Origin of the sequence: Kluyvera genomosp. 2 (genome assembly GCF_036759865.1) — a bacterium.
Classification (GTDB): domain Bacteria; phylum Pseudomonadota; class Gammaproteobacteria; order Enterobacterales; family Enterobacteriaceae; genus Kluyvera; species Kluyvera ascorbata_B.
The window spans coordinates 1-113,065 of record NZ_JAPKIA010000001.1; the positions used below are offsets into that span (position 1 = coordinate 1).

Genomic DNA, 113,065 nt, shown 5'->3' on the forward strand with positions numbered 1-113,065 from the left:
GATGCGCTCCGGATGAATATGATGATCTCATATCAGGAACTTGTTCGCACCTTCCTTAGCTGTGCGAGTTTCACTTTTTTCAGTGCATTATCTCAACCAAAGCAAAACTTATTACCACAGCCACCAGAAAATAGATTAACTCCATAGAAAGTAAGCACAATATAATGCCCGACGCTGTATTATTCACTGTCATTTCACCGTGTTTAAGCCCTGCTTAATTAATTTCTAAAGGTATCTAATCCGTGAAAAAAAACGGATTTTGATAGTTATTTTTCTGGATAAAATTCGGATTATGCTGATAGATTAAATAGAACCCACTTTATGAAAAGGTATGGATTGCATGATGCTGCACGCTTCGTGGGACCCGATACTGGTCGGTATTTCATTTTTGGTGGCATTCATCGCATCTTTCGTTGCGCTTGATAGTGCTGCAAAAATCGCTGCTTCAAATAAGAAAGCGGCTATCTTCTGGCGCATAACCGGTGGCGCCACGCTCGGCATTGGTATCTGGTCAATGCATTTTATCGGCATGCTGGCGATGAAAATGTCGATGCCCATGAGCTATCACCTGGGGCTCACGGTTATTTCGCTGCTGGCCGCGATTATTGCATCATCGCTGGCCATTAATATTGCCGTTGCCGGTAACACGCTATCGCTTAAGCGGTTGTGTATTGCCACCGCGCTGCTGAGCAGCGGCGTCGTGACCATGCACTATGTGGGCATGGCGGCACTGATGGCTCACGATGAAATAACCTGGAGCATTCCGCTGATTATCGTCTCGGTGGTGATAGCCATTGTCGCCTCCTGCGTCGCCCTGTGGCTGGCGTTCAGCCTGCGACTGAACAGCAAAGGCGTCCTGCTGACGCGCATTGGTGCAGCGCTGGCGATGGGGATCGCGATTGCCGCCATGCACTATACCGGCATGAGCGCCGCCACCTTTACCGGGCATGGCCACATCATGGTAAGCCATACGGCGATGGTCAGCGAAGAAGGCCTGTCTATTTGGGTCTCCGTCACCACGCTGCTGCTGCTGGGGCTGATGCTGATGATTTCCATGGTCGACTCTCAGGTCCGCACCACGCGGCTTACCGAAAACCTGCAGCGTTTGAACCAGCAGCTTGAACAGCAGGCCCGCTACGATGGTCTGACTGGCCTTGCCAACCGCAGCCAGATCGATATGCGTCTGCTGGCCTGCCTGCACCAGGCTCGGCTGGCGGGTAGCACTTTTGCTCTGGTGCTGATGGATCTTGATCGTTTTAAACTGGTCAACGACGCCTGGGGGCATCACGTTGGGGATAATCTACTGGTCTCCGTTGCCAACCGTATGAGCGCCTGCCTGACGCCTAAAATGACCCTTGCCCGTATCGGCGGCGATGAATTTATTCTGCTGGCCCCCGACAGCACCGAAGCCGAGATTGCCGATATCTGTACGCGCATGGTCGAAAGCATCCGGCGGCCGTTTTATCACTCCGGGCAGATTCTGCAAATATCGCTGAGCGTCGGCATCAGCCTGTACCCGGGTCACGGCGAAACGCCGCAGGATTTGAAGCTTTCTGCCGATACGGCGATGTATCACGTGAAGCACAATGGTCGCAACGGCTGGGTGTTTTATCATGAGTCGATGCTCGACAGCACATGGCAAGGCGCGCACTTCTTGCAGGACCTGACTCAAGCGCTGGAGCGCGGTCAGTTTGAGTTGTGGTATCAGCCCAAATATCATGTCAAAGAAAAGCGCATTTACGGTTTTGAAGCGCTGCTGCGCTGGCGCCACCCGAAAAAAGGCATCCTGCTGCCGGAAGTGTTCCTCTCGACGCTGCAAAACACCGGGCTCATTGTACCGGTGGGTAACTGGATCCTGGAACAAGCCAGCGCGCAGCTGCATAAATGGAGTCTTGCCGGGCACGATGACTGGACGCTGTCGATTAACATTTCCCCGGTGCAGTTTGAGCAGCAGAACTTCTATGAACTGGTTTGCGACACGCTGGTCCGCCATCGCGTCTCGCCAACGCGCTTAACGCTCGAACTCGCCGAAACCGCAGCGCTGCACGGATTTGATCGCAGCGTTCAGATCTTTCACGATTTCTGCCGTATCGGTATCACGATCTCAATTGATAACTTCGGCGTCGGTTATTCCAACATGCTGGCGCTGCAGGACCTCCCTGCCGGAGAGCTGAAAATTGATAGAAGCTTTATGAAAGACATGCGGGAAAACAGCAAACATATCAAAATCGTCTCCACGATTATCTCGATTGCGCATTCGATGAATATGGCCGTCGTGGCGGAGGGCGTAGAAACGCAGGAACAGCAGCGCATTCTCACCGGGCTGGGCTGCGATGCGCTACAGGGCTTCTGGTTCTCCGATCCGGTCCCGGCAGAAGATATTGAAGTGATGCTCAATAATCTCCCGCTCAGCGGCGAGCTGAATGCCCCCGCCGCGCTGCGCCGCGATATCTCCTCTTCCGCCGGGAAGAAAAAGCACGCCTGAACGTCGATGGCCGGCAGGTCTGGCCATCGGTTATGAATAAAATTCATTAAGCTTATCGAATTAGACCCTCTGATAAAATAAATCCACCCGCGCTATTCTCTGCTCACACAAGACAGCCCGCAGCACCCTCGCCCGGCGGGCCGCCGTTTCACGTATTGAGGAGCTTGATATGCAACAACGCACTCTTGGCCGTTCCGGCCTCACCATTTCCGCGCTTGGCCTAGGTTGCATGGGGCTGAGCCACGGCTATGGCCCGGCAACGAACACGCATGAAGCTATCGCATTAATTCGCGCTGCCGTCGAACGCGGCGTGACGTTCTTCGATACCGCCGAAGTTTATGGCCCTTATGTCAACGAAGACGTGGTCGGTGAGGCGCTGAAACCGTTTCGTGAACGTGTGGTCATTGCCACCAAGTTCGGATTCACATTCGGCAATGATAACAAACAACAGATCTTAAACAGTCGTCCGGAGCATATCCGCCAAGCGGTAGAAGGCTCGCTGCGCCGCCTGAAAACAGAGACCATCGACCTGCTTTATCAGCATCGCGTCGATCCGAATGTGCCGATTGAAGAGGTGGCGGGCGCAGTCAAAGACCTGATTGCCGAAGGTAAGGTGAAACACTTCGGCCTGTCTGAGGCCGGTGCACAAACCATTCGCCGCGCGCATGCCGTACAGCCGGTCGCGGCGTTACAGAGCGAATACTCTATGTGGTGGCGCGAGCCTGAAGAGGAAATCATTCCGTTACTGGAAGAGCTCGGAATCGGATTTGTGCCGTTCAGCCCGCTGGGAAAAGGTTTCCTGACCGGGGCGATTAACGCCAGCACCGCTTTTGGCAGCGACGATTTTCGCAGCCAGGTGCCCCGTTTTCAGGCCGATGCGCTGGCCGCTAACGCGCAGCTGATAACCGTACTGGGCGCGCTGGCCGCCGAACGTCAGGCGACGCCCGCGCAGATTGCGCTTGCCTGGCTGCTGGCGCAAAAACCGTGGATTGTGCCGATTCCCGGCACCACAAAACGGTACAGGCTGGAGGAAAACCTCGGCGCGGTGGATATCCAACTGACCGCCGATGAACGCCAGCAAATCACCCGGGCGCTGGACGCCGTGAAGATAGTCGGTGACCGTTACCCGGCGGCGCTTCAGGCACGCGTAGGGCGATAACCACGGCAGCCCGGAGACGATACTCTCGTCATGCCGGGCTATCTCAGCGCGCCCCGCGTTCGAGGTATGCCAGAGTAAATGTCTGATAATCGCGCGCATCCACCCGCTCTTCCACACCGTGACACCGTAACCGATTGGTCGATTCACCTAGCGAATGTCGCTCATATTTCTCCACCACTGAACACTCTTCCAGCCAACGTTTGCCCAGCGACACTTCATCCTCTCGGATCCCCGGCATCAATACCAACACCACCAGCAACGCAAACGCCGCGGCAGTAGAAAGCCAGGTGGTCAATAGCACGGAAATCGGGAAATTGAATTTTGCGAAAAGATAGCTTGCCAGCAACAGCAGCAAAAAAATGGCGAGCAACACTTTGCCAAAGATCATGATATCAGATGCATAGATCATCTCAGTTTGCCCGCAGCCAGAATGGGAAAATTGCTTGAGCAAGTATAGCAGCGGCGGCGGCAAATGGAGCGCTACGCAAGCAGCTATACTCCTTGCTGGCAGCGCGGTCTGCCGCACGTCATCATCATCGTCGCATCATCTGCATGAGGGTCGATTCTATGTCTGTCTTTCAGAATAAATCCGTACTGGTTTTAGGCGGCAGCCGCGGCATCGGCGCGGCCATCGTCAGGCGCTTTGCCGCCGAGGGCGCGGCGGTCACGTTCAGCTATGCTGGCTCACGAGAAGCCGCCGAACGGCTGGCGGCAGAAACGGGCAGCACTGCCGTAGTGGCGGATAGCGCTGACCGCGATGCGGTCATCAAACTGGTAGGCGATTGCGGTCCGCTGGATATTGTGGTGATTAACGCGGGTATCATTATTTTCGGTGATGCGTTAGAGCAAGACAGCGACGCCATCGACCGCCTGTTCCGGATTAACATCCATGCGCCCTATCATGCTGCGGTGGAAGCCGCCCGCCTCATGCCCGACGGTGGGCGGATTATTGTGATTGGTTCAGTCAATGGCGACCGAATGCCCCTTCCCGGCCTGGCCGCCTATGCGGTGAGTAAATCGGCGCTACAGGGGTTGGCTCGCGGGCTGGCGCGCGATTTTGGCCCGCGCGGTATCACGGTGAACGTGGTGCAGCCGGGGCCGATTGACACCGACGCCAATCCGGAATCCGGCCCGCTAAAAGAGCTGATGCACAGCTTTATGGCGCTGAAACGCCACGGACGCCCGGAAGAAGTCGCCGGGATGGTGGCCTGGCTCGCGGGGCCTGAAGCAGCATTTGTTACCGGTGCGATGCACACCATCGACGGCGCATTCGGTGCCTGACGCTGTCCTCGCCGTCTACCGCGCGGGCTCTCGTCATATCCGTGATGCAGCGCGCGGTTTGCGGTTCGCTATCCCTTCACCGCCAGGCTATATCTTAAACATCTTGATTTCTTGAGGGTAGATTATGGTTGGCAAGAAAATTCTCATGCTGGTTGGTGATTATGCGGAAGATTATGAAACCATGGTGCCATTTCAGGCGCTGCAGATGATTGGCCATCAGGTTGATGCGGTCTGTCCGGATAAGCCGAAAGGCGATTACATTATGACGGCGATCCACGATTTTGACGGTGCCCAAACCTACAGCGAAAAGCCCGGCCACCGCTTTGTGCTGAACGCCGATTTCGCCTCGGCAAACGCGCAGGATTATGACGCCCTGCTGATCCCCGGCGGACGTGCGCCCGAGTATCTGCGCCTCAATGAGCAGGTGATTAAGCTGGTGCAAGACTTCGATGCAGCTAACAAGCCGATTGCCGCCGTGTGCCACGGCCCACAGCTGCTGGCAGCCGCTGGCGTATTAAAGGGCCGTACCTGTAGCGCCTATCCCGCCTGCGCGCCGGAAGTCAGGCTTAGCGGCGGTCAGTATGCCGACATTGGTATCGATCAGGCGCACGTGGACGGTAATCTGGTGACGGCTCCTGCCTGGCCCGCGCACCCACAGTGGCTGGCCAGGTTCGCAGAGGTGTTGCAGCGGTAAGAGAAGAAAGACCGCTGGCGCGGTTCACTGCGCCAGCGAAGAGGTTAGTGCTTGATAATATACATCGTGCGCGTATAGGCCACGTCTTCCGGATTGGTGATCGGGTATCCTTTCACCCAAGGCTTAATTAAGCGCCCGTTGGTATACTGGTAAATCGGCGCAATCGGCGCTTTTTCCGCCAGAATTTTCTCGGCCATGTTGTAATCGGCGTTACGCGCCTCGGCGCTGCTCTCCAGGCTGGCCTGGCGAATCACCTTGTCATACGCCGCATCGTTAAAGCGTGCGATATTGCCGCTGTTGGTTGAGGTGAGCAACGACAAGAAAGTCGACGGCTCGTTGTAGTCTCCAACCCACGACGCGCGGATCACATCGAAGTTGCCGGTGTTGCGGCTGTCGATATAGGTTTTCCATTCCTGATTTTGCAGCTTCACGTCGACGCCCAGATTTTTCTTCCACATCGACGCCACGGCAATGGCAATCTTCTGGTGAACTTCCTGGGTGTTATACAGCAGCGTCAGCTTCAGCGGGCGATTCGGACCGTAGCCTGCGGCCTGTAGCAGCATTTTGGCCTGCGCGTTCAGCTCGGCCTGGCTACTCTCTTCCAGCGCCGACGGTTGCGGCTTAAAGCCTGCCGTGACATCCGGAGTAAAGCGCCACGCCGGTTTTTCACCGGTTCCCAGCACTTTATCGGCGATAATGCGCCGATCGATGCTCATGCTGAGCGCCAGACGCACGCGCGCATCGGCGGTCGGCCCCTTCTGGGTGTTAAAAGCGTAGTAGTAAGTTCCCAGCTGTGGGGGCGTAAAGACCTGGCCCGGCAGCTCTTTTTTCAGCTTCTGATACAGGTTTTTCGGGAAAGATTCAGTGATATCAATATCCCCGGCCTGATAGCGTTTAGTGGCGGCTGACTCCTGGTTAATCGGCATAAAGGTGACTTTCTGGATCACCGTTTTGCCGTTATCCCAGTAATGCTTATTCGGCACCAGCTCCAGCTTTTCGTTAACCACACGATCGGCCAGCACGTAGGCGCCGTTGCCCACCAGTTTGCCCGGACGCGTCCAGTTTTTATCGCTGTCAACGGCGGCTTTATTGACCGGATAGAGCGAGAAGTTAGCGGTCAGGTTGACGAACCACGGCAGCGGTTTGTCGAGCTGCACGCGCAGCGTATGGGTATCAACCGCCGTCACGCCCAGCGTTTCAGGCTTCGCTTTACCATCGATGATGTCCTGCGCGTTCATGATCCCCGCCAGTGCGGCAAACCAGGCAAACGGCGAGGTGGTTTTCGGATCGACCAGACGCTGCCAGCTGTAAACGAAGTCCTGCGCGGTGACCGGCGTGCCGTCCGACCATTTCGCATCACTGCGCAGGGTAAAGGTCCAGGTTTTCTGATCGTTCGTTTGCCAGCGGGCAGCCACGCCAGGAATGATATTGCCGTTAGCATCCTGGTTAACCAGGCCTTCAAACAGATCGCGAATAACCTGAATTTCCGGCAGCCCGACGGCTTTTGCCGGATCTAATGAAGCGGGTTCATCTTTAATATGGCGAACCAGCTCCTGCTGCTTCGCCAGCGTCGTCCCGGCAGGCACTTCCGCCGCCACGGCGACAGTACTCAGACCCACTAACAGCGCAGCACAGCAGGTCAAGGTGAAAGGATACTTCATGACATCCCCTTAAAAGTAGATAAACCCACACAACATAATGAAAATATTATTTGTTTCACTTGCCATAATTGCAAACGCCATGTCGCAGAAAGTTGATTTACACCGTCAATTCATATGCAGGAAACTATTTGATTCACGGCGAATTTTGCACAACACTGCACAATATCCACTTTATGTATCAGGACTCACGCTATGGCTGCTACCCGCCCCCGCGCCCAGCGCGGCGCTTTCCCACCCGGGACACAACACTATGGCCGCTCGCTGCTGGGCGCGCCGCTGATCTGGTTCCCTGCGCCGCTGGCCGGGCCGCAGAGTGGCTTAATCATCGCAGGCACCCACGGGGATGAAAATTCCTCGGTGGTCACGCTCTCCTGCGCTCTGCGCACCCTGTCGCCGGATCTGCGTCGGCATCACGTGGTGCTGGCAGTCAATCCGGACGGCTGCCAGCTCGGACTGCGCGCCAACGCCAACGGCGTGGATCTGAATCGCAATTTCCCGGCGGCAAACTGGAAACAAGGGGAAACGGTATATCGCTGGAATAGCGCTGCGGAACAGCGCGACGTGGTATTGCTCACCGGCAGCCGCCCGGCCTCCGAGCCGGAAAGCCGCGCGCTATGTCAGTTGATTCACCAGATTAGCCCCGCGTGGGTGGTATCGTTCCACGACCCGCTGGCCTGCATTGAAGACACCCGCGGCAGCGAGCTGGGGCATTGGCTGGCGGACGCCTTCACTCTGCCGCTGGTCAGCAGCGTCGGCTACGAGACGCCCGGTTCATTCGGCAGCTGGTGCAACGATATCGGGCTGCACTGTATTACCGCCGAGTTCCCGCCCATCTCCTCAGACGAGGCCAGCGAGCGTTATCTGGCGGCGATGACCAGGCTGCTGCACTGGCAGCCGAAACCTCACAAATGAAGCTCACCGCAGGTAAAGCGTAGCGCCGGCTGCGCGTCGGCGGCGAGCCACGTGGGGCCGTCGAGATCGGCAAAACGTACCTGTGGAGCCAGCGGTAGCGCGGCGGCAATGGCCCTCGACGTGCAAAGCATACAGCCAAGCATCAGCGCAAAATTCTGCGCTTTTGCCTCGGCCGCCAGCGCCAGCGCTTCGGTCAACCCGCCGGTTTTATCGAGTTTGATATTCACCATCTCATAGCGCCCGTGCAGCATCGACAGGTCTTCACGGGTATGGCAGCTTTCGTCAGCGCAGATCGGCAACGGGTGAATAAACGTCTCCAGCGCGTCATCTTCACCCACCGGCAGCGGCTGCTCCAGCATGGCGACGCGCAGGTCCGCCAGCAGCTGGCAGCGTGCGGCCAGCCCCTCTCCGCGCCAGGACTCATTGGCATCGACAATCAGCGTCGCCTCCGGTACGGCTTCGCGAATCGCCACCATTCGCTCACAGATAAAATGATTGTCCAGCTTCACCTTCAGCAGCCTGGCGCCGCTGGCATACAGTGCCTTTGCGCTGGCGGCCATTTGTTCGGGCGTGCCGATCACCACCGTTTGCGCCGTCGTCACCGTGCCGGGCAGCGTGACGCCCAGTTGCTTGACGACGGAGCTACCGGCCAGTGCGCTCTCCAGATCCCACAACGCGCAGTCGACCGCATTGCGGGCGGCCCCGGCTGGCAGCAGTTGAGCAAGCTGTTCGCGGGTTATCCCACGCTCCAGCTGCTCCCCGATGGTCATAATCTGCGCCATCACCGAGGCGATGCTCTCGCCATAGCGCGGGTACGGCGTGCACTCACCGACGCCCTTTACCCCATCCTGCTCCAGTTCAACCACCACCACTTTTGCTTCGCTGCGGCTGCCGCGGGCAATCACAAAAGGCGTATGCAGCGGCCAGGCCTCTTCAAACACGCGCAGGTTTCTCATTTTGGCTCCTTTTATTCAGGCGTAAATAGGGTTTGCCGTGTTAACGTCTGTTGTCATACACTAGGGTTGACGTTAACTATATGTAAACAGGAAGATAATCATGTCGCAAACCGTACATTTCCAGGGCAATCCCGTTGCTGTTCAAGGTTCTATCCCACAGGCGGGCGATAAAGCTCAACCGTTTACGCTGGTGGCAAAAGATCTGTCCGACGTCACCCTGGGCCAGTTCGCTGGCAAACGTAAAGTTCTGAACATTTTCCCGAGCATCGATACCGGCGTATGCGCGGCATCCGTGCGTAAATTCAACCAGCTGGCTGGCGAACTGGAGAACACCGTTGTTCTGTGCGTGTCCGCTGACCTGCCGTTCGCCCAGTCTCGCTTCTGCGGCGCAGAAGGCCTGAGCAACGTCGTGACGCTGTCTACTCTGCGTGCGCCGGAATTCCTGCAGACCTACGGCGTCGGCATTGCCGATGGCGCGCTGAAAGGCCTGGCCGCTCGCGCGGTTGTCGTGATTGATGAGAACGACAACGTGGTATACAGCGAACTGGTGAACGAAATCACCAACGAGCCGGACTACGACGCTGCGCTGGCAGCGCTGAAAGCGTAATATTCTTGTCCTGACCGCACTGCGGTCAGGACAATTTCTTATCCCTCAGCCTCTTAGACTATATGATTTGCGGTACTGGAGGGGGGTTTTTGCCATATATTTTCGAAAACTGGTGATAAACCAGGCATATTCCGTAAATCCCGAGCGCTTCCCCACTTCCCTGACCGACAGGGTTGTATGCACGAGCAGTTCACAGGCATGGCGGATCCGCCTCATGATCAAATATTCCTGCAACGTACCGCCCGTTTCGCGACGAAAGCGCCTCGATGCATGCCCCTCCGAACAGCCCGATGCGGCAGCCAGCGCCTCCAGCGAGCAGTGCTCCTGAAAGTGTTCTTCAATCCAGCGAATAATACTGGCGGAAAACGCATTCTGCTCTGAATGCAGCGCATTCTCCAGTTCCTGCCCGGGCAGAAAGCTAATCAGTTGCATCAGCAACAGCGCGCTATCATTGATTGTGACCAGGCCATCATGCCCCAGACCGTCGAAGCGCTCGAGCAGCATTTCAATCATTGGCTGAATAGCAGAAACATCGAAAATACGTATTTTCTCACCGTAACTGCTCAACTGGCGCAGCAGTATCTGCAGCCGGGGAAAGTCACGAAAGAAAGGTTCCAGCAGAGTGCTATTGAAATGTAGCGTCGTACGGTGATATTGATTGTTCGCCCCTTGTTCAACATAAATTTTATGCACTCGCCCAGGCGGAAAAATAAATAGCCGCCCGGGTTTCACCGTAAACTGCTGATGTTCGGCGACGGCAATGCCAATACCCCGGGTAATAAAAAGCATTTCAGGGCATTCATGAAAATGATAATAATCAGCTGATGTATTTTTCATTCGATTGAAATAGATGGCCGTTTCATCAATTTCAAGGGTTTCCAATAGGGTGGCATCTTTTCCATAGCCGCGCGATGTCGCCATAGAACCTCAGTTCAGAGAAAGTAAATTTATCCGGGCTTACGCCTGGCCGCCCGTTCGAGACGACAATAGAATTGTCTTCGTGCTGACCAGGTTAAACCCAGAGACCCATCACATTAAATCAATCAATTAATGTTCCAGCCTCCTGCGTCCGTCAATATGATGATCTTGCTCACCCGCATGGTCATATTCAAATAGCCGCAGAAGCCCTTAAGCGAGTGATATAAAATCATCGTAATATAAAAGGAGGTGATAAATAGATTGATGACGCGTCGTGTATTTTATCGCCCCGCCAGAGGCAATTTATTCATTGTATTGTACCTGCCAGCTAACGGTGAACTCCGTTCGTTCGGCGCACGCGAGGCTGCCAACGATTTCCTGCGCCAGCGGGCCGGTCGGGCTACGTAGCGTGGTCGCCCGACGCTGGATCTGCGTATACCCTTGCAACCGGACCGGCGTGCTTTCAGCATAAACCGCCGCGATCAGCTCAATGCGCAGCGATCTACCCGGCGGACAGGTAAAGGTATCCTCGCGCGTCACGCTCCCGGGCGCGATCAGAAAGCGCGTCCTGCAACCGAATTCGGCGTCGCGCAGCGGTTCTTGCACCACCTCACCAGCTTTGGCGACCACGTCCAGCCCGTCATATTCGATAATAATTTCCCATCCCCCGGCGGTCTTTTGCTGCCGAGTACCGCGAAACCAGACCAGCGGACGCAGCACGCGGCCGCGCTCATCATAAATACCGGGCACCCATAGCGGCGCATCGCCCTGCGCCACGCCGGTAAACAGCCCTTCACTGAACGGAATAGGGAAATAAGGCGACGTACCGTGGTAGGGGCGAGCACCGTTTATCAGCGGCAGCACAAAAGCACGCTGCCCGTCATACCACTGATACAGGCCGCGAGCATAGCGCGCTTCACGAAATGCGGTGAAGGTTAGCGCAAGCTGCGCCGGACGTGGCACTGACGCCGATGCGGCAGCTCGCGCGGACCAGACCTGCTGGACGTTCAGGTGCTGCACGCAAAGGCTAATATTCTCCCCGACCAGCCGATGCTCGGCACGATAGGCGTCGGTCTGACGGCCCTTAAACCACAAATTTACGCTCTGCTCATCCGGGTCATACCAGAAGCTCAGGAAGCGTTCGCTACAGGCCAGAGAAAACGCGCCTGCCGCCGCCAGTTCCTGCGCATTCAGCAACCCAAGACGCGCACTGACCGCCAGAATCTCATTAAAGGCACTGTCGCCATAGGCACCGATCGAACGTCCCCACTGGAAACCGCTACCATTATCGGTACACATCGACAGCACCAGCGTTGCCGCCTGGCGCAGCGACGCTTGTAACCAATCGGCGACCGGCAACCCGGTTTCGAGGTGGCGCTGGCAAATTTCCGCTACCAGCAGCACGCTGTAACGATCAAAGCGGCCATGCCCACGGGTTTCGTCACAACAGCCGTTCTCCGCGTGGGCGCGGTAATGCTCAAGGAGCCGCTGTAAGATTTCCTGCGATGCCCGTTCGCTTTCCCACCCCAGCAGGAACCTGAGCCGCGCCACGCTGAACGCAACGCCGTAGAAGTTAGTGGGAAAGCACGATTTCAGCTGCCACGTCGTCTCTTCGACCATCTCCTGCCAGTCTAGCTTACCACGCAGCACCGCGAGCTGCCCGGCGGTCAATACCTGTTCCAGCACCCTTTGTTGTTGCAGCCTCAGCAGCGCCTGGAGGAAATAATATTTACCCCAGTTATCGCAAGGCGCACTCACCAGTTCAGGCCAAAGGCTTTCCCATTCCGCGCAACGCTCTGGAGACTGTTCAAGCAGCAGGCTCAACGCCAGCGCAAACTTCCCGCTAATGTAGGGATCACCCGCTAATGTTAATGTCTGAGCAAAGCTTTGTTGTTTATTCAGCGTTCGGGTTACGGTGCTATTTATTATCTGGTAAAGTCGACTGATAATTCGCGCTCTTGTCATTTTCGGCTCATGAGTGTCGGGGGTTCAAGGTTAATTGCGCTGTTTTACGATTATTGTTCAACAGCACCGCCGATAAAACCGTAAACAGCAGTGCGGTACAGCCCATTAATAAATAGGTGTCAGCAAAGCCGATTTTTTCGTATAAATAACCGCTCAACGGTGACAGCAAAACGGTGCCCACATAGTTCACGCTTTGATAGCCTAATAAATACATGGTGCCGTTAATTTTTTTATCAAAATTTATCTCGAGGTATTTAAATACCGACACCAGCAGAAAGGACATTTCAATGCCCCAGGAAAGTTTGATAATACCAATCGCTAGCGCGCTGGTGACCAGCCCGGAACCGATAAAACGTGCGGCGACGACAAAACCGGTGATCAGCATCCCCGCTTTTGGCCCCAGCCGGTTAACGATTCCCGGCGCAACCATCATGCACAGAAACTCGCAGCCAAGGCTCGCTGCGCCAAGATAGCCGTACATCTGATGTCCCGTCTCTTTACTGTCATAAAAGGTAATAAAGAAGCGAGGATACTGCTGCTCCGCGACAAACAATACCCATACCACGCCGCAAACATAAAGGACAAACGTCCAGAAATTGCGCTGGCGGAACAGGGCCGTGATGTCTTTCAGCGTCGTTTTTTCTTTGGCGATAATCCGGCTTTTCACCTCATCGCTGACCTCAATCTTCATGGTCAGAACAATGATCAGAATGACCAGCGCACCGGCAGAGCTGATGCCAAAGTTAATCATGGGGTTAATATTAAAAATGTAGCCAGTGCTGGCCGCCGAGAAAACTGAGCCAATCGCTCCCCACATGCGAATTTGCCCGAACTCAAGGTCAAACAGACGACCAAAGCGGTCAAGATATGACTCGGCCGCCGCGCAGCCCGCGTAATACCCCATACTTAAAAAGACCGCACCCGCCACGATCCCCAGATAAAGAACATTCTGTAATAGCGGTTTGTAAATATAAAAGAAGAATGGAAACACGGTAATAGAAATAAGTGATATGAAAAAAAGCAAATCCTTACGCAGCCCAAGCCGATCGATTAAAAATCCGTAAACCGGTTTAATCAATACCGCACAAAAACCGTTTACTGCGAAAACAATACCGATCGCCACGCCGTCCAGACCTATTTTTTCTGATAACCAGAAGGAATAGGTATCCAGGGTCGCTTTCCATGAAAAAAAGTACACTAATATAAATAAGCTCAACGTAATATAAATTTTACACTATGCTTTTACTGCTTCGTCGCACGTATTCATAGGCTCTCCTATTTTGGAGTGCCAACAGTATTCGGGCAACCTGTTCTAAAACGGCATTGAGATCACAAAAAAAATCATTCTGCTAAAAACGTGGAAGTAATTGTCGTCGGGGCGGGGAAAAAGTTTGGAATTATGATGCAAACTTTTCTATTTTGATATGTCCAGAATAACCCGGTGGCACGGCACCACCGGGTTATTACGCGGCAGGGATTACTCTTCGCCCTTCTTATTACTCAAGCCATATTCCCGCAATTTATTGGCAATCGCCGTATGCGATACGCCAAGACGCTTAGCCAGCTTGCGCGTACTCGGATAGCTGCGATAAAGCTGAGTCAGCACCGAGCGCTCGAAACGGCGGGTAATGTCATCCAGCGAACCTTCCATCGCCTCTTCACCGACCGCCGCGCTTGAGACATCGTGATCCGGCAGCAGCACGTCCTGCGGACGCAGTTCGTAGCCTTCCAGCTGCGTCAGCGCACGATAGACTGCATTTTTCAGCTGCCGCACGTTGCCCGGCCAGCCATAGCGGGTCAGCACCGTATTCAAATCAGCAGACAGCTTCGGCCGCGCGATCCCCTGCTCATCGGCAAAGCGCGCCACGAACAGCTCGGTCAGCGGCATGATGTCCTGCGGACGATCGCGCAGCGGCGGCAGGTTGAGCGTCAGCACGTTGAGGCGATAGTAGAGATCCTCACGGAATAATCCCTTTTGCACCAGCTCGACCAGGTTTTTCTGCGTGGCACAGATAACGCGCACGTCAACGTGCACTTCATGATCTTCACCCACCCGGCGGAAAGTGCCGTCATTGAGGAAGCGCAGCAGTTTCGTCTGCATACGCGGCGACATTTCGCCAATTTCATCCAGCAGCACCGAGCCGCCGTTAGCCTGCTCAAAGAACCCTTTTTTGCCATCGGCAGCATCGCCAAACAGCTCGCTCTCGACGGCATCTTCCGGGATAGAACCACAGTTCAGAGCTAGGTACGGCTTCGCCGCGCGCGGGCTCGCCAGATGGCAAGCGTGAGCCAGCAGATCTTTACCGGTGCCGGTTTCCCCCACAATCAGCAGCGGCGCGGTCAGCAGCGCCAGCTTACGAGCCTGATCGACCACCTGCCGCATACGCGGGCTGACGGCGACAATCTGGCTGAACGCGCTAACATCCTGCGTGGTCATGGTTTGCAGCTGACGGCCCATACGCAATGTCGAGCGCAGCATGACGACTGCCCCCGCCAGGATTCGGCTATCGCCCTCGCCGTTGATGTAGACCGGCGTGGCTTCCAGCAGGAAGTTTTGCCCGTGGATCACCACATGCTCAGCATGTGATTCCACCGCATCGCTCTCCAGCCAGCGCTGGAAGTTGAAGCCGCTAATCAGCTGCGCCACGTTGTGGTTACGCATGCGATCCTGGCTCATGCCAAACAGCTGGCAGCTCGCCGGGTTGGCACGTTCAATTTTGCTACGCGTATCCAGCGACAGCACCGGTTCCGGCATGGCTTCCAGCAGCGCGCTCAGCGCCAGGTGTTCGCGCTCGGAGGGCATCCACGGTACGGTACGTACGTCAGTGACGCCGGCGATACGGCGGATTTCCGCCATCAGGCTGCTGAAGCTGGAGAAATCCAGCTCCGCGAAATTAAGGTAGATTCGGCCAACAGGGTCGATATCGATACCGCGCAGATCAATACCGCGCAGGACCAATAAATCGAGCAGTTCACGAGTCAGACCAAGGCGGTCTTCACAAAAGACTTCAAGACGCATGGGAGTGTTCACCCTTAAGAGCCAAAGACGTATGAATAATAAGACAGTTATCGGTCGGCGGGAAGATGACTGTCAACAATTATTGACAGTATGGCGGAAAAATGGCCTTTGTGCCGTAAAGTTATACGATCAATCGGACAAAATCACTAAACCGCACCCGCGCCCTCTCCCTTTTAAGGGTGAGGGCGCGGACTGCGTCGGGCATTGAGGGGTTACCCCATACGGTGTTCGCCGCGCGTTAACGCTTCGCGATCGAAAAAGCGCTGAATGACGCCGCCGGCCATAAACGCCGCGCGATCCGACATATGCGCAATCACGTCCGCATCGTGGCTGACTAACAGATAGGTCATGCCGTGCGCCTGTTTGAGACGGTTAAGCAAATTAAGGATCTCCGCCTGCACCGACATATCCAGCGCCGATGTGGGTTCATCCAGCAGCAGGATTTTTGGACGCAACAACAGCGCGCGGGCAATGGCAACGCGCTGACGCTGGCCGCCGGAGAGCTGATGCGGATAGCGCCGCGCGGCATCGGCGGGCAGGCCCACCTGCTCCAGCGCGGTGCGCACGCGCATGTCGACCTCCGTCTCGCCGTGAATGCGCAGCGGTTCGCCCAGCGTGCGCCACAGCGTATGATTCGGGTGCAGCGAGGCGTAAGGGTCCTGGAATACCATCTGCACATTGCGCCGCAGATCGCCGTGAAAGCGCGCCCCCGCGCCAATCTGGCGGCCGAACAGCGCCACCTTCCCGCGCCATTCCCGCTGAAGCCCGGCAATCACCCGCAGAATGGTCGACTTCCCGCAGCCGGACTCGCCGATCAGGCTGAACGTTTCGCCCTCCTCGACCTGAAAACTGGCAGCAGAGACTGCCGTTTTGTCACCAAAGGTCACCTGAAGCGACTCAAGATTAACGATCGCCATGCGCCGCCTCCTCAAAATTCTGCGTACGGTCCAGCGTCGGCAGCATCTGTCCATAGGTTTGCGCATTCGGGCGACAGGTCCACAGGGTGCGCGTATAGGGATGCGTAGCCTGCGGCAGGTCTGCAGCCGCCATCTCATCAACGCCGTTGCCCTGGTACATCACCAGCACGCGGTGGCAGTGCTGCGCCACCAGCGGCAGGTCGTGGCTGATCAGTAGCATGGCCATATGGCGTTGCTCGCACTGGGCGACCAATAGCTCAAGGATCTGGTTGCGCAGCCGGGCATCCAGCGCCGAGGTCGGTTCATCGGCGATCAGCACCTGCGGGTCGTTAATCAGCGCGATGGCGATCATCACCCGTTGCCCCATTCCACCGGACAGTTCGCCGGGATAGCGATCCAGCACGCGCACGTCCAGCCCCATGGCCAGCACGGCGGATTCTATTTTTTCCTGCCGCTCGCGTCGCCCCAGACGCTGATGCAGGGTCAGCGCTTCTTCCAGCTGTGCCCGTATGGTTTTCACCGGGTTCAGCGCATAGCGCGGGTCCTGTAATACCATGGCGATATCGTTACCGCGCAGCTCACGCCAGCCACGCGCGTTGAGCGTCAGCACATCGCGGCCTAGCACGCTCAGTCGTTCGGCGCTGACGATACCGGGCTTACGCACCAGCCCCATCAACGCCCGTGCGGTCATCGACTTACCGGAGCCCGATTCGCCCACCAGCGCCAGGCGTTCATTACCCAGGGTAAAATTCATATTATTGACCACCCGGGCAGCGGGATAGTCAATATTCAGCCCCTGTACGCAGAGACGTTGTTCAGTCATGTTGCGGCTCCAGTACGTCACGTAAACCATCGCCTAGCAGGTTAAATGCCAGGCTGGCCAGCAGAATGGCCGCGCCCGGCGCGGCGGCAATCCACCACTGGTCAAAGATAACCTGCATACCATCGGCAATCATCGCCCCCCACTCCGCCATCGGCGGGCGAGCGCCCAGCCCGAGGAAACCGAGTCCCGCTGCCGCAAGAATAATGCCCGCCAGATCCAATGCCAGACGCACAATGGCGGACGGTAGGCACAGCGGCAGAATGTGGCCCACCAGCAGCCGTAGACCACGAATGCCCATCATTTCGGCGGCGGCCAGATAGTCGCTGTGGCGCAGACGCTGAATCTCGCTGCGCGCCTGGCGCGCATAGGCAGGCCAGGTGGTTAAGGCCAGCGCCAGCGCACCGTTCACGAGGCCAGGGCCGAGCATCGCGACAAATGCGAAGGCCAGAATCAGCCTCGGCATCGACATCACGACATCGGTAAAGCGCATCAGAACGCGTTCCAGCCAGCCGCCGTAATAACCGGAGAGGATGCCAATCAGCAGCCCGACCGGCAGGGTAATCACCGTCACCAGCGCGACCAGCCCCAGCGCAGGCCGGGTACCGTAGATCAGCCGGGAAAGCAGATCGCGCCCGTAGCTGTCGGTCCCCAGCCAGTGCTGCGCGCTGGGCATTTGCAGACGCGCGGCGGCATCCTGCCAGTTCGGGTCCTGCGGCGCGAGCCACGGCGCAAACAGCGCCGTCAGGACCAGTAAAGCAATAACCGTCAGCCCACAGCACGTCGCAGGTGAACGCAGCAGACGACGTAAAAATAGCGAAGTGGGCATTAGCGAACCCTCGGATCGGTTAGCCGCACCAGCACGTCGGTGAGGTTATTTATCAGGACAAAACACACGCCAATCAGCAGCGTTCCGCCCATAATCGCCGACGTATCACCGGCAAACAGTGCCGTCGTCAGGTAACGCCCGATGCCCGGCCAGGAAAAAACCGTTTCGGTCAGCACCGCGCCTTCCAGCATGGCGGTATAGGCCAGCGCAATCACCGTCAGCAGCGTGCCGCGAATATTCGGCAGCACGTGGCGCAGCAGAATGCTCATTTCTCCGGCCCCTTTGGCGCGCGCCAGCAGGATGTATTCTTTATTCATTTCGCTCAGACAGGCCGAACGCGTGAGACGCGTAATGCTGGCCATCGAATAGTAGGCCAACAGCAGCACCGGCAGCACCAGGTGGCTGAAAGCGTTGCGGAAAGCCTCTTTATCGCCGGAAAGCCAGGTATCGATCAGCGCAAAGCCGGTTTTTGGCTCAATGGTGAACTGATAAATATCGTCAAGGCGACCGGGGCCGGGGCTCCACTGTAGCTTTGCGTAAAACAGCGCCAGCATCAGCAACCCGAGCCAGAAAATCGGCACCGAGTTACCCAGCAGCGTCAACGTGCGCACGGCAAAATCCCACGGCGAGCCGTCATAGCGGGCGCACAAGACCCCGGCGATAACGCCGAAAATCGCACCGATAATCAGCGCCAGCGTCGCCAGTTCCAGCGTGGCCGGAAATGCCGCCAGCAGATCGTGCAGTACCGGCTGTCCGGTGGCGCTCGCGGTACCCAGATCGCCGTGGGCCAGATTCACCAGATAGTGCCAGAACTGTACCGGCAGCGATCGATCCAGCCCCAGCTGGTGGCGCACCTGGTCATAGGTAGATTGGCTGGCATGGTCGCCAACAATTTGCAGCACCCGATCGACGGGCGAAAGCGCAGAAAGCGCAAAGGTCACCAGCAGCAGCCCCAGAAGCGTCAGCGCCAGCGTCAGTAGCCCCTGAAGCAGCGCCGACAGCAGACGCCGGGTTCGCAGAGCGGTTAGATTCGGTAAAACGGCGGGCATGGGAATTCCGTATTTCTATCAACGACAAAACAAACGGCCGCGGCCCGTAGGCGGATACCTGCGGGCCGCGGCGGCGATAGCGGTTACTTGGTCACGCGATCGTACCAGACCATATCGGCGTTAAGCCCCTGCTGGTAGCCTTTCACATTATCGCGGATAACAATCTGCGTTTTCCCCTGATCGATAAAGATATACGGCGAGCTGCGCTGTAGCTCTTCCTGCATTTTCTTATACAGGTCAAGACGTTTAGCCGCATCCGGCTCAGCCACTGCCGCCAGCGTCGCTTTGTTCAGCTCAGGAATTTTCCAGCCGTTTAGCCCGGCGACGGTGCTTGATTTACCGTCATTAAAGGCAAAAGCGCTGGCGTTAGAGTGCGCATCGAAGTAGTCCGGGATCCATAGACGGATGGCCGCCTGGTGCTGCTTCGCACGCACGCGAGCGTACACCTGGCTGCCCGCGGCCGGCAGCAGTTCAACCTTCACGCCACCCTGGGCAAAGCTGGCCTGCATCGATTGCGCGATGGTGATAAACGGCGGCTTGTTTTCCACATCGAGGGTAAAGTGCGCATCTTTAATGCCCGCTTTCGCCAGAATCGCTTTCGCTTTTTCAGGGTCAAATTTAAACGGCGTGTTGTCCAGCGCGCCCGGGAAGCCGACCGGCAGGAAGCTCTGATGCACAAAATACTGCCCTTTCAGCAGATCTTTGGTAATCCCGTTATAGTCGACCAGCCAGCGCGCGGCCTCCCAGAACGCCGGGTTAGCCAGCAGCGGGTTGGCGGTATTGGCAGTGTTGAAGGCAACGTAGTTTTGCTCCGCAGAAGGAATGCTCAGCACCTGTAGGCCTGGCTTGCCCTGCAAGGCATCAATTTGGTCGGCGCCGAGATCGCGCGCCACGTCAGCGTCACCCTGCTGAATCAGCAGGCGGCGCGAGGCCGGATCGGGCACGTTTTTAATGATCACGCTTTTCAGCTTCGGCGCACCGGTTGGCGAGGTAGCGTTTGCTTCCAGTACGATGGCCTGGTGCGGCTGGTAAACGCGCATTTTAAACGCACCGCTGCCGGCCGAGTGCATTTTTAGCCACTCGTTGCCAAAGTCATTCCCCTTCACGTTGGCCGCGACCAATTTTTCATCCACGATAGAGGCAATTGGCGTCGACAGAATATTCAGCGCCACCGCCGGGCTGACGTCAGCGGTCCAGTGAATTTGCAGCGTGTGATCGTCAACTTTCTTCAGTTGGCTAGCAATGTTATCCGGCTGCCAGCCTAAAACGTTGAGGATGAATGCCGGCGACTTGTTGAGCGTCACGGCGCGGGTGTAAGAGAAAATCACGTCTTCTGGACGAAGGGCGTTGCCGGAGGCAAATTTGGCGTCACTCTTAAGCTTGACGGTCAGCGTTTTCGCCGCCGCATCGGCCTGCCAGCTTTCGGCGAGAATCGGCGTGATTTTTGCCGGATCGTTGCGGTCCGGCTGGACCAGCCGCTGGTACAGGCTCGGCACCGTCTGGATGCTGGAAAGCTCGTTCGCTTCCGCCGGGTCAAGGCTGACGATATCATCCAGGCCCTGTGCGACCACCAGCGTCGTGGGCGGCGTAGCGGCATAGGCAGAAGCTGACAGCGCGGTCAGCACCAAAAACGGCAGCAGTTTTCTTGTCATCGGGACTTCCTGATAATGATCATGCGGTTGGCGATACCCGCTAAGGTAGCGCCGCTTGTCACTTTCAGTAAAGATAAGTATAGATATACCTTATGCTATTTTCGCATAAGGTTATTTTATCTCGTTCAATCGTCCCGCGACGGCGCGCTTTTGCCCTTCTGTACCGTCGCCTTCAACTGCCCGACCAGCTCGCGGCGGAAATCCCCCAGACGCGGTTTGTCGTTGTCGATCCACGGCAGCGGGCGGCACAGTTCCATGGCTTTAATGCCCAGTCGTGCCGTGAGCAGCCCGGCACCAATACCCTGCGCTGCGCGAGTCGAAAGACGCGCGGCCAGATCCTGCGACATCCAGTCCATGCCGATTTCACGCACCAGCTCGCTGGCGCCGGCAAAAGCGATATTGATCAGCACCAGTCGGAACAGGCGCAAACGGCTGTAGTAACCGAGCTCAATGCCGTACAGGTTAGCAATACGGTTAATCAGCCGCAGGTTACGCCAGGCGATAAACCCCATGTCCACCAGCGCCAGCGGACTGACGGCGATCATCAAGGTCGATTCTGCCGCTGAGCGGCTGATTTCGCGCCGCGCCTGCGCATCGAGCACCGGCTGCACCAGGTGTGCATACAGGCTCACCACTTCACGGTCGCTTTGGGTCTCGTGTATTGCGGCATACCAGCGCTGTAGCGCCGGATGAGATTGATCCAGCCCAGCCTGACGCGCCAGGCTCTCACAGAAGGCACGCGCTTTGCCGACGCTGTGGCTGTGCATCAGCGTGCGGGCCTCATCACGCTCCTGCGCGCGCTGGCGTAAACGCCACAGCCTGCGCCACTCGGTCGCGACCGAGCCCACGCCCGCGCCAACGATCAGCGCGCCCGCAACGCAGCCGCCCAGCGCGGCCCAGTCCTGGGTTTGCCAGGCATTCACCGTCCACTGCACACCCTGCGCAACCACGCTGGCGCCAAACAGCGTAAGCCCGGCGGTGACCATTTTACGCCACAGACTGCGTTTCGGGCGCAGCGCCGCTTCCACGGTAGCTTCGGCCTGTCCTTCCTGCTCGCCGATGTCATCCAGCGCCACGGGGGCGAATTTTTCCGCCGCTTCACCGTCAAACGCCTGCGCGCCTTTAAACTGTTCCGCCTTCGCTTCGTCAAGCGGCCCGTCAAAATCGATTCGCGGTTTAAAAGAATCGGTCATCGCAGCTTATCTCCAATCAAAAACTCCAGCGCCGCATCCAGGCGGATGTGCGGTAGCGGCTGGTCAACGTCCATCGTTAGCGGGCGAAAAGCCTCGAACTGGAAGCCCTGTTTGTCCCAGAAAGCCTGGCCCGGCAGCCGTGCCGGAACTTCGCCAGGATAAACCGTCAGCGGCTGGCCGTCGCTCAAACGATGGCCGCGCAGCGCGGGGATCTTCTCGCCGTTGACCTCAATCAACCCGCTTTGCGTCGCCTGCACCGAAGCCAGCCCCAGGCAGTCCATGGTGATACCTTCAAAGGCGGCATTCTGCCAGGCATCCTGAATCAGCTGTTGTAGCAGCGACACCATATTGCCGTGCTGATCGACGGTCACGTGATCCGCCTTGGTAGCGGCAAACAGCAGCTTATCAATCACCGGCGAAAACAGGCGGCGGAACAGCGTGCGCTGACCATAGTGGAAGCTGTGCATCAACTGAGTCAGGGCCAGACGCATATCGTTAAACGCCTGCGGCCCGCTGTTGAGCGGCTGTAAACAGTCAACCAGCACAATCTGGCGGTCGAAACGCAGGAAATGCTCTTTGTAGAACCCTTTCACCACTTTTTCGCAGTAATAATGGAAGCGTTCGCGCAGCATCCCCGCATTGCTGTGTTTGTCCGCCTGCGCCAGTTTTGCCTCACCCGCACCGTCGACGTCAGGCCACGGGAAGAACTGTAATGCCGGGGCGCCCGCCATATCACCGGGCAGCACAAAGCGCCCTGGCTGAATAAAGTGCAGCCCTTCCTGCTTACAGCGGTGCAGATAGTCGGTCCAGGCCTGGGCGATTTCCGCCAGACGGTTTTCATCGGCGGGAGCCAGCGGATCCAGCCCGGCGCACAGCTGGCGCCATTTTGCCGACCACTCGCCGCGCTGGCCGTTCAGCAGACCGGTCATCTGTCGCGACCAGGTCAGGTAGTCCTGATTCAGCATCGGCAGATCGAGCAGCCATTCGCCGGGATAGTCGACAATCTCCAGATACAGCGTGGAGGTCTCTTTGAAATGACGCAGCAGCGAATCGTTGGATTTGTAGCGTAGCGCAAGGCGAATTTCACTCACTCCGCGAGTGGGCGTCGGCCACGCCGGCGGCTGGCCGTAGAGCTGCGCCAGCCCTTCGTCATAGGTAAAGCGTGGAATGCCAAGATCGCGCTGGGGAATGCGCTTCACGCCCAGCAGGCGCTCCTCACGCACCGCGCTCAGCAGCGGCAGCCGCGCGCCGGTATGCACGTTCAGCAGTTGATTCACCAGGCCGGTGATAAATGCGGTCTTGCCGCTCCGGCTCAGGCCGGTAACGGCAAGACGAAGATGCCGGTCAACGCCACGGTTGACCAGCGCATTGAATTCATTTTTGAGTCGCTTCATTGCTTATCAGACACTCCCGTCCACGCCGATAGCGCTATTTTGCCATGGGGAAATAGCGTTTGGCGAGGCGCGACAGCAGCGGTTCCAGCGCCACCGCCAGGATCATTTTCAACGGACGGCGCGCCACGGACTTCACCGCCCATCCGGCGACGCCCGCCGGACCGTAACGCAGTGCGGTCAGCAGAGCGAGTTTGCCGACGATTTTCAAACCGGGCTTCACCTTCTGTCCCGCCCGCTGCCATTTATTGCTCATCGTTTACCTCTTTATCAGAGCTGACGGAAGCGGCTGCGCAACGTAAAGGTATCGGACGTCACGTAGCGTTCCATCTCGCGTAACCGCTGTTCGCCAGCGGCCAGTTCGGCATCGACCGCGTCCAGCAAGTCGCGGCTGGTGGGCTGATGCTCGCCGTTCATGGCCCCTTCCGGCATCGGATCGAGGGCAAAGGTCAGAATGACGTAGGCGACGAGGACGAAGAAAAACAGGCCGAACAGCATCGCCAGCACGGTAATAATTCGAATCAGCTTCACCGGCACGTCGAGGTACTCGGCAATGCCGGCACAGACCCCTTTCACCATGCCCCGCTGCGGGATTCGCCACAGCTTTTTGTTAAAATCCAGCGCCATTATTTGTCTCTCCAGTTTGGATGCTCGGCATCAAGAATCGCCTCCAGCGCCTGAATGCGTTCGCGCATTCGCTTCGCGTCATCGGTCAGCTGCAGCAGACGCTGCTGCTCGCCCTGCGAAAGCTCACCCGAACGGGAGCGGTTGCTGTAGTGAAGCCAGAGCCAAATTGGCAATACGAACAGCACAAACAGCGTCAGCGGTATGCCAAAAAAAAGCGCGCTCATAATAACTCCTTATCATGTATGAGCAGCGGCGCGGGGATGGCGCGCCGCTGGAATAATTATTCGTTATCTTGCTTCATTTTGGCTTTCAGCGCGGCCAACTGCTCGCTGATTTCATCGTCCGCCTTCAGCTCAGCAAACTGCTGGTCCAGCGACGGCTGTTTACCAAAGCGGTGGCTCTCAGCCTCGGCTTCCATATGATCGATACGACGTTCAAAGGACTCGAAGCGGGCCATCGCTTCATCCAGTTTACCGCTGTCCAACTGACGACGCACATCGCGGGACGAACTGGCCGCCTGATGACGCAGCGCCAGCGACTGCTGACGGGCGCGGGTTTCGCTCAGCTTGTTTTCCAGCTCGCCAATCTCTTTTTTCATTCGCGCCAGCGTTTCATCCACCAGCGTGACTTCATGCTCCAGCGTATCGATAACGTCGGTCAGCTTTTGTTTTTCAATCAGCGCCGCGCGCGCCAGATCTTCTTTATCTTTGCGCAGCGCCAGCTCGGCTTTCTCCTGCCACTCAACCTGTTGCGCCAGCGCACGTTCCACGCGGCGGGTCAGGTCTTTCTTTTCGGCCAGCGCGCGGGCGGAGGTGGAGCGCACTTCCACCAGCGTATCTTCCATTTCCTGGATCATCAGTCGCACCAGCTTCTGCGGATCTTCTGCTTTCTCGAGCAGCGAGTTGATGTTGGCGTTCACGATGTCGGCAAAACGAGAAAAAATACCCATTGTTCAATCCTCATAGTTCTGTGTTTCGGGCTTAGCCCTGCGTAATGCTTATTACAACTTCCGTGCCAACTTTTTATCTCATTGATTATAAAAGAGGTGATTGAATTTTGCGCCGCAAACGCCTACAGTGAAATGGCGAATTACACCAACAAGTGGCGAATTTCATCATGGCAGAATACAAAGATAACCTTCTCGGCGAGGACAACCGCTTTCTCGAAGTGCTGGAGCAGGTTTCCCGGCTGGCGCCGCTGAATAAACCGGTGCTGATTATCGGTGAGCGCGGGACGGGCAAGGAGCTTATCGCCAACCGTCTGCACTACCTCTCCTCCTGCTGGCAGGGGCCGTTTATTTCGCTCAACTGCGCGGCGCTGAATGAAAACCTGCTCGATTCCGAGCTGTTCGGCCATGAGGCCGGCGCCTTTACCGGCGCGCAAAAGCGTCATCCAGGCCGTTTCGAGCGCGCCGATGGCGGCACGTTGTTCCTTGATGAACTGGCCACCGCGCCAATGCTGGTACAGGAGAAACTGCTGCGCGTCATTGAATACGGCGAGCTCGAACGCGTCGGCGGCAGTCAGCCATTGCAGGTCAACGTCCGCCTGGTCTGCGCTACCAACGCCGATCTGCCCCAGCAGGTTGCGGAAGGCACCTTCCGCGCCGACCTGCTTGACCGTCTGGCGTTTGACGTGGTGCTGCTACCGCCCTTACGCGAGCGCCAGAGCGATATCATGCTGATGGCCGAACATTTTGCGATTCAGATGTGCCGCGAGCTGAAGCTGCCGCTGTTCCCGGGCTTTACCGAACGCGCGCGCGACACGCTGCGTCTCTACCGCTGGCCGGGTAATATTCGCGAACTGAAAAACGTGGTGGAGCGTTCAGTTTATCGCCATGGCTCCATTGATGAACCGCTGGACGACATTATTATCGACCCCTTCCACCGCCAGCCCGCCATCAGCAGCGCAACGGAAGAGGCTACCGCCCGCCCCGCGCTGCCGCTTAACCTGCGCCAGTTTCAGCTGGAGCAAGAAAAAAGCCTGCTACAGCAAAGCCTGCAACAGGCCCGGTTTAATCAGAAAAACGCCGCTGAACTGCTGGGGCTAACCTACCATCAACTGCGCGCGCTGTTGAAAAAGCATCAGATCTGACAACGGCACGACGCGCCGCACCAGCGGCGAATTTTGCGTGGCGATCAGAGAGCAACACGCGGGTGTGATACGCGTTAACCCCACTGATTTGATGACTTTTAAAGCAGTTACGCGCAGACATTTGTACCTGGCAGCCGTAAGTGCGATACACTTTGCAGATCAATCGAAAAAATACAGAAACTATGCGCCTGAATTTGTCACCTTTCCTGGCAGCGTTGGGGTTAATCTGCGGCCAGGCGATTGCCGCACCGCAGCCGCTTGCCCCACCCCATGCCGACATTCGCGACAGCGGCTTTGTCTACTGCGTTAGCGGGCAGGTTAACACCTTTAACCCGCAAAAAGCGGGCAGCGGGCTGATTGTCGATACCCTCGCCGCACAGCTTTACGACCGTCTGCTGGACGTCGACCCGTACACCTATCGTCTGGTACCGGAGCTGGCGGAAAGCTGGGAGGTGCTGGACAACGGCGCAACCTACCGTTTCCATCTGCGCCATAACGTGCAGTTTCAGACCACCCGCTGGTTTACGCCGTCGCGCGCGCTGAACGCCGACGACGTGGTGTTTACCTTCGAGCGCATTTTCGATCGCCAGCACCCGTGGCATAACGTCAACGGCAGCGCGTTCCCTTATTTCGATAGCCTGCAGTTTGCCGACAGCGTACAGAGCGTGCGCAAGCTCGATAGCCACACGGTTGAGTTTCGCCTCGCGCGGCCGGACGCGTCTTTCCTCTGGCATCTGGCCACCCACTACGCGTCGGTGATGTCAGCAGAATACGCCGCCAGGCTCACCCAAGAGGATCGTCAGGAGCAGTTGGATCGCCAGCCGGTAGGCACAGGGCCGTTCCAGCTTGATGAATATCGCGCCGGGCAATATATCCGCTTGCAGCGTCACCCACAGTTCTGGCGCGGTACGCCGCTGATGCCGCAGGTGGTGGTTGACCTCGGTTCCGGCGGCACCGGGCGGCTGTCGAAGCTGCTGACCGGCGAGTGCGATGTTCTGGCCTGGCCTGCCGCCAGCCAGTTAACCATTTTACGTGACGATCCGCGCCTGCGCCTGACGCTGCGCCCGGGGATGAACATCGCCTATCTGGCCTTCAATACCGACAAACCGCCGCTCAATAATCCTGAGGTACGTCATGCGCTGTCGCTGGCTATCAATAATCAGCGTCTGATGCAGTCGATTTATTACGGTACCGCCGAAACGGCGGCGTCGATTTTGCCTCGTGCCTCCTGGGCCTACGATAACGAAGCTAAAATTACCGAATACAACCCGAAAGAAGCGCGGCGCCGTTTGCAGGCGCTGGGCCTCGATAAGCTGACGCTGCGCCTGTGGGTGCCCACCAGCTCTCAGGCGTGGAACCCCAGCCCGCTGAAAACCGCGGAGCTGATTCAGGCCGATATGGCGCAGATTGGCGTCAAAGTGATTATCGTCCCGGTGGAAGGCCGCTTCCAGGAGGCCAGGCTGATGGACATGAACCACGACCTGACCCTCTCCGGCTGGGCCACCGACAGTAACGACCCGGACAGCTTTTTCCGCCCGCTGTTGAGCTGTGCGGCGATTAACTCGCAAACCAACTTTGCCCATTGGTGCAACCGCGAATTCGACAACGTGCTGCGCAAAGCGCTGGACTCGCAGCAGCTGGCATCACGTATTGACGCCTACGACGAAGCCCAGCAGATTCTGGCTCGCGAGCTGCCGATACTGCCGCTGGCCTCCTCGCTGCGGCTGCAGGCCTACCGGTACGATATTAAAGGGCTGGTGCTGAGCCCGTTTGGTAACGCCTCGTTCGCCGGCGTCTCGCGGGAAAAAGAAGAGAAGGTGCAAAAACCATGATTATTTTCACCCTTCGTCGCCTGTTGCTGCTGCTGGTTACGCTCTTTTTCCTGACCTTCGTTGGCTTCAGCCTGAGCTACTTTACCCCGCACGCACCGCTTCAGGGCGCATCGCTGTGGAACGCATGGACGTTCTGGTTTGAAAGCGTCCTGCACTGGGATTTCGGCGTGTCGAGCATCAACGGCCAGCCGATCTCCGAGCAGCTGCGCGAGGTCTTCCCCGCCACGATGGAGCTGTGCATTCTGGCGTTCGGCTTTGCGCTGCTGATGGGTATTCCGGTCGGTATGCTGGCCGGGATCACCCGCAACAAATGGCAGGACAAAGTCATCAGCTTCTTCGCGCTGCTCGGCTTCTCCATTCCTGTTTTCTGGCTGGCGCTGCTGCTGACGATGTTCTTCTCGCTGACGCTGGGCTGGCTGCCGGTTTCCGGCCGCTTTGATCTGCTGTACGAAGTGAAAAACGTCACCGGTTTTGCGCTGATTGACGCGTGGCTTTCCGACTCGCCGTGGCGCCATGAGATGATCGTCAGCGCCCTGCGTCATATGGTGCTGCCGGTACTGACGCTGGCCGTCGCCCCAACCACCGAAGTGGTGCGCCTGATGCGTATCAGCACCATCGCTGTCTACGACACCAACTACGTGAAGGCCGCCGCCACCCGCGGCGTATCGCGCCTGACCATTCTGCGCCGTCACGTGCTGCACAACGCGCTGCCGCCGGTTATTCCCCGCCTGGGGCTGCAGTTTTCCACCATGCTGACGCTGGCAATGATCACCGAAATGGTCTTTAGCTGGCCGGGGCTCGGACGCTGGCTGATTAACGCCATTCGCCAGCAGGACTACGCGGCCATTTCGGCCGGTGTGATGGTGATTGGCGCGCTGGTGATCATCGTTAACGTGATTTCCGATATTTTGGGTGCTATGGCTAACCCGCTGAAACATAAGGAATGGTATGCCTTACGATAGCGTCTACCTTGAGAAGCGCCCGCCAGGCGCCCTGCGCACCGTGTGGCGTAAGTTCTACGGTGACACCACCGCGATGATCGGCTTTTACGGCTGCATCGCCCTGGCGGTAATCTGCATTCTCGGCGGCTGGTTTGCGCCATACGGTATCGATCAACAGTTCCTCGGCTATCAGCTGCTGCCGCCGTCGTGGTCGCGCTACGGCGAGGTCTCCTTCTTCCTCGGCACCGACGACCTGGGCCGTGATGTCTTAAGCCGTCTGCTGAGCGGCGCGGCACCCACCGTTGGCGGCGCGTTTGTGGTGACCCTCGCGGCTACCGCTTTTGGGCTGGTGCTGGGCGCGTTTGCCGGGTCAACCCACGGCCTGCGCTCGGCGGTACTGAACCACATCCTTGATACGCTTTTATCCATCCCCTCTTTGCTGCTGGCGATTATCGTGGTGGCCTTTGCCGGGCCACACCTGACGCACGCTATGTTTGCCGTCTGGCTGGCGCTGCTGCCGCGCATGGTGCGCTCTATCTACAGCATGGTGCACGACGAGCTGGAGCGCGATTACGTCATCGCCGCGCGTCTGGACGGCGCGACGACGCTGAATATTTTATGGTTTGCCATTCTGCCGAACATCGCCGCCGGGCTGGTCACCGAAATTACCCGCGCCCTGTCGATGGCGATTCTGGACATTGCCGCGCTGGGCTTTCTTGATCTTGGCGCGCAGCTGCCTTCCCCCGAATGGGGCGCGATGCTGGGTGATGCGCTGGAACTTATCTATGTTGCGCCGTGGACGGTGATGCTGCCCGGCGCGGCCATTATGGTCAGCGTACTGCTGGTCAACCTGCTGGGCGACGGCATTCGCCGCGCGATTAATGCGGGGGTGGAATAATGCCGTTACTGGATATTCGCAACTTAACCATTGAGTTTAAAACCAACGAAGGCTGGGTGAAGGCCGTCGATCGCGTCAGCATGACGCTGGCAGAAGGTGAAATTCGCGGCCTGGTAGGGGAGTCTGGCTCGGGCAAAAGCCTGATTGCCAAAGCAATTTGCGGCGTCACCAAAGACAACTGGCGGGTCACCGCCGACCGTATGCGCTTTGATGATATTGACCTGCTGCGCCTGTCCAACCGCGAGCGCCGCAGGCTGGTCGGCCACAACGTATCGATGATTTTCCAGGAGCCGCAGTCCTGTCTCGATCCGTCTGAACGTGTGGGCATGCAACTGATGCAAAATATCCCTGGCTGGACCTTTAAAGGCCGCTGGTGGCAGCGTCTGGGCTGGCGTAAGCGCCGCGCCATCGAGCTTTTACACCGCGTGGGGATTAAAGATCACAAAGACGCGATGCGTAGCTTCCCCTACGAGCTGACCGAAGGCGAATGTCAGAAAGTGATGATCGCGATTGCGCTCGCCAACCAGCCGCGTCTGCTGATTGCCGACGAGCCAACCAACGCCATGGAGCCCACCACTCAGGCGCAAATCTTCCGCCTGCTGACCGGCCTTAACCAGAATAACAACACCACCATTTTGTTGATTTCACACGACTTGCAAATGCTGACCCACTGGGCGGATAAGATTAACGTCATGTACTGCGGGCAGACGGTGGAGAGCGCGCCCAGCGAAGAGCTGGTGACGATTCCACATCACCCGTATACCCAGGCGCTGATTCGCGCTATTCCGGACTTCGGCCGTTCGATGCCGCATAAGAGCCGCCTGAACACCCTTTCCGGGGCCATTCCGCTGCTCGAACAGCTGCCGATGGGCTGCCGCCTGGGGCCGCGCTGCCCTTATGCACAGCGCAAATGCATTGAAACCCCGCGCCTGACGGGAGCGAAGAACCACCTGTTCGCCTGTCATTTCCCGCTGAACATGGAGAAAGAGTGACATGGTTGAAACGCTGCTTGAAGTTCGCAACCTGAGTAAAACCTTCCGCTACCGCACCGGCTGGTTCCACCGCCAGACGCTACAGGCGGTGAAGCCGTTGAGCTTTACGCTGCGCGAAAAACAGACGCTGGCGATCATCGGTGAGAACGGTTCCGGCAAATCGACGCTGGCCAAAATGCTGGCGGGGATGGTCGAGCCGACCACCGGCGAGCTGCTGATTGACGATCACCCGCTGGAATTCGGCGATTATTCGTTCCGTAGCCAGCGTATTCGCATGATTTTCCAGGACCCGAGCACCTCGCTGAACCCGCGTCAGCGTATTTCGCAGATCCTTGATTTCCCGCTGCGCCTGAACACCGATCTCGAGCCGGAGGCGCGGCAGAAGCAGATTATCGACACGCTGCGTCTGGTCGGCTTGCTGCCGGATCACGTCAGCTACTATCCGCATATGCTGGCGCCGGGCCAGAAACAGCGTCTGGGGCTGGCGCGCGCGCTAATCCTACGTCCTAAAGTGATCATCTGTGATGAAGCGCTGGCCTCGCTGGATATGTCGATGCGCTCGCAGCTGGTTAACCTGATGCTCGAACTGCAGGAAAAACAGGGGATCTCATATATTTACGTGACCCAGCATTTAGGCATGATGAAACACATCAGCGATCAGGTGCTGGTGATGCACCAGGGTGAGGTTGTGGAACGCGGCAGCACTGCTGATGTGCTGGCCTCTCCGCTGCACGATTTAACCAAGCGACTGATTGCTGGCCACTTTGGCGAGGCGCTGACCGCCGACGCCTGGCGTAAAGATCGCTAACACTGAAGAGAAGGATGAAATACGATGGGTTTTCTTTCCGGTAAACGTATTCTGATTACGGGCGTCGCCAGTAAACTCTCCATCGCCTACGGTATTGCCCAGGCGATGCAGCGCGAAGGCGCCGAGCTGGCATTCACCTATCAGAACGACAAACTGAAAGGCCGCGTAGTCGAGTTCGCCGCCTCTCTGGGCTCCAGCATCGTTCTGCCGTGTGACGTGGCGGAAGATGCAAGCATCGATTCCCTGTTCACCGAGCTGGCTAAAGTCTGGCCGACGTTTGACGGTTTTGTTCACTCTATTGGCTTTGCTCCGGCAGATCAGCTGGACGGTGATTACGTCAATGCCGTGACCCGTGAAGGTTTTAAAATCGCCCACGACATCAGCGCTTACAGCTTTGTCGCGATGGCGAAAGCCTGCCGCAGCATGCTGAATCCCGGCGCTGCGCTGTTGACCCTTTCCTATCTGGGTGCCGAGCGCGCTATCCCGAACTACAACGTGATGGGGCTGGCTAAAGCGTCGCTGGAGGCCAACGTGCGATATATGGCGAACGCTATGGGGCCAGAGGGGGTGCGCGTAAACGCGATTTCGGCCGGCCCAATTCGCACGCTCGCCGCCTCCGGCATCAAGGATTTCCGCAAAATGCTGGCGCACTGCGAAGCCGTCACGCCGATTCGCCGCACCGTCACTATCGAAGACGTGGGGAACTCCGCCGCCTTCTTGTGCTCTGACCTTTCCGCTGGGATCACCGGAGAAGTGGTGCACGTGGACGGCGGTTTCAGCATTGCCGCGATGAACGAACTGGAACTGTAGGCCGGGTAAGGCAACGCCGCCATCCGGCAATGTGCTCCGCATTGCCGGATGGCGCTACGCTTATCAGGCCTGCATTCTCCGGCGTCACTGCGTTCTGCCGGGCGACAACGTTTCCCTTCTTCCCCCTCTGTTATTCCAGTCAGTTATTAATTATCGCCGAACAATATTTTCTCCCTCGTCACGCATGCGCCAGGATATTTACCCATAACGATCCGGCAACATCACCTTCGACGCTGCTGGTTCGCCACCTTCAGATCAAGGAACACCCATGGAGCCACGCCGCGTTTCCGGCAAAAACCACTGGTATCACGAAACCCAGTCGAGAACCCAACACAGCGACGTGATGCCGCTGGTTCCCGAAGCCGCGCACGTAGACGACCGTTTTTTACTGGATCTCGCCCTGCCCGATGCGTTGCTAAACGCCAATCTGCGCTGGTTGAGTGCCGCCACGCGGTTAGCCAATACCCTGTTCCCTGATACCGTCGCCGTCAGCCGTTTACAGACCTTCAGCGCGTACGACAGGCTGAGCACCGCGCTGACCGTCGCCCAGGTTTCCGGCGTTCAGCGGCTGTGTAACCACTATGCCGCACGCCTGGCGCCGTTGCCCGGCCCGGACTCCTCGCGTGAAAGCAACCGCCGTCTGGCGCAAATTACCGAATATGCTCGCCAGCTCGCCAGCTCGCCGTCAATCATCACGCCACGCGCGCGCCAGCAGTTGGACGACGTTGGCCTGACGCTCCACGATATGATTCTCATCAACCAGATCGTGGGGTTTGTCGGCTTCCAGGCGCGAGTGGTGGCGATATTCCAGGCTCAGCTCGGCTTTCCGGTGCGCTGGATCCCCGGCATGCCGGTGCAGGAAGATGCTGACGCCGAACGTTTTCGCCACGAGAACGCGCGCTGGCACAGCGATCTGCCGACCATTGAGGCCCAGCAGGCCAATACCCCGCAGAGTGATGTTCTCGCCCGCTGGCAACATCTGCCTGAGCTGAACGCACTGGCGCCGGTACTGGCGCACGAGGCGGCGCTGCTTGATGGCTTTGGCGAGCTGATTAATGCGTTAACTTTCGCCCACCCGATGCTGCCGCTGGCGGCGCTGATCCCGGCGCGCGTCAATGGCAGCGTCAGCTGCTTTAACCATTACAGCACCCTCTGGCAAGGCGCCAGCGGCCTGCCCGACGCTGTGCGTAACGGCGAGCGCGCGATTCAGGCCTGGAGCCACCACTATCCCTGCGAGCGCGCGCTTGCGCTGGCAACACAGCTGTTGACCCGCGCGCCGGACCGATTTAGCGCCGCTCAGCTGAGCCCGCTCGCCGAGCACGGCATATCAACACCTGACGCAATTGCGCTGCTGGTCTGGAGCGCGCTGAGCGGCTGGCTAAACCGGCTGCGCATCGCGTTTAGTAGCGCACAACAAGTTACGTAAAAGGGTGAAAGAGCGCTTGCTGCAACCCATCGATTCGCGTAAAAATGTCAGCCGCTCTTTTGGCCACGAAAATAGATCAATATGCTTCAGGACAACCCGCTGCTTGCGCAGCTAAAACAGCAACTCCATTCCCAAACGCCCCGTGCGGAAGGGGTCGTCAAAGCCACGGAAAAAGGTTTCGGTTTCCTCGAAGTCGACGCACAGAAAAGCTACTTTATTCCGCCGCCGCAGATGAAAAAAGTGATGCACGGCGACCGCATTATCGCGGTAATTCACTCTGAAAAAGAGAAAGAGAGCGCCGAGCCCGAAGAACTGGTTGAGCCGTTCCTGACTCGCTTTGTGGGCAAGGTTCACCGCAAAGACGATCGTCTGTCTATCGTGCCTGACCATCCGCTGTTGAAAGATGCGATTCCATGCCGCGCTGAACGCGGCGTAACTCATGATTTTAAAGAGGGTGACTGGGCCGTTGCTGAAATGCGCCGTCATCCGCTGAAAGGCGATCGTAGCTTCTACGCCGAACTCACCCAGTTTATCACCTACGGTGACGACCACTTTGTGCCGTGGTGGGTCACCCTCGCCCGTCACAATCTGGAAAAAGAAGCGCCGAACGGCGTCGCCACCGAAATGCAGGACGAAGGTCTTGAGCGCCGCGATCTGACCGCGCTGGACTTCGTCACTATCGACAGCGCCAGCACTGAAGATATGGATGATGCGCTGTACGTAGAAGAAGCGGCCGACGGCAAGCTGCTGCTCACCGTGGCCATCGCCGACCCAACGGCCTGGATAGTCGAAGGCAGCAAGCTGGATGAGGCGGCAAAAATCCGCGCATTCACCAACTATCTGCCGGGCTTCAATATTCCGATGCTGCCGCGTGAGCTGTCTGACGATTTGTGCTCCCTGCGCCCTAACGTCGTGCGTCCGGTGCTGGCCTGCCAAATGACGCTGGCCGCCGATGGCACCATCGAAGACAACATCGCGTTCTTCGCCGCCAACATCGAGTCGAAAGCCAAACTGGCCTATGACGACGTGTCCAACTGGCTGGAGAACACCGGTAGCTGGCAGCCGCAGAACGATGCCATTGCGCGCCAAATCACCCTGCTACAGCGCGTGTGCCAGCTGCGCAGCGAGTGGCGTAAAATCCACGCGCTGGTCTTTAAAGACCGCCCGGACTATCGCTTCGTCCTCGGTGAAAAAGGTGAAGTGCTGGATATCGTGGCCGAGCCGCGCCGCATTGCCAACCGCATCGTTGAAGAGTCGATGATCGCGGCGAACATCTGCGCTGCCCGCGTGCTGCGCGATAAGCTCGGGTTTGGTATTTACAACGTTCACACCGGCTTCACTCCGGACAACACGGAAGCGCTGGCCGCCCTGCTGAAAACCCATGACGTGCATGTTGATCCGGTTGAGGTTCTGACGCTACCGGGCTTCTGCAAGCTGCGCCGTGAGCTGGATGCACAGCCGTCAGGCTTCCTCGATAGCCGCATTCGCCGCTTCCAGTCGTTCGCTGAAATCAGCACGGAGCCAGGCCCGCACTTTGGGTTAGGGCTCGAAGCCTACGCCACTTGGACCTCACCGATTCGTAAGTACGGCGACATGATCAACCATCGTCTGCTGAAAGCAATCGTGAAAGGTGAAAGCGCAACGCGCCCTCAGGACGACGTTACCGTGCAGATGGCCGAACGCCGCCGTCTGAACCGCATGGCGGAACGCGACGTGGCCGACTGGCTCTACGCACGCTACCTCAATCCGCAGGCAGGTAAAGATACCCGCTTTGCCGCTGAGATTATCGACGTCAGCCGCGGCGGTATGCGCGTGCGTCTGGTTGATAACGGCGCGGTTGCCTTTATCCCGGCACCGTTCCTGCACGCCGTGCGCGACGAGCTGGTCTGCAGCCAGGAAAACGGCACCGTGCAAATCAAAGGCGAAGTGGTTTATAAAGTGACCGACGTTATTGATGTCACCATTGCGGAAGTCCGCATGGAGACACGCAGCGTGATTGCCCGACCAGCAGCATAATGCTGTAAAACGGCCCCTGACGGGGCCGTTTTTTTATCCGCGATACCCTTCTCTTTTTTTTCCAGCGAAATTACCCAAATGCGTTCACACTGAATACCAATGACGTGGAAATTGGTCTCATCAAACGCAGGTGTACGAGGGGAAGAAATGGAGAAATCTCTGGCACAAAGTCTGCTCGACCCAAACTCCAGTGAAAGCAGCCTGTACTGGCGTATGTCGCACGGTGAGTCCGCGCTGCATATGGGGACGGACCCCGACAGAAACACCGACCTCGCCATTCCGCTAAGCGAAGAAAGCGTCAGCCGTATTCGCGCCATGACCGTTACGACCTCAAGCGTGGCTATCTCTATTCAGCTCAACGGCTATGACGTGCCTGTTCATCTGATTGGCCGCAAAATCAGCTGTACCGAATGGGCCGGTACCGCCTCCTCCTGGTTCGACACCTCTTCCGTCGCCCGCGATCTTTTACAGGGTCTGCTGTTTGCCGAACAGGTCGTTTCCGAGGCCAATACCGTCATCGTTATTCTCGACCGTGAAGGCAAAATTCAGCGCTTTAACCGCCTGTGCGAGGAATACAGCGGTGTCAAAGAGCAGGACGTGATTGGTAAAACAGCGTTTGAGCTGTTTATGTCCGCCCCGGAGGCCGCCGCCGCCCGGGAAAACGTTGCCCATTTTTTTACTAACGGCGGGCCCTATGAAGTTGAACGCTGGATTAAAACCCGCAAGGGGCTACGCCTGTTTCTGTTCCGCAACCGCTTCGTCCACAGCGGCAGCGGCAAAAATGAAATCTACTTAATCTGCTCCGGCATCGATATTACCGAAGAGCGTAAGGCTCAGGAGCGGCTGCGGGTGCTGGCGAATACCGATACCATCACCGGCTTACCCAACCGTCACGCCATCACTGAGATGATCGGCCACGCCATTGACGCCCGCCAGGGGGACGAGCAGATTGGCATCGTCTATTTTGACCTCGATAACTTTAAGAAAGTGAACGATGCCTATGGCCACGTTTTTGGCGATCAGCTGTTGCAATCGGTCGCGCTGTCGATTTTAAGCTGCCTGGAAGAGGGTCAGACGCTGGCCCGGCTCGGCAGCGACGAATTTATCGTACTGGCGGTCAATACGTCGCAGGGGGCGTTAGAGGCGATGGCATCCAGGGTTCTGAGCCGCCTGCGCGATCCGTTCCGCATTGGGTTGATTGAAGTTTACAGCGGCTGCTCGCTCGGCATTTCGCTCGCCCCGCAGCACGGTGAAGACCCGGAAAGCCTGATTCGCAATGCCGATACCGCCATGTACACCGCCAAGGAGCGCGGACGCGGTCGTTTTAGCATATTTTCCCCTGAGATGAATCTGCGGGTATTTGAATACCTGTGGCTGGACACCAACCTGCGCAAAGCACTGCAAAGCGATCAGCTCATCATTCACTATCAGCCCAAGGTGACGATGAACGGTGAAGTACAAAGCGTAGAGGCGCTGGTACGCTGGAATTCGCCGGAGCGCGGGCTGATCCCGCCGATGGACTTTATTGCCTACGCCGAGGAGTCCGGGCTGATTGTCCCGCTGGGGCGCTGGGTGATGCTGGAGGCTATCCGCCAGCTGGCGCAGTGGCGCGATCGCGGCATTCATCTGCGCGTCGCAGTGAACGTCTCAGCGCGCCAGCTGGTCGATCAATCCATCGTCAGCGACCTCAAACAGGCGCTAAAGGCGCAGCATTTTGCGGAATGCCCGATTGATATCGAGCTGACCGAAAGCTGTCTGATTGATAACGCGGAACTGGCGCTGGAGGTCATCAAGCAGTTTCGTTCGCTGGGCGCGCAAATCCATCTTGATGACTTTGGTACCGGCTATTCTTCTCTTTCGCAGCTGGCGCGTTTCCCTATTGATACCATCAAACTGGACCATCTTTTTGTGCATCACGTACACACGCATTCCGTATCGCAATCGCTCGTGCTGGCGATTATCGCGGTGGCCCGCGCGCTGAATTTACGCGTTATTGCCGAAGGCGTGGAGGATGCAAACGACGATGCATTTTTGACCCACAACGGCGTCGAGGAACGTCAGGGCTATTTTTTTGCCCGCCCCATGCCCGCATCCGAGCTGGAAAGCTGGCTGGCGGCGCGCCAGGGGGTTATAAGCTAAGCTTTTTTTTCACTTCTCTTTTGTCTGTAAATTTTGCATCATTGATTTCAATCGAATTTATTAACAGGATCCCACCATGTCCGAGCTCGATGCGCGCCAGGTTGCCCAACGTATTGATACCGTATTGGATATTCTGGTCGGCGGCGATACCCACTCCGCCATCAATAATCTGGAAATATTAAAAGCCGAGCTGCTGGCGTATGCCGCAGATGAACGCGATGCCAAAACAGGTCAGCCTAAATCCCCGTGGGAAATCTGACGCCATTTGCCCTGCCATCGCGTAACGGACGCCTTAGCATAGAGAAATTAATCGATTTATTATGAACGCCCGACAGCAAACTATTCTCCAACTGGTCATTGATAAAGGCCGTATGAGCGTCGCCGATCTGGCGAAAATGACCGGCGTATCGGAAGTGACGATTCGTCAGGACCTGAACCTGCTGGAAAAACAGAGCTACCTGCGCCGTACCCACGGCTATGCGGTGCCGCTGGACAGCGAAGACGTCGAAACGCGCATGATGAACAACTTCGCCCTCAAGCGTGAGCTGGCAGAGTTTGCCGCTTCGCTGGTTCGTCCGGGTGAAACCGTATTTATCGAAAACGGCAGCAGCAACGCCCTGCTCGCGCGCGCGCTGGCAACTCAGGCGGATATCACCATTATTACGGTCAGCAGCTATATTGCCCATCTGCTCAAAGAGACGCCGGGGGAAGTGATTCTGCTGGGCGGCATTTACCAGAAAAAAAGCGAGAGCATGGTCGGCCCACTGACGCGTCAGTATATTCAGCAGGTGCATTTCAGTAAGGCGTTTATCGGCATTGACGGCTGGCAGCCAGAGACTGGCTTTACCGGCCGCGATATGATGCGTGCCGATATCGTCAACGCCGTGCTGGAAAAAGGCAGCGAGGCGATTGTACTTAGCGACAGCTCGAAATTCGGTGCGATTCACCCTTACGCGCTCGGCCCGATGAGCGCATTCAACCGGGTGATCACCGACGATAATCTGACCACCGAAAAGCAGCTTCAGCTTGAGCAAACGGGTCTGACCGTGAACATCGTTAAACGCCCGTAACGCCTTGACCCGATGCGCACCGCGTCGGGTTGTTTCCCTTTCCCGCCCCGCCTCGCTATGAGATTTTTCCGACCACGGAATTAAGAGTTTTTACCTGTCTACAACATCACAAAACCGTAAAATTAATGTTAGCGATATAACAGGAAGTAACTATCACTTGCGTGACTTTTAGCAGCAAAATTTACAACCTGCGCAACAAGCTTTACGGGAGAGGACCGCCTGCGATGTCTATAATGACGGTAGCGCTTCCGTGAATAGAAACATTCAGGAGAAACAAAATGACTTCAATGAGCAAAAAAATGGCTGCCGCGATGGTAGCAGTAACACTGGTCATGTCGCTGAGCGCATGTTCTAACTGGTCTAAACGTGACCGTAACACCGCGCTGGGTGCAGGTGCAGGTGCCATCGGTGGCGCAGTATTAACGGACGGCAGCGCCCTGGGTACGCTGGGTGGCGCGGCGGTTGGCGGGATTATCGGCCATCAGGTTGGCAAGTAAGTCGCACGCAGAATTGCAGGGCTCCGATGAAAATCGGGGCCCTTTTCATGGAGGCTACTCAGCCTCCCGCCAGCTTCACCTTCATGCCTTTCGCTTCCAGCAGTGATTTCAGCAGGTCACGTTTATCGCCCTGAATTTCAATCACGCCGTCCTTCACCGCACCGCCACAGCCGCATTTTTTCTTCAGTTCGGCGGCCAGCTTTGCCAGCGCATCGTCATCCAGAACGATGCCGGTAATCAGGCACACGCCCTTCCCTTTACGCCCGCTGGTTTGGCGCTGTATACGCACAATACCATCGCCTTTCGGACGCGATGCGACAACTTTCGGTTCGTCAATACGCCCGGTTTCCGTTGAGTAAACCAGACGGCTGTTCGTCTCGCTCATTACGCCCCCAGATTTAACGATGCGTTAATATCACGCAGAGTTTGTGCCGGATTGTCGGACTGCGTCACCGGACGACCAATCACCATATAGTCCACGCCCGCCGCCAGCGCCTGTTCCGGCGTCATAATACGACGCTGATCGCCCGCCGCGCTGCCAGCCGGACGAATACCCGGCGTCACCAGCTTAAACGCTTGTCCCAGCTCCTGCTTAAAGCGTACCGCTTCCTGCGCCGAGCATACCACGCCGTCCAGCCCGCAGTTCTTGGTCAGCGTCGCCAGCTTAGCCGCGTAGTCGGCCGGGGTCAGCGCGATGCCCAGATCCTGTAAGTCGCTGGACTCCATGCTGGTGAGCACGGTGACCGCAATCAGCAGCGGCGCATCGTGGCCAAACGGCACCAGCGCTTCACGCGCGGCGGTCATCATGCGCGCGCCGCCTGAAGCGTGGACGTTCACCATCCACACGCCGAGATCGGCTGCTGCCGCCACCGCGTGGGCGGTGGTGTTTGGGATATCGTGAAACTTCAGGTCGAGGAAAATATCAAAACCGCGCTGCTGTAAATCACGCACCAGCTGTGGGCCAAACAGCGTGAACATCTCCTTGCCGACCTTCAGGCGGCAGTCGCGCGGATCGATACGGTCAACGAAGGCGAGCGCCTTATCGCGATTATCATAGTCGAGAGCAACAACAACGGGAGAGGATGTGACGATACGAGAAGAAGATGAAGCAACGGACATGACTGGACCTTCTTGTTGATGGGCACGCGCGGTGCAGAAAAGGTAAACGGGCAGCATTCTACCTGCGTGACCCAGCAGGCACAATGGCAGAGGCGGCAACGGTGGGGAAATTAAAGTATGTTGTAACTAAGGGGGGCGTTTTTTTACAATTACTGCCCATCAAGGCCGCGAATTGGTTTTATGGTTGACCATGCCCGGCACGACGGGCAGTGCCAGTAAAGCGTATAAGCGGTGAAGCCGCACTTCTGGCAGCGGTAGCGCGGCTTGCTGCGCACCTGTTCGCCAACCATGTCGCGCAGTACCATCAGGCTCTCTTTCGCGCGCCCTTCTTCCGCCTCGTTGAGGTGGTAGTCCATCAGCTTATGGAACACGCGCATCGTCGGGTGACGCTGGAGCTGGCGCGTAACGTAGGTTTGCGCCGCGTCGCTGCCTTTGCTCTGCTCCACGACCTGCGCGAGCATCAGTTCGGCCGCTGCGCCGGTGTTTTCTTCCACGCAACGCTGCAGGAACGGTTCCCACTCTTTGTCTTTGCCCAACTGGTGATAGCAGGTTTGCAGCATCTCGAGGGTTTCGCTAACCAGTTCTTTATCCTGGTTAATCACCCGCAGCAGGCTGTCCATGGCTTTGGCGTAGTCGCCTTTCGCCATCCACGCGCGGCCCATCATAATGGAGACACGGGCGCTGGACGGATCGGCCGCCGCGCCGCGCTTGAGTAACGACAGGGCTTTATCCAGCTCGTCGTTGCCCATCTGCTGAAGCGCCAGTTCACACCAGAAGTGGGCAATTTCGCCGCGGTGTTTGTCTTTACCCAGTTTGACCAGCCGCTCGGCGGTATCAATCGCCTTCTGCCAGTCGCTGGTAGCCTGATAAATTTGCAACAGCTGCTGCAACGCGCTAATGCGAAAATCGGTTTCGTCGACCAGCTGGCTGAACATATCTTCGGCGCGGTCGTACAGCCCGGCGGCCATATAGTCGCGGCCAAGCTGCTGCACCGCCAGCAGACGCTGGTCGTAAGTTAAGGAGGCGCTTTCCATCAGCGTCTGGTGAATGCGGATAGCCCGATCAACCTCGCCGCGTGAACGGAACAGGTTGCCCAGCGTCAGGTGCGCTTCCACGGTGCCGGTGTCCTCTTTCAGCATGTCGAGGAACAGGTCAACCGCTTTATCCTGCTGGTTGCTTAAAAGAAAGTTGACCCCTGCCACGTAGTCACGCGACAGGCGGTTCGCTTCGTCCTGTTTGGACTGTTGCGCACTTCTGCGGCCCATATACCAGCCATAGGCAGCGGCGACAGGCAAAAGCAGAAACAACAACTCCAGCATAGATAATTATTCCTTCGCCGCCGCTGCCGCCGGCGTTACCGCTGGGGCCGTCTCTGGGGCAAGTTGATGTTCCAGTCGTTTGATTTTACGTTCCGCACGCATCAGCGACACGCGCACACGCAGCCAGAACAGGCCACAAACCAGCCAACCAATGGCGAAGCCAACGGCAAACAGCACCGCAAGCAGCGTCGAAATTCTGAATTCACCCTGTGCCAGCAGATAGTTGAAGGTCACAAGCTGATCGTTTTGCGCACCCAGCGTTACTGAAATGACGAAAATCGCTAACACTAATAAGAATATGAGTAAGTATTTCACATGACTTCCCGTTATGCGGCTTCTGCAGTGTTAACACAGCATCCAGCCTTATAAAATAACATCTTCACCGCGGCGACGAAATGGAAAAGCGTTCTGTAAGACCAGGATCTATGGGTGACAACGAAGGAAATCAACCCTTTTCCCCTTTTCATCGCTTCGCGCCCTGTTTTTATGTCTCTTTTTCCAGCAGCCCACAGTACCTCACGGCGAGCCAGCCGGCGAGCGTCGCCAGCACCCACGACATGACGGTGGCCACCATCAAATCCAGCGGCCAGTGCATCCCTAACAGCAGACGGCTGCCCATCACGGCAATCGCCCAGGCCATCATCAGCGCTACCGCAATCGCGCGACGCCGCGCCCACAGCAGCCCGGCGGCCAGCAGAGCCCAAGTTGCGGCAAACATGGTGTGTCCTGACGGGAACGCAAAACCGGTCTCTTTTTGCCAGTGATGGCGTAAAAAACCGGGAATATCACTCTGTTGCGCCAGCTGCTCTTTGACCAACGCCGAGCGTTCGCTCCGTTTTAAAGTGTAGAACTGCTCAACCGGGATTTGCTGCGTTTTTTCCAACCAGACCACAAACGGCCGGGGTTCCTGCACCATGCCCTTCACCAGCGATTTTGCCCCCTGCCCCAGCACAACCGCTGCACTCAGAATCAACACCAGCACAATCGCGCCACGCGGACGCGGGCGCAGCGCCCAGACAAACAGGCCGCATAGCAGCAGATGGGTGATAATCCCCCAGGGCTGAGTGACCGTTTCCGTTACCGCGTACAGCGCCTTGAGCCCCCAGCCGCTCGGCCCCGGAAGCCACTGCCAGCCGGTTATCCACACCGCGAGCGGCATCAGTAAAAGTATGGCGGCTCCAATAAGGGTTCGCGTGGCAATGGTCGGCATTTTTCTTCCTTTTTTCAGCGATGTCACAGTGTGGAAACCCAATAAAGTGTCAATTTTGTGCGCTTTAACGGCGGTCGCCCGCGCACGATTAGGTGAAGTAAAGCACGTTGTGGCAAAATAAGGAAAACAGAAGGCGTCGTTGGCGCTGACATAATCTGGAGAATCACATGCAGCTTAAACGTGTGGCAGAAGCCAAACTGCCAACCCCCTGGGGCGATTTCCTGATGGTGGGCTTTGAAGAACTGGCAACCGGGCACGACCACGTCGCGCTGGTTTTTGGTGATATTACCGGGCAAACGCCGGTGCTGTCGCGGGTACACTCTGAATGTTTGACCGGCGATGCGCTATTCAGCCTGCGCTGTGACTGTGGTTTCCAGCTTGAAGCCGCGCTGTCGCACATCGCGGAAGAAGGCCGTGGGATCCTGCTGTATCATCGCCAGGAGGGTCGCAACATTGGTCTACTGAATAAAATTCGTGCCTATGCGCTGCAGGATCAGGGCTACGATACCGTAGAAGCCAACCACCAGCTCGGCTTTGCCGCCGATGAGCGCGACTTCACCCTGTGCGCCGATATGTTCAAGCTGCTGGGCGTTGACGCGGTGCGTCTGCTGACCAACAACCCGAAGAAGGTCGAAATTCTGACCGAAGCGGGAATCAATATCGTGGAACGCGTGCCGCTGATCGTTGGCCGTAACCCGAAAAATGCCCACTATCTTGACACCAAAGCGGCCAAGATGGGGCATTTGCTGACTAAGTAATATTTGCGGTCGCCGTTACGTTCCTGAACGGCGACCGTCCCCCACCCTACAGCGAAATATTCAGCTCGCTCTGCGCATCAAAGATGTGACATTTCTCCATATCAAAGCAAAACCAAACCGGGCGGTGAAGACCGGCATCAAGGATCTCTTTCGCATCGTCTGACGGTATTCGCGCCGTCATTTCAAACTCCCCTACCTGCAGATAGAGGAAGAACTCATGGCCCATATTTTCCGCACGGATCAGCGTGCCCCTACCGCCGCCTTCCGCGAACGGACGGACTGATACCGCAACATATTCAGGGCGAATGCCGAAGAACACGTCTTTGTCGATGTGGCCGACGACTTTACGCTGCTGCTGGGCGCTCAGCGGCAGCGTATCGTGGCCAACGGTCACGTGCAGCCCGTCCGCTTTTTTCAGTATTTTCGCCGGTTTGATGTTCATCTCCGGCGCGCCGATAAACCCGGCAACAAACATATTATGTGGATAGTGATAGAGGTTGTCCGGGGTATCGACCTGCATAATATGACCCAGCTTCATCACGCAGATGCGGTCGCCCATGGTCATTGCTTCGGTTTGATCGTGGGTGACGTAAACGGTGGTCGCCGGCTTACCCGATTGTTTGAGCTGTTTATGCAGGTCAGAAATCCGGATGCGCATCGACGCACGCAGCTTAGCGTCAAGGTTAGACAGCGGTTCATCAAACAGGAACACGTCCGGCTTTTTCACAATCGCGCGGCCCACGGCCACACGCTGCGCCTGCCCACCGGAGAGCTGTCGCGGCAGACGGTCCAGCAGCTCTTCCAGCTCGAGGATTTTGGCGGCTTCGTTCACCTGGGCCGCAATCTGCTCTTTCGGCATTTTGCTCAGCTTCAGGCCGAACGCCAGGTTTTCACGCACGGTCATGTGCGGGTACAACGCATAGTTCTGGAACACCATCGCGATGCCGCGCGCTTTCGGCGCGAGGTTATTCACCACCTTGTCACCAATGCGAATTTCGCCGCCGCTGATGGTTTCAAGCCCTGCCAGCATGCGCAGGGTCGTCGATTTAGCGCAGCCGGATGGCCCGACGATCACCATGAATTCGCCTTCGGCGATTTTCAGGTCGATACCATGCACCGCTTTGAAGCCGTTGGAGTACACCTTTTCCAGTTTGTTAAAAATCACTTCAGCCATGATATTTTCCTTTTAACCTTTAATTCCGCTACTGGAGACACCCTGGACGAAGTAACGCTGCGCCAGGAAGAAGACAATGATCGAAGGCAGAATGGAGATACTTGCCATAGCCAGAATTTCGTTCCACGGCGCGCCTTCGGTGACGTCGATAGACATTTTCAACGCCAGGGCGATCGGGTACTTATCCACGCTGTAGACGTAGATCAGCGGACCGATAAAGTCGTTCATCGACCACATAAACTGGAACAGGGCCACGGAGATGATCGCCGGCTTCAGAATCGGCACCAGCACATACCACAGCACCTGAATGGAGTTACAGCCATCAATCTGCGCGGCTTCTTCCATGTCACGCGGCACGCCGCGCAGGAACTGAATCAGCATAAAGACGAAGAACCCCTGAGTGGCGAATGCGGTGGGCAGATACAACGGCAGATAGCTGTTGAGCATGCCCATTTCGCGGAACATCAGGTACTGAGGAATCAACAGCACGGTGCTCGGCAGCAGCATGGTGGCAATCAGGGTTGCAAACCAGAATTTCTTCCCTGGGATGTCAAAACGGGCAAAACCGTAGGCCACGATGGTCGAGGAGATAATGGTCAGAATAACTTTCGGGATCACGTACTTGAAGGTGTTGAGCATGTAATGACCGAAGTGATATTCCGTACCGGTCTTCCAGCCGTTAATAAAGCCGTCCCAGGTGGCGTGTGAAGGCCACAGACTCAGCGTGGTGAAGATTTCATGGTTCGGTTTAAACGCGGCTGAGAACATCCACGCCAGCGGGTAAAGCATCAGCAGCCCCACCAGCAGCAGGATGGTATAACGGATGTTGCGGCTGATCTTTTCACGCCGCAGCGTACGTGCAACCTCGCGCGCGGCTGCCATTTCCGAAGGGGTCTGGTGGGTCAGTTCACTCATTTTTGCCTCCCTTATCGGCAGAATAAAACACCCAGTATTTCGACGATTTAAAGGCAAGTAAGGCGAAGGTAGCCACGACCAGGAACAGCACCCACGCTAGCGCAGCGCCATAGCCCATATCGAAGTATTTAAAGGCGGTATCATAGATGTACAGCGAGAACAGGTAGGTGTAATACGTTGGGCCGCCGCCGGTGATAACGTACGGCGCGGTAAATTCCTGAAAGGCACCGCTGGTTTGCATAATGAAGTTAAAGAAGATAACCGGGGTAATCAGCGGCACAGTGATTTTCAAAAACATCTGCCATTTTGTCGCACCGTCGATCATCGCCGCTTCATATTGCGACTGCGGGACGTTTTGTAATGCAGCGAGAAAGATCACCATCGACGAACCAAACTGCCATACGCTCAGCAGCGTGACCGAGAGCAGCGCTAAAGGCGGCTCCCCAAGCCAGTTAATCGGGTCAACGCCAAATACGCCAATAAAGCTGTTCAGCAGCCCATCAATGGCGAACAGCGCTCGCCACAGCACCGCAATCGCGACCGAACTGCCGAGGATCGAGGGAATGTAATAAGCCGTGCGAAAAAAACCGATGCCACGCAGCTTAAAGTTAAGCACGAAGGCAATGCACAGCGAAAACGCGAGCTTGAGGGGAATCGTGACAAAAACGTATGCAAAGGTCACGCCAAGGGACTTCCAGAACAGACCATCCTCCGTCAGCATATACCGGTAGTTTTCAATACCGGTAAACTGCGGCGGGCTCATCAGATCGTATTGAGTAAAACTCAATAGGAACGATGATACAAAGGGGAATGCGGTAAACACCAGTAACCCTATTATGTAGGGCGAGATCCATGCCAGACCTAATAGTTTATTTTCGTTCATAGATTCCTCTAATATATAAAAACATGCTGCGGTTGTCTCCTTACGGTCGAAAAAGCCGTCTTGCCACGGCATTAAATAGCAGCTAATAAAAATTAGCTGTGAAGCCACACAGATTAATGAAAGAACATTTCATTTTTCTTTATCAGGTTGTATTATTGAAAAACAATATATTTCTGGAGGTGCCGGCTATGACACTACGTCGCCACGCGACCTATTTCCCAGATAACGCCTCATTGATGATTAAACATATTGCCGATCAGGATATCTGCCCGCTGCACGCTCACGATTTCTATGAAATGGTCTGCGTTTCCTCCGGCAGCGGCATGCACGTCATTGACGGGATTTCCTGGCCCATCAGCCGCGGTTCCGTGTTCGTGGTGGCCCCGCATGAAGAGCACTACTTTGAGAAAGTGGAAAAGCTGTCGCTGCTGAATATTCTGATTCGTCCGGCCTTTCTCACACCGCCGCTGCTCGCCCTCCTCGCCGAATTTGCGCCAGAAAAACAGTTTATGGCGACCCATCAAACTCTTGTTCACAGCGCCTTTTACACGAATCAATTAAATGAAGAGTTGATTAATGAACTCGCTCACCGCCCCCTGATGCTCGAAACGTTATTAATACAGCTGGCAATATTCTTGCAGCGCGGTCATATTTCTCTGATTATTAATAACCGTGTAAAAGAAGACTCAATCATTTATTTGCTGAATTATTTACATCATAATTACGCCAACGATGAGTTGAGCATCGACTATCTGGCAAGAAAGTTTAATAAATCGGTTTTAGCGCGAGTGGTGTAGAGCATGAACGCATTAATGATGCTGTTCAACATGCCGGGTCCGTTTTCCCTTTTGCAATCGTCCGTTTTGGGGGCCGTCACCGGCCCCCTTTTTTTAATGCAGCATATTGCGAATCACATAATGCAAAATGCCGTCGTTCTGGTAGTAGGTCAGCTCGGTTGCCGTATCAATTCGGTAGCGGCACAGCACGGTTTGCTGCTGACCGTCCGCGCGGGTGAACAGCACCGGAATAGTTGCGCCGGGCTTCAGTTGCTGTAACCCGCCGATATCAATCCGCTCTTCGCCGGTCAACTGCAGCGTTTTGCGCGTTTCGCCCTGCGGGAACTCCAGCGGCAGAATGCCCATACCGATCAGATTCGAGCGGTGAATACGTTCAAACGATTCGGCAATAACGACCCGAACGCCCAGCAGACGCGGGCCCTTTGCCGCCCAGTCGCGGCTGGATCCTGAGCCGTACTCTTTACCGGCAATCACCGCCAGCGGCGTTCCCTGGGCCTGATACTGCATGGCCGCGTCATAGATAGACATCACGTCGTTGCCCGGCAGCAGTCGCGTCATTCCCCCTTCAACGCCAGGCACCATCTCATTGCGGATACGGATGTTGGCGAACGTCCCGCGCATCATGACCAGATGGTTACCGCGGCGTGAGCCGTAGGAGTTGAAGTCGCGGCTGGCGACGCCGTTCTCCTGCAAATAGCGGCCAGCGGGGCTATCGGCCTTGATACTGCCCGCAGGGGAGATATGGTCGGTCGTTACCGAATCGCCGAGCATGGCCAGCACGCGAGCACCGTGGATATCCTCAACCGGATCGGGCGTTACGCCCATCTCATCAAAGAACGGCGACAGCCGGATGTAGGTTGAATCCGCCTGCCAGCCATAGGTATCAGAGGCAGGCACGCTGATGGCCTTCCACTCCGGCGTCCCCGCGAACACTTCTGCATACTCCTTATGGAACATATCGGTCGACACCTGCTGCACCGCATGCGCAATCTCAGCGCTGCTCGGCCAGATATCCTTCAGATATACCGTGTTACCCAGGCTATCCTCCCCAAGCGGCTCCTGCGTCAGATCAACCGTCATGGTGCCCGCCAGCGCATAGGCCACCACCAGCGGCGGAGAAGCCAGCCAGTTGGTTTTCACCAGCGGATGAATACGCCCTTCAAAGTTACGGTTACCGGAGAGCACCGCCCCAACGGTTAAGTCGCCCTGCCTGATCGCGTGCTCAATCGGTTCCGGTAGCGGGCCGGAGTTGCCGATACAGGTTGTACAGCCATAGCCGACAAGATTAAAGCCCAACTGGTCGAGATACGGCGTCAGCCCGGCGTAATCCAGATATTCGGACACCACCTTCGATCCCGGTGCCAACGAGGCCTTGACCCAGGGTTTGGGCTTCAGGCCGCGCGCGACGGCGTTTTTCGCCAACAGCCCGGCGGCCATCAGCACGCTGGGATTGGACGTGTTGGTACACGACGTGATGGCCGCAATCACCACCGCCCCTTCCGGCAACGCATGCTGTTTACCATCGAGCGTGAAGCCAACGGCCGGTTTCGCACGCGGCGCGCCGTTAACCTCGAGCTCCGTCGCTGCGCTAAAGGCTTTCGGTACGCTGCCCAGCGCAACGCGGTCCTGCGGGCGCTTCGGCCCAGCCAGGCTGGCTTCGACAGTGCCCATATCCAACGCCAGCGTCTGACTGAATACCGGTTCGTCTCCGCTCTGTCGCCACATCCCCTGCGCTTTGGCGTAGGCTTCTACCAGCGCGACCTGCGCGTCGCTACGCCCGCTCAACCGCATATAGCCAAGGGTAACCTCATCAACCGGGAAAAAACCACAGGTTGCACCGTACTCCGGCGCCATATTGGCAATCGTGGCACGGTCTGCCAGCGGCAAAGCGTCGAGCCCATCGCCGTAAAATTCGACAAATTTACCCACGACGCCAAGCTGACGCAGCATCTGAGTAACGGTCAGGACCAGGTCGGTGGCCGTAATGCCTTCACGCAGCTTACCGGTCAGCTTAAAGCCCACCACGTCAGGTATCAGCATGGAGACCGGCTGCCCCAGCATCGCCGCTTCGGCTTCAATACCCCCGACGCCCCAGCCCAGAACACCCAGACCATTAATCATCGTGGTATGCGAGTCGGTGCCGACCAGCGTGTCGGGATAGGCAACCCATTCATTGCCCTGCTGTTCGCTCCACACCGCCTGGCCAAGGTACTCAAGGTTGACCTGGTGGCAAATACCGGTGCCCGGCGGCACGACGCGGAAGCGGCTGAAGGCCTGCTGCCCCCAGCGCAAAAAGGTATAACGTTCGTGGTTACGCGCCATTTCGAGGCGGACGTTGTCATCAAACGCCTCATCATCGCCAAAGCGGTCCACCGTCACCGAGTGGTCAATCACCAGGTCGACCGGCGACAGCGGGTTAACCTTGTGGGTATCGCCGCCCAGCCGTTTTACCGCTTCACGCATGGCGGCCAGGTCCACCACCGCCGGTACGCCGGTGAAATCCTGCATCAGCACGCGCGCAGGGCGATAGGCAATTTCTCTGTCCGCATGGGCACCATGAAGCCAGCCGGCCAGCGCCTGAATATCCTGCGCGGTAACCGAGTCGCCATCCTGCCAGCGCAGCAGGTTTTCAAGTAAGACTTTGAGTGATTTGGGCAGGCGGGAGAGATCGCCCAAGGCTTCAGCGGCGCGCGCTAAACTGTAGTAGTGGTACGTTTTATTATCGACCTGTAGCGTTTCCTTGCAGGCCTCTCGTAGGGTTGACGACATAGCTCCTCCTTAAATGGCGGGAATTGCGGTACTCAGACACTCCTTAGGGTCCTTATTAAAGATAACACACAGGCCCGAACACGCCGGAAAAGGGCTCGGAATGACAAATGCGATCAACGCCTTATTCAGGGACAGCGATGGGACGTAATAAATAGCTAAGGGGAATAGCAGGCTGGTAAACAGGAGGGATCGGACGGCGGCAAAACAGCTATATTGTTATTGTTTCTTATTCTCATCCTGATTGAAGAGTTCGATAAATTCCTTTTGCTCCGGCGTCAGTTTCCATTCTTCAGGGAGCTTAACCTTATTCTCATCATCGCGGGCCGGCTTCTCTACCAACGGGGCGCGAGGTTTCTTCGGCTTAACGCGTTCGGACGCCAGCATGTCAGCCCCAGAATTTCCAGATCAGCAGCGCAATGACAATCCAGAACAGCGCAGACCCGAGGAACACGCTCAGCCAGGCTTTACGTTTCACGCCTGATGCTTTATTTTCTGACGCCATTACCGCCCTCTCACAATCGATATTACTTATCACTTTCACACCAATTAATTGTTACAACTAATCATCATTGAGATAAATCCTAAGTAAATTTTAAGCAAAGATCCAGCGATTTTACGAACCCGCGGCGGAGATTTATTTAATCTTTTGACAGCCATGGGTTATTTACGCGAAGAAGTTTGCCTTACCTTAAATTTATTTCTACTTTTGTGGCTAAATGGCTAATAGAAACAATTCTTACTTCTTGAAATTGCAGGATGACAGCATAAAAAACAGGGGATTATTGGGGAGTATTATAAGCATTTCCGCCTTCAAGGGCTGAAGGCGGATAATCATTACGGATTACTTCTCAGGCAGCTTAATATCTTTAAACATGGCCTCGATATCTTCATTCGAGCGCAGCGCAACCGCTGTATCCACTACATCTCGGGTCAGATGTGGGGCGAAACGCTGAATAAAATCATACATATAACTACGCAGGAAGGTGCTGCGACGGAAACCTATCTTAGTGGTGCTGTGGCTGAAAATACCGTCCGCATCGAGCTTCACCAGATCGGGGTCGGAAATCGGATCGACCGCCATGCTGGCAATCACCCCCACCCCGAGCCCCAGACGCACGTAGGTTTTAATCACGTCCGCATCGGTAGCGGTGAAGACGATGCGCGGCGTCAGGCCCGCACGGTTAAATGCCGTATCCAGCTCAGAGCGGCCGGTAAAGCCGAAGGTGTAAGTGACCAGCGGGTACTGCGCCAGCTCTTCAATGGTGACCGACGTTTTCGACGCCAGCGGATGCTCCGGCGTCACCACGATAGAACGGTTCCAGTGATAGCACGGCAGCATAACTAAATCGTCATAAAGATGCAGCGCTTCGGTAGCAATAGCAAAGTCAGCGTTCCCCTTAGAGACCGCCTCGGCAATCTGAGTCGGCGACCCCTGGTGCATGTGCAGGGACACGCGCGGATAGCGCTCAATGAAGCCTTTAATCACGCCCGGCAGCGCATAGCGCGCCTGCGTATGGGTTGTCGCCACGTACAGCGAGCCTTTATCCGGCCAGGTGTGCTCCCCGGCAACCGACTTGATGGCGTCAACCTTCGACAGCACCTCTCGCGCAATGCGGATAATTTCCTGTCCAGCGGGGGTAACCTGCGTCAGATGTTTACCGCTACGGGCGAAAATCTGAATACCCAGCTCGTCCTCCAGCATTCTGACCTGCTTACTGATACCCGGCTGTGAAGTGTATAACCCTTCTGCGGTAGAGGAGACGTTGAGGTTATGGTTTACCACCTCAACGATATAGCGGAGCTGCTGTAATTTCATGCGGTTGTATCCAGTCTGTACTCAGAAATCGATCATAAAGACGATTTAATCATAAGAAATGCATCGGCTATAACCACTATATCATTTATAGCAAGTGTGTATAGATGGAAACAAAAAATAATAACGAGGTTATAAAAAAGGGCCGCAATGCGGCCCTTTGTGATGTTTTGATGAAAAACGTTACTTTTTCGCTTCGACCCATTTACCGTCAACGAAGAACGCTGACCAGCCCGTCGCTTTGCCGTCTTTTTCAGAGGCAACGTACTGCTGTTTGGTTTTACGGCTGAAACGCACCATCGTTTTGTTGCCCGCGGGATCCTGCTGCGGCGCGTCGGCCAGGTAGCGCAGTTTCTCCGGCAGACGGTCGCGGAAGCGGAACAGTTCTTCCACCAGCGGCGCGCGAGTTTCACGTGATTTCGGGAAGGTGTTAGCGGCCAGGAATACCCCAGCGGCGCCATCACGCAGCACGAAATAGGCGTCAGACTTCTCGCACGGCAGCTCCGGCAGCGGCACCGGATCTTCCTTCGGCGGCGCCACTTCACCGTTACGCAGAATTTTACGCGTGTTCTTACATTCGTCATTGGTGCAGGCCATGTACTTACCGAAACGCCCCATTTTCAGGTGCATCTCAGAACCACATTTTTCACACTCGACGATCGGACCGTCATAGCCCTTGATGCGGAACTCGCCTTCTTCAATCTCGTAGCCGTCGCAGGTCGGGTTGTTACCACAAACGTGCAGCTTACGCTTCGGATCGATCAGGTAGCTGTCCATCGCCGTGCCGCATTTCTGGCAGCGACGTTTGGCGCGCAGCGCGTTGGTTTCGGCATCGTCGCCTTCCAGCACGTTGAGGACTTCGTTTTCCGGCACCAGGTTAATGGTGGTTTTGCAGCGTTCTTTCGGCGACAGCGCGTAGCCGGAACAGCCGAGGAACACACCGGTGCTGGCGGTACGAATCCCCATCTTACGGCCACAGGTCGGGCAGTCGATGCTGGTCAGTACCATCTCGTTCGGCTGCATGCCGCCCTCTTCTGGCGGCTTCTCAGCTTTTTCGAGCTGCTTGGTGAAATCACCAAAGAACAGATCCAGCACCTGCTTCCACTCGGCTTCATGGTTCGCCACGCGGTCGAGGTGGTCTTCCATCTGCGCGGTAAAGTCGTAGTTCATCAGCTCGCGGAAGTTCTCTTCCAGACGATCGGTGACGATCTCGCCCATTTTTTCCGCGTAGAAACGACGGTTTTCGGTACGCACGTAGCCGCGGTCCTGAATGGTCGAAATGATCGACGCATAGGTAGACGGACGGCCAATTCCGCGTTTTTCCAGCTCTTTCACCAGCGATGCTTCGCTAAAGCGCGCAGGCGGTTTGGTGAAGTGCTGCGCAGGGGTCAGTTCAACCAGGCTCAGTTTATCGCCCTGGTTGACCATCGGCAGCGTGCGGTCTTCATCGCCTTTACGCAGCGCTGGCATCACTTTAGTCCAGCCGTCGAAGCGCAGCGTACGACCGCGCGCTTTGAGTTTGAAATCCCCGGCCTTCACGGTCAGCGTGGTGGAGTCATACTGTGCCGGCGTCATCTGACAGGCCACGAACTGGCGCCAGATCAGCTGATACAGCTTCTGCGCGTCCGCTTCCATGTCTTTCAGCGCTTCCGCCTGAACGGAAACGTCGGAAGGACGAATCGCTTCGTGCGCTTCCTGCGAGTTCTCTTTGCTGGCGTACTGGTTCGGGTTCTCCGGCAAATATTTTTTACCGAAGTTATCGCCGATATAGTCGCGAACCATGTTGACCGCATCCTGACTCAGGTTGGTTGAGTCGGTACGCATGTAGGTGATGTAGCCCGCTTCATACAGGCGCTGCGCCATCATCATGGTTTTCTTCACGCCAAAGCCCAGACGGGTGCTTGCCGCCTGCTGCAACGTGGAGGTAATAAACGGCGCACCCGGCTTGCTGCTGGTCGGCTTATCTTCACGTTCCAGCACGCTATAGCTGGCTTTTTCCAGCAGGCTGACCGCCGCCATGGTTTCGTCACGGTTTACCGGACGGAACGGCTTGTCACCCTGATGGGTTACCTCCAGCGCCAGCGCATCGCCGCTCGGCGTGGTGGTGCTGGCGTCAACTTCCCAGAACTCTTCTGGAACGAAGGCTTTAATTTCGCGCTCGCGCTCTACGACCAGGCGCACCGCAACGGACTGTACGCGACCGGCGGATAAACCACGGGCGATCTTTTTCCACAGCAGCGGCGAGACCATATAACCCACAACGCGGTCCATAAAGCGACGCGCCTGCTGGGCGTTAACACGGTCGATATTCAGTTCGCCCGGCTTTTCGAAAGCCTGACGAATCGCATTCTTGGTAATTTCGTTAAACACCACGCGGCTGTAGCGCGTTTCATCTCCACCGATCACTTCCCGCAGGTGCCATGCAATGGCCTCCCCTTCGCGGTCAAGGTCGGTTGCGAGATAGATGTGGTCGGCTTTTTCCGCCAGCTGTTTGAGTTCCGAAACTACCTTTTCTTTGCCTGGCAGCACTTCATAGTGTGCCGCCCAGTCATGCCATGGGTCGACGCCCATGCGGTTAACCAGCGCGCCTCGTTCATCCTTTTTAGGCTTTTTGGCCGTTTTGGTGGAGGTAGAGTCAGCGCTCTTTTTGGCGGCTGAGCCACTTGTCGGCAAATCGCGGATATGACCGACGCTGGACTTAACCACGTAGTCATTACCCAGATACTTATTGATCGTTTTGGCTTTTGCCGGGGACTCAACGATAACGAGAGCTTTACCCATATTCACCTTTACCTAATTTGATTCTTCCAGGAATACATCGCACATGTTCCACATCCCACTGGCGACAAACCTTGTATGTTGCGGCAACGCCAATGGATATCAACCCTTTACTGACCGGCTTTTGAGGCAAGCGGCCAGGCGGCTGAGTTTACAGACTTTTTTTCGTCAGGTGCTATAGCACGAAGAATATTTGGTCGAATGTCAAGCAAATCTGCTGCCAGATTGCCGAAAGCGTCACACTGTACCTGATAAAATTCGTTACGCAACTTTATTAGCATGCAAACACCATTCGTGCCAACTTTGCGATAAAATGATTGCCCCTGGTAAACGTCGGGAATATTTGCCCACAGCATCCTCCCGGCGTACACTAGCGCGAGAATGTTGAGGAGTTGAATATGTCAAAGAATAGCCAACCTATCGATCGTCAGACGCTGCTGATTGAAGCCAATCGCCTTATCCGCGAACACGAAGATACCCTGGCCGGAATTGAAGCAACGGGCGTTGAACAGCGTAACGGCGTGCTGGTTTTCAGCGGAGAGTACTTCCTGGATGAACAAGGCCTGCCGACGCCGAAAAGCACAGCCGTGTTTAATATGTTCAAGTATCTCGCCCACGAGCTATCTGAAAAGTATCACCTGGTTGACTGAGCGTAAGGCCCTGGCCTAAGCCCCAACAAAAACGCCCGGTAAACGATGTTTACCGGGCGTCGTCATTTCAGACGGAGGCCTCTTACAGCATCGGCTTCTGCCCACGCTGCCACCAGCGCATCATCAGACGATCGGCGCTTTCTGCAGCACTGCCGGTAAAGCGATCCATCATTTTTTTACGCTGAGTGTAGCGCACGTTCACCACTTCATGGTCGGCCATCAGCCCCAGCAGCAGCTCATCGCTGGTGCCCACTTCATCCACCAGCCCTTTTTCCTGCGCCAGCGAACCGTACCAGTGTTCACCGGTGGCAACCTGTTCGATGTCCAGCGACGGACGCATCGCTTTCACGAAGTCTTTAAATAAGTGGTGGGTTTCGTTGAGCTCTTCGCGGAACTTCTGTCGCCCTTCTTCGGTGTTCTCGCCCAGCAGAGTCAGCGTGCGCTTATACTGGCCGGCGGTATGCAGCTCTACGTCGATGTCTTTATTTTTCAGAAAACGGTTCAGGTTCGGGATCTGCGCCACCACGCCAATGGAACCGAGGATCGCAAACGGCGCCGCAACAATTTTGTTCGCCACGCAGGCCATCATGTAGCCGCCGCTGGCGGCGACTTTATCCACCGCCACCGTCAGTGGGATTTGCTTATCGCGGATACGCTGTAGCTGGGAAGCCGCCAGACCATAGCCGTGCACCACCCCTCCAGGACTTTCAAGACGCAGCACCACCTGATCTTGCGGAGTCGCAACCGTCAATACGGCGGTAATCTCTTCGCGCAGCGAGGCCACTTCGTGAGCGTCCATGCTGCCTTTAAAATCCAGAACCCAGGCGCGCGGCTTGCTGGATGTTGACGACTCACCCTGTTTAGCCTTCGCCTTCGCGGCTTTCGCCTCCTGCTTCAGCTTTTTCTTCTGCGCTTTCTGCCACAGCTTCTGCTGCGGGCCATCAAGCAGCGCCACGGCTAAGTCTTCCTGCATGTCCTTGTGCTGCTCGCTTAAGTTGGTGATCCGCAGCTCGCCGCGCTGCCGCTTACGCGACGTCAGATTAACAATCAGCACCGCCACCACGGCGATGGCAACGACAACGGTGACGATTTTCGCCAGAAACAGACCATACTGAAAAAGTAATTCCACACATCCACCTTGTACAAAAATCACATATTCTGTCGCTCAGTGTACAACACCGAGCCCGGCGCGTCTCGGCCCGAGTATCAGCCTTCGAGGCGGCTTCCAGATGACTTTTTTGCAAATGAAATCATTGCAAATTGTTAATCAGACGTTGTATCTCCGGCTCGCTGATTGAAATAGCGAGCAGATTCAGGCATAAAGCCCAAAAGCCATGAAAAGTACATAAAATATGGTCAGCAAGGGCCATAGAGGAGCAACCGTGCACTATCAACCCCAGCTCGACTTGTTGCAAAACCGTATCATTCTGGTCACCGGTGCCAGCGACGGCATCGGTCGGGAAGCCGCAATCACCTACGCGCGCTACGGCGCCAGCGTCATTTTACTGGGCCGCAGCGAAGAAAAATTGCGTTCAGTTGCGCAGGAAATCAGCAAAATCAGCGAATTGCCTGCCCACATTTACACGCTGGATTTGTTAACCTGCACCCCGCAGGACTGCCAGCAGCTTGCGCAGCGAATCCGTTTGCACTCCCCGCGCCTTGACGGCGTGCTGCACAACGCCGGGCTATTGGGCGACGTGGTCCCGATGGCCGAGCAGGATCCGCAGGTCTGGCAGCAGGTGATGCAGGTGAACGTCAATGGCACCTTTATGCTCACCCAGGCACTGTTGCCGCTGCTGCTGGAATCTGAAGCCGGTTCACTGGTCTTCACTTCCTCCAGCGTCGGGCGCGAGGGCCGCGCTAACTGGGGGGCCTACGCGGTGTCTAAATTCGCCACCGAAGGTATGATGCAGGTGCTGGCCGAGGAGTACCAAAGCCGCCATCTGCGCGTAAACTGCATTAACCCGGGCGGCACGCGCACTAAAATGCGCGCCAGTGCGTTCCCGACGGAAGATGCAATGAAGTTAAAAACCCCTGCCGATATTATGCCGCTTTACCTGTGGCTGATGGGCGACGATAGCCGGCGGAAAACCGGTATGACTTTTGATGCCCAGCCAGGGCGTAAACCAGGAATTGCCCAATGAGTGATGAACGTTACCGTGAACGCCAGCAGCGCGTAAAAGAGCGCGTGGCCGCCCGCGTCGCCGCCGCCCAGGATAGCCGGGGGATCGTGATCGTCTTTACCGGCAACGGTAAAGGTAAAACCACCGCCGCCTTCGGCACCGCCACCCGAGCTGTGGGCCACGGCCATAACGTCGGCGTGATTCAGTTTATTAAAGGCACGTGGCCTAACGGCGAACGCAACCTGCTTGAGCCGCTAGGCGTTGAGTTTCAGGTGATGGCGACCGGCTTTACGTGGGATACGCAGAACCGCGAAAGCGATACGGCGGCCTGCCTTGAAGTCTGGCAGCATGCCAAACGAATGCTGGCCGACGATAGCCTGGATATGGTGGTGCTCGACGAGCTGACCTATATGGTGGCCTATGATTATCTGCCGCTGGAAGAGGTGTTAACCGCGCTGAAAAGCCGCCCGCATCACCAGACGGTCATCATCACCGGTCGCGGCTGTCACCGTGACATCCTCGACTATGCCGATACGGTCAGCGAACTGCGCCCGGTAAAACACGCGTTCGAAGCCGGAATCAAGGCGCAGATTGGCATCGATTACTAAGCAGCGTGAGCCTGTCGAGCAACGCGCGGTTGAGCGGCAGGCACAGGCAATCTTCCCCCTGTGCCAGGGTACTCTCCGCCAGATTCTGACGCGAAATAAAGCGCTTTCGGTATTCGGTCGGCGTTAGGCCACAGTATTTATTAAACGCGGCGATGAGCGATTTATGCTCCTGAAAACCGCAGCTGTGGCTGATTTCCGTAATCGGCGTTCGCGTATCACGCAGCAGCGTGCGGGCTTTGTTGAGCCGCACCAGCGTCAGATACTCTTTAAAATTGTGTCGACTGACCTTTTTAAACAGCCTGGAAAACCACGAGTAGCTCATGCCGCTATGGTGGGCGACATCGCTAAGCGTCAACGGCCGGTCGAAATGCTGGTTAATGTAGTCAATGCCTTCTTTTATCATCGCCTCTTCCCGCAGCGTACTTTCCGCCCGCTGGGTAGGTTTGCCGCCGGCAACTAATGCATCCAGCAACAGGTAAATTGCCGCGATGCGCTGAAACGGCGCACGTTCATCAATAATCTGCGCCAGCAGCGCGATGAGCCGCTGAAACACCTGCCGAGCTGCGTCAGTCGGCGCCTGGCGAGATGTCCGCCAGTCCAGTACCGGCGCCGGGTGCAGCTCATCAAAAAGTCCGGGGGAAAACTGGACGGTCACCAGTTGACTCCCGTCCTCTAGCGCACTCAGCGCGTGTACCTCTTCCGCATTGATGTACAGCATCTCCCCCTGCCCGAGTTCCACATTGCGCTGACCAACCGTCAATGAAAAACGGCCGCTGAGGACGGTGATAAGCTCCGGCGCAAGATGCCAGTGGGGTTCGCAGTAGCGAACCTCCGCGGCAAATACGTTCAGCTTCTCGGCGTCGAAGGCAATCAGCTCATAGCCGCTGTGGGCCGTCTGCCGCCCGGTTTGTACCACCGGGCCCGGGTGAGTGACTGAAAAAGGAAACACGCGCGCTCTCCTGTGTACTTACGGGTAAGGCCGCCCTGCCAGTACTGCATTCAGCTCATCGCGCTCAATATCCAGCGCAAGGAACTCCGTCAATGCAATCAGCAGGCCGCAAAACAGATCCGGGGCCAGGCGAATCAGCTTTTCCCGCACCCGATCCGCAGGCAGATGGCTTTTATCGCTAATCAGCTGCACCACGCGGGCAAACGCTTCCGGCTGCTGAATCAGCTGCTGCAGCGAGTTATCGTCGCGCAACGGAACATGGCGAGCCGGGCAGTCAACGGTAAATTCCGCCTGCAACGGCAGGTCACGGGAAGAGCCGCCAATCTGGACCTGCCATGTCCCCGGGGTTACCAGCCAATCTGCCAGCCCCGGATGATAGCAAGCCAGCTCCGCAACCGGCAGCCTCAGCGTTACCCGCCGCGTTTCCCCGGCCGCCAACGCAATTTTATCAAAAGCTTTCAGGGCACGGACTTCACGAATCAGCTCGCCCTGCGGCGCGCTGACGTAAAGCTGAACGACTTCTTTACCGTCAATCTGGCCCACGTTGCTCAAATCAAATGATACCGCCAGCGTGTCCTCCGCCCCTAACCGAGTGGCCTCCAGGGTCAAATTCGCGTAGGTAAATTGCGTGTAGCTTAAGCCGAACCCGAACGGGAACAGCGGCGTCAGGCGGCGTTTATCATAGTAGCGGTAGCCAACAAACAGCCCTTCGCCGTAGTGATGGCGCAGGTTTTCCCCCGGGTAATGCAGCCAGGCGGGCGTCTCTTCCAGCGTATTTGGCACCGTCACCGTCAGCTTACCGCTGGGGTTACGCAAACCGAAGAGGATCTCGGCCACCGCGCGCCCCATGCCCTGCCCGGCGAAGAACGTCTCCAGTAGCGCCTTACATTCCCCCAGCCACGGCATCACGACCGCATCGCTGTTAGCCAGCACCACCACGACATTAGGCTGTACCGAGGCGACTTCGCGGATCAACCGCTCATGCACGGCGAGAATATTCAGATCCTGGCGATCGCCGTTTTCACCGTCCTCACCGACGGCCGTGCTGACAAAAATCACCGCGACGTCAGCTTCCTGGGCCACCGCTTTCGCCTGCGCTAGCGCGGCTTCGTCACTGTGGACATCATCCGGTGCCCCTACCGCCCAGCTCACGCTGAAATCGTCCCCGGCGAGGTCAAAAATTTCGTCCAGCGGGCGGTCAAGCAGGTACGGTACCGTGGTTGCACAGCCTGAACCTTGAATAACCGGCTCCTGCGCGGGCTTGCCCAGAACGGCAATACGTCGCGTTTTTTCCGCACGCAGCGGCAGAAGATCGTGTTCATTTTTCAACAATACAATGGATTCAGCAGCCAATTGTTGAGACAGCGCGTGATGTGCAGGGAAGTCTGCCTGCACGTCAGGCCGCCGGTGACGATGTACTTTATCCAGTAGCGTCAGCATTCGCAGACAGGCTCGATCCACCACCGCCATCGGTACAGTCCCTTCCTCAATGGCCGCCAGCAGCGTCTGTTTATCGCGACGCGTTTCCGGCATGGCCAGATCGTTGCCCGCCAGCAGCGACGCCGGGCGATCTTTCACGCCGTACCAATCAGACATCACCAGACCGTCGTATCCCCACTCTTCACGCAGCACCTGCGTCAGCAGGAACGGGTCCTGAGAGGTTTGCACGCCGTTGAGGCGGTTATAGGAGGACATCACCGTCCACGGCTGCGACTTCGCAATCGCCCGCTGGAACCCCGCGAGATAGATTTCACGCAGCGCGCGATCTTCAATAATCGAATCCATCTCGGTACGACGGTATTCCGAGTTGTTGGCAGCAAAGTGCTTGAGGCTTGCCCCCACCCCCTCATCCTGCAGGCCGTTAATCAGCGCGGCGGCAATATCGCCGCTTACAACCGGGTCTTCGGCATAATATTCATAACCGCGCCCGGCCAGCGGCGTACGGCGAATATTGATCCCCGGCCCAAGCAGAATGCCGACACCCATATGCTGGCACTCACGCCCAAGCGCCTGCCCCATTTGGTAGACCAGTTCACTGTCCCAGCTACAGGCCAGACTGGAGCCGTTCGGGAAGCAGGTTGCCGGCAGTGACGCGCTAAACAGAGCCTCACTGCCCCCTTTCGCGGCCGATTATTCAGCGCTGGCCTGATTGGCGGTTTGCGTGATGACGGAGATGAAGTCATCCATGCTCCACTTCTCGCTACCGTCTATCTGCGCACTGCTGTAGCGCACGCCATAGGTGCCGTCGGTCATCACAATGTCGCGGATGCCATGCTGTGGCAGGTTCGCCGTGCGCCACAGGCCGCTTCCGGTAAGCAGCGCAACTTTCTCTTCGGCGCTCATTGCCGTAATGATGCTGGTAAAATCACGATTCATTTCTCTGACTCCCTGAGGTTAAAGCGCATTCTGCTTACGCAGGCTGATTTTTTGTACGATGTCGCGATAGGTTTTCTCATCCAGCGCGTAACTGGCCACAAAGATGGCACCGATCGCAAACATCGCGCCGGGGAACAGCGTCATCAGAATATTGATTCCCGCCAGCGCGCTGGCGCTCACGTTAGCCGCATCGTAGTGGTAGTAATCGAGCATCCATCCGGCACAGCCGCCGCCGATAGCCATGGCAATTTTGGTGATGAAATTGAAGAAACCGTATATGGCGCCTTCCGTACGCACGCCATGGTGCCATTCAGCATACTCAACGGTATCGGCAATCATTGACCACATGGCGACGAATCCCATGCCTAGCGTAATACTGAATAAACAGACGCCGGTCATAATCAGCCAGATATTATGACCGGCAACAAAATACTGCATGAGCATCCCCAGTACGCCTATCAGCAGCGCCACCAGGGTCATTTTCTTTTTGCCCATGACGGCGATGACTTTCTCAGAAATGACGGTCCCCAAAATATAGGCCGCAGACTGGATCATAAAGAAAGAGGAGGTAAAACCTTCATTACCAATAATGTATTTAATAAAGTAGATAGCAATCGCCATCCAGACCGTATAGGCAATATAGAAAAAGACGGTAAACAGAGACAGGTTAATCAACGGCGCATTCCCCATTACCGCACGGAACATTTCACGCAGCGTTGGCGCGGGCGTATCTTCCTCTGCCCCCACGCGCTCTTTGGTCATGCCAAAGCAGGCTAGGAACAAAAACGTCGCCAGCAGCGCAAAACAGGAAACGGCAAAAACGTAGCCCATTTGCTTGTCATCAAACGGAGAAATCAGAATATCTGCAGTCGTTGATACAATCAGATAGCCGACAATCGCCAGCACGAAGCGATATACGGACAGCGATGAACGCGAGGATTCATGCTGCGTTAAGCGGTTAGTCATGGCCGAATACGGCGTATTGACGGCGGTATACGCCAGGCAATAAAGGGTATACGAGCACAGCGCAAACCAGAATTTCACCTCACCGCCAAACGGCAGAAAGCAGAGTACGGTTAATAACCCAAGGGGGATTGAACCATATAATAACCAGGGGCGAAGCTTGCCGTAACGGCTGTGGGTTTTATCAATCGCAAAGCCAATCAGAATATTGAAAATGGCGTCAACCACCCGCGCAATCACAAATATCAGGCTCGCCTGAACGGCGCTAATGCCGTAGATGTTGGTATAGAAAAATAATAAAAAGAGCGAAACAAAACCGAAGGATAAATTAGAGGCAAAATCGCCAAAGCCATAGCCAATTTTTTCTTTTACGCCGATAACCACATAGCTTGCCGAGAGTTTTTGGGTTGTTTCCATTTCGGGCTACCTGTTTAAGTAATCTGTAGCGACAGTATATGGCGGGGGTTATTTTATCACTTTGCGTTCTTTGTCTGGGGAATTCCTGTTTTTTGTCTTTATACAGAAGTGTGAATGCAATCACAGGAGAGAATGAAAACGAGAAGATGGTTCCGGCGGACGCCCGCCGGAACCTACGTCATTACCCTTTCGGGTTGTTACGCGTGCTGGAACGACGGTTGCCGCCGTTACCGCTATTGCCGGTGGTCGCATGGCGCTTCACGGCGCGACGAATCTGGTTGGCCTTCATACGGCGACGGTCTTTTTCCACCGCCACTTTTGAGGACGTTTCTGCCGGCAGTTCAACCAGCTCACGCAGATAGTTGGTCTGCGCCAAATCCAGCTCGGTCCAGCCGCCGCGCGGCAGGCCTTTCGGCAGCGGAATGTCGCCGTAGCGGACGCGAATCAGTCGGCTAACCTGCACGCCAACGGCTTCCCACAGGCGGCGTACTTCACGGTTACGGCCTTCAGTCAGGGTCACGTTGTACCACTGGTTGATACCTTCACCACCGCTGAATTTAATGGTTTTGAACGCCGCCGGGCCATCTTCCAACTGCACGCCGCGGGAAAGCTGACGCACCTTATTGTCATCGACCTCACCGAACACACGTACCGCGTACTCACGTTCAACTTCACGGCTTGGGTGCATCAGGCGATTAGCCAGCTCACCGTCGGTAGTAAACAGCAGCAGACCACAGGTGTTGACGTCCAGACGCCCCACGGCAATCCAGCGTGCGCCACGCAGTTTAGGCAGGCGATCGAACACGGTCGGACGCCCTTCCGGATCGTTACGCGTACACAGTTCACCTTCCGGCTTGTAATAAGCCAGAACGCGACAAATTTGTTCTACGGATTCTTTAACGGAGATCAGATGCCCGTCGATACGAATTTTGAGACCAGGGATGACTTCAACGCGATCGCCCAGCTTGGCGATTTTGCCGTCGACGCTCACGCGGCCCGCTTCAATAATCGTTTCAATTTCACGACGGGAGCCGTGGCCAGCGCGTGCCAGCACTTTTTGCAGTTTTTCGCTTTTATCGCTCATTGAGCTTCCTTCAGGTGTCGCCTTCACAGGCGTCTTAGAGACTTCATTAGCCGCGCGGGAAGTATACACCGGGCCGCATAAACAGGCCGGCAGCGGCGCTTTACAACAGCGCAGGCTACCCGCCCAGAATGGTGACCGCACATACTACACGAATTTTAGAAGAAATGGGCAGCTTGTTCCTGCCCTTTTCTACCGCGCGCGACATGATAGCGTCTGAATGAAGCAAAAGCGTCGCCGCCCGCTACAGGGTTTGCATCATCTCGAACCACTCTTCGCCACCGTGGGTCGAATCGGAGCGCTTAAGGAATTGATAGCCAAAACGCTTATACATCTCCAGGTACTGGGCTTTACACATCAGATAAATGGCCGTTTTTCCCTGCTGACGCAAGTGGGCGATAAAGGCCTGCATCATTTGCGTCGACAGCCCCTGGCCCTGATAATCCGGATGCAGCACAACGGACATAATGACCGCATTGGGTGCCGCCGGATCGTGGCCGACCAGCTCTTTAAAAGCCTCATCCGACATCACCACCTCCCAGGCGCAGCCGGCATTAATAAAGCCGATCACTTCTCCGCGCTGCTCCATACACAAAAAGCCCTGTGGATAGCGGGCGATACGTATGGCGATTTTTTCCCGGGTTGCCGCCTCGTCGGCCGGATAGGCCGCCGATTCGATTTCATAACAGCGGTCAATATCCGCCGCGGTCGCCTGACGAAAAGTCACGTGTGACACAATGCCTCCTGATTAACGCACTCCGATAAGAAGTCGCTATTTTAGCGCTAACATGATATGAACACGCTGCATTCTTTTCACTACTAAACTGAATATCATGCATCATAATCTTCGCCTGCTCGATCTTAATCTGCTGCTGGTGTTCGACGCGCTTTACCGGCTTGGCAGCGTGACGGAAGCCGCCAGCGAGCTCGCCATCAGCCCATCGGCTTTTAGCCATGCGCTCGCGCGTTTGCGTGTTGCGTTAGAGGATCCGCTCTTCGTCCGCCAGGACAGCCAGATGCAGCCCACGCCAAGAGCCGACGCGCTTTTTCCCGCGATCTCCCGTGCGTTGGAAACGCTCAATGGGGAATTGGGGAAAGTCGACAGCTTCGATCCCGCCACCAGCACTCAGACCTTTACCTTTGCGGCTACCGATTATACCGCCGCCGTTTTCTTTCCCGAACTGATTGCCCGCCTGCAGGCCGCTGCACCGGGAATTCGTGTCCGTATCATCTATTCACGGGAATATGATGCGCTGGAAGACTTACTCGCAGGGCGCGTTAATTTCGCGGTGGGATTTGAAGAGGAAAAAGTTCAACCGCGCCACGGCCTGGCGTCGCTGGCGCTGTTTACCGATGATTATGTTGTTGCGGTGCGTAAAGGGCATCCGCTGGCGGGAGAGACGCTGACCCCAGAAACGTATCTCCAGCTCGGTCACGTGGTCGTTAGCCCATGGAACGAGCACCACCGTCCGATTGACAGCTACCTGCTATCACGCCACGTCAGCCGCAATACGGTGGTAGAGCTGCCAAGCGTTATGTCGGCGCCGTTCATCGTCAGTCGAACCGATCTGGCGATTACCCTACCGCGCCGTGGTGTGCATCAACTGTTTGATACCCGCCAGCTGGCGCTACACGCACCGCCATTCTCTATTCCACCGTATACGCTAAAAGTCTATTACCGCCCATCCAACGGACAGGCAAAAGCACAGCAGTGGATGCTGGCGCAGATTGCGGCCTTGAAATAGCAATAACCCGGCGGGCGCCGGGTTATAAGAAGCATTACAGGAACGGTTTAACGTCCCCCACGCCTTCACGCACCACCACCGGTGCATCTTCGGTAAGGTCGATAACCGTAGTCGGCTGCTGTCCGAGATAGCCACCGTGAATGATCAGATCGACCACTTTCTCGAGGCGATCTTTAATCTCTTCCGGATCAGACTCGGTAAACTCACTGCCTGGCAGCATCAGCGAGGTAGAGAGCATCGGCTCGCCTAAGGTTTCGAGCAGCGCCTGCGCGATCGGGTTGGACGGCACGCGCATCCCGATGGTTTTACGCTTCTCCTGCAACAGCCGACGCGGTACCTCTTTCGTCCCTTTCAGGATAAAAGTGTAGTTACCCGGCGTGTTGTTTTTCATCAGGCGAAACGCCACGTTGTCGACGTAGGAATAGGTCGACAGCTCGGACAGATCGCGACACATCAGCGTAAAGTTGTGGCCGTCCGGCAGTTGACGAATGCGGCAGATACGCTCCATCGCGCCTTTATCTTCAATTTTGCAGCCCAGCGCGTAGCCGGAGTCGGTTGGGTAGACGATAACGCCGCCCTTACGCACAATTTCGACCGCCTGGTTAATCAGACGCGCCTGCGGGTTATCCGGATGGATATAAAAAAACTGACTCATGCTTCCCTCTCAGTTGTATTCTGCGGCTGTTCCCAGCGCTGCCAGACGCCCTCGACGCCCGCCGGGAGCCACAGTTTGCGGCCCAGCTCAATCCACGGGCAGGGTTGATGGAAATCCGACCCCTGTGACGCCAGTAATCCGTATTCACGGGCATAGGTGGCAAGCTGAGCGCGCTCGTGAGGCGCCTGCTGGCACTGGGCCACTTCCATCGCGTCACCGCCGTGTTCACTGAAGTGTGCCAGCAGTCTTTTCAGCCACTTGGCGGACAAATTGTACCGCCCCGGATGGGCCAGTACGGCGACCCCACCCGAATGATGAATGACATCAATAGCTTCCCTTATTGTACACCACTGTGGCGGAACGTAACCGGTTTTCCCTCGCGCGAGATATTTTTTGAAGACATCGCCGATATTGCTGGCCTTGCCCTGCTCGACCAGAAAACGGGCAAAGTGGCCGCGGGTAACCGCTCCGCCGTCGGCCAGCGCCAGCGCCGCTTCCCACGCGCCGGGGATATGCGCCTTTTCCAGGCGCTCGGCAATCATCATGCCACGCTGCTGGCGGCGTTCGATCTGGGCGCGTAAAAACGCCGTCAACGCCGGGTCAGCAATATCAATATTCAGCCCGACGATATGAATTTCGTGATTTTCCCACAGCGTCGAAATTTCAACGCCGGTAATTAACGTTAACGGCAGCCCGGCGCGGGCAATTTCTGCCCGCGCGCGCGGAATGGCGTCAACGGTATCATGATCGGTGATGGCGAGCGTCCCCACGCGCATCTCCCCGGCGCGGTGCACCAGTTCTTCCGGCGTCAGGCGGCCATCAGAGGCGAGAGTATGGCTGTGCAGATCGTAAATCACTGCGTAATTGGTGTCGCTCAAAACGGCTTCCTTTGTGCTACTCAGAGTTATTCGCGACCTATCATAGCGGGAATACGGGAAATTCTAAAATCAGGGGTTGACTTTGCCTTCATGAACTAGTTAACTAGTACGCAAGTTCACTTAGTAAAGGTATCTGCAAATGGCTCGCAAAATGATTGCTCTGCACGGCGGTTGGTGGCGTACTTCCCTATAGGGCGAAGTCATCACGTCTGCGTTACGCATACAGATACCAGCCCGCCAATGAGCGGGCTTTTTATTAAGCAAAGATTATACAGAACAGGCGAGAACAACGATGCAAACACCAAAACCCATGCTCGAGCTTCTGACCAGTGACGCGATTTACCGTGAAAACCCAACCGCACTGTTTCACCAACTCTGCGCGAAGCGCCCGGCCACGCTGCTGCTTGAATCAGCCGACATTGACAGTAAAAACGATTTAAAAAGCCTGCTGCTGGTGGATAGCGCACTGCGCATCACCGCGCTGGGCGATACCGTCACCCTTCAGGCGCTCTCCGCCAACGGCGCGTCTCTGCTGCCGCTGCTGGACGCGGTACTGCCCGCGGGCGTTGAGAATACGCATCAGCCTGACGGCCGCGTCCTGCGCTTCCCGGCGGTCAGTGCGCTGCTGGATGAAGATGCCCGCCTGTGCTCGCCGTCGGTCTTCGACGCCTTCCGTCTGTTACAAACGCTGGTCAACGTGCCGCAGAACGAACGCGAAGCCATGTTCTTTGGCGGCCTGTTCGCCTACGACCTGGTTGCCGGGTTTGAAGATTTACCGCATCTTGACAGCGACACCGCCTGCCCGGACTACTGTTTCTACCTGGCAGAAACGCTGCTGGTGATCGACCATCAGACCAAAAGCACCCGCATTCAGGCCAGCCTGTTTACGCCATCAGCAGCGGAAAAAGATCGCCTGCTTGAGCGTATTGCCCAGGTTCGCCAGCAGCTCAATGAGCCGCCGTCGGCGCTACCGGTAGAAGAAATCAGCACCATGCGCTGTGAAACTAACCAAAGCGATGAAGAGTACGGCGACGTCGTGCGCAAGATGCAAAAAGCGATTCGCGCCGGGGAAATTTTCCAGGTGGTGCCGTCTCGCCGCTTCTCACTGCCCTGCCCCTCACCGCTGGCGGCCTACGACGTGCTGAAGAAGAGCAACCCGAGCCCGTACATGTTCTTTATGCAGGACAACGACTTCACCCTGTTCGGCGCATCGCCGGAAAGTTCGCTGAAGTACGATGCTACCAGCCGCCAGATTGAAATTTATCCGATTGCCGGTACCCGTCCGCGCGGCCGTCGCGCCGACGGTTCGCTGGATCGCGACCTCGACAGCCGTATTGAGCTGGAGATGCGCACCGACCACAAAGAGCTGTCGGAGCACTTAATGCTGGTTGACCTCGCGCGTAACGATCTGGCGCGCATCTGCACCCCGGGCAGCCGCTACGTCGCGGACCTGACCAAAGTTGATCGCTACTCGTTCGTCATGCATCTCGTCTCCCGCGTGGTCGGCGAGCTGCGTAAAGATCTCGACGTGCTGCACGCGTATCGCGCCTGCATGAACATGGGCACCCTTAGCGGGGCACCGAAAGTGCGCGCGATGCAGCTGATTGCCGCCGCCGAAGGCAAGCGCCGCGGCAGCTACGGCGGTGCGGTGGGCTACTTCACCGCACACGGCGACCTGGACACTTGTATTGTTATTCGCTCTGCGTTTGTTGAAAACGGTATCGCCACCGTTCAGGCTGGCGCAGGCGTGGTTCTGGATTCCATCCCGCAGTCTGAAGCCGATGAAACCCGTAATAAAGCGCGCGCGGTGCTGCGTGCCATTGCCACCGCGCATCATGCACAGGAGATTTTCTGATGGCTGACATTCTGCTGCTCGATAACATCGACTCATTTACCTATAACCTGGCAGATCAGCTGCGCGCGAACGGGCATAACGTGGTCATTTACCGTAATCACGTTCCAGCTCAGACCTTAATCGACCGTCTCGGCACTATGGATAACCCGGTGCTGATGCTCTCCCCGGGGCCGGGGGCGCCGTCCGAAGCCGGCTGCATGCCGGAGCTGCTGACCCGTATGCGCGGCAAGCTGCCGATTATCGGCATCTGCCTCGGCCATCAGGCCATCGTGGAAGCCTACGGCGGCTACGTCGGCCAGGCCGGCGAAATTCTGCATGGCAAAGCGTCCAGCATTGAGCACGACGGCCAGGCCATGTTTGAAGGCTTAAGCAATCCGCTACCGGTAGCGCGCTACCACTCGCTGGTCGGCAGCAACATTCCGGCCGGCTTGACCATCAATGCCCACTTTAATGGCATGGTGATGGCGGTTCGTCACGATGCCGATCGCGTCTGCGGCTTTCAGTTCCATCCGGAGTCCATCCTGACTACCCAGGGTGCGCGTCTGCTGGAACAAACGCTGGCATGGGCGTTGCAGAAGCTGGAGCAGAGCAACACCATCCAGCCGATTCTGGAAAAACTGTATCAGGCACAAACGCTGAGCCAGCAGGAAAGCCACGTACTGTTTTCCGCCGTGGTGCGCGGCGAAGTGAAACCGGAGCAACTGGCCGCCGCGCTGGTCAGTATGAAAATTCGCGGCGAGAGCCCGAACGAAATCGCCGGCGCCGCCACCGCGCTGCTGGAGAACGCCGCGCCGTTCCCACGCCCGGACTATCCGTTTGCCGATATTGTCGGCACCGGCGGTGATGGCAGCAACAGCATTAACATCTCTACCGCCAGCGCTTTTGTGGCCGCGGCCTGTGGTCTGAAGGTCGCCAAGCACGGTAACCGCAGCGTCTCCAGTAAATCAGGCTCGTCAGACCTGCTGGCGGCATTTGGTATCAATCTCGACATGAACGCCGACAAGTCTCGCGCGGCGTTGGACGAACTGGGCGTCTGTTTCCTGTTCGCACCGAAGTATCACACCGGTTTCCGCTACGCCATGCCGGTTCGCCAGCAGTTGAAAACCCGCACCTTGTTTAACGTGCTGGGGCCACTGATTAACCCGGCGCACCCGCCGCTGGCGCTGATCGGCGTTTACAGCCCGGAGCTGGTGCTGCCGATTGCCGAGACTCTGCGTGTGCTGGGTTATGAGCGTGCGGCGGTGGTACACAGCGGCGGCATGGATGAAGTGTCGCTGCATGCACCGACCGTGGTTGCCGAGCTGAACCATGGCGAAATCAAAAGCTATCAGCTGACTGCCGACGACTTCGGCCTCAAGCCCTACCACCAGGCCGAGCTGGCGGGCGGTACGCCGGAAGAAAACCGTGACATTCTGACGCGCTTGCTACAAGGTAAAGGCGAGACCGCGCATGAGTCCGCCGTCGCGGTAAACGTCGCCATGTTGATGCGCCTGTACGGTCATGAAGACCTGAAGGCGAACGTTAAGAAAGTGCTGGACGTGCTACACAGCGGTGCAGCCTACGACCGCGTAACCGCATTAGCGGCAAGAGGATAAGAAATGCAGACCGTATTAGCAAAAATCGTTGCCGATAAAGCGATTTGGGTAGAAGCCCGCAAACAACAACAACCGTTAGCCTCGTTCCAGAACGACGTGCAGCCAAGCCAGCGTCATTTTTATGATGCGCTCAGCGGCACCCGCACCGCGTTTATTCTGGAGTGCAAAAAAGCCTCTCCGTCAAAAGGGGTCATTCGCGATGATTTCGATCCGGCACGTATTGCCAACGTTTACAAGCATTACGCCTCCGCCATTTCGGTGCTGACCGATGAAAAGTACTTCCAGGGCAGCTTTGATTTTCTGCCGATCGTCAGCGGTATCGCACCGCAACCGATTCTGTGCAAAGACTTTATTATCGACGCCTATCAGATTTATCTGGCGCGTTTCTACCAGGCGGATGCCTGTCTGCTGATGCTCTCCGTGCTGGACGACGAACAGTATCGTCAGCTGTCCGCGGTGGCGCATAGCCTGAACATGGGCGTGCTGACCGAGGTGAGCAATGAAGAAGAGCTTGAGCGTGCCATTGCGCTGAAGGCAAAAGTCGTCGGCATCAACAACCGCGACCTGCGCGATCTCTCCATCGACCTCAACCGTACCCGCCAGTTGGCACCGCGTTTGGGTCACGAGGTCACCGTCATCAGCGAATCCGGTATCAACACGAATGCCCAGGTTCGTGAGCTGGCCCATTACGCCAACGGTTTCCTGATCGGTTCAGCGATGATGGCGCACGATGACCTCAACGCGGCGGTCCGCCGCGTACTGCTGGGGGAGAATAAAGTCTGCGGGCTGACCCGCGCGCAGGATGCCCAGGCGGCCTATGAAGCGGGCGCTATTTATGGCGGACTGATTTTTGTCCCCACTTCACCGCGCGCGGTAAGCGTTGAGCAGGCTCGCGAGGTTATCGCCGCCGCGCCGCTGAGCTACGTCGGCGTATTCCGCAATGCCCCGGTTGCGGAGGTCGTTGGTCGCGCGACTGCGCTTTCCCTGCGTGCGGTACAGCTGCACGGTGATGAAGAACAGGCCTACATCGATGACCTGCGCGCCGCGCTACCGGCCGATGTACAAATCTGGAAAGCGCTGAGCGTCACCAATGCACTGCCGCCGCGCAGCCTGAAGCACGTCGACAGATATCTGTTCGACAACGGCCAGGGCGGCACCGGCCAGCGGTTTGATTGGTCACTGTTACAAGGTCAGGATCTGAGCAATGTGATGCTGGCCGGTGGGTTAAGCGCAGACAACTGCGTAGATGCAGCCAAAAGCGGCTGCGTCGGGCTGGATTTCAATTCAGGTGTCGAGTCAAAACCGGGTATTAAAGATGCCAGCAAACTGGCCTCGGTGTTTCAGACGCTGCGCGCATATTAAGGAGCAAGAATGAGTACTTTACTGAACCCCTACTTCGGCGAATTTGGCGGCATGTACGTTCCGCAGATTCTGATGCCCGCCCTGCGCCAGCTGGAAGAAGCGTTTGTCAGCGCGCAGAAGGATCCCGAATTTCAGGCCGAATTTACCGACCTGCTGAAAAACTACGCCGGTCGTCCGACTGCGCTGACCAAGTGCCGCAACCTGACGGCAGGCACCAAAACCACGCTGTACCTCAAGCGTGAAGATCTGCTGCACGGCGGCGCGCACAAAACCAACCAGGTTCTGGGTCAGGCGCTGCTGGCAAAACGCATGGGTAAAACCGAAATTATCGCCGAAACCGGTGCTGGTCAGCACGGCGTAGCCTCCGCGCTCGCCTGTGCCCTGCTCGGTCTGAAGTGCCGCATCTATATGGGCGCGAAAGATATCGAACGTCAGTCGCCGAACGTTTTCCGTATGCGCCTGATGGGGGCAGAGGTTATTGCGGTACACAGCGGCTCCGCGACGCTGAAAGATGCCTGTAACGAAGCGCTGCGCGACTGGTCTGGCAGCTATGAAACCGCGCACTATATGCTCGGCACCGCAGCAGGCCCGCACCCGTTCCCAACCATCGTGCGTGAATTCCAGCGCATGATTGGTGAAGAGACCAAAGTGCAAATCCGTGAAAAAGAAGGTCGTCTGCCGGATGCGGTTATTGCCTGCGTCGGCGGCGGTTCTAACGCCATCGGTATGTTCGCCGACTTCATCGACGAAACCAGCGTTGGTCTGATTGGCGTTGAGCCAGCCGGTCACGGTATTGAAACCGGCGAACACGGCGCGCCACTGAAACACGGCCGTGTCGGCATCTACTTTGGTATGAAATCGCCGATGATGCAGACTGATGAAGGCCAGATTGAAGAGTCTTACTCAATCTCTGCGGGTCTGGACTTCCCGTCCGTTGGGCCGCAGCACGCCTTCCTGAACAGCATTGGCCGTGCAGAATACGTCTCGATTACCGATAACGAAGCGCTGGATGCGTTCAAGGAACTCAGCCGCCATGAAGGGATTATCCCGGCGCTGGAGTCCTCCCACGCCCTGGCCCACGCGCTGAAAATGATGCGTGAAAACCCAGAAAAAGAGCAGCTGCTAGTCGTAAACCTGTCCGGGCGCGGCGACAAAGACATCTTTACCGTACACGATATTCTGAAAGCGCGAGGGGAAATCTGATGGAACGCTATGACAACCTGTTTGCTCAACTGAAGGCCCGCAAGGAAGGCGCGTTTGTTCCCTTCGTCACCTTAGGCGATCCGAATCCGGAACAATCACTGAAAATCATTGATGCGCTGATTGAAGGCGGCGCCGATGCGCTTGAGCTGGGTATTCCGTTCTCCGATCCGCTGGCCGATGGCCCAACCATCCAGAACGCGACCCTGCGTGCGTTTGCTTCTGGCGTCACGCCGACTCAGTGCTTTGAGATGCTGGCGGCTATTCGCCAGAAGCACCCGACGATTCCGATTGGCCTGCTGATGTACGCCAACCTGGTGTTCAACCACGGCATTGACGAGTTCTACGCCGAATGCGCGCGCGTAGGCGTCGACTCCGTACTGGTCGCCGATGTGCCGGTAGAAGAGTCCGCGCCGTTCCGTCAGGCCGCCATGCGTCATAACGTGGCACCGATTTTCATCTGCCCGCCGAACGCTGACGACGAGCTGCTGCGTCAGATCGCCGAACACGGTCGTGGTTACACTTATCTGCTCTCCCGTGCGGGCGTGACGGGTACCGAAACCCGCGCCGCCCTGCCGCTGCACCACCTGGTGGCGAAACTGGCAGAGTACAACGCCGCGCCGCCGCTGCAGGGCTTTGGTATCTCTGCGCCGGATCAGGTATCCGCATCGATTGAAGCCGGTGCCGCCGGGGCTATCTCGGGCTCCGCCATTGTCAAAATCATTGAGCGTAACGTCGACAATCCGCAGGCAATGCTGGATGAGCTTTCACGCTTTGTGGCCCGTATGAAAGCGGCCACCAAATTGGCGTAACGCCTCAAGCCGCCTGACGCTCGTCGGGCGGCTTATTGCTGTTGCAGGCTGTCGGCGTATTTGCGCGTCAGCGTAAACAGCGTCTGTACCTCTTCCGGCGACCAGTTCTCCAGTACCCGATTCATCAGCGTCTGCCGCGCGACCGCTATCTGCGCAAAAATCGCCTGCCCCTGCTCGCTCAGCGTCACTTCGCTAATCCGCCTGTCGCGTTCGTTCGGCTGCTTATGTGCCAGCCCCTGAGCTTCAAGCTTCTTCACCTGGCGGCTGACGGTGGTGTAATCCCGCCCGAGGTTATCCGCCAGCTCCACCACGCCTATCGGCCCACAGCGACCAATCGCCACCAGCAGCGGAAACAGCAGCTGTTCAAGCTGAACGCCCGCCGCCTGTAACAGCTGCTCGTCGCGGGCCGGCTGATTCATGACGCCGATAATATCCAGCAGCGCACCGTGGAAGTCCGTGATGTCATAATTATTATGTGCATATTGCATATATTTTCCAACCAAGTATAGTGCCGTTATCTGATATGTGCATTTTACACATAATTATCTTCTGGAGACACCTTTATGCAAGCAGCCGTCGTTTTTGACCTTGACCAGGGCCCGGTATGGGCCGATTTTGATGAACCGCCGGTGGGCGATGAACAGACGCGGATTCGCGTCCGTGCCGCCGCCATCAGCCACGTCGTGAAAAGCCGCGCCTCGGGTAAACATTACAGCTTTGACGGCAGGTTGCCGTTTGTCGTCGGCATCGACGGCACCGGCACGCTCCCTTCCGGTGAACGAGTCTATTTTGCCTTTCCAACCGCGCCGTGGGGCAGCATGGCGCAGTACGCCCCTGTTGACCGTCAGAACTGCTTTGCGTTGCCGGACGACCTGGACGATATCACCGCCGCGGCGATGGCCAATCCAGGCATGTCCGCCTGGGCGGCGCTGGTGAAGCGCGCGAATTTCCGGGCCGGTGAAACCGTACTGGTCAACGGCGCAACCGGCAGCGCCGGACAGCTAGCGGTGCAAATTGCCCGCCATCTCGGGGCCAGCAAAGTGATCGCTACCGGGCGTAACCCCAGCGCACTGGCGGCACTGGACGCTGATGTCAGCATCCTGCTCACCGGAGATGACACCACCCTCAGCGCCGAATTCGCCGTTCAGGCCAACCAGGGGATTGATGTTGTCGTCGATTATCTCTGGGGGCACAGCGCGGAACTGATGCTGCCGGCGCTGGCGAAATACAGCCGCGGCCACACCCCCATTCGTTACGTACAGGTCGGGTCACTCGCGGGAAGCGACATTGCGCTTAACGGCGCGATACTGCGATCCGCCCCGCTGCAGCTAATGGGAAGCGGGATTGGCAGCCTGCCAATGTCGCAGCTGTTGCAGGCGACCGGCGAGATGCTGAATGCGGCGGTTGCGGGCGGATTTACCATCGCCACCACGCCCGTGCCGCTGCAAAACGTTGCCACAGCCTGGTCACTGGACAATAGTCTGAAACGGACGGTCTTCACCCTCGGATAAAAAAATCGCTTTCACACAAAAGATAGGGTTGATATCTTAAATGAGAAATATTATCTTTCTCATTACCGAGTAGTTGAGCAAATCACTCAGGTATTCGGTACGACATTGCTCACATTGCTTCCAGTATTTTTGCCCGCATCCGATGCGGGCTTTTTTTTCGCCCGAAACGCTACGCCTGGCGTAACTGACCTTCCCACTCACAATGACCTCCGCAGTAAAGCCTGGCATCGTAGGATGAAAAAATCACCGTCTCGCTGGGCATGGCGCTGACGCCGGGTCCGAATATGATCTACCTGATTCCGCGTTCTATCGCCCAAGGGCGCGCGGCCAGGCTGGCGGTGAAAATCACTACCGAGGCCTGCCGCTAGAAAAACATCCCGACCGCATAAATTGCCGCCGGGAACGCCTTAGAAGCGATAACCCGCCGAGAACATAAACACCCACGGATCCAGTCGGGTACTGACGCTCTGGTTCACGCCATTGTGTTTAAACTTCACGTTGGTGTCGATATCCATGTACCAGACGGACATGTTGATCAGCCAGTCGCGGTTGATCAGATAATCCAGCCCCACCTGCCCGGCCGCGCCCCAGGAATCGTCAAGACTGAGATCCGACAGCCCCGCCTCTTTACCGGTTTTATTGAAATCATTATCAAAGAAGGTGGTGTAGTTAATACCCGCGCCAATATAAGGACGGAATTTGCTCTGCGCGTCGCCAAAGTACCACTGCGCCATCAGCGTCGGCGGTAAATGATGGACAGTGGCGATATCGCCGGTAGGGCCCGTGCCAACCTTATGACGGAACGGCGTGGCGGCCAGCAGTTCAATACCAATATTGTCAGTCGCCATATAGGTAAAGGTTAAGCCTAACTGAGTGTTATTACTGACGTTAAAGCTTCCCAGACTGCCGAGGACGCTATCCGATCCTTCCGTAGGACGTACCGTTGCCGAACCCGCACGAATAAAAAACTCGCCGGCTTCATGCGCCCAGGCGCCGCCGGAAACAGTACTTAACGCCAATGCAACCGCTGCTAACTTTTTCATATCCACTTCCTCATTATGGTTTTTCAAGCGCGGCAAATATACCCACAATGAGTTACTTTTGATCCGTCACGGATCACACAAAGTCATTAGATTTAACATTTGTTAATCCAGATCAATTTTGTGGCTTTATGTCACAACCGTTATTAATAGCCATATCAATTTTATTGATTTGTCGGAAAATTTTTTTTGTCTCCTCTTGTCGGCTTCTCAGCGGCTGGATAATTTAGGACACGACAATATTGTTGATGCGTTTTGATCAGGTGTAATCATGAGTGAAATCAACCCGTGCATGACGTGCGGTGCCTGTTGTGCGTATTTTCGAGTCTCTTTTTACTGGGCAGAAGGTGATGATGCAGGTGGCCCCGTCCCCGCGCAGCTTACTGAGCCTGTTACCCCCTTTTTGCGCTGTATGACCGGCACTAACCAGCGTCAGTCGCGCTGCTCGGCCCTTTCGGGCACGATAGGCGATTCCGTCAGTTGTACTATCTATGCTCACCGTCCCTCTCCGTGCCGCGAGTTCGCGATGTCCGGTGAGAACGGCGAACTCAACGAAGCGTGCAATCGAGCCCGCGCGCGATACGGCCTGCCGCCGCTGGAACCTCTTTACAAAGATATACTTAGCGGAGCTGGCGCAGAGGCTGCTACGCAGGCGCGATTTGCGGTACAATTGCCGGCTAATTAACACCTGCAATACTCAAGGAGAGTGCATGTCTATCACGGCGCAGTCTGTATACCGTGACACGGGTAATTTTTTCCGCAATCAGTTCGTCACCATTTTACTGATTGCCTTGCTCTGTTCATTTATCACGGTGGTGCTTGGCCATGCCTTTTCCCCCAGCGATGAACAGCTGGCGACGCTGACAACCGGCGATCATCTCGCCGGCAGTACGGGGCTGTTTGATTTGGTTCAGAACATGACGCCGGAGCAACAGCAGATCCTGCTGCGCTCCTCTGCGGCATCGACCTTTGCCGGGCTGATTGGTAATGCCATCCTTGCGGGCGGTATTCTGCTGATGATTCAGCTCATCTCTGCCGGGCAGCCGGTGAGCGCGCTTCGCGCCATTGGCGCCAGCGCGCCGGTGCTGCCGAAGCTGCTGGTGCTGATTTTTATCAGTACCTTCCTCGTCCAGATGGGCGTCATGCTGATCGTGGTGCCGGGCATTTTGCTGGCTATCGTGCTGGCGTTCGCGCCGGTCATGCTGGTCCAGGACAAGCTGGGTGTCTTTGCCGCCATTCGGCACAGTACCCGACTCGGCTGGGCTAATATGCGCCTGATTGCGCCCGCCGTCGTGGGCTGGATGCTGGCAAAAACGCTGCTGCTGCTGTTTGCATCAAGCTTTGCCTTCCTGACGCCGTACCTTGGCGCCGTAGTGGTTAATGCGCTCAGTAACCTGGTTTCCGCCCTGTTGCTGATCTATTTATTCCGCGTGTATATGCTTATTCGTCAATAATCTGATGCCGCCCGCTGGCGGGCGGCGCTGAACTACGGAATCGAAGTATGAAGCAGTTTCTGGATTTCTTACCGCTGGTTGTCTTTTTCGCTTTTTATAAAATTTATGATATCTATGCGGCAACCGGCGCGCTGATTGTCGCCACCGCCGTGGTCCTGATTTACAGCTGGGTGCGCTATCGCAAAGTCGAAAAAATGGCCCTGATCACCTTTATCGTGGTGGCGTTCTTCGGCGGTTTGACCATTTTCTTCCACAACGACGAGTTCATTAAGTGGAAGGTGACGGTGATTTACGCCCTGTTCGCCGGCGCGCTGCTGGTGAGCCAGTGGGTAATGAAAAAGCCGCTGATTCAGCGCATGCTCGGCAAAGAGATTACCCTGCCGGCTGCGGTCTGGTCGAAGCTGAACCTCGCCTGGGCGGTGTTTTTCATCCTCTGCGGGCTGGCAAATATTTATATCGCCTTCTGGTTACCGCAAAACATTTGGGTAAACTTTAAGGTGTTTGGCCTGACGGCGTTGACGCTGGTATTCACCGTACTGAGCGGCGTGTACATCTATCGTCATATGCCACAAGACGACCACAAGTAAGCACAGAGAATAAGAATGACACTACAGAATGACGCTCCGCAGGGAGAGCTGGTATTACGTACGCTAGCCATGCCTGCGGATACCAATGCCAACGGCGATATTTTTGGCGGTTGGCTAATGTCACAAATGGATATTGGCGGCGCCATTATGGCGAAGGAAGTGGCCCACGGCCGCGTGGTGACGGTACGGGTCGACGGCATGACGTTTTTGCGCCCGGTCGCGGTCGGCGACGTAGTGTGCTGCTACGCACGCTGCGTCAAGCGCGGCAATACGTCGGTCACCATCAATATTGAAGTCTGGGTCAAGAAGGTTTCATCAGAACCGATTGGCCAGCGCTATAAAGCCACCGAGGCGCTGTTTATCTACGTTGCGGTCGACCCTCAGGGCAAACCGCGCGCCATTCCCGCTGCATAAAACAATAGGCCCGGCAATGAATCGCCGGGCCTATTGTTTGTCGACCGGATACGGTCAGATGACCGAATAGCGGCGTAAACGCCCTATCCGGCCTGCATTAGAGAAAACCCAGCACCTTCAGAACGAAATAACCGATCGCGATGACGATAATCGGCAAAATATACAGCGGGAAGAACTGCACAAAAATCGTATGGCGAGGTACCTCTACCCGCGCCTCCAGCGCTTCACGGCTCAGCCCTTCCGCCCCTTTCGCTTTCTCCAGGATGAGCTGATCGTTCACCCCTTCGCGCAGAAACTTCGCCTGACGCGCCATCCGCGCCCCGGAATCCTGCAGCGCCAGCGCCACAAAGATCAGCGCAAAGATAATCCAGAACATAATATTCAGCCCGTTTTGAAAGTCCGGCTGCGGCGAGTTGTACCAGAACAGATTCAAAAACGGCGTATTGAAACGCATCATGTCGACCATCACGTGTACGAAATCCATCATGACGGCATCGATCCCCGGCTGCTTTGCACTGTGCTCGTACATGAATTTCAGCACGGAAATCAGCGTAGAGATAAGCGCAGGAATAAATATCACCCACCCGGCGATACGCTTGAGGATGGCAATGCGTCCAGCTTGTTGATACGTCATGAGTTCCCCTTGTTAAGACGCCTGAATCTCGGGCTAAGTGCTTATGAAGTCTACCTGCTGAAGGCGACTTTCGCCCGACTTTACGCGCGATATGATATACCATTAAGCCGCATTCGTTACCCTAAAGGAGAGGTAGTTATGTCCGCCGAGCGTCAAATACGCGCCGCTATTTTCGATATGGATGGCTTACTGATCGATTCTGAGCCGCTGTGGGATCGCGCCGAACACGAAGTACTGAGCGAACTGGGTGTCGATTTCTCCCGCCGACACGAGCTTCCTGACACCCGCGGTTTGCGCATCGACCTGGTGGTGGATCTGTGGTTCGGTCAACAACCCTGGAGCGGCCCGGACCGCGCGACGGTCGTTGAACGCATGATTGCCCGAGTGATTGCGCTGGTTGAGCAAACGCGTCCACTGCTGCCGGGGGTACGCGAAGCCGTCGCCCTGTGTAAAGCGCAGGGGCTAAAAGTGGGCCTGGCCTCGGCCTCTCCGCTGTATATGCTGGAAAAAGTGCTGACCATGTTCGACCTGCGTGACCAGTTCGATGCGCTCGCTTCCGCCGACAGCCTGCCCTACAGCAAACCGCACCCGCTGGTGTATCTCAACTGTGCGGCGGCGCTAGGCGTTGACCCGCTGTGCTGCGTGGCGCTGGAAGATTCCGTGAACGGCATGGTTGCCAGCAAGGCCGCCCGCATGCGCTCGATTGTCGTGCCTGCCGCAGAAAGCCAGCTCGACCCGCGTTTTGCGCTTGCCGACGTTAAACTGACGTCGCTGGAATATCTGACCCGCGAAAATCTGTGCGGCTAATGATAATGCGGGCACCAATTGTGCCCGCAAATGCCAACCCAATCATAAAAATGAAACGCTGTTTTATTTTTATTTGAAATTTCTGCTATGCCCTTCTATGCTCTAGCCCTGTAAGTCTTCTCATAACGATAAAAACCAAATACAGGGGTCGAAATCATGCTTCATACTTTCAATCTGCAAGGTAAAGTCGCGCTGGTGACCGGGTGTGATAAAGGTCTTGGTCAAGGGATGGCGCTGGGGCTGGCGGAAGCCGGCTGCGATATCGTGAGCGTCAGCCGCAGTATCCCGCAGGAAACCGCAGAAAAAGTGGCCGCGCTGGGCCGCCGGATATTTGCTATTCAGGCCGATCTCAGCCGACCTGAGGGGATCGCCGATATCGTGCCGGCCGCCGTTGCTGCCGCTGGCCGCATCGATATTCTGGTGAATAACGCCGGGACTATCCGTCGCGAAGATGCGCTGAGCTTCAGCGAAAAAGACTGGGACGACGTCATGAACCTGAATCTGAAATCCGTATTCTTCCTTTCCCAGTCGGTAGCAAAGCAGTTCTTGAGCCAGGGCAGCGGCGGCAAGATTATCAATATTGCGTCAATGCTCTCTTTCCAGGGCGGCATCCGTGTGCCATCCTACACCGCCTCCAAAAGCGGCGTATTAGGTATCACCCGCCTGCTGGCTAACGAATGGGCGCAGCATGGCATCAACGTTAACGCCATCGCCCCGGGCTACATGGCGACCAGCAACACCGAGGCGCTGCGTGATGACGTCGAGCGCAATAAAGCCATCCTCGAACGCATTCCCGCCGGTTGCTGGGGAACGCCGGACGATCTCAAAGGCCCGGTGGTGTTTCTTGCCTCGCCGGCATCAGACTACATCAATGGCTATACGATAGCCGTAGACGGTGGCTGGCTGGCACGTTAATTTTTTGACAAAGAGTTACACCGTAACCTCTTCCGCCTACTGTACAAAAACCCTATACTGTATGAATTCACAGATTAATGGGTTTTATCATGACGGCGGAAGGTCATCTGCTCTTTTCTATCGCCTGCGCGGTATTTGCTAAAAATGCCGAACTGACGCCGGTACTCGCACAAGGAGACTGGTGGCACATCGTGCCTTCGGCGATATTAACTTGTCTGCTTCCGGACATCGACCATCCGCGCTCCTTCCTCGGGCAACGGCTCAGTTGGCTATCTAAACCCATCGCCCGAATGTGCGGCCATCGCGGCTTTACCCACAGCCTGCTCGCCGTGTTCGGCGCGCTAACCCTTTTCTACCTGAAAGTCCCGGATAGCTGGATTGTCCCCGCCGATGCCGTACAGGGCATGGTGCTGGGCTACCTGAGCCACATTCTTGCCGATATGCTCACGCCCGCCGGCGTACCGCTACTCTGGCCGTGCCGCTGGCGCTTTCGTTTGCCGATTCTCGCACCGCGCAAGGGCAACCAATTAGAGCGCGTACTGTGCATGGCGCTGTTTGCCTACGCCGTTTTTATGCCGCAATCGCTGCCAGACAACAGCGTGGTGCGCTGGTCTTCGTCGATGATTAATTTGCTGCAAAACGACTTCGATCGCTTTATTAATCGCCGGGCTGAGCAATAATCCAGCGATAATGTCTTTTTTGGCATAATCCATTCCATTTGGATATAAGCGGACTTTTTTCAGTTCTGTTAACCTTCTCACATCCAGACAAATCTTTACGGGTTTGTCCTAAAAAGACACCCGCTGCGGCATCTTTACTGCCCGCAGACGGCGTGGAAAATACTTCAGGAGAACGGGGATGAACCTTCCATTAATCGCGAACGTCGTTGTGTTCGCCGTATTGCTGCTGGCGCTGGCGCAAACGCGTCACAAGCAGTGGAGTCTGGCAAAAAAAGTGCTGGTCGGTCTGGTTATCGGCGTGGTCTTCGGGCTTGCACTGCAGCTTATTTACGGGTCTGATAGCCAGGTACTCAAAGACTCTATTCAGTGGTTTAACGTTGTCGGCAACGGTTACGTACAACTGCTGCAAATGATTGTCATGCCGCTGGTCTTCGCCTCGATTCTGAGCGCGGTGGCCCGTCTGCACAACGCCTCTCAGTTGGGTAAAATCAGCGTGCTCACCATTGGTACTCTGCTGTTCACCACGCTGATTGCCGCGCTGGTCGGCGTACTGGTCACCAACCTGTTCGGCCTGACCGCCGAAGGTCTGGTACAGGGCACCGCCGAGACGGCACGCCTGAACGCAATTCAGAGCAGCTACGCAGGTAAAGTGGCCGACCTCAGCGTTCCTCAGCTGCTGCTGTCGTTTGTGCCGAAAAATCCGTTTGCTGACCTGACGGGTGCTAACCCAACGTCAATCATCAGCGTGGTTATCTTTGCCGCTTTCCTCGGCGTTGCTGCGCTGAAGCTGCTGAAAGATGACGCGCCGAAAGGCCAGCGCGTGCTGACGGCTATCGACACCTTACAGGGCTGGGTCATGAAGCTGGTGCGTCTGGTCATGCAGCTGACGCCGTACGGCGTACTGGCGCTGATGACCAAAGTGGTTGCCGGTTCTAACCTGCAGGACATCATCAAGCTGGGCAGCTTTGTGGTTGCCTCATACCTGGGCCTGCTGATTATGTTCGTTGTGCACGGCATTCTGCTGGGCGTCAACGGCGTCAGCCCGCTGAAATACTTCCGTAAAGTATGGCCAGTGCTGACTTTCGCCTTCACCAGTCGCTCCAGCGCGGCCTCCATCCCGCTGAACGTTGAAGCGCAGACGCGTCGTCTGGGCGTACCGGAATCTATCGCCAGCTTCTCCGCCTCTTTTGGCGCGACCATCGGCCAGAACGGCTGTGCGGGCCTCTACCCGGCCATGCTGGCGGTAATGGTTGCCCCAACCGTCGGCATTAACCCGCTGGATCCGCTGTGGATTGCGACCCTGGTCGGTATGGTCACCGTTAGCTCCGCAGGCGTTGCGGGCGTTGGCGGCGGTGCAACCTTCGCCGCGCTGATCGTCCTACCCGCGATGGGTCTGCCGGTCACGCTGGTGGCGCTGCTGATCTCCGTTGAACCGCTGATCGACATGGGGCGTACCGCGCTGAACGTCAGTGGCTCAATGACCGCCGGTACGCTGACCAGCCAATGGCTGCGTCAGACCGATAAAGACGTATTGAACAGCGAAGAAGATGCCGAGTTAGCCCACCGCTAATCTGTCGGGCTACCGTTATCGCCGCCCCTCTCCGGGGCACAAAAAAACCGCGGGTTAATCACCCGCGGTTTTTTGATATCCGGTGTTATACCTGCTACGCCTCAATGTCCCCTTCCTGACGCATCTGCACCGCCCAACGCTGGGCCGATTCCGGAACGCTGAACGCCTGAGAACGTCGAAACGCGCTGCCCATCAGCACAAACGCCACGTATTTGCCGCGCAGCAGCCACACGTCGCGAAAGCCTTCAACCTTCACAGCATGCTCGGGCGGAGCGGGTTCGGAACGGGGGACATAGCTGATAATCTGCCGATTTTGTTGGCGAAGCGGTTTCATAAGCAGTTAAATTCACAATCAGTAAGACAAAGCGGTAAACCCTTATGATAGCAGGATTCACGCGCAATCGTCATACACAAAAAAGCCCGACAGGGTGGCTGTCGGGCAAAGGGTTGAGGGGGTAAAACAAGGATTACACGTCGCGGAATGTCCCGAGGCGGTAGCCTCTTTCCGCAATAGCATATTTCAACGACGCTGAGGTCAGTACATCCAGTTCAGCCAGACGCGGGTAGCAATACGCACTGCCCATAATGGTGTTGTCGACAAACGCCGGATGGCACATCACTTCCAGGGACTGCTCGCCGCGCGCGGCAGAGCTATCCAGTACCTCAAGGAACAGCGCATCTGAGATAGCATCGCCATAAAACTCGCTGCTGAACCCTTCACTGCTGCGCAGCCCTTCCGGGAGGGTAAACGGATACGGAATGGTGCGGTCAACCCGCAGCGCAATGCCTTTGGATTTCGCAAACTCGGCCACCAGCGGGAAGATTTGCGGGATCATATGCACGTGATGATGGCTGTCAAAATGCGTCGGCTCAGCGTCGAACAGGTCGACAAAGCGCTGGTACTGACACTCCAGCTCGCGGGCAATCTCATCCATCGGCAACGCGTCTTCTTCCGCCATCTGCCAAATCCATTTGCCCAGCTTACCCTCACGGGTCAGACCCGGCATCGGCGTCAACGGTTCGCCCAGCGTCAATACGAAGTGCATCCCCACCGCCAGCGCTGGCGTGCGGCGGCTCAGTTGAGCCGCGTGGTCGATAGCCGCGCCGTTAACCAGCGCGGTGGTCGAGGTAACCAGTCCATTCTTACAGGCTTCGATAATGCCGTAGTTCTGCCCTTTGCTCAGGCCAAAATCATCGGCATTAACGATTAACAAACGCTCCATCATACCTCCTGTCACTGTTTCAGTTTCTCCACGGTGGCGGCGAAGTTCGGCAACCATTTTTCATGGGCCAGAATCAGTTCGCGCGCCAGCACCTCTGCATCTTTATCAGAGTGGATAAGCGGGCTTAAGTTCAGCGCCAGCAGCACATCGTTGAATTCACCGCTGATAGCCGCCTGGCTAGCGGCAATTTCGAAGCCTTTGATGGTGTGAATCAGGCCCAGCACCTTCTCATCGAAATGGGTCACACGCGGGTGCGGTTTCGCACCGTCGCGGCCCAGAATAGAAGTGACCTCAATAGCCCAGTCCGCCGGAATATTGTCAATGTGTCCCTGGTGCGGAATGTTGACGTAGTGTTCGGTCTGCTTATCGTTGTAGATAGCGTTGATCACTTCACACGCCGCGTCGGAGTAATACGCTCCACCGCGCTGTTCCAGCTCCTTCGGTTTGACGTTCAGATCCGGATTCTTGTACAGCTCAAACAGCTGTTTCTCAACCTTCTGCACCACCTGCGCGCGCGCGCCGCCTTTGTAGTACTCGCCCATTTCGATAGCCAGCATCTCTTTCTGCTTGAAGTAGTACAGCAGATAAGAACACGGCAGCAGATTCAGGGAGCGCAGCAGCCCTTCGCTGAACGGCATGTCGAAAATGTTCTTCACCGTGTTGGCAGACAGCGTACCGGAGGCCACGCCGTCCAGCAGTTCGGCAAAACGGGACTCGCCGTTGACGATCACATCACGCACGAAGACCATGTGGTTCAGACCAAACAGGTCGATGGAAAGATCGTCTTTCTCAGTCAGTCGCAGCACGTCGGTGAAGAACATCTTCATGCCGATCGGAATGTTGCATACGCCAATAAAACGCTTGAAGTTGGTATGGCGATACACCGCCTCGGTCACCATCCCGGCCGGGTTGGTGAAGTTGATAACCCACGCGTTCGGGCAAACATCTTCAACATCTTTAATGATGTCGAAAATCACCGGAATAGTGCGCAGACCTTTAAACAGGCCGCCCGCACCGTTGGTTTCCTGGCCCAGGTAACCGTGGCTCAGCGGAATGCGTTCATCTTTTTCACGGGCTTTAAGCTGGCCCACGCGTAGCTGGGTGGTCACGAAGTCGGCATCTTTGAGGGCTTCACGGCGGTTCAGCGTCTTATAGACCTTCATCGGCACGCCGGCCTTTTCTACCATGCGCTCACAAAGTGCGTGAATGATGTCCAGCTTCTCCTGGCCATCTTCCACATCCACCAGCCACAGTTCGCTGACCGGCAGTTCATGATAGCGCTTGAGAAAACCTTCCAGTAATTCCGGCGTATAGCTGCTACCACCACCAATTGTGACGACTTTTAATTTCTGGCTCATACTTTTCTCCCTCGTGATCCACAAGTTAAACGTGGGTTACCCTCCACATTATGCGTGGATAGTTAAAGTCTTTAATTCAGAGCTGCGGCGAAATTCCGCAGCGCGTTATTTAATAACCGTCAGTTGCTTCCGATAATTGCTCGGCGTGAATGAGGTGAGCTTTTTGAATGTTTTAATAAACAAACTTGGGCTGCTATACCCTGACTCATAGGCAATATCGGTAATCGAGTAGTTGGTTATTTCAAGCTGTTTTCTGGCGAAGTTAATGCGGATATCATTAATGATCTGCATTGGCGTTTTGCCATAGTAGCGCTGGGTCGCTCGAGTTAAGTATTCCTGAGTTTTTCCGGATAACTCGACCATATTTTCCAGGGCACCTTCACCAAATTTTAATTTATCATGCATGGCTTCAACGGTGGATTTTAACCACGCTGGCGTAACATCCTGCGCCTGTTCTTCACGGTAATGCCGCAAGCGGTTAATCACATAGAAGGAAACCAGTTCAATAAATTCGTCAAATTCCGTTTCACGAAAATGCAGCGAAGAAATAACGGACTCAATGTAGCTAAGAAACGTGCTTTTAATCGAATAGACTTGCGAAGCAACCAAAGCAAACGGTACCAGCGCCTGATAATGGGTGTCGAAGAAGTCTTTGCTGATCCCGACGTTGAGGATCCGCGTCGCGCCAAACTCGTAAAAGCTCTGGTGGTGCGAACCCATCGGGATGAAAACAAAGTCTCCGCGCTCCAGCATGACCCGCTTGCCGTTTATCTCCTGATAATAGCGCCCGGTTAGTACGATGGTGAACTCGTAGTAGTCATGCTGGTGCAGCCCGCTGATGCTTTCCGTTTTGTTGTAGATGAAGACATGAAAATTCTTACCGTTAAAGAGCTGTTGTTCTCGGGCGGTGTTGATTTCCATGGTGATCATCTTTGGTTGCCTCATAGGGAAAAGCCTATTGTACCTTCTCGTGAAGTTCGATCAATTCAGCAACCAGCTCGCGCGCTAACATTGACGTCATAAGATGATCCTGCGCATGAACCAGCACCAGGCTAACCTTCATGCGGCCTTCACCTTCATCGCTTTCAATCAGCTGCGTCTGTACGCGGTGTGCTTCGCTCAGCGCGATGCGGGACTGTTCCATGGTCGCCTTCGCGGCCTCAAATTCACCCTGCTTTGCCTGCTTCAGCGCGGCGTATGCCAGGCTACGCGCCTGACCTGAGTTGATAATCAGACCCATCACCACTTCTTCGAGATCGTTTTCCTGCACGTCCTCAGCAACAACATTATCCAGATCGAACATACTTATTCCCTTTTGTGAGGGCGGTATGGAGGTTCGCTCCATACCGCATTGGCATTAGAATTTCAGAGCAGCGGCGATGTCTTCTTCGCTTTCTTCTTTGTCAATGGTGGCCTGCGCTTTATTCGAGATAATCACGAACGGCATGTAGACCAGCGTTGCGACACCCAGGTTGAACAGCGCCAGAATCAGTGCGGCTACGCTACCGTTGGTGTTAAAGAATGCACCCAGACCGGTTGGCATTGTCCATGGCGCCACGTTGGTGATTGGCGGGATGATGCCCAGGGTATACGCGGTCATGGTAATCGCGGCCAGCAGCGGCTGAATCAGGATGAACGGAATAAACATAACCGGGTTCATGATGATTGGCAGACCGAACAGAATCGGTTCGTTAATCTGGAAGATGCCTGACGGCAGCGCCAGCTTAGCAACCTGACGGTGATCTTCGCGGCGAGAGGCGATGAAGATAGCGATGATCAGACCCAGCGTTGCACCCGTACCGCCGAGGAAGATGTAGGAATCCAGCATCGGCTTCGCCCACATGTGGAACTGGTGACCGGCGGCAACCGCGGCTTCAACAGAACCGTACTGCTGGTACAGAGAGATGTTTTCCAGCGCCCATGGGGTCATGATGCCGCTGTCCAGCGCGGAAAGCGCCAGGGAACCGTGCACACCGAAGAACCACAGCAGCGAGGTAAAGATAACGTAAGCCCAGCCCACGACGTGACCCATAGAAGCCAGCGGCGTAGAGATGGTGTCCATGATGATCTGGTGGAAGTTGGTGCCCCAGTGGGTCAGCGCCCAGGAGATAATCCCCATGATGGACAGAATAATGAACCCCGGGATAACCGCTGAGAACGAACGGGACACCGAGCCCGGTACGCTATCCGGTAAACGGATGACCCAGTTACGGCGCACCACAAAGGTGAACAGTTCGGCAACAACCAGACCGATAATGATACCGGAAATAATGTTTGCCCCGCCTAACCAGTTAGCGCCTACGGCATAGGCTTCGCCTACGCTGTACGGTGTAACGGTCATAAACGCAGCAATTGCAATTAAGCCTGCGGCCATCGGGTCAACTTTGCGTTCTTCGGCTAACGCTGAACCGATAAAGAAAGGTGCCATCAGCGACATAATGCCTAAGGTACCGTTATAAACGTTACCGCCGATGGCTTTAAAGCCGTTTAATGTTTCAATGGTGGACGCATCCAGACGAATGCCCATTGAATAGAAGAATGACCCCTCACCAAAGCTCAGAAAAACGTTGTTAATTAATACAAACATGGCCCCCGCGAGGGTCAGCGGCATTAATTTAATAAAGCCGTTTTTAATGGCATTGACGTGTGGCTGCTTTCCTATTTTAACAGCAAAAGGAAGGAGTACCTTTTCAAGCGAATCGATCACTTTACTCATAGAAAAATACCCTTAAAGGGCCGCAATAAAATTGCGGCGATTAAATATGAAATAACTCTTTGACGGGAAAAATAAAAAAATTACTGCGCAGCTGCTTTTTTAATTGCAGCAACAGCTGCCTTAAGCACACCTAAACCATCGACCTTGCCATACAGCGTTGAATCAATAACCTCAACCGGCTTGTTCGGTAAAATCTTTTTAATATCGTTCAACATATAGGCGATTTGCGGGCCGAGTAAAATAACATCAGCCTGCGGACCTTTCTCACCGGCAAATGTTTCCGAGAAGGCTTCAATCACGACCGGTACTTCGTATTTCTCAGCCTGTGCACGCATTTTGGATACCAACAATGAAGTGGACATTCCGGCAGAGCAAAAAAGATAGATATGTTTCTTTTCCATTCACGCTTCCTCAACTTGTGAAATCTGTCATCATCGGGCGATGTTCCATGTGCCCATAACCCTCGTATGTAACAGATGAGTTATCTACTGTTTATGCCTTGAGTATACGGCAACAATTTGCCTACCGATAATTCCTAAGACCCAAAAATTGTCTCTCATTGACCTCTTGTTTTGACTACCTTCACACTTTACTCAAAATAATTCGCGACAAGAAATAAGCATGACATCTGATAAAAAAGCCCGACGCTAAGGTCGGGCTTTCGTAGATGTCCTCTAGATGCGCGATTATGACTTCTTAACCGCCGGATCGGTATCGTACTCAGCGCAGGTCTGATAGCCGGAATTGATAACGTGACCGGTGTCATCCAGGGCCACAAAGTAGGTTTCAGCTTTACCATCACGTTGACCCAGGATATAGGTCTGGCACGTGCCGCGTGCGTGGATCATCGTCACTTCCGACGACGGCTTGCCGGCGACCTGCATCACCTGTGAACGGCTCATCCCTTTTTTCACATCTTTCACAACCGGCTGTGTGAACTGGTCTTTGGTACGATCGTAAGCGGTACAGCCTGCCAGCATTGCCAGTACGGCTGCGGCCCCCAGAAGTCCTGCAACATGCTTTTTCATCTTCCCTCTCCTTTCGTTCGATGTTTTTTAAGCCTGGAATAAATATTGCTAATTATCAACCGATACGCCGAAATCAACGCCAATCAGGTTAATGAATCGGATTTATTTACCTCTGGTAAAACTGTGATCCTTGTCGTTTTACCGTCAAAGAGGTAGCTTTAACACTTTGTTCTGATGGGCTATCGGCAAGGCTGGCACACTCATTCCGGAGGGGTAAATGGCATTACAGCAAGAGATCATTCAGGCGCTCGGCGCAAAACCACAAATAGATGTACAAGCAGAGATCCGCCGCAGCGTGGATTTTCTCAAGGCATATCTGAAAACCTATCCGTTTATCAAATCCCTGGTGCTGGGAATCAGCGGCGGTCAGGATTCGACGCTAACCGGCAAGCTGTGCCAACAGGCCATTAACGAGCTGCGCGCGGAAACCGGCGACAGTGCGCTGCAGTTTATCGCGGTCCGCCTGCCCTATGGCGTGCAGGCCGACGAACAGGACTGTCAGGATGCCATCGAATTTATTCAGCCGGACCGCGTACTGACGGTCAATATTAAGGGAGCCGTGCTGGCCAGCGAACAGGCGCTGCGCGAAGCAGGCATTGAGCTGAGCGACTTCGTTCGCGGCAATGAAAAAGCCCGTGAGCGCATGAAGGCCCAGTACAGCATCGCGGGGATGACCCACGGCGTGGTGGTCGGTACCGATCATGCAGCGGAAGCGATAACCGGCTTCTTCACCAAATACGGCGACGGCGGCACCGACATTAACCCCATCTTCCGCCTCAACAAGCGCCAAGGCAAACAGCTGCTCGCCGCGCTGGGCTGCCCTGAGCATCTTTATCTGAAAGCCCCCACCGCTGACCTTGAAGATTCCCGCCCTTCTCTGCCGGACGAGGTCGCGCTGGGCGTCACTTATGACAACATTGACGACTATCTGGAAGGTAAAACCCTGGCGCCTGAACAGGCGAAGATTATCGAAGGCTGGTATCTGAAGACGGAGCACAAACGCCGTCCGCCGATTACCGTTTTTGATGACTTCTGGAAGCGATAAATGAGAAAACCGCCGGAGCTGCCCATAGCCATCGGCATTTATGGGCAACTTCGGCGGTCTTAAGATCGTATGCCGGGTCGATTATTCGGCAGGCGCAGGAGGCATTTTACCTTCCGGTGCATTATGTTCTGTCAGACGCTTCTCAAAATTAGCATTAAACTGCTTTTTCTGTTCCGGCGTTAAAATGTTGTAAATCTTGTTCTGGGTTTCCAGACGAGACAGCATCATGGTCTTATGCTGCTCTTCCATCTTGTTAATCTGTGCTTCAGCCTTAGCTTTGTCGAAGCTGTCGCTGGCAATCAGGCTGTGCATTGCACGCATCTCTTCCTGCGGCGGGCGTTTCATGTGTTCGCGGCTGTCTTTCATAATGTCGCGAATCTGCTGTTTCTGTGCATCGGTCAGGTTCAGCCCCTGGAACATCATATCGTGACGTGGGCCCATCTTACCTTTGTGATGATGCATCATCTTACCGGCCGGCTGCGTCGCATCTGCCGCGGTGGTCGTGGTGGTATCCGCAGCGTGAGCCAGATTAGCCGCGCCCAGAGCCAGGGTAGAAGCAACAAACAGTGCAGTTAATTTTTTCATCATCAAGTCCTTACTTTCAGTTATTCTGACGGCGCATTGCCGTGTTGACGAGATTAACTTTACGGGGTTTATCGTCAAATAATCAGAGTGTAGGTAAAACAATGAAAGTGTAAAAAACAATTTTACGACAATTATGAGGAAATTAAGGATAAACTGTGGAGAGTTGCAACAAAAATATGCAATATGCTGATTAAGAAGAGATTTTGAAGAAGTATAAAGCAAGCATGTTTATTAATAAAGCAAAACACCAGGAATATTCTGCAATATCCTCGAGGAGAAATAATAAAAAGCCGCAACACCATGATGTGCGGCTTTTTTATATTATGGGGGAAGACGTTCAAGCATGAGCCCCGCCCGCATACCCAGCGCGACGTCAGGGTTAGGAAACAGCACGTACTCGCAGGGCGATTGCACCACGTAGCGGATCTCGCCGTCCTGCGCCAGCAGCGTCCCTTTGGCAAACGGCGTAAAGTTCAACGTCTGTGCCGACATGTGCAGCTGGAACTCAGCGCTGCGACGCGTTATTTCTTGTACCACCCGGTAGTTGAGCGGCGGCGTTGCACAGCCGCCGCCGCGCTCGTCCGCCAGCAGATTGGCCAACTGTCGTTCCACCAGGGCAAACTGACTCAGATCGTTTTGCCCAAACGGCCGCGCTTTACCCAGCTCCAGCGTGCATGACAGCGCCGCAAAGGCCTCGCTAGTAAAATGGCTGAACGTGCCGCCCGGTGCCTGATGAAACACCAGCGCCTGAAGCCCCGCTGAGCCTAACCAGCTTAAAAACTCCGGCTCCCAAGGCAGCTCGCGCGCCGGCAGGACGCCAAAGCGCGGGTGATGTGAGCCGCGAATGGCGGTGTGCATATCAAGGTGCCAGCGCGTGTCGGCCGCACAGCGCTGGTAAAATGCCGTCACGGTCTGCTCCAGACTGGCGGCACGGATGGTTTCATCGCTGACCGGAAAATGCAGCCAGCGTCCGCCGAACATGCGGTTAAGATCGCTGTGCAGGTAGCGCTTGTTATCACGCAGCGCCGGCGGGTTACCTAACACCACCAGCAGATGCCAGCGTAGCGCCTGCTTGCCGCCGATCAGCGCGCTCAACAGTTTATCGAGGATTTCGACCGGTGCCGTTTCGTTACCGTGGATCCCCGCCGACAGCACCATCGCCTGCGAGCAAGGGCGGTGCGGCGTCAGCTGCAGCACCCCCGCTTCTCGCCACTCCCAGTGAAACGTGCCCATGTCCCCTTCGGGCTGCGACGGCAACCGCCCCGCCAGCGTTAATGCCAGAAACTGTTTCATGCCGCCTCCTTAACGCTGAAAGGGGTAGAGGGAACCCAGCTGTAAAATTTGCGTCAGACGGTCGAGCGCTTCGCGCCCTTCTGTCAGCAGCAGCGGATCGGCAAGATCGGCCTGAGTCAACCGATCGCGATAATAGCGGTCGACCCAATTATTGAGCGTGGCAAACAGCGTATCGTTCATCATCACCGCCGGGTTTACCGCCCGGCGCTCATCTTCGGTCAGCACGACCCGCAGACGCAAGCACGCCGGGCCGCCACCGTTGGCCATGCTTTCGCGCAGATCAAACATCTTTAGCTCGTCGATAGGATTATCCTGCGCCAGCAGCGTATTCAGATAACGCCAGACGCGCGGGTTCTCCTCCACTTCTCCCGGCAACACCAGCAGCATGCTGCCGTCAGGCTTACTCAGCAGTTGGCTGTTAAACAGGTAGGTCGCCACCGCTTCCGCCACCGTCACCTTCGCACGGGGAACTTCGATGGGCATAAACCCCGGCACTTTATGCGCCAGCAGCTGCAATAACGCCGGCTGGTCAACAAACGCCTGCTCATGGCAAAACAGCACCTGGCGGTTACTGACGGCGATAACATCATTATGAAACACGCCACCATCGATCGCCTGCGGATTTTGCTGGGCGAAAATCACCTGATTGGGATTGATCTGGTTAAGCCGGGCCACCGCTTCGCTAGCGGCGCGGGTCTGCCGCGCCGGATAGCGCTGCGGTGATGTGCTGGCATGCGCATCACGGCCGTAGATAAACAGCTGAGTGCCCGGCTGCCCGTAATCACGCCCCAGTCGATTATGGTTTGCCGCACCTTCGTCCCCCATCGATGTGCCCGCAGGCAGCGGGCCATGTACCGCAAACTTATCCGGATCGGCAAATATCGCCTGCAGGATGGCCTGGGTGGTGGGCGCTTCGCTGGCGCGATGCAACAGGCTGCTCAAATTGGCAACCGTCAAATGGACCTTTCCGTCCAGCGCGTCGGCGGAGGGGCATACCGTCGCCGCATTCGCCACCCACATCGCCGACGCCGAACTGGCGGCGCTGAGCAGCGCTGGCGCCTGCGTCGCGGCTTTCGCCAGCACCTGCTCGTCGCGGCCGCTAAACCCAAGCTGACGCAGCAGCGTCACGTTGGGCCGTTCCTGCGGCGGAATCACCCCCTGCGGGAAACCGGCATCAGCCAGCGCCTTCATTTTCAGCAGCCCTTGTCTGGCCGCTCGCTGTGGATTCGATACCTGATGTTGATTACGCGTCGACGCCTCGTTGCCAAACGACAGCCCGGCGTAGTGGTGCGTCAGACCCGGCAGGCCATCGAAGTTAACCTCCCAGGCGTTCATGAGGGCACCTCACGCTGAAAATCCAGCCCGGGATTAAGCGCGGCAGGCAGCACCAGCGTCGGCGATTCGAGGCTGGCCATTGGCCATGCGCAATAATCCGCAGCGTACCAGGCACCTGGACGATGGTTGCCCGATGCACCCACGCCGCCAAACGGTGCGGTGCTGGCCGCGCCGGTTAACGGTTTATTCCAGTTCACGATCCCGGCGCGCGCCTCCAGCAGCAGACGGTCAAACTTGTGCCGGTCCGGCGAAATCAATCCGCAGGAAAGCCCGTAACGCGTCGCGTTCGCCAGCGCGATAGCCCGATCGAAATCATCATAACGCCAGACGCCCAATAGCGGGCCAAAGACCTCTTCATCAGCCAGATCGCGCGCTTCGCTCAGATCAACAATCCCCGGCGTGAGCAGCGATGTTCCCGGCTGGAGAAGACGCGGGGCCAGCAGCGTCACGCCGCCCTTTTCCACCTGCATTTGCCAGGCCTGATACACGCGTTCGGCGGCCTGCGCAGAAATCAGCCCACCGATAAACGGCTGCGGTTCAGCGTCCCAGGCGGCCGGAATAATCCGTCCGCTCACCTCGACCAGCCGCTGCAGGAACGCATCGCCCAGCGCGCCGCGTTTCACCAGCAGACGGCGCGCGCAGGTACAACGCTGGCCGGCGGTGATAAACGCCGACTGAATGGTCAAATGTACGGCAGCGTCAATATCCGCAGGTTCATCGACGATAAGCGGGTTGTTGCCGCCCATTTCCAGCGCGAGTATCTTCTGCGGCTGACCGGCCAGCTGACGATGCAGATGGAAACCGGTCGCCGAGCTGCCGGTAAACAGCACGCCGTCGATTCCCGGCTGGGCGCTCAGCGCCTCCCCGGTCTCCCGCCCGCCCTGAACCAGGTTAAGTACGCCCGGCGGCAGCCCCGCCCGTTCCCACAGTTTCACCACCGCCTGCGCGCAATCTGGCGTCAGTTCGCTGGGTTTAAACACCACCGTGTTGCCTGCCAACAGCGCCGGTATGATATGCCCGTTCGGCAAATGACCGGGAAAGTTGTAGGGACCGAAAACCGCCAGCACGCCGTGCGGGCGGTGCCGCAGCGTTGCGGCCCCGTCGGCCATATCGGCCTGGCTTTCGCCGGTCCGGCTGTGATAGGCCTTCACGGAAATGGCGATTTTGTTGATCATCGCCGCCACCTCGGTCGCCGCTTCCCAGCGCGGTTTGGCCGTCTCGCGTGCCAGGGTTTCCGTCAACCCCGCCTTATTCGCCTCAAGCAGCCCGGCAAAGGCCTCAACAATCTGCTGACGTTCGCCGAACGGCCGGCGCGCCCAGGCGGGAAACGCCGCCCGCGCCGCGTCCACGGCCAGGGCCACCTGCTGTACGCTCGCGTCGTGCCCCTGCCACACCGTTTCACCGCTTACCGGGTTTGCGCGCTGGCGACGCGGGCCATCGCCAGCAAGCCAGGTTCCATTAATCCACAGGCTCATTATTTTTTCTCCTCTGGGCACAGGCGCACCAGGCGTACGTTATCGCCAGGATGGCAGTTCAGCGCATCTCGCTGTTCGGCGCTTAAGCTCAGGCTGTCACTCGCCGGGTCAGCGTGAACCAGCATGGCGCGATAATGCTGGTACTGTTCGTTAGCCACTACGCACAGCGGCAGGTCGTCACCGCCGGGTTCGCCTTCAGCCACCGTCACCAGACGACTTTTACGCACCGCGCGCACCCGGTCAATTTCACATTCCAGCGTCGGGCCACCGTCGAAAATGTCGACATAGTCACGGTAGCGAAAGCCTTCTTTTTCCAGCACCGCCCGCGCGGGAGCCGTTTGCGGATGCACCTGGCCTATCACTGCCCGCGCTTCTTCGCTCAGGAAATCGGTGTAGATCGGATGCTTTGGCATCAGCTCAGCGATAAACGCCTTTTGCCCGGTGCCGCACAGGTAATCCGCGCGAGCAAACTCCATAGAAAAAAAGCGTTTGCCCAGGCTTTCCCAGAACGGCGAATAACCGTGCTCATCAATTACCCCGCGCATTTCCGCCACCACCTTGTGGTTAAAGCGATCGCGAAAAGCCGCCATAAACAGAAAACGCGACGAGGACAGCAGGTGGCCATTACTTTCTTTGCGCCACGCCGGGTCGAGAAACAAGGTACACAGCTCGCTGCTGCCGGTATGATCGTTGGTCAGGAACAGCGTCGGCAGCGCGTTATACACGTTCAGCTCCTTCGAGGCATGTACCAACGTACCGACCCGGTAGTTATACCAGGGATCGTTGATGCCAACGGCGACCTCAATCGCGCACACCCCAACCACCGCGCCGCTGCGGGTATCTTCCAGGACAAAAACATAGCCCTGGTCGCCGCGCGGCAGCGTGCCCTGCCAGGTGGCCTGCGAGCGGGCGATACGCGCCGCCAGGGTCTGTTTGTCGGCCGGCAGTGAGGTCAGCCCGCCGCCCGTTTCCCCCGCCAGCGTATAGAGGCCGGGCAGATCGTCTACGCCGACCGGACGGATAATCATCATGATGATTCTCCCGCAATGAACCGTTCACAGGCGGCGGCGAAGCGATTGAGGCCAAGGGTCACATCGTCTTCTTTGATAATCAGCGCCGGCGCAAAACGCACCACGTTAGCCCCGGCAATCAGCACCATCAGCCCCTCTTCAGCCGCCAGTTGGCTTATCAGCTTCGCCTTCCCGGCATACTCATCCCGCAGCGCGCAGCCAATCAGCAGGCCAACGCCGCGGATCTCTTTAAATAACGCAAACTGGTGGTTAATCGCCTGCAGGCGTTCTTTGAACCACTGTTCGCGCTGCTTCACCCCGTTTAACACCTGCGGCGTATTCACGATCGACAGCACTTCACCGGCCACCGCACAGGCCAGCGGGTTACCGCCATAGGTGGTGCCGTGCGTCCCCACCGTCATCACGCTGGCATACGCATCGCGTGCCAGCAGCGCGCCAATCGGGAAGCCACCGCCCAACGCTTTGGCGGTCGTCAGCAGATCCGGCGTCACGCCATAATGCTGATACGCATAGAGTTCTCCGCTACGCCCTACGCCGGTCTGCACCTCATCAAAAATCAGCGCCGCGTGGTGACGATCGCACAGCGCACGTAGCGCCTGTAAAAATTCACCCGATGCCGGTACCACGCCACCTTCGCCCTGGATAGGCTCCACGATAACGGCACAGGTATCGTCATCAATCAGCACGCTGGCCGAGTCGATGTCGTTATATACCCCGTGACGGATCTCCCCCGGCAGCGGCGCGAAGTCCTGCGAGTAGGCGGGCTGCCCGCCGGCGGTTACGGTAAACAGCGTGCGGCCGTGAAACGCATTCTTAAAGGCCACGATCCCACTCTTATGGCTGCCAAACTTGTCGTGCGCATACTTACGCGCCGTCTTCAGTGCCGCTTCGTTAGCTTCGGCGCCGGAGTTACAGAAAAACACGCGGTCGGCAAACGTGGCATCGATCAGCTGCTTTGCCAGTCGCAGCGCCGGTTCGTTGGTGTAGCCATTACCGGTATGCCAGAATTTTGCCGCCTGCTCGGTCAGCGCACGTATCATCGCCGGGTGGGCGTGTCCCAGCGCATTTACCGCGATACCGCCAGCAAAATCGATATAGCCTTTCCCCTGTTGATCCCACAGCCAGGCGCCCTCACCGCGAACCGGAATAAACGGTGCCGGTGCATAAACCGGCATCATCCACTGATCAAAATCTTGACGGCTGATTGACTGAGACATAGCGACCTCTACAGGTAAATGAATGGTTTAATTTATGTTAATTATTTGAGTGTTTTTCACTGTAAATGTAGATTGCACGGTTCGTGCCAGCGAGAGAGAAAACTGCATAAACGCGGACTGCAAACGAAATATCAATAGGTTACACACCATCACCATTCAATAAATGCGCATAAAAAGTGAATATTAAGGCATTAACGGCGCTTTGCAGGGCAAAATTAAGAAATGTTATGCATCAGCAAAATATCATTCTGGATTTGTGATCCACTGCGAAATTTATCGTAGCTTTACGCTTCATCACGGCGCAGATTGCCTCAACCTGGTGCACATTTTGCTCGGGAAGATGGCAGCAGCCATCAAAGAAATTGGCGATACCGCGGAGTGAAGGCAGCGGCTGACGTTAAATTCTGCTACTATCCCGTCACAATTCACTCTGCAAAGTGGCAACGACTATGAAATTTGTCTCTTTTAATATCAACGGCCTGCGCGCCCGTCCTCATCAACTGGAAGCCATTGTCGAAAAGCATCAGCCCGACGTGATTGGTCTACAGGAGACAAAAGTTCACGATGACATGTTTCCTCTGGAAGAAGTGGCAAAGCTCGGCTATCACATTTTCTATCATGGCCAGAAAGGTCACTATGGCGTGGCGCTGCTGACCAAGGCCGAGCCGGTAGCGGTTTATCGCGGCTTCCCGAACGATGACGAAGACGCTCAGCGCCGCATTATCATTGCCGAAGTGCCGTCGCCGTTTGGCAACGTGACGGTAATCAATGGCTACTTCCCGCAGGGAGAAAGCCGCGATCACGAAACCAAATTCCCGGCCAAGACCAAGTTCTATCAGGATCTGCAGGATTACCTGGAAACCCGGCTGAACAAAGATAACCCGGTACTGATTATGGGGGATATGAACATCAGCCCGACCGATCTCGACATCGGTATCGGCGAAGAGAACCGCAAGCGCTGGCTGCGCACCGGTAAATGTTCGTTCCTGCCAGAAGAGCGTGAATGGATGCAGCGTCTGCTCGGCTGGGGTCTGGTGGATACCTTCCGTCACGCCAATCCGGAAACCAACGACCGCTTCTCGTGGTTTGATTACCGCTCCAAAGGGTTTGACGACAATCGTGGCCTGCGCATAGACCTGCTGCTGGCCAGCCAGCCGCTGGCAGCACGCTGCGTGGAAACCGGCATCGATTATGAGATCCGCGGGATGGAAAAACCGTCGGACCACGCGCCGGTATGGGCGACGTTTAAATAATCGGTTGCCGCGCGGCGCGCTTTGCTGACGTAAAGGGCGTCGCGTTAACGCAGCTTTGTAAAAATCCTGAGCAAAATCAACAAACAGGCGCGAAATCCTTGCCGAGATGGCCGTTCTATAATACCGTCGCGCGCACCTTTTCTTCCCGGCAGGAGGACCCCCATGCAAAAGAAGTCGCAACCACGCAGCCGTTAAGCTCCTGCTGATTGTTGCCGTTGTCGCACTGCTGTCCTTTCTGATACACCGCATCGGCCTGATTGAGCTGGTCACCCATTTACGTCAATTACAGGATACCGTGCAGCAAAGCGGCGCGATGGGCTATGCGCTTTACATCACCCTGTTTGTGCTCGCGTCGCTCTGCCTGCTGCCGGGCAGCGTCCTGGTGCTGGCGGCGGGCATGGTATTCGGCCCATGGCTCGGTACGCTGCTGTCGCTTATCGCCGCGACCGTTGCCTCGGCGCTCTCTTTTTTGCTGGCCCGCGGGTTGGGACGCGCGCTGGTGCTCAAATACGTCGGCCATACCCGCACCTTTCAGGCTATCGAGCGCGGCATCGCCCACAGCGGCATTGATTTTCTGATCCTGACCCGACTTATCCCGCTGTTTCCGTATAATATTCAGAACTACGCGTACGGCTTAACGTCTATGCCATTCTGGTCATACACCCTGGTTTCTGCGCTCACAACCCTGCCGGGGATTGTTATCTATACGTTGATGGCCAGCAAACTGGCGGCGGAAGGCATCACCCTGACCTTTGTGCTTCAGCTTAGCCTTGCCGGGCTGGTGCTGTTTGCGCTGGTACAGGCGGCCAAGGCTTACGCACGCCATAAGCACATTGCGCTGGCCGAAGAGGACGAGAAATGAAGCCTATCTGGTACGCCCGACTGCTGATGATTGCCGCGCTGACGGCGCTGGTGCTCGCATGGCTATTGATTCCCGGCGTACATGCGTTCGTTCGCGATAGCCTCGATGCCTTTCTGGCGGTAGACCAGCAGGGCATCGAGCGTTTTATTCGCGCCTACGGTTCGCAAGCGGCGATCGTCTCGTTTCTGCTGATGATTTTTCAGGCTATCGCCGCGCCGCTGCCGGCGTTTTTGATCACCTTTGCCAACGCCTCGCTGTTTGGCGCATTCTGGGGCGGCGTGCTCTCCTGGAGCAGCGCGATGGCCGGCGCAGCGCTATGTTTTTATATTGCGCGCATTATGGGCCGCGGCGTGGTAGAAAAGCTCACCGGAAAAGCGGTGCTCAACGGCGTCGACGGTTTTTTTGCACGCTACGGTAAACACACGATCCTTATCTGCCGCCTGCTGCCTTTCGTGCCGTTCGATCCGATAAGCTACGCCGCCGGGCTAACGTCAATGCGCTTTCGCCACTTTTTGATTGCCACCGGCCTCGGTCAACTGCCCGCCACCATCATCTATTCGTGGGTCGGCAGCATGCTTACCGGCGGCACGTACTGGTTCGTGACGGGGCTGCTGATTCTGTTCGCACTGACTATCGTTATCTTTGTCGCGAAGACATTTTATCTCGAACGCCAGAAGAGGAAATCCTGATGCGTTATCACGGAGCACACCGTTACCTGCGCGGCGCGCTGCTGGGCCTGCTGTCGCTATGTTCATCGGCGGCCATCGCCGCCGACTGGCAGCAAATTGAACATGAAGCCAAAGGCCAAACCGTTTGGTTCAACGCCTGGGGCGGCGATGAAGCGGTCAATCACTACCTGGATTGGGTCAGCGGTGAAGTGAAGCGTGATTACGCCATCAACCTGCGGATTGTGCACATTGCCGACGCGGCGGATACGGTTAAACGCATCCAGTCCGAAGCCCGTGCCGGGCGTACCCAGCGCGGCTCGGTCGACCTGCTATGGGTCAACGGTGAGAACTTCCGTACGCTTAAAGAGGCCAACCTGCTGCGCACCGGCTGGGCAGAACAGCTGCCAAACTGGCGCTATGTCGATCTCAGCAAGCCCGTACGTGAAGACTTTTCCGTGCCGGTCGAGGGCGCTGAATCACCGTGGGGCAGCGCGCAACTGACCTTTATCGCCCGTCAGCAGCAAACGCCGCAGCCGCCGCAATCACCGCAGGCGCTGCTCGATTTTGCCCAGGCGCATCCAGGTACGGTGACCTACCCGCGTCCGCCGGACTTTACCGGCACCGCGTTGCTCGAACAGCTGCTGATCAACCTGACCACACAACCCGACGCCCTTAAGCTGCCACCGGACGCCCAGAGCTTTGCCGCCGTTACCGCGCCGCTGTGGGCTTATCTCGACCGGCTGCATCCGCTGATGTGGCGCCAGGGCAAAGATTTCCCGCCCTCGCCCGCGCGGATGGATAGCATGCTGGCCAACGGCACGCTACGCCTGTCGTTGACCTTTAACCCTATGCACGCCAGACAGAAAGTGGCAAAAGGCCAACTGCCGAAGGACAGCTACAGCTTCAGCTTCCGCTCCGGGATGCTCGGCAACGTTCACTTCGTCACCATTCCGGCAAATGCCTCGGCCAGCGCCGGAGCGCAGGTGGTGGCGAATTTCCTGCTGTCGCCGACGGCACAACTGCGTAAAGCGGACCCCGCCGTATGGGGTGACCCGAGCGTGCTCAACCCGGCAACGCTCAGCGCCGGCCAGCAAAAAACGCTGCGGGCGCTGATGCCGGAAGATACGCCGCCGGTGCTGGCTGAGCCGCACGCTGCCTGGGTGAACGCGCTGGAGCAGGAATGGCTTCGCCGCTACGGTACGCACTGATTCTGCTGTGCTGGGGCATGATGCTGGTCATCTATCTGCCCCTGCTGCCCGCTGCGAGTGTGCTCTTCGCGCCTGTGCTATCGCTATCCTCCTGGCAACAGCTGCTGGCGGATCCTCAACTGCCTCAGGCTGCAGCGGCGACGTTTATCTCAACGCTGATTGCCGTCGGCGGCGCGCTGCTGTTAACCCTGCTGATTATCGCCACCCTTTGGCCCTCTCCCGCCTGGCAGCGGCTGGCCTCGCGTCTGCCGTGGCTGCTGGCGCTGCCGCATGTGGCCTTTGCCAGCGCGGCGCTGCTGCTGTTTGCCGAAGGCGGCGCGCTGTATCGGCTGCTGCCGGCCCTGAGCCCGATTCAGGATCGCTATGGCATCGGACTCGGGCTGGTGCTGGCGGTGAAAGAAAGCGGCTTTCTGCTATGGGTCTGTTGGGCGCTGCTCGGCGAGCGGCGGCTGGCGGAACAGGTGGTGGTGTTCAAAAGTCTCGGCTACGGGCGCGGCCAGTGTCTTAATCGGGTGATCCTGCCCTCGCTGATGCCATCGCTCAGCGTTGCGCTGCTGGCGACCACCGCCTGGACGCTTTCAGTGGTCGACGTCGCCATGATAGTCGGCCCGGGGAACCCGCCGACGCTGGCAGTCCTGGCCTGGCAGTGGTTGAACGACGGCGACGTCGACACGCAGGCCAAAGGCGCACTGGCCTGCCTGCTGTTGCTGGCGGCCCTCGCCGTCATTGCCAGCGCCGCCGCGCGACTGTGGCGGTACGGGCAAAACCGCACGCCGCACTTTGACGGCGAACGGCAGCCGCATTTCCCGTTGCTACCGGGGCGCAGCCTGGGGCAACTTCTGCCGCTGTGCGGCCCGCTTTGCGCGCTGTTCCTGCTGGCGCTGGCGCACGGCGCGCTGCCCGGCCAGGAAACGATCGGCAACAGCCTGTGGCTGGCGCTGCTGTCGGCCACGATTGGCGCTGTCGTCTGCCTGCTGTGGCTGGAATGGGGGCCTGCGCGGCATCAGCGTTGGCTGGATCTGCCGCTGCTGCTGCCGGCGCTGCCGCTGGCCGCCGGGCAGTATCAGTTAGCGCTGTACGGCTGGGTAGACGGACTGTTCAGTACCGTGCTGTGGGGACATCTGCTGTGGGTCGTCCCCTGGATGCTGTTTGTACTGCGTCCTGCCTGGCGGCAGATAGACCCGCGCCAGACGCTGCTGGCACACACGCTGGGATGGGGGCGCGGGCGCGTCTTTTTACAGCTAAAGTGCCCGCTGGTCATCCGCCCCCTGCTCTCTGCGTTGGCCGTCGGCTTTTCCGTCAGCATCGCGCAATATCTCCCCACGCAATGGCTCGGCGGCGGGCGCATTCCCACGCTCACCACAGAAGCGGTCGCGCTGAGCAGCGGCGGCGCCACCGCCACGCTTGCCGCTCAGGGACTCTGGCAAACGCTGCTGCCGATGTTCTTCTTTTTGTTAACCGCGCTACTGGCGCGGCGAATCAGCCATTTCAGACGAGGGCTACGCTGATGCTACAGGTGCAGAATTTAACGCTCATGCAGGCAGAGCAGCCCCTGCTGCGCGAGGTTAACTTTAGCGTCGCGCCGGGTGAAATTGTGACGCTGATGGGGCCTTCCGGCTGCGGAAAATCGACGCTCTTCTCGTGGATGGTTGGCGCCCTGGACGGCGCGTTCCGCAGCCAGGGCCAGCTGTGGCTCAACGGCCGCCGCTGCGATGCGCTGCCTACCGAGCAGCGGCGCATCGGCATTCTGTTTCAGGACGCGCTGCTGTTCGATCATCTGAGCGTTGGGCAGAATCTGCGGCTGGCCCTGCCCGCCAGCGTGCCGCGCAGCGCACGTAATGCGCAGGTTGAACAAGCGCTGACCCACGCGGAGCTGGCCGGGTTTTTCTCGCGCGATCCGGCGACGCTTTCCGGCGGTCAGCGCGCCAGGGTGGCCTTGCTCCGCGCTCTGCTGGCGCAGCCGGATGCTCTGCTGCTGGATGAACCGTTCAGCCGTCTCGATCAACAGCTGCGCGGCAGCTTTCGTCAGTGGGTCTTTCACGCGCTACGCGCGCAGCAGATTCCGGTCGTTCAGGTCACCCACGACCCGGACGATGTGCCGCCGAACGGCCGCTGTTTACCGCTCGCGGACTGGCGCTGACGCGGTAAATACTGCGTTAACGCAAGGTATTTCTTTTAGCAGAGGTTCAGAATGACGCTCCTTTTATCTTCGTCGGACGATTTGATGAAACGTGTTTCTCAACTGACTGCGCTGGCCCTTGCGCTTGGCCTCGCCTCTTCTGCTTTCGCCGCTGAAACGGCGAGTACCCTCACCTTTACCCACCTGCTCCAGCAAAAGGGTGCCGCCATCGATACGCGCATGAGCGCCTTTTACAACGGCTGGCCACAGCAGGAAAATGGCCCTCGCGGGCATGAGCCAGGCGCGCTGAACCTCTCTGCCAGCTGGCTGTCAGCCATGAACAACGAGCAGCTGGAAGCCTGGGCGCAGCAGCATCAGCTGAAAAAAGAGACCGACATTGCCCTCTACGGTGACAGCAAAGATAACGATGCCGTGGCGAAGCGCTTAAAAGCGGCAGGTTTCACCCGTATCTCCACCCTCAGCGATGCGCTGCAGCAGTCGGAACGGCTGCAAAAGCTGCCGCACTTCGAGCAACTGGTGTACCCGCAGTGGCTGCACGACCTGCAGCAAGGTAAAGCGGTGGCCGCCAAACCGGCGGGCGACTACAAAATTATTGAAGCCGCATGGGGCGCGCCGAAGCTGTATCTGGTCAGCCATATTCCGGGGGCTGGCTATATCGATACCAACGAGGTTGAAAGCGAGCCGCTGTGGAATAAAGTGTCCGACGAACAGCTCAAGGCGATGCTGGCCAAACACGGTATCCGCCACGACACCACCGTGATTCTCTACGGTCGTGATGTGTACGCCGCAGCGCGCGTCGCGCAGATCATGCTGTATGCGGGCGTGAAGGATGTTCGCTTGCTGGACGGCGGCTGGAAGACCTGGGCCGATGCCGGGCTGCCGGTCGAGCGTGGCTTACCTCAGGACGTGAAACCAGCGCCTGATTTTGGTGCCACCATTCCCGCGCAGCCACAGCTGATGCTGGATATGGAACAGGCGCGCGGCCTGCTGCACCGTCAGGACGCCTCGCTGGTGAGCATTCGCTCATGGCCGGAATTTATCGGTACCACTAGCGGCTATAGCTACATTAAGCCAAAAGGTGACATTGCCGGCGCGCGCTGGGGCCATGCGGGCAGCGATTCTACCCATATGGAAGACTTCCACAACCCGGACGGCACTATGCGCAGCGCCGATGATATCACCCGGATGTGGAAATCCTGGAATATCCTGCCGAGCCAGCAGGTTTCCTTCTACTGCGGTACCGGCTGGCGCGCCTCGGAAACCTTCATGTACGCGCGCGCCATGGGCTGGCAGAACGTCAGCGTCTACGATGGCGGCTGGTACGAATGGAGTGCGAACCCGAAAAACCCGGTTGCCACCGGCGATCGCGGGCCAGAAAGCGCACGCTAATTTGCGCCTTCATGACGCTGAAGCCCTTTCAGCGTCATGTAACCTCCCCACACCCGGTTAAAGGTCGTCAGCCAGCACAGCGCGCCGAAAACCCACGCCATCCACGCAAACCACGCCGGAAACAGGCAGCCCAGCACAAACAGCAGGATCGTCTCCGTGCCTTCAGTTAAGCCGCCCAGGTAATAAAACGATTTATGAGCATAGCCCGGATTGTCGATTTGGTGCTTCGTCGCCAGCGCGGCAAAGGCCAGAAAGCTGCTGCCGGTGCCCATAAACGCAAACAGCAGCCAGCCGCCCGCCAGCGCATTGGCTGCCGGATCCGCCAGCATAAAGCCGAACGGCACCAGCGCGTAGAACAGAAAATCGAGCGCGATATCGAGAAATCCCCCGGCATCCGTCAGGCCGCGCCGCCGCGCCAGCGCGCCGTCAAGACCATCCAGCAGACGGTTGGCCACAATCGCCACCAGCGCCGCGCCATACCAACCGAGCGCAAGGAACGGCAACGCCAGCACCCCAATGGCGAACCCCAGTAGCGTAATGCCGTCCGCCGATACGCCGGGCTTGTCCAGCGCCTGCGCCAGGCGGTTGAGTACCGGCTTAAGTCGCGGATGAAGGTGCTTATCAAGCATCGGCTTTTTCTCCCATCTGACACAGCCCCTGCGACGGAATATCCAGCGCGGCGTTGAAGCGAGCGGATAAATTCTGAAACGCCACCAGCGCCGTCATTTCGCTAATCTGCTCCGCATTAAAGTGACAACGTAACGCATCTTTTTGCGCAACAGTGACCTGCGGCGGCGTAGCGGTCATCGCTTCGGCATAATCCAGCGCCGCGCGCTCAGCATCGTTAAACAGCGGCGACGATCGCCAGTCGCTCAGCGCCAGCACCTTGTCCATCGCCCCGCAGCGCTGAGCCAGGCGGAGGCTGTTGGCGTCAATGCAAAACGCGCAGTCGCACTGCTGGGAGACGCGGGTCATCAGCAGCGCGCGCAGCGTCGGCGTCAGACGCGCTTTTTTCCGCTCCAGGTAGCCGACAAACAGCGCCACCAGCCAGAACAGTCGCGGCATCCGCCCCCACCAGCGCGTGGGGTTCAGCACCTCGCCATAGTGCTTTTGCTGCATCGCGGTAATCGGCTTCAGGCTCAGCGGCAGCTGGCTGAGCGGCGGCACCCAGGGTTGTTGATTTTTCACCCGAAAACTCCTGTAAGGCTTTAGCACACGACAAAGCAGCGATAATATGGCAACTCATTCACGGAGTCTTTGACCGCTATGCTGAAAACCATTGATGTTGTTGCCGCTATTATCGAACAAAATGGCAAAATTCTCCTTGCGCAGCGCCCGCCGCATGCCGATCAGGCCGGGCTGTGGGAATTTGCCGGTGGGAAAGTTGAAGCCGGTGAAAGCCAGCAGGAGGCGTTAGTGCGCGAACTACAGGAAGAGCTGGCTATCGTCGCGTGGCCGGGGCGCTATATTACTAGCCATCGGCGCGAAGTCTCAGGAAGGATCGTGCATCTGCACGGCTGGCACGTCCCCCGTTTCGACGGCGAACTCATTGCCCGCGAACACAGCGCGCTGGTGTGGTGCACGCCGCAGGAAGCCTTACGCTACGCGCTGGCCCCTGCCGACGTGCCGTTACTCGCCGCGTTTATGGCTTTACCCGACGCCACACCAGGGGATTTGTACTGATGGCGCGCTCATCGCGCTGGCACTGAAGCAGCACGCCTTCCGCTTTAATCACCGCCCCTTCCGAGTAATTCCTGTCTTCATACATGCAGCAACGGGCGCACGGCTGTGCGCGCTGGCTGCTGGCATTGTTGCTGAACACTTCAGGTGGAACGTTCACTTCCACCTGCGGCCTCGCCTGCGCGACGCTGCACAAAAGCGACAGCCCACCGACCATCCACACCCATTTCATCAGCAATCTCCTTTAAAAAGCCCTTTTATTACTATCGACCAAATGGGCGTCTAACTTAACTTTTTTACGTCATCGCTTTTCGTTATGACCCGACGCGACGTATTAATTTTATTACGCACCCGGAAATTCCTTGTCATCCGTTAGCAGGGTAGTGATATAGTCGAAATAACGCACGTTATTAAACACAACCATAACAACTACATACATTCACAATCATAAGAGGTACTTATACTTATGGACAAGGCTTGCTCCCTTAATACCTTCTTGGCTCATGTTCAACAGCGCGACCCACACCAGACCGAGTTTGCTCAGGCCGTACGCGAAGTCATGACGACCCTCTGGCCGTTCCTCGAGCAGAACCCGCGCTATCGTCAGCTTTCCCTGCTGGAAAGACTGGTTGAACCTGAGCGCGTCATTCAGTTCCGCGTGGTGTGGGTAGACGACCGTAATCAGGTTCAGGTGAACCGCGCATGGCGCGTCCAGTTCAGCTCGGCTATCGGGCCGTTCAAAGGCGGGATGCGCTTCCACCCGTCCGTAAACCTCTCTATTCTGAAATTCCTCGGCTTTGAACAGACCTTTAAAAACGCCCTGACAACCCTGCCGATGGGCGGTGGCAAAGGGGGTTCTGACTTCGATCCAAAAGGCAAAAGCGAAGGTGAGGTGATGCGCTTCTGCCAGGCACTGATGACCGAACTGTATCGTCATCTGGGCGCCGACACCGACGTTCCAGCGGGCGATATCGGCGTAGGCGGCCGTGAAGTCGGCTTTATGGCCGGAATGATGAAGAAACTCTCCAACGACACCTCTTGCGTGTTTACCGGCAAGGGTCTCTCTTTTGGCGGCAGCCTGATTCGTCCGGAAGCCACCGGCTACGGTCTGGTGTATTTCACCCAGGCAATGCTGCAGCGTCACGGCCTGGGCTTCGAGGGGATGCGCGTCGCGGTCTCTGGTTCCGGCAACGTAGCGCAGTATGCGATTGAAAAAGCGATGGAGCTGGGCGCGCGCGTGATCACCGCGTCTGACTCCAGCGGTACCGTGGTTGATGAGTCTGGCTTCACTAAAGAGAAACTGGCGCGCCTGTGTGAAATCAAAGCCAGCCGAGACGGCCGCGTCGCCGACTACGCGCGTGAATTTGGTCTGGTGTATCTCGAAGGCCAGCAGCCGTGGAGCGTGGCGGTGGATATTGCCCTGCCGTGCGCTACCCAGAACGAGCTGGATGCCGATGCGGCACGCGTGCTGATCGCCAACGGCGTGAAGGCGGTCGCGGAAGGTGCCAACATGCCAACCACGATCGAAGCGACCGACCTGTTCCTCGACGCGGGCGTATTGTTCGCGCCGGGCAAAGCAGCCAACGCCGGTGGCGTTGCCACTTCCGGACTGGAAATGGCGCAGAACGCCGCGCGCATGAGCTGGAAGGCAGAGAAAGTCGACGCGCGTCTGCACCACATCATGCTGGATATTCACCACGCCTGCGTTGAGCACGGCGGTGAAGCGAAGCAAACCAACTACGTGCGCGGCGCGAACATCGCAGGCTTCGTGAAAGTGGCCGATGCCATGCTGGCGCAGGGCGTGATTTAATCGCGTTATCCCGCCATCCTGAGCAGGTTGTCGGATGGCGGCGTAAACGCCTTATCCGGCCTACGATAGTCTTGTAGGCCGGATAAGCGCAGCGCCACCAGGCATGAGGGGCTATCCGGGCTGCTCTGAACTCGCCGCGGGCTTCTTACTCTTCCCCTTCCCTTTACTGAATGACTTCTTCGCCCCACCCGGCGCTGCCAGTCCGCGGAACTGCCGCACCGGCGTGCTCTTAGCCTGGTCAATCAGCTGGAACAGCGTCCCCACTAGCGGCTGCATAAAGTCCTGATAGCGACACTGTTTTTCGCTGATCTGCGTCAGGGTAGACTCCCAGTGCGCGGTCATATCCGGACGCGTCGCCATCTCGGGTAGAGAGTGGAACAACGCTTTACCGGCGTCGGTAGAATGGATATAACGCCCTTTCTTGGTCAGGAAACCGCGTTTAAACAGCAGCTCGATAATGCCAGCACGCGTCGCTTCAGTGCCTAAGCCATCAGTCGCGCGGAGGATTTTTTTCAGGTCTTTATCCTGCACGAAGCGGGCGATCCCGGTCATCGCCGACAGCAGCGTAGCGTCGGTAAAATGCCGCGGCGGCTGAGTTTGCCGCTCGACAACTTCGCCGTTCTCACACAGTAATTCGTCAGCTTTCGCCACCACCGGCAGCGGCGTGCCGTCGTTCTCTTCATCACGTTCTTTCGCCCCCAGCAGCGTACGCCAGCCCGCTTCCGCAAGGAAGCGCGCTTTGGCGACAAATTTACCGTTGGCGATATCGAGGTCGATCTGGCATTTACGGTAGACCGCATCCGGGCAAAACTGCATCAGATACTGGCGCGCAATCAGGTTATACACCTTTGCTTCGTTGTCATTGAGATTCACGTGGCTTGCGCGCGCGGTCGGGATTATCGCGTGGTGAGCATCAACCTTTTTGTCGTCCCAGCAGCGGTTGCGGGTATCGGTATTGACCACCGGCTGCGGCAGCAAATCCGGCGCATGCACGCCGATGGCGTTAATCACCGCGTGGCGGCCAGCAAAATGCTCTTCCGGCAGATAGCGGCTGTCAGAACGCGGATAGGTGATCACTTTATGGGTTTCATACAGTTTCTGGCAGATATCCAGCACGTTCTGCGCGCTCAGGCCAAAACGCTTCGCCGCCTCAATTTGCAGCGCAGAAAGCGAAAATGGCAGCGGCGCCGGTTCAGAGTCACGCTTATCGTTATAGGCGGTGACCAGCGCCGGCTGGCCGGTAATGCGCTTCACCACATGCTCGGCCAGCGCCCGGTTGAGCAAACGGCCTTCTTCATCCTGGTGCGGTTCACAGGCTTCGCTTGGCTGCCAGACGGCGGTAAAACGCTCATCTTTCGGCGTCACGATGTGCGCTTTCACCTCGAAGAAGTCTTTCGAGACAAAGTGTTCAATCTCTTCATCACGACGCACCACCAGACCCAGCACCGGCGTTTGCACGCGCCCGACGGAGAGCACGCCCTGATAACCGGCGTTACGCCCCAGAATAGTGTAGGCGCGGGTCATGTTGATGCCGTACAGCCAGTCGGCGCGGGCGCGGGCCAGCGCCGAAACGCACAGCGGAATAAACTCGCTGTTGGCGCGCAGGCGCGAAATCGCACGCTCCACCGCCTGTGGGTTAAGGTCATTAATTAAGCAGCGCTGCACCTGATGGCGCTTCTCCGCCGGCAGTTCCAGGTAATCCAGCACTTCATCCACCAGCAACTGCCCCTCGCGATCCGGGTCTCCGGCGTGAATGACTTCGCTGGCGTCGTGAAGAAAGCGCTTAATGACGTTGAGCTGCTTCGTCACCGAAGGCCGCGGCTGCAGCCGCCATTTTTCCGGGACGATGGGTAAATCCTGCAGATTCCAGCGCGCATAGCGGCTGTCATAGACGTCCGGCTGCGCCTGCTCCAGCAGGTGACCGATACACCAGGTCACCACCTGGCCGTTGCCACACTCGATAAAGCCATCGCCCTTGCGGTGAGGCTTTGGCAGTACATCAGCAATGGCGCGGGCCAGGCTCGGTTTTTCCGCAATAAACAGCCGCATGGGTTCAGCGCAGCTCGATCATCGGACGACCGCCGCGGGCCGTCACCAGCTCGCCGATGGCGGTCAGGGTGATGCCAAATTCGGCTGCCGCTGCCTGCACGTCAGCTTCCGCGTCCGGCGTCACCGCCAGCAGCAGGCCACCGGAGGTTTGCGGGTCGCACAGCAGCGCGCGCTGAGCGTCGCTCATCGCGCCCATCAGATGGCCATAGCTGGCAAAGTTGCGCTCGGTTCCACCCGGTACCGCGCCCAGCGCGATATACGCTTCAACGCCCGGCAGCTTCGGTACGGCGGCAAAGTCAATCTGCGCCTGCACGCCAGCGCCCTGGCACATTTCGCTCAGGTGGCCCAGCAGGCCAAAACCGGTCACGTCGGTCATGGCTTTAACGCCTTCGATATTGGCAAACGCCGAGCCAACCAGGTTCATCTGGCACATCACTTCCGTCGCCAGTCCCTGATGTTCAGGCTTCAGCAGCGATTTTTTCTCGGCGGTGGTCAACACGCCAATGCCCAGCGGCTTCGTCAGGAATAGCTTGCAACCCGCCTGCGCGGTGCTGTTTTTCTTCACCCGTTCGGTTGGTACGATGCCGGTAACCGCCAGGCCGAAAATGGGCTCTGGCGCGTCGATGGAGTGGCCGCCCGCCAGCGCAATGCCCGCCTGTTTGCAGGCAAAGCGCCCGCCTTCGGTCACTTCGCGAGCAATTTCCGGCGCCAGCGTGTTGATAGGCCAGCCGAGGATCGCAATTGCCATAATCGGCTTGCCGCCCATGGCAAAAATATCGCTGATGGCGTTGGTCGCGGCAATGCGGCCAAAGTCGAACGGATTGTCGACAATTGGCATAAAGAAATCGGTGGTGCTGATGACCGAGGTACCGTTACCCAGGTCGTAAACGGCAGCATCGTCGCGCGTTTCGTTGCCGACAAGCAGGTTGGGGTCGATAAACTTCGTTTGCTCGCTGTGCAAGATAGTCTCCAGCACTTTCGGCGAAATTTTACAACCGCAACCTGCTCCGTGGCTGTACTGCGTTAAACGAATGGCCTGCTCGCTCATGGACAACTCCTGTCATTGCTTTGGCATGGGAATAGAGATGTATGTTAACGCCAGAACACTGCGGTGATAAGTACGACTGTCTGAATTCGCGGGCATTTGCGTGAAATCCAGACAATCGTAGCCGTTTTTCAGAGATAACGGACGAACGGCGCGGTATCCGGCACGCCGTTCGTCGTCGACGCTTTCAGCTGCGGGGTACCCAGATAGAGGAAGCCAACAATTTTATCCTGCTCGGTGCAGTCGAAGCCTGCACGCACCACCGGGCTGTCGGTCAGCGCACCGCTGCGCCAGATACCGTTGAACCCTTGGGCTACCGCGGCCATCTGCATCGCCATCACCGCGCAGCCAGCCGACATCTCCTGCTCCCACTTCGGCACCTTCGGGTGATCCTGGCATTTGGCGATCGCCACGATAATCATCGGCGCACGGAATGGCGCGTTGCGCGCTTTTTCAATCGCCTTATCATCGCCGTTAGCGGCCACCGCGCCCTGCTCAAGCAACTGACTGAAGCGCTCGCGGCCTTCGCCTTCGACAATCACAAACTGCCACGGCTGCAGCGTGCCGTGATCCGGCGCGCGCAG

Annotated in this window: 111 protein-coding genes, 2 pseudogenes and 1 other annotated feature (1 of these 114 cut by a window edge); of the genes and pseudogenes, 50 read left to right on the plus strand and 63 right to left on the minus strand. The window is 56.9% G+C overall.

All coding sequences use genetic code 11. The features are described 5' to 3' along the window. Nucleotides 1–340 precede the first annotated feature (340 nt). Together V6942_RS00005 and V6942_RS00010 are read left to right on the plus strand one after the other, a co-directional pair. The gene (locus V6942_RS00005) at nt 341–2,485 is read left to right on the plus strand and encodes a putative bifunctional diguanylate cyclase/phosphodiesterase (protein ID WP_182965509.1); all 2,145 of its coding nucleotides are present in this window, start codon (nt 341–343) and stop codon (nt 2,483–2,485) included. A gap of 169 nt (nt 2,486–2,654) precedes the next feature. Further along, on the plus strand, nt 2,655–3,644 hold the full coding sequence (locus V6942_RS00010) for an aldo/keto reductase (RefSeq protein WP_106928943.1): 990 nt from the start codon (nt 2,655–2,657) through the stop codon (nt 3,642–3,644). 43 nt (nt 3,645–3,687) lie between these two features. Here the strand turns inward: V6942_RS00010 and V6942_RS00015 are convergent, their stop codons facing one another. After that, complete coding sequence (locus tag V6942_RS00015; protein ID WP_182965511.1) at nt 3,688–4,053, minus strand: hypothetical protein; 366 nt, start codon at nt 4,051–4,053, stop codon at nt 3,688–3,690. 158 nt (nt 4,054–4,211) lie between these two features. On the opposite strand from V6942_RS00015, the gene bdcA reads away from it, so the two are divergent. Then, nucleotides 4,212–4,925 (plus strand): SDR family oxidoreductase, encoded by a 714-nt coding sequence (gene bdcA, locus V6942_RS00020; RefSeq protein ID WP_106928947.1) that lies wholly within the window; start codon nt 4,212–4,214, stop codon nt 4,923–4,925. A 124-nt stretch (nt 4,926–5,049) separates the two neighbouring features. Further along, nucleotides 5,050–5,619 (plus strand): DJ-1/PfpI family protein, encoded by a 570-nt coding sequence (locus tag V6942_RS00025; protein WP_106928949.1) that lies wholly within the window; start codon nt 5,050–5,052, stop codon nt 5,617–5,619. 44 nt (nt 5,620–5,663) lie between these two features. On the opposite strand, the gene V6942_RS00030 is transcribed toward V6942_RS00025, so the two are convergent. Then, a complete protein-coding gene (locus tag V6942_RS00030) occupies nt 5,664–7,280 on the minus strand; it encodes a peptide ABC transporter substrate-binding protein (RefSeq protein WP_106928951.1) in 1,617 nt (538 codons plus the stop codon). Nucleotides 7,281–7,472: 192 nt separating this feature from the next. On the opposite strand from V6942_RS00030, the gene mpaA reads away from it, so the two are divergent. Continuing rightward, complete coding sequence (gene mpaA / locus V6942_RS00035; RefSeq protein ID WP_106928953.1) at nt 7,473–8,192, plus strand: murein tripeptide amidase MpaA; 720 nt, start codon at nt 7,473–7,475, stop codon at nt 8,190–8,192. On the opposite strand, the gene ycjG is transcribed toward mpaA, so the two are convergent. Then, complete coding sequence (ycjG, locus tag V6942_RS00040; protein ID WP_333500672.1) at nt 8,183–9,148, minus strand: L-Ala-D/L-Glu epimerase; 966 nt, start codon at nt 9,146–9,148, stop codon at nt 8,183–8,185. The genes mpaA and ycjG overlap by 10 nt on opposite strands. 100 nt (nt 9,149–9,248) lie before the next feature. Here ycjG and tpx point away from each other — a divergent pair, with 100 nt between their 5' ends. Further along, on the plus strand, nt 9,249–9,755 hold the full coding sequence (gene tpx / locus V6942_RS00045; protein WP_106928957.1) for a thiol peroxidase: 507 nt from the start codon (nt 9,249–9,251) through the stop codon (nt 9,753–9,755). Between the two features lie 45 nt (nt 9,756–9,800). On the opposite strand, the gene V6942_RS00050 is transcribed toward tpx, so the two are convergent. The 15 genes from V6942_RS00050 to pspA all read right to left on the minus strand — a co-directional run bounded on the left by V6942_RS00050 (nt 9,801) and on the right by pspA (nt 25,084). After that, on the minus strand, nt 9,801–10,676 hold the full coding sequence (locus tag V6942_RS00050) for an AraC family transcriptional regulator (RefSeq protein ID WP_106928959.1): 876 nt from the start codon (nt 10,674–10,676) through the stop codon (nt 9,801–9,803). Nucleotides 10,677–10,976: 300 nt separating this feature from the next. After that, nucleotides 10,977–12,638, minus strand: coding sequence for a hypothetical protein (locus V6942_RS00055; protein WP_333500673.1), 1,662 nt, complete (start codon nt 12,636–12,638; stop codon nt 10,977–10,979). A gap of 7 nt (nt 12,639–12,645) precedes the next feature. Beyond that, entirely contained in the window at nt 12,646–13,854 is a 1,209-nt protein-coding gene (locus V6942_RS00060) for an oligosaccharide MFS transporter (protein WP_333500674.1), read from the minus strand. A 261-nt stretch (nt 13,855–14,115) separates the two neighbouring features. Further along, nucleotides 14,116–15,657 carry a transcriptional regulator TyrR gene (gene tyrR, locus V6942_RS00065; protein WP_106928965.1) on the minus strand — a complete coding sequence of 514 codons (1,542 nt, stop codon included), beginning with the start codon at nt 15,655–15,657 and terminating at the stop codon, nt 14,116–14,118. Nucleotides 15,658–15,869: 212 nt separating this feature from the next. Next, complete coding sequence (locus tag V6942_RS00070; RefSeq protein ID WP_106928967.1) at nt 15,870–16,574, minus strand: ABC transporter ATP-binding protein; 705 nt, start codon at nt 16,572–16,574, stop codon at nt 15,870–15,872. After that, nucleotides 16,561–17,397: an ABC transporter ATP-binding protein gene (locus tag V6942_RS00075; protein ID WP_182929027.1), complete on the minus strand. Its 837-nt coding sequence runs from the start codon at nt 17,395–17,397 to the stop codon at nt 16,561–16,563. Before V6942_RS00075 ends, V6942_RS00070 begins: the two co-directional genes overlap by 14 nt. Next, complete coding sequence (locus tag V6942_RS00080; protein ID WP_333500675.1) at nt 17,390–18,223, minus strand: ABC transporter permease; 834 nt, start codon at nt 18,221–18,223, stop codon at nt 17,390–17,392. Before V6942_RS00080 ends, V6942_RS00075 begins: the two co-directional genes overlap by 8 nt. Beyond that, nucleotides 18,223–19,272 (minus strand): ABC transporter permease, encoded by a 1,050-nt coding sequence (locus tag V6942_RS00085; RefSeq protein WP_333500676.1) that lies wholly within the window; start codon nt 19,270–19,272, stop codon nt 18,223–18,225. The genes V6942_RS00080 and V6942_RS00085 overlap by 1 nt, the downstream gene beginning before the upstream one ends. 83 nt (nt 19,273–19,355) lie before the next feature. Then, nucleotides 19,356–20,924 carry an ABC transporter substrate-binding protein gene (locus V6942_RS00090; RefSeq protein ID WP_106928974.1) on the minus strand — a complete coding sequence of 523 codons (1,569 nt, stop codon included), beginning with the start codon at nt 20,922–20,924 and terminating at the stop codon, nt 19,356–19,358. Nucleotides 20,925–21,049: 125 nt separating this feature from the next. After that, nucleotides 21,050–22,117, minus strand: a complete 1,068-nt coding sequence (locus V6942_RS00095) for a YcjF family protein (protein WP_106928976.1) — start codon at nt 22,115–22,117, stop codon at nt 21,050–21,052. Next, a complete protein-coding gene (locus V6942_RS00100) occupies nt 22,114–23,511 on the minus strand; it encodes a YcjX family protein (RefSeq protein WP_106928979.1) in 1,398 nt (465 codons plus the stop codon). The genes V6942_RS00095 and V6942_RS00100 overlap by 4 nt, the downstream gene beginning before the upstream one ends. Nucleotides 23,512–23,545: 34 nt before the next feature. After that, a complete protein-coding gene (pspD, locus tag V6942_RS00105) occupies nt 23,546–23,764 on the minus strand; it encodes a phage shock protein PspD (RefSeq protein ID WP_106928981.1) in 219 nt (72 codons plus the stop codon). Between the two features lie 14 nt (nt 23,765–23,778). Next, nucleotides 23,779–24,138 (minus strand): envelope stress response membrane protein PspC, encoded by a 360-nt coding sequence (gene pspC, locus V6942_RS00110; protein WP_182930645.1) that lies wholly within the window; start codon nt 24,136–24,138, stop codon nt 23,779–23,781. Beyond that, a complete protein-coding gene (gene pspB, locus V6942_RS00115) occupies nt 24,135–24,359 on the minus strand; it encodes an envelope stress response membrane protein PspB (RefSeq protein WP_333500677.1) in 225 nt (74 codons plus the stop codon). The genes pspC and pspB overlap by 4 nt, the downstream gene beginning before the upstream one ends. A 56-nt stretch (nt 24,360–24,415) precedes the next feature. After that, the gene (gene pspA, locus V6942_RS00120; RefSeq protein WP_106928987.1) at nt 24,416–25,084 is read right to left on the minus strand and encodes a phage shock protein PspA; all 669 of its coding nucleotides are present in this window, start codon (nt 25,082–25,084) and stop codon (nt 24,416–24,418) included. 167 nt (nt 25,085–25,251) lie between these two features. On the opposite strand from pspA, the gene pspF reads away from it, so the two are divergent. The 13 genes from pspF (at nt 25,252) to osmB (ending at nt 39,655) form a co-directional block, all read left to right on the plus strand. Next, a complete protein-coding gene (pspF, locus tag V6942_RS00125; RefSeq protein WP_333500678.1) occupies nt 25,252–26,226 on the plus strand; it encodes a phage shock protein operon transcriptional activator in 975 nt (324 codons plus the stop codon). Nucleotides 26,227–26,408: 182 nt separating this feature from the next. Then, nucleotides 26,409–28,058, plus strand: a complete 1,650-nt coding sequence (sapA, locus tag V6942_RS00130; RefSeq protein ID WP_106928991.1) for an ABC transporter substrate-binding protein SapA — start codon at nt 26,409–26,411, stop codon at nt 28,056–28,058. Further along, nucleotides 28,055–29,020: a putrescine export ABC transporter permease SapB gene (gene sapB / locus V6942_RS00135; protein WP_333500679.1), complete on the plus strand. Its 966-nt coding sequence runs from the start codon at nt 28,055–28,057 to the stop codon at nt 29,018–29,020. The genes sapA and sapB overlap by 4 nt, the downstream gene beginning before the upstream one ends. Further along, on the plus strand, nt 29,007–29,897 hold the full coding sequence (gene sapC, locus V6942_RS00140; RefSeq protein ID WP_106928994.1) for a putrescine export ABC transporter permease SapC: 891 nt from the start codon (nt 29,007–29,009) through the stop codon (nt 29,895–29,897). The genes sapB and sapC overlap by 14 nt, the downstream gene beginning before the upstream one ends. After that, a complete protein-coding gene (gene sapD, locus V6942_RS00145; RefSeq protein ID WP_106928996.1) occupies nt 29,897–30,889 on the plus strand; it encodes a putrescine export ABC transporter ATP-binding protein SapD in 993 nt (330 codons plus the stop codon). The genes sapC and sapD overlap by 1 nt, the downstream gene beginning before the upstream one ends. A gap of 1 nt (nt 30,890) precedes the next feature. Continuing rightward, on the plus strand, nt 30,891–31,697 hold the full coding sequence (gene sapF, locus V6942_RS00150) for a putrescine export ABC transporter ATP-binding protein SapF (protein WP_106928998.1): 807 nt from the start codon (nt 30,891–30,893) through the stop codon (nt 31,695–31,697). A 24-nt stretch (nt 31,698–31,721) separates the two neighbouring features. Continuing rightward, nucleotides 31,722–32,507 carry an enoyl-ACP reductase FabI gene (fabI, locus tag V6942_RS00155; RefSeq protein WP_106928999.1) on the plus strand — a complete coding sequence of 262 codons (786 nt, stop codon included), beginning with the start codon at nt 31,722–31,724 and terminating at the stop codon, nt 32,505–32,507. A 268-nt stretch (nt 32,508–32,775) separates the two neighbouring features. Then, a complete protein-coding gene (locus V6942_RS00160) occupies nt 32,776–33,933 on the plus strand; it encodes a carboxymuconolactone decarboxylase family protein (protein ID WP_106929001.1) in 1,158 nt (385 codons plus the stop codon). Between the two features lie 81 nt (nt 33,934–34,014). Then, the gene (locus V6942_RS00165; RefSeq protein WP_106929003.1) at nt 34,015–35,949 is read left to right on the plus strand and encodes an exoribonuclease II; all 1,935 of its coding nucleotides are present in this window, start codon (nt 34,015–34,017) and stop codon (nt 35,947–35,949) included. A 147-nt stretch (nt 35,950–36,096) separates the two neighbouring features. Next, a complete protein-coding gene (gene pdeR, locus V6942_RS00170; RefSeq protein ID WP_333500680.1) occupies nt 36,097–38,088 on the plus strand; it encodes a cyclic di-GMP phosphodiesterase in 1,992 nt (663 codons plus the stop codon). 76 nt (nt 38,089–38,164) lie between these two features. Then, entirely contained in the window at nt 38,165–38,347 is a 183-nt protein-coding gene (locus V6942_RS00175) for a hypothetical protein (RefSeq protein ID WP_106929007.1), read from the plus strand. Between the two features lie 61 nt (nt 38,348–38,408). Next, nucleotides 38,409–39,158 (plus strand): DNA-binding transcriptional regulator YciT, encoded by a 750-nt coding sequence (locus tag V6942_RS00180; RefSeq protein ID WP_106929009.1) that lies wholly within the window; start codon nt 38,409–38,411, stop codon nt 39,156–39,158. Nucleotides 39,159–39,436: 278 nt separating this feature from the next. Beyond that, nucleotides 39,437–39,655 (plus strand): osmotically-inducible lipoprotein OsmB, encoded by a 219-nt coding sequence (gene osmB, locus V6942_RS00185; RefSeq protein ID WP_064545993.1) that lies wholly within the window; start codon nt 39,437–39,439, stop codon nt 39,653–39,655. A gap of 58 nt (nt 39,656–39,713) precedes the next feature. Here osmB and yciH read toward each other — a convergent pair whose 3' ends face one another. From yciH to pgpB, 5 genes are all read right to left on the minus strand, one after another. Beyond that, entirely contained in the window at nt 39,714–40,040 is a 327-nt protein-coding gene (gene yciH / locus V6942_RS00190; protein ID WP_333500681.1) for a stress response translation initiation inhibitor YciH, read from the minus strand. Next, nucleotides 40,040–40,774 carry an orotidine-5'-phosphate decarboxylase gene (gene pyrF, locus V6942_RS00195; RefSeq protein ID WP_181358023.1) on the minus strand — a complete coding sequence of 245 codons (735 nt, stop codon included), beginning with the start codon at nt 40,772–40,774 and terminating at the stop codon, nt 40,040–40,042. Before pyrF ends, yciH begins: the two co-directional genes overlap by 1 nt. 149 nt (nt 40,775–40,923) lie before the next feature. Beyond that, nucleotides 40,924–42,093: a lipopolysaccharide assembly protein LapB gene (lapB, locus tag V6942_RS00200; RefSeq protein WP_106929014.1), complete on the minus strand. Its 1,170-nt coding sequence runs from the start codon at nt 42,091–42,093 to the stop codon at nt 40,924–40,926. A gap of 6 nt (nt 42,094–42,099) precedes the next feature. Further along, complete coding sequence (locus V6942_RS00205) at nt 42,100–42,408, minus strand: LapA family protein (RefSeq protein WP_106929017.1); 309 nt, start codon at nt 42,406–42,408, stop codon at nt 42,100–42,102. Nucleotides 42,409–42,577: 169 nt separating this feature from the next. Then, nucleotides 42,578–43,303 (minus strand): phosphatidylglycerophosphatase B, encoded by a 726-nt coding sequence (pgpB, locus tag V6942_RS00210; RefSeq protein WP_333500682.1) that lies wholly within the window; start codon nt 43,301–43,303, stop codon nt 42,578–42,580. A gap of 167 nt (nt 43,304–43,470) precedes the next feature. Here pgpB and ribA point away from each other — a divergent pair, with 167 nt between their 5' ends. Continuing rightward, a complete protein-coding gene (gene ribA / locus V6942_RS00215) occupies nt 43,471–44,061 on the plus strand; it encodes a GTP cyclohydrolase II (protein ID WP_106929021.1) in 591 nt (196 codons plus the stop codon). A gap of 46 nt (nt 44,062–44,107) precedes the next feature. On the opposite strand, the gene V6942_RS00220 is transcribed toward ribA, so the two are convergent. The 3 genes from V6942_RS00220 to V6942_RS00230 are packed head-to-tail and all read right to left on the minus strand — an operon-like array spanning nt 44,108 to nt 47,033. After that, nucleotides 44,108–45,235: an ABC transporter ATP-binding protein gene (locus tag V6942_RS00220; RefSeq protein WP_106929023.1), complete on the minus strand. Its 1,128-nt coding sequence runs from the start codon at nt 45,233–45,235 to the stop codon at nt 44,108–44,110. Nucleotides 45,236–45,247: 12 nt separating this feature from the next. After that, nucleotides 45,248–46,150 carry a carbohydrate ABC transporter permease gene (locus tag V6942_RS00225; protein WP_182929033.1) on the minus strand — a complete coding sequence of 301 codons (903 nt, stop codon included), beginning with the start codon at nt 46,148–46,150 and terminating at the stop codon, nt 45,248–45,250. Further along, a complete protein-coding gene (locus V6942_RS00230) occupies nt 46,143–47,033 on the minus strand; it encodes a carbohydrate ABC transporter permease (RefSeq protein WP_106929027.1) in 891 nt (296 codons plus the stop codon). Before V6942_RS00230 ends, V6942_RS00225 begins: the two co-directional genes overlap by 8 nt. A 116-nt stretch (nt 47,034–47,149) precedes the next feature. On the opposite strand from V6942_RS00230, the gene V6942_RS00235 reads away from it, so the two are divergent. After that, nucleotides 47,150–47,830 (plus strand): AraC family ligand binding domain-containing protein, encoded by a 681-nt coding sequence (locus tag V6942_RS00235; protein WP_333500683.1) that lies wholly within the window; start codon nt 47,150–47,152, stop codon nt 47,828–47,830. Between the two features lie 93 nt (nt 47,831–47,923). On the opposite strand, the gene acnA is transcribed toward V6942_RS00235, so the two are convergent. The 5 genes from acnA to topA all read right to left on the minus strand — a co-directional run bounded on the left by acnA (nt 47,924) and on the right by topA (nt 55,193). After that, the gene (gene acnA, locus V6942_RS00240) at nt 47,924–50,599 is read right to left on the minus strand and encodes an aconitate hydratase AcnA (protein ID WP_333500684.1); all 2,676 of its coding nucleotides are present in this window, start codon (nt 50,597–50,599) and stop codon (nt 47,924–47,926) included. Nucleotides 50,600–50,815: 216 nt separating this feature from the next. Next, nucleotides 50,816–50,983, minus strand: a complete 168-nt coding sequence (locus V6942_RS00245; RefSeq protein ID WP_181358024.1) for a hypothetical protein — start codon at nt 50,981–50,983, stop codon at nt 50,816–50,818. Between the two features lies 1 nt (nt 50,984). Continuing rightward, nucleotides 50,985–51,101 (minus strand): YmiA family putative membrane protein, encoded by a 117-nt coding sequence (locus tag V6942_RS00250; RefSeq protein WP_333500685.1) that lies wholly within the window; start codon nt 51,099–51,101, stop codon nt 50,985–50,987. A gap of 339 nt (nt 51,102–51,440) precedes the next feature. Continuing rightward, entirely contained in the window at nt 51,441–52,415 is a 975-nt protein-coding gene (cysB, locus tag V6942_RS00255; RefSeq protein WP_035892921.1) for an HTH-type transcriptional regulator CysB, read from the minus strand. A 180-nt stretch (nt 52,416–52,595) separates the two neighbouring features. Then, on the minus strand, nt 52,596–55,193 hold the full coding sequence (topA, locus tag V6942_RS00260) for a type I DNA topoisomerase (protein ID WP_106929035.1): 2,598 nt from the start codon (nt 55,191–55,193) through the stop codon (nt 52,596–52,598). A gap of 395 nt (nt 55,194–55,588) precedes the next feature. On the opposite strand from topA, the gene V6942_RS00265 reads away from it, so the two are divergent. Continuing rightward, on the plus strand, nt 55,589–55,840 hold the full coding sequence (locus V6942_RS00265) for a YciN family protein (RefSeq protein WP_106929037.1): 252 nt from the start codon (nt 55,589–55,591) through the stop codon (nt 55,838–55,840). Nucleotides 55,841–55,922: 82 nt separating this feature from the next. Here the strand turns inward: V6942_RS00265 and sohB are convergent, their stop codons facing one another. Next, nucleotides 55,923–56,969: a protease SohB gene (gene sohB / locus V6942_RS00270; protein ID WP_182929037.1), complete on the minus strand. Its 1,047-nt coding sequence runs from the start codon at nt 56,967–56,969 to the stop codon at nt 55,923–55,925. A gap of 253 nt (nt 56,970–57,222) precedes the next feature. Between sohB and V6942_RS00275 the strand changes: the two genes are divergently transcribed. Together V6942_RS00275 and cobO are read left to right on the plus strand one after the other, a co-directional pair. Next, nucleotides 57,223–57,984 (plus strand): YciK family oxidoreductase, encoded by a 762-nt coding sequence (locus V6942_RS00275; protein ID WP_182929038.1) that lies wholly within the window; start codon nt 57,223–57,225, stop codon nt 57,982–57,984. Continuing rightward, nucleotides 57,981–58,571, plus strand: a complete 591-nt coding sequence (gene cobO, locus V6942_RS00280; RefSeq protein ID WP_106929043.1) for a cob(I)yrinic acid a,c-diamide adenosyltransferase — start codon at nt 57,981–57,983, stop codon at nt 58,569–58,571. The genes V6942_RS00275 and cobO overlap by 4 nt, the downstream gene beginning before the upstream one ends. Here the strand turns inward: cobO and V6942_RS00285 are convergent. The 5 genes and pseudogenes from V6942_RS00285 to V6942_RS00305 all read right to left on the minus strand — a co-directional run bounded on the left by V6942_RS00285 (nt 58,543) and on the right by V6942_RS00305 (nt 65,093). Next, nucleotides 58,543–59,520 carry a helix-turn-helix transcriptional regulator gene (locus V6942_RS00285; RefSeq protein WP_106929044.1) on the minus strand — a complete coding sequence of 326 codons (978 nt, stop codon included), beginning with the start codon at nt 59,518–59,520 and terminating at the stop codon, nt 58,543–58,545. The genes cobO and V6942_RS00285 overlap by 29 nt on opposite strands. Nucleotides 59,521–59,538: 18 nt before the next feature. Continuing rightward, nucleotides 59,539–61,896, minus strand: a pseudogene (locus V6942_RS00290) (beta-glucosidase). An 18-nt stretch (nt 61,897–61,914) separates the two neighbouring features. Then, complete coding sequence (locus tag V6942_RS00295) at nt 61,915–63,276, minus strand: MFS transporter (RefSeq protein ID WP_182965539.1); 1,362 nt, start codon at nt 63,274–63,276, stop codon at nt 61,915–61,917. Between the two features lie 181 nt (nt 63,277–63,457). Then, the gene (rluB, locus tag V6942_RS00300) at nt 63,458–64,360 is read right to left on the minus strand and encodes a 23S rRNA pseudouridine(2605) synthase RluB (protein WP_106929050.1); all 903 of its coding nucleotides are present in this window, start codon (nt 64,358–64,360) and stop codon (nt 63,458–63,460) included. A gap of 241 nt (nt 64,361–64,601) precedes the next feature. Beyond that, nucleotides 64,602–65,093: a GNAT family N-acetyltransferase gene (locus tag V6942_RS00305; RefSeq protein WP_106926593.1), complete on the minus strand. Its 492-nt coding sequence runs from the start codon at nt 65,091–65,093 to the stop codon at nt 64,602–64,604. 97 nt (nt 65,094–65,190) lie between these two features. Here V6942_RS00305 and V6942_RS00310 point away from each other — a divergent pair, with 97 nt between their 5' ends. After that, complete coding sequence (locus V6942_RS00310) at nt 65,191–66,102, plus strand: LysR family transcriptional regulator (protein WP_333500686.1); 912 nt, start codon at nt 65,191–65,193, stop codon at nt 66,100–66,102. Between the two features lie 34 nt (nt 66,103–66,136). Here V6942_RS00310 and V6942_RS00315 read toward each other — a convergent pair whose 3' ends face one another. After that, nucleotides 66,137–66,757, minus strand: coding sequence for an L-threonylcarbamoyladenylate synthase (locus tag V6942_RS00315; RefSeq protein ID WP_106926591.1), 621 nt, complete (start codon nt 66,755–66,757; stop codon nt 66,137–66,139). Beyond that, the gene (gene rnm / locus V6942_RS00320; protein ID WP_106926589.1) at nt 66,754–67,635 is read right to left on the minus strand and encodes an RNase RNM; all 882 of its coding nucleotides are present in this window, start codon (nt 67,633–67,635) and stop codon (nt 66,754–66,756) included. The genes V6942_RS00315 and rnm overlap by 4 nt, the downstream gene beginning before the upstream one ends. Before the next feature lie 166 nt (nt 67,636–67,801). After that, nucleotides 67,802–67,893 (plus strand) — a sequence feature (Trp leader region). Between the two features lie 34 nt (nt 67,894–67,927). On the opposite strand from rnm, the gene V6942_RS00325 reads away from it, so the two are divergent. From V6942_RS00325 to trpA, 5 genes are read left to right on the plus strand one after another with little or no spacing between them, the layout of a single operon-like run. Then, nucleotides 67,928–69,490: an anthranilate synthase component 1 gene (locus V6942_RS00325; RefSeq protein WP_333500687.1), complete on the plus strand. Its 1,563-nt coding sequence runs from the start codon at nt 67,928–67,930 to the stop codon at nt 69,488–69,490. Beyond that, the gene (gene trpD, locus V6942_RS00330; protein WP_106926585.1) at nt 69,490–71,085 is read left to right on the plus strand and encodes a bifunctional anthranilate synthase glutamate amidotransferase component TrpG/anthranilate phosphoribosyltransferase TrpD; all 1,596 of its coding nucleotides are present in this window, start codon (nt 69,490–69,492) and stop codon (nt 71,083–71,085) included. Before V6942_RS00325 ends, trpD begins: the two co-directional genes overlap by 1 nt. Before the next feature lie 3 nt (nt 71,086–71,088). Beyond that, a complete protein-coding gene (trpCF, locus tag V6942_RS00335) occupies nt 71,089–72,447 on the plus strand; it encodes a bifunctional indole-3-glycerol-phosphate synthase TrpC/phosphoribosylanthranilate isomerase TrpF (RefSeq protein ID WP_106926583.1) in 1,359 nt (452 codons plus the stop codon). Nucleotides 72,448–72,456: 9 nt separating this feature from the next. Next, nucleotides 72,457–73,650 carry a tryptophan synthase subunit beta gene (trpB, locus tag V6942_RS00340; protein WP_106926581.1) on the plus strand — a complete coding sequence of 398 codons (1,194 nt, stop codon included), beginning with the start codon at nt 72,457–72,459 and terminating at the stop codon, nt 73,648–73,650. Beyond that, complete coding sequence (trpA, locus tag V6942_RS00345; RefSeq protein WP_333500688.1) at nt 73,650–74,459, plus strand: tryptophan synthase subunit alpha; 810 nt, start codon at nt 73,650–73,652, stop codon at nt 74,457–74,459. The genes trpB and trpA overlap by 1 nt, the downstream gene beginning before the upstream one ends. A 32-nt stretch (nt 74,460–74,491) precedes the next feature. Here the strand turns inward: trpA and V6942_RS00350 are convergent, their stop codons facing one another. Then, the gene (locus V6942_RS00350) at nt 74,492–74,947 is read right to left on the minus strand and encodes a MarR family winged helix-turn-helix transcriptional regulator (protein WP_182929045.1); all 456 of its coding nucleotides are present in this window, start codon (nt 74,945–74,947) and stop codon (nt 74,492–74,494) included. 75 nt (nt 74,948–75,022) lie between these two features. On the opposite strand from V6942_RS00350, the gene V6942_RS00355 reads away from it, so the two are divergent. Together V6942_RS00355 and V6942_RS00360 are read left to right on the plus strand one after the other, a co-directional pair. Beyond that, nucleotides 75,023–75,970 (plus strand): zinc-binding alcohol dehydrogenase family protein, encoded by a 948-nt coding sequence (locus V6942_RS00355; RefSeq protein WP_333500689.1) that lies wholly within the window; start codon nt 75,023–75,025, stop codon nt 75,968–75,970. 260 nt (nt 75,971–76,230) lie between these two features. Beyond that, nucleotides 76,231–76,305: pseudogene (locus V6942_RS00360) on the plus strand (LysE family translocator); the annotation flags it as partial. 72 nt (nt 76,306–76,377) lie between these two features. Here V6942_RS00360 and ompW read toward each other — a convergent pair. After that, a complete protein-coding gene (ompW, locus tag V6942_RS00365; protein WP_106926573.1) occupies nt 76,378–77,013 on the minus strand; it encodes an outer membrane protein OmpW in 636 nt (211 codons plus the stop codon). Between the two features lie 268 nt (nt 77,014–77,281). On the opposite strand from ompW, the gene V6942_RS00370 reads away from it, so the two are divergent. The 4 genes from V6942_RS00370 to yciA are packed head-to-tail and all read left to right on the plus strand — an operon-like array spanning nt 77,282 to nt 79,465. Continuing rightward, on the plus strand, nt 77,282–77,695 hold the full coding sequence (locus V6942_RS00370; RefSeq protein ID WP_106926571.1) for a YkgJ family cysteine cluster protein: 414 nt from the start codon (nt 77,282–77,284) through the stop codon (nt 77,693–77,695). A 25-nt stretch (nt 77,696–77,720) separates the two neighbouring features. Then, nucleotides 77,721–78,464, plus strand: coding sequence for a YciC family protein (locus V6942_RS00375; RefSeq protein WP_182929047.1), 744 nt, complete (start codon nt 77,721–77,723; stop codon nt 78,462–78,464). Nucleotides 78,465–78,511: 47 nt separating this feature from the next. Further along, a complete protein-coding gene (locus V6942_RS00380; RefSeq protein ID WP_106926569.1) occupies nt 78,512–79,051 on the plus strand; it encodes a septation protein A in 540 nt (179 codons plus the stop codon). A 15-nt stretch (nt 79,052–79,066) separates the two neighbouring features. After that, nucleotides 79,067–79,465 carry an acyl-CoA thioester hydrolase YciA gene (yciA, locus tag V6942_RS00385; RefSeq protein ID WP_106926567.1) on the plus strand — a complete coding sequence of 133 codons (399 nt, stop codon included), beginning with the start codon at nt 79,067–79,069 and terminating at the stop codon, nt 79,463–79,465. A 97-nt stretch (nt 79,466–79,562) separates the two neighbouring features. Here the strand turns inward: yciA and V6942_RS00390 are convergent, their stop codons facing one another. Next, nucleotides 79,563–80,099, minus strand: a complete 537-nt coding sequence (locus V6942_RS00390; RefSeq protein ID WP_182929048.1) for a YniB family protein — start codon at nt 80,097–80,099, stop codon at nt 79,563–79,565. 138 nt (nt 80,100–80,237) lie between these two features. Here V6942_RS00390 and hxpB point away from each other — a divergent pair, with 138 nt between their 5' ends. The 4 genes from hxpB to V6942_RS00410 all read left to right on the plus strand — a co-directional run bounded on the left by hxpB (nt 80,238) and on the right by V6942_RS00410 (nt 84,071). After that, nucleotides 80,238–80,906 (plus strand): hexitol phosphatase HxpB, encoded by a 669-nt coding sequence (gene hxpB / locus V6942_RS00395; RefSeq protein WP_106926563.1) that lies wholly within the window; start codon nt 80,238–80,240, stop codon nt 80,904–80,906. A gap of 156 nt (nt 80,907–81,062) precedes the next feature. Next, entirely contained in the window at nt 81,063–81,821 is a 759-nt protein-coding gene (kduD, locus tag V6942_RS00400) for a 2-dehydro-3-deoxy-D-gluconate 5-dehydrogenase KduD (protein ID WP_420107823.1), read from the plus strand. Nucleotides 81,822–81,910: 89 nt separating this feature from the next. Further along, on the plus strand, nt 81,911–82,501 hold the full coding sequence (locus V6942_RS00405) for a metal-dependent hydrolase (RefSeq protein WP_106926559.1): 591 nt from the start codon (nt 81,911–81,913) through the stop codon (nt 82,499–82,501). 178 nt (nt 82,502–82,679) lie between these two features. After that, nucleotides 82,680–84,071 (plus strand): L-cystine transporter, encoded by a 1,392-nt coding sequence (locus V6942_RS00410; protein ID WP_106926557.1) that lies wholly within the window; start codon nt 82,680–82,682, stop codon nt 84,069–84,071. A 94-nt stretch (nt 84,072–84,165) separates the two neighbouring features. On the opposite strand, the gene cedA is transcribed toward V6942_RS00410, so the two are convergent. The 8 genes from cedA to osmE form a co-directional block, all read right to left on the minus strand. After that, entirely contained in the window at nt 84,166–84,405 is a 240-nt protein-coding gene (gene cedA / locus V6942_RS00415; protein ID WP_106926555.1) for a cell division activator CedA, read from the minus strand. A 133-nt stretch (nt 84,406–84,538) separates the two neighbouring features. Continuing rightward, nucleotides 84,539–85,294: a chitin disaccharide deacetylase gene (gene chbG, locus V6942_RS00420; protein ID WP_106926553.1), complete on the minus strand. Its 756-nt coding sequence runs from the start codon at nt 85,292–85,294 to the stop codon at nt 84,539–84,541. An 11-nt stretch (nt 85,295–85,305) separates the two neighbouring features. Beyond that, nucleotides 85,306–86,652 (minus strand): 6-phospho-beta-glucosidase, encoded by a 1,347-nt coding sequence (locus V6942_RS00425; RefSeq protein ID WP_182965548.1) that lies wholly within the window; start codon nt 86,650–86,652, stop codon nt 85,306–85,308. A 105-nt stretch (nt 86,653–86,757) separates the two neighbouring features. Further along, nucleotides 86,758–87,582: a transcriptional regulator ChbR gene (gene chbR, locus V6942_RS00430; protein ID WP_106926549.1), complete on the minus strand. Its 825-nt coding sequence runs from the start codon at nt 87,580–87,582 to the stop codon at nt 86,758–86,760. Between the two features lie 25 nt (nt 87,583–87,607). Then, nucleotides 87,608–87,955: a PTS N,N'-diacetylchitobiose transporter subunit IIA gene (gene chbA / locus V6942_RS00435; RefSeq protein ID WP_106926547.1), complete on the minus strand. Its 348-nt coding sequence runs from the start codon at nt 87,953–87,955 to the stop codon at nt 87,608–87,610. Between the two features lie 54 nt (nt 87,956–88,009). Beyond that, nucleotides 88,010–89,368 carry a PTS N,N'-diacetylchitobiose transporter subunit IIC gene (chbC, locus tag V6942_RS00440; protein WP_106926545.1) on the minus strand — a complete coding sequence of 453 codons (1,359 nt, stop codon included), beginning with the start codon at nt 89,366–89,368 and terminating at the stop codon, nt 88,010–88,012. Nucleotides 89,369–89,448: 80 nt separating this feature from the next. Beyond that, nucleotides 89,449–89,769 (minus strand): PTS sugar transporter subunit IIB, encoded by a 321-nt coding sequence (locus V6942_RS00445; RefSeq protein ID WP_182934707.1) that lies wholly within the window; start codon nt 89,767–89,769, stop codon nt 89,449–89,451. Between the two features lie 285 nt (nt 89,770–90,054). Next, complete coding sequence (gene osmE / locus V6942_RS00450) at nt 90,055–90,396, minus strand: osmotically-inducible lipoprotein OsmE (RefSeq protein WP_182929054.1); 342 nt, start codon at nt 90,394–90,396, stop codon at nt 90,055–90,057. A 217-nt stretch (nt 90,397–90,613) separates the two neighbouring features. Here osmE and nadE point away from each other — a divergent pair, with 217 nt between their 5' ends. Continuing rightward, entirely contained in the window at nt 90,614–91,441 is an 828-nt protein-coding gene (gene nadE, locus V6942_RS00455) for an ammonia-dependent NAD(+) synthetase (protein WP_106926539.1), read from the plus strand. A gap of 81 nt (nt 91,442–91,522) precedes the next feature. On the opposite strand, the gene spy is transcribed toward nadE, so the two are convergent. The 6 genes from spy to V6942_RS00485 all read right to left on the minus strand — a co-directional run bounded on the left by spy (nt 91,523) and on the right by V6942_RS00485 (nt 98,377). Then, nucleotides 91,523–92,029, minus strand: a complete 507-nt coding sequence (gene spy, locus V6942_RS00460; protein ID WP_181357992.1) for an ATP-independent periplasmic protein-refolding chaperone Spy — start codon at nt 92,027–92,029, stop codon at nt 91,523–91,525. Nucleotides 92,030–92,347: 318 nt separating this feature from the next. Beyond that, complete coding sequence (gene astE / locus V6942_RS00465; RefSeq protein ID WP_333500690.1) at nt 92,348–93,319, minus strand: succinylglutamate desuccinylase; 972 nt, start codon at nt 93,317–93,319, stop codon at nt 92,348–92,350. A 9-nt stretch (nt 93,320–93,328) separates the two neighbouring features. Beyond that, nucleotides 93,329–94,654 (minus strand): N-succinylarginine dihydrolase, encoded by a 1,326-nt coding sequence (gene astB / locus V6942_RS00470; protein ID WP_333500691.1) that lies wholly within the window; start codon nt 94,652–94,654, stop codon nt 93,329–93,331. Further along, nucleotides 94,651–96,129 carry a succinylglutamate-semialdehyde dehydrogenase gene (gene astD / locus V6942_RS00475; RefSeq protein ID WP_333500692.1) on the minus strand — a complete coding sequence of 493 codons (1,479 nt, stop codon included), beginning with the start codon at nt 96,127–96,129 and terminating at the stop codon, nt 94,651–94,653. The genes astB and astD overlap by 4 nt, the downstream gene beginning before the upstream one ends. Then, nucleotides 96,129–97,160, minus strand: a complete 1,032-nt coding sequence (gene astA / locus V6942_RS00480; protein ID WP_333500693.1) for an arginine N-succinyltransferase — start codon at nt 97,158–97,160, stop codon at nt 96,129–96,131. Before astA ends, astD begins: the two co-directional genes overlap by 1 nt. Then, nucleotides 97,157–98,377, minus strand: coding sequence for an aspartate aminotransferase family protein (locus V6942_RS00485; protein WP_182929058.1), 1,221 nt, complete (start codon nt 98,375–98,377; stop codon nt 97,157–97,159). The genes astA and V6942_RS00485 overlap by 4 nt, the downstream gene beginning before the upstream one ends. Nucleotides 98,378–98,826: 449 nt before the next feature. On the opposite strand from V6942_RS00485, the gene xthA reads away from it, so the two are divergent. Further along, the gene (gene xthA / locus V6942_RS00490) at nt 98,827–99,630 is read left to right on the plus strand and encodes an exodeoxyribonuclease III (protein ID WP_106926524.1); all 804 of its coding nucleotides are present in this window, start codon (nt 98,827–98,829) and stop codon (nt 99,628–99,630) included. A gap of 115 nt (nt 99,631–99,745) precedes the next feature. Here xthA and V6942_RS00495 read toward each other — a convergent pair whose 3' ends face one another. Next, complete coding sequence (locus tag V6942_RS00495; protein ID WP_181357991.1) at nt 99,746–99,904, minus strand: hypothetical protein; 159 nt, start codon at nt 99,902–99,904, stop codon at nt 99,746–99,748. Between V6942_RS00495 and V6942_RS00500 the strand changes: the two genes are divergently transcribed. From V6942_RS00500 to V6942_RS00525, 6 genes are all read left to right on the plus strand, one after another. After that, nucleotides 99,830–100,492 (plus strand): TVP38/TMEM64 family protein, encoded by a 663-nt coding sequence (locus tag V6942_RS00500; protein WP_106926522.1) that lies wholly within the window; start codon nt 99,830–99,832, stop codon nt 100,490–100,492. The genes V6942_RS00495 and V6942_RS00500 overlap by 75 nt on opposite strands. Next, entirely contained in the window at nt 100,489–101,181 is a 693-nt protein-coding gene (locus V6942_RS00505; protein WP_106926520.1) for a TVP38/TMEM64 family protein, read from the plus strand. Before V6942_RS00500 ends, V6942_RS00505 begins: the two co-directional genes overlap by 4 nt. Then, nucleotides 101,181–102,368, plus strand: coding sequence for an ABC transporter substrate-binding protein (locus V6942_RS00510; protein WP_420107824.1), 1,188 nt, complete (start codon nt 101,181–101,183; stop codon nt 102,366–102,368). Before V6942_RS00505 ends, V6942_RS00510 begins: the two co-directional genes overlap by 1 nt. Beyond that, complete coding sequence (locus V6942_RS00515; protein WP_333500694.1) at nt 102,341–103,876, plus strand: thiamine ABC transporter permease; 1,536 nt, start codon at nt 102,341–102,343, stop codon at nt 103,874–103,876. Before V6942_RS00510 ends, V6942_RS00515 begins: the two co-directional genes overlap by 28 nt. Further along, nucleotides 103,876–104,508 (plus strand): ATP-binding cassette domain-containing protein, encoded by a 633-nt coding sequence (locus tag V6942_RS00520; RefSeq protein WP_106926516.1) that lies wholly within the window; start codon nt 103,876–103,878, stop codon nt 104,506–104,508. The genes V6942_RS00515 and V6942_RS00520 overlap by 1 nt, the downstream gene beginning before the upstream one ends. Nucleotides 104,509–104,592: 84 nt before the next feature. Further along, nucleotides 104,593–105,897 (plus strand): rhodanese-like domain-containing protein, encoded by a 1,305-nt coding sequence (locus V6942_RS00525; RefSeq protein WP_333500695.1) that lies wholly within the window; start codon nt 104,593–104,595, stop codon nt 105,895–105,897. Here the strand turns inward: V6942_RS00525 and V6942_RS00530 are convergent. Then, the gene (locus tag V6942_RS00530; protein ID WP_106926512.1) at nt 105,894–106,526 is read right to left on the minus strand and encodes a CDP-alcohol phosphatidyltransferase family protein; all 633 of its coding nucleotides are present in this window, start codon (nt 106,524–106,526) and stop codon (nt 105,894–105,896) included. The genes V6942_RS00525 and V6942_RS00530 overlap by 4 nt on opposite strands. Beyond that, the gene (locus V6942_RS00535; protein ID WP_223878926.1) at nt 106,519–107,085 is read right to left on the minus strand and encodes a carboxymuconolactone decarboxylase family protein; all 567 of its coding nucleotides are present in this window, start codon (nt 107,083–107,085) and stop codon (nt 106,519–106,521) included. Before V6942_RS00535 ends, V6942_RS00530 begins: the two co-directional genes overlap by 8 nt. 78 nt (nt 107,086–107,163) lie before the next feature. Here V6942_RS00535 and V6942_RS00540 point away from each other — a divergent pair, with 78 nt between their 5' ends. Continuing rightward, nucleotides 107,164–107,580, plus strand: a complete 417-nt coding sequence (locus tag V6942_RS00540) for a pyrimidine (deoxy)nucleoside triphosphate diphosphatase (protein WP_333500696.1) — start codon at nt 107,164–107,166, stop codon at nt 107,578–107,580. Here V6942_RS00540 and V6942_RS00545 read toward each other — a convergent pair. Beyond that, nucleotides 107,540–107,809: a DUF1496 domain-containing protein gene (locus tag V6942_RS00545; RefSeq protein WP_182929062.1), complete on the minus strand. Its 270-nt coding sequence runs from the start codon at nt 107,807–107,809 to the stop codon at nt 107,540–107,542. The genes V6942_RS00540 and V6942_RS00545 overlap by 41 nt on opposite strands. A gap of 234 nt (nt 107,810–108,043) precedes the next feature. Here V6942_RS00545 and gdhA point away from each other — a divergent pair, with 234 nt between their 5' ends. After that, nucleotides 108,044–109,387: an NADP-specific glutamate dehydrogenase gene (gene gdhA, locus V6942_RS00550; protein ID WP_106926506.1), complete on the plus strand. Its 1,344-nt coding sequence runs from the start codon at nt 108,044–108,046 to the stop codon at nt 109,385–109,387. Between the two features lie 111 nt (nt 109,388–109,498). Here the strand turns inward: gdhA and V6942_RS00555 are convergent, their stop codons facing one another. The 3 genes from V6942_RS00555 to V6942_RS00565 all read right to left on the minus strand — a co-directional run. Beyond that, entirely contained in the window at nt 109,499–111,436 is a 1,938-nt protein-coding gene (locus V6942_RS00555) for a DNA topoisomerase III (protein WP_182929063.1), read from the minus strand. A 4-nt stretch (nt 111,437–111,440) separates the two neighbouring features. Continuing rightward, nucleotides 111,441–112,484: a selenide, water dikinase SelD gene (gene selD / locus V6942_RS00560; protein ID WP_106926502.1), complete on the minus strand. Its 1,044-nt coding sequence runs from the start codon at nt 112,482–112,484 to the stop codon at nt 111,441–111,443. A 128-nt stretch (nt 112,485–112,612) separates the two neighbouring features. Continuing rightward, nucleotides 112,613–113,065 carry the 3' portion of an NAD(P)H nitroreductase gene (locus tag V6942_RS00565; RefSeq protein WP_333500697.1) on the minus strand. Its footprint extends 99 nt past the window's final position, so 453 of the gene's 552 nt are visible here — the last part of the coding sequence; its start codon lies beyond the right edge, outside the window; the stop codon is at nt 112,613–112,615.

Excerpts from the sequence above, each read along its gene's own strand:
- V6942_RS00005 (WP_182965509.1), top strand. The coding sequence starts at position 341 with ATGATGCTGCACGCTTCGTGGGACCCGATACTGGTCGGTATTTCATTT.
- V6942_RS00010 (WP_106928943.1), top strand. The coding sequence starts at position 2,655 with ATGCAACAACGCACTCTTGGCCGTTCCGGCCTCACCATTTCCGCGCTT.
- V6942_RS00015 (WP_182965511.1), bottom strand. The coding sequence starts at position 4,053 with ATGATCTATGCATCTGATATCATGATCTTTGGCAAAGTGTTGCTCGCC.
- bdcA (WP_106928947.1), top strand. The coding sequence starts at position 4,212 with ATGTCTGTCTTTCAGAATAAATCCGTACTGGTTTTAGGCGGCAGCCGC.
- V6942_RS00025 (WP_106928949.1), top strand. The coding sequence starts at position 5,050 with ATGGTTGGCAAGAAAATTCTCATGCTGGTTGGTGATTATGCGGAAGAT.
- V6942_RS00030 (WP_106928951.1), bottom strand. The coding sequence starts at position 7,280 with ATGAAGTATCCTTTCACCTTGACCTGCTGTGCTGCGCTGTTAGTGGGT.
- mpaA (WP_106928953.1), top strand. The coding sequence starts at position 7,473 with ATGGCTGCTACCCGCCCCCGCGCCCAGCGCGGCGCTTTCCCACCCGGG.
- ycjG (WP_333500672.1), bottom strand. The coding sequence starts at position 9,148 with ATGAGAAACCTGCGCGTGTTTGAAGAGGCCTGGCCGCTGCATACGCCT.
- tpx (WP_106928957.1), top strand. The coding sequence starts at position 9,249 with ATGTCGCAAACCGTACATTTCCAGGGCAATCCCGTTGCTGTTCAAGGT.
- V6942_RS00050 (WP_106928959.1), bottom strand. The coding sequence starts at position 10,676 with ATGGCGACATCGCGCGGCTATGGAAAAGATGCCACCCTATTGGAAACC.
- V6942_RS00055 (WP_333500673.1), bottom strand. The coding sequence starts at position 12,638 with ATGACAAGAGCGCGAATTATCAGTCGACTTTACCAGATAATAAATAGC.
- tyrR (WP_106928965.1), bottom strand. The coding sequence starts at position 15,657 with ATGCGTCTTGAAGTCTTTTGTGAAGACCGCCTTGGTCTGACTCGTGAA.
- V6942_RS00070 (WP_106928967.1), bottom strand. The coding sequence starts at position 16,574 with ATGGCGATCGTTAATCTTGAGTCGCTTCAGGTGACCTTTGGTGACAAA.
- V6942_RS00075 (WP_182929027.1), bottom strand. The coding sequence starts at position 17,397 with ATGACTGAACAACGTCTCTGCGTACAGGGGCTGAATATTGACTATCCC.
- V6942_RS00080 (WP_333500675.1), bottom strand. The coding sequence starts at position 18,223 with ATGCCCACTTCGCTATTTTTACGTCGTCTGCTGCGTTCACCTGCGACG.
- V6942_RS00085 (WP_333500676.1), bottom strand. The coding sequence starts at position 19,272 with ATGCCCGCCGTTTTACCGAATCTAACCGCTCTGCGAACCCGGCGTCTG.
- V6942_RS00090 (WP_106928974.1), bottom strand. The coding sequence starts at position 20,924 with ATGACAAGAAAACTGCTGCCGTTTTTGGTGCTGACCGCGCTGTCAGCT.
- V6942_RS00095 (WP_106928976.1), bottom strand. The coding sequence starts at position 22,117 with ATGACCGATTCTTTTAAACCGCGAATCGATTTTGACGGGCCGCTTGAC.
- V6942_RS00100 (WP_106928979.1), bottom strand. The coding sequence starts at position 23,511 with ATGAAGCGACTCAAAAATGAATTCAATGCGCTGGTCAACCGTGGCGTT.
- pspD (WP_106928981.1), bottom strand. The coding sequence starts at position 23,764 with ATGAGCAATAAATGGCAGCGGGCGGGACAGAAGGTGAAGCCCGGTTTG.
- pspB (WP_333500677.1), bottom strand. The coding sequence starts at position 24,359 with ATGAGCGCGCTTTTTTTTGGCATACCGCTGACGCTGTTTGTGCTGTTC.
- pspA (WP_106928987.1), bottom strand. The coding sequence starts at position 25,084 with ATGGGTATTTTTTCTCGTTTTGCCGACATCGTGAACGCCAACATCAAC.
- pspF (WP_333500678.1), top strand. The coding sequence starts at position 25,252 with ATGGCAGAATACAAAGATAACCTTCTCGGCGAGGACAACCGCTTTCTC.
- sapA (WP_106928991.1), top strand. The coding sequence starts at position 26,409 with ATGCGCCTGAATTTGTCACCTTTCCTGGCAGCGTTGGGGTTAATCTGC.
- sapB (WP_333500679.1), top strand. The coding sequence starts at position 28,055 with ATGATTATTTTCACCCTTCGTCGCCTGTTGCTGCTGCTGGTTACGCTC.
- sapC (WP_106928994.1), top strand. The coding sequence starts at position 29,007 with ATGCCTTACGATAGCGTCTACCTTGAGAAGCGCCCGCCAGGCGCCCTG.
- sapD (WP_106928996.1), top strand. The coding sequence starts at position 29,897 with ATGCCGTTACTGGATATTCGCAACTTAACCATTGAGTTTAAAACCAAC.
- sapF (WP_106928998.1), top strand. The coding sequence starts at position 30,891 with ATGGTTGAAACGCTGCTTGAAGTTCGCAACCTGAGTAAAACCTTCCGC.
- fabI (WP_106928999.1), top strand. The coding sequence starts at position 31,722 with ATGGGTTTTCTTTCCGGTAAACGTATTCTGATTACGGGCGTCGCCAGT.
- V6942_RS00160 (WP_106929001.1), top strand. The coding sequence starts at position 32,776 with ATGGAGCCACGCCGCGTTTCCGGCAAAAACCACTGGTATCACGAAACC.
- V6942_RS00165 (WP_106929003.1), top strand. The coding sequence starts at position 34,015 with ATGCTTCAGGACAACCCGCTGCTTGCGCAGCTAAAACAGCAACTCCAT.
- pdeR (WP_333500680.1), top strand. The coding sequence starts at position 36,097 with ATGGAGAAATCTCTGGCACAAAGTCTGCTCGACCCAAACTCCAGTGAA.
- V6942_RS00175 (WP_106929007.1), top strand. The coding sequence starts at position 38,165 with ATGTCCGAGCTCGATGCGCGCCAGGTTGCCCAACGTATTGATACCGTA.
- V6942_RS00180 (WP_106929009.1), top strand. The coding sequence starts at position 38,409 with ATGAACGCCCGACAGCAAACTATTCTCCAACTGGTCATTGATAAAGGC.
- osmB (WP_064545993.1), top strand. The coding sequence starts at position 39,437 with ATGACTTCAATGAGCAAAAAAATGGCTGCCGCGATGGTAGCAGTAACA.
- yciH (WP_333500681.1), bottom strand. The coding sequence starts at position 40,040 with ATGAGCGAGACGAACAGCCGTCTGGTTTACTCAACGGAAACCGGGCGT.
- pyrF (WP_181358023.1), bottom strand. The coding sequence starts at position 40,774 with ATGTCCGTTGCTTCATCTTCTTCTCGTATCGTCACATCCTCTCCCGTT.
- lapB (WP_106929014.1), bottom strand. The coding sequence starts at position 42,093 with ATGCTGGAGTTGTTGTTTCTGCTTTTGCCTGTCGCCGCTGCCTATGGC.
- pgpB (WP_333500682.1), bottom strand. The coding sequence starts at position 43,303 with ATGCCGACCATTGCCACGCGAACCCTTATTGGAGCCGCCATACTTTTA.
- ribA (WP_106929021.1), top strand. The coding sequence starts at position 43,471 with ATGCAGCTTAAACGTGTGGCAGAAGCCAAACTGCCAACCCCCTGGGGC.
- V6942_RS00220 (WP_106929023.1), bottom strand. The coding sequence starts at position 45,235 with ATGGCTGAAGTGATTTTTAACAAACTGGAAAAGGTGTACTCCAACGGC.
- V6942_RS00225 (WP_182929033.1), bottom strand. The coding sequence starts at position 46,150 with ATGAGTGAACTGACCCACCAGACCCCTTCGGAAATGGCAGCCGCGCGC.
- V6942_RS00230 (WP_106929027.1), bottom strand. The coding sequence starts at position 47,033 with ATGAACGAAAATAAACTATTAGGTCTGGCATGGATCTCGCCCTACATA.
- V6942_RS00235 (WP_333500683.1), top strand. The coding sequence starts at position 47,150 with ATGAAAGAACATTTCATTTTTCTTTATCAGGTTGTATTATTGAAAAAC.
- acnA (WP_333500684.1), bottom strand. The coding sequence starts at position 50,599 with ATGTCGTCAACCCTACGAGAGGCCTGCAAGGAAACGCTACAGGTCGAT.
- V6942_RS00245 (WP_181358024.1), bottom strand. The coding sequence starts at position 50,983 with ATGCTGGCGTCCGAACGCGTTAAGCCGAAGAAACCTCGCGCCCCGTTG.
- V6942_RS00250 (WP_333500685.1), bottom strand. The coding sequence starts at position 51,101 with ATGGCGTCAGAAAATAAAGCATCAGGCGTGAAACGTAAAGCCTGGCTG.
- cysB (WP_035892921.1), bottom strand. The coding sequence starts at position 52,415 with ATGAAATTACAGCAGCTCCGCTATATCGTTGAGGTGGTAAACCATAAC.
- topA (WP_106929035.1), bottom strand. The coding sequence starts at position 55,193 with ATGGGTAAAGCTCTCGTTATCGTTGAGTCCCCGGCAAAAGCCAAAACG.
- V6942_RS00265 (WP_106929037.1), top strand. The coding sequence starts at position 55,589 with ATGTCAAAGAATAGCCAACCTATCGATCGTCAGACGCTGCTGATTGAA.
- cobO (WP_106929043.1), top strand. The coding sequence starts at position 57,981 with ATGAGTGATGAACGTTACCGTGAACGCCAGCAGCGCGTAAAAGAGCGC.
- V6942_RS00295 (WP_182965539.1), bottom strand. The coding sequence starts at position 63,276 with ATGGAAACAACCCAAAAACTCTCGGCAAGCTATGTGGTTATCGGCGTA.
- rluB (WP_106929050.1), bottom strand. The coding sequence starts at position 64,360 with ATGAGCGATAAAAGCGAAAAACTGCAAAAAGTGCTGGCACGCGCTGGC.
- V6942_RS00310 (WP_333500686.1), top strand. The coding sequence starts at position 65,191 with ATGCATCATAATCTTCGCCTGCTCGATCTTAATCTGCTGCTGGTGTTC.
- V6942_RS00315 (WP_106926591.1), bottom strand. The coding sequence starts at position 66,757 with ATGAGTCAGTTTTTTTATATCCATCCGGATAACCCGCAGGCGCGTCTG.
- V6942_RS00325 (WP_333500687.1), top strand. The coding sequence starts at position 67,928 with ATGCAAACACCAAAACCCATGCTCGAGCTTCTGACCAGTGACGCGATT.
- trpD (WP_106926585.1), top strand. The coding sequence starts at position 69,490 with ATGGCTGACATTCTGCTGCTCGATAACATCGACTCATTTACCTATAAC.
- trpCF (WP_106926583.1), top strand. The coding sequence starts at position 71,089 with ATGCAGACCGTATTAGCAAAAATCGTTGCCGATAAAGCGATTTGGGTA.
- trpB (WP_106926581.1), top strand. The coding sequence starts at position 72,457 with ATGAGTACTTTACTGAACCCCTACTTCGGCGAATTTGGCGGCATGTAC.
- trpA (WP_333500688.1), top strand. The coding sequence starts at position 73,650 with ATGGAACGCTATGACAACCTGTTTGCTCAACTGAAGGCCCGCAAGGAA.
- V6942_RS00350 (WP_182929045.1), bottom strand. The coding sequence starts at position 74,947 with ATGCAATATGCACATAATAATTATGACATCACGGACTTCCACGGTGCG.
- V6942_RS00355 (WP_333500689.1), top strand. The coding sequence starts at position 75,023 with ATGCAAGCAGCCGTCGTTTTTGACCTTGACCAGGGCCCGGTATGGGCC.
- ompW (WP_106926573.1), bottom strand. The coding sequence starts at position 77,013 with ATGAAAAAGTTAGCAGCGGTTGCATTGGCGTTAAGTACTGTTTCCGGC.
- V6942_RS00370 (WP_106926571.1), top strand. The coding sequence starts at position 77,282 with ATGAGTGAAATCAACCCGTGCATGACGTGCGGTGCCTGTTGTGCGTAT.
- V6942_RS00375 (WP_182929047.1), top strand. The coding sequence starts at position 77,721 with ATGTCTATCACGGCGCAGTCTGTATACCGTGACACGGGTAATTTTTTC.
- V6942_RS00380 (WP_106926569.1), top strand. The coding sequence starts at position 78,512 with ATGAAGCAGTTTCTGGATTTCTTACCGCTGGTTGTCTTTTTCGCTTTT.
- yciA (WP_106926567.1), top strand. The coding sequence starts at position 79,067 with ATGACACTACAGAATGACGCTCCGCAGGGAGAGCTGGTATTACGTACG.
- V6942_RS00390 (WP_182929048.1), bottom strand. The coding sequence starts at position 80,099 with ATGACGTATCAACAAGCTGGACGCATTGCCATCCTCAAGCGTATCGCC.
- hxpB (WP_106926563.1), top strand. The coding sequence starts at position 80,238 with ATGTCCGCCGAGCGTCAAATACGCGCCGCTATTTTCGATATGGATGGC.
- kduD (WP_420107823.1), top strand. The coding sequence starts at position 81,063 with ATGCTTCATACTTTCAATCTGCAAGGTAAAGTCGCGCTGGTGACCGGG.
- V6942_RS00405 (WP_106926559.1), top strand. The coding sequence starts at position 81,911 with ATGACGGCGGAAGGTCATCTGCTCTTTTCTATCGCCTGCGCGGTATTT.
- V6942_RS00410 (WP_106926557.1), top strand. The coding sequence starts at position 82,680 with ATGAACCTTCCATTAATCGCGAACGTCGTTGTGTTCGCCGTATTGCTG.
- cedA (WP_106926555.1), bottom strand. The coding sequence starts at position 84,405 with ATGAAACCGCTTCGCCAACAAAATCGGCAGATTATCAGCTATGTCCCC.
- chbG (WP_106926553.1), bottom strand. The coding sequence starts at position 85,294 with ATGGAGCGTTTGTTAATCGTTAATGCCGATGATTTTGGCCTGAGCAAA.
- V6942_RS00425 (WP_182965548.1), bottom strand. The coding sequence starts at position 86,652 with ATGAGCCAGAAATTAAAAGTCGTCACAATTGGTGGTGGTAGCAGCTAT.
- chbR (WP_106926549.1), bottom strand. The coding sequence starts at position 87,582 with ATGATCACCATGGAAATCAACACCGCCCGAGAACAACAGCTCTTTAAC.
- chbA (WP_106926547.1), bottom strand. The coding sequence starts at position 87,955 with ATGTTCGATCTGGATAATGTTGTTGCTGAGGACGTGCAGGAAAACGAT.
- chbC (WP_106926545.1), bottom strand. The coding sequence starts at position 89,368 with ATGAGTAAAGTGATCGATTCGCTTGAAAAGGTACTCCTTCCTTTTGCT.
- V6942_RS00445 (WP_182934707.1), bottom strand. The coding sequence starts at position 89,769 with ATGGAAAAGAAACATATCTATCTTTTTTGCTCTGCCGGAATGTCCACT.
- osmE (WP_182929054.1), bottom strand. The coding sequence starts at position 90,396 with ATGAAAAAGCATGTTGCAGGACTTCTGGGGGCCGCAGCCGTACTGGCA.
- nadE (WP_106926539.1), top strand. The coding sequence starts at position 90,614 with ATGGCATTACAGCAAGAGATCATTCAGGCGCTCGGCGCAAAACCACAA.
- spy (WP_181357992.1), bottom strand. The coding sequence starts at position 92,029 with ATGATGAAAAAATTAACTGCACTGTTTGTTGCTTCTACCCTGGCTCTG.
- astE (WP_333500690.1), bottom strand. The coding sequence starts at position 93,319 with ATGAAACAGTTTCTGGCATTAACGCTGGCGGGGCGGTTGCCGTCGCAG.
- astB (WP_333500691.1), bottom strand. The coding sequence starts at position 94,654 with ATGAACGCCTGGGAGGTTAACTTCGATGGCCTGCCGGGTCTGACGCAC.
- astD (WP_333500692.1), bottom strand. The coding sequence starts at position 96,129 with ATGAGCCTGTGGATTAATGGAACCTGGCTTGCTGGCGATGGCCCGCGT.
- astA (WP_333500693.1), bottom strand. The coding sequence starts at position 97,160 with ATGATGATTATCCGTCCGGTCGGCGTAGACGATCTGCCCGGCCTCTAT.
- V6942_RS00485 (WP_182929058.1), bottom strand. The coding sequence starts at position 98,377 with ATGTCTCAGTCAATCAGCCGTCAAGATTTTGATCAGTGGATGATGCCG.
- xthA (WP_106926524.1), top strand. The coding sequence starts at position 98,827 with ATGAAATTTGTCTCTTTTAATATCAACGGCCTGCGCGCCCGTCCTCAT.
- V6942_RS00495 (WP_181357991.1), bottom strand. The coding sequence starts at position 99,904 with ATGGGTGACCAGCTCAATCAGGCCGATGCGGTGTATCAGAAAGGACAG.
- V6942_RS00505 (WP_106926520.1), top strand. The coding sequence starts at position 100,489 with ATGAAGCCTATCTGGTACGCCCGACTGCTGATGATTGCCGCGCTGACG.
- V6942_RS00510 (WP_420107824.1), top strand. The coding sequence starts at position 101,181 with ATGCGTTATCACGGAGCACACCGTTACCTGCGCGGCGCGCTGCTGGGC.
- V6942_RS00515 (WP_333500694.1), top strand. The coding sequence starts at position 102,341 with ATGGCTTCGCCGCTACGGTACGCACTGATTCTGCTGTGCTGGGGCATG.
- V6942_RS00520 (WP_106926516.1), top strand. The coding sequence starts at position 103,876 with ATGCTACAGGTGCAGAATTTAACGCTCATGCAGGCAGAGCAGCCCCTG.
- V6942_RS00525 (WP_333500695.1), top strand. The coding sequence starts at position 104,593 with ATGAAACGTGTTTCTCAACTGACTGCGCTGGCCCTTGCGCTTGGCCTC.
- V6942_RS00530 (WP_106926512.1), bottom strand. The coding sequence starts at position 106,526 with ATGCTTGATAAGCACCTTCATCCGCGACTTAAGCCGGTACTCAACCGC.
- V6942_RS00540 (WP_333500696.1), top strand. The coding sequence starts at position 107,164 with ATGCTGAAAACCATTGATGTTGTTGCCGCTATTATCGAACAAAATGGC.
- V6942_RS00545 (WP_182929062.1), bottom strand. The coding sequence starts at position 107,809 with ATGAAATGGGTGTGGATGGTCGGTGGGCTGTCGCTTTTGTGCAGCGTC.
- gdhA (WP_106926506.1), top strand. The coding sequence starts at position 108,044 with ATGGACAAGGCTTGCTCCCTTAATACCTTCTTGGCTCATGTTCAACAG.
- V6942_RS00555 (WP_182929063.1), bottom strand. The coding sequence starts at position 111,436 with ATGCGGCTGTTTATTGCGGAAAAACCGAGCCTGGCCCGCGCCATTGCT.
- selD (WP_106926502.1), bottom strand. The coding sequence starts at position 112,484 with ATGAGCGAGCAGGCCATTCGTTTAACGCAGTACAGCCACGGAGCAGGT.